This is a genomic window from Bradyrhizobium arachidis, assembly GCF_024758505.1.
In the GTDB taxonomy this organism is placed as follows: domain Bacteria; phylum Pseudomonadota; class Alphaproteobacteria; order Rhizobiales; family Xanthobacteraceae; genus Bradyrhizobium; species Bradyrhizobium manausense_C.
On sequence record NZ_CP077970.1, the window covers coordinates 1,481,371 to 1,596,713 of the forward strand.

A 115,343-nucleotide genomic window follows, 5' to 3' on the forward strand; every position below is an offset into this window, starting at 1 on the left:
CTGATCGGCTCGATGATCCTGCTCGGGCTGCATTGGCCTGCGCTTGGCGGCGTGATCGCGATTGGTACGGCATTTTATGCCGCGATTACGCTGATATTCGCGATCCGCTATATCGCGCCTGCCGCACGGGTCTCCAACGCCTGCGACACAAAGGTTGGCGGCACGCTGGCCGATGCGATTACTTGCAATGCGGTGGTAAAATCTTTCGGCGCTGAAGCGCGTGAGGAAGCTCGGCTCGCCCGCACCATCAACCGCTGGCGAATGCGGTCGCTGCGAACCTGGTTGCGCTACAACTATGCCGCGATGTCTCAGATCTCGCTGCTCTTGTGCCTGCGAGCCTCGGTGATCGGCGGCTCGGTGCTGCTGTGGATGGCTGGGCTCGCCTCACCAGGCGATGTCACTTATGTGCTGACCAGCTACTACGTTATCCACGCATATCTGCGTGAGGTTGGCATATACATCAACAACCTCCAGCGTTCGGTCAACGATATGGAGGAGCTCGTCGCGATCCACGACGAGCCGATCGGGGTCGTGGACGCGCCGGATGCAAGTCCTATCGCCATTGAGGACGGTGAGATCGTATTCGACGACGTCACCTTCCAGTATGGCGGCGGCGAAGCACCGCTCTACGACAGGCTATCGGTTGACATAAAGGCCGGCGAGAGGGTTGGTCTGGTCGGCCGCTCCGGATCAGGTAAGACGACCTTCGTTAAGCTGGTGCAGCGGCTCTATGATATCTCGGGCGGGCGCATTCTGATCGACGGCCAGGACATCGCTCTGGCCACGCAGCAATCGCTCCGCAGCCAGATGGCTGTCGTGCAGCAGGAACCGATCCTGTTCCACCGTTCGCTCGCCGAGAACATCGCATATGGCCGGCCGGGAGCCAGTATGGCGGCGATCGAGCGCGCGGCGCGGCTTGCCAATGCGCACGAGTTCATCCTGCGCCTGCGTAGGGGCTACGGCACGCTGGTTGGTGAGCGTGGCGTCAAGCTCTCAGGTGGCGAGCGGCAGCGCATCGCGCTGGCGCGCGCCTTTCTCGCCGATGCGCCGGTTCTGATCCTGGACGAGGCAACCTCAAGCCTCGACTCGGAATCGGAAGCCCTCATCCAAGAAGCAATGGAACGGCTGATGAAGGGCCGTACCTCGATTGTGATCGCACATCGGCTATCGACGGTGCGCAGCCTCGACCGCATTCTGGTGTTTGATGGCGGCGTTATCGCCGAGCAGGGCACGCATGCTGCTCTGACGAGGCGGCCCGGCGGGATCTATCGGCGGCTGTTGGAGCGCCAGGCCACGGAGTTCGGCCGGATCTCTGCAGCAGGCTAGTGAATAGGGACGGCGCTGTGACGTCTATTGTTGAGCTGGGACGCGAATTGAGGGGGCAGCCAAAGGATAGAGGCACAGCCAGAAGAGGCTCAACATGGCTGGCTTAAACAGAATTCGGCTGGCGAACAGCAGCTCGCAACCTCAGCAATCCGTCGCCGAAACTAGAGACGCGTGCTGAAGGGTCCTTATGCAGAGATCGACGCCTTGGTCTTAGGAGAGCGGTATTGCAACAAAGTCCAACTTCACCAGATGATTTCACGTGTGAGCCGATGACCGTTGGCGACACGAGGCAGTGGCCGAACATTGGAGGAGATGGCAACATGCTGGCGGGGTTGGCTGTAAGTGAGTGGCTTCGGGCGACTGTCATATACGCGCCGCCCGTCCGGCGGCTTCGGCGAGTTGCCGCTTGCGTCCCTGAAATCCGATAGAAGTAACCCCCGCTCGCTCCGGGTGGAAATCCTTCAAAATACGCAATTTGCGCCGAATTTCAGCGTTAATGGACGAACCAATGCATCAAACAACATCGACAAGTGGCTATTGTGCAGCGGCAAGGGCACGGTTGATTTCGAGGTGCGCACGTCTAGGCAACAGAAGGCGATGAGCCGCTCTGCGTTCGGATCCCAGAAAGCCTCAGCTGCAATCGGCCTGGGGTGGATTGGGTAAGACGCTGACGCGTTTGTGCTGAATTCGTTCGTCGTAATTTTCCTCCCGCGACGAACACACACTGGCCGCCCCGTTGGGGCGGCTTTTTTTTGCGCCAGGCGTGACACGGACAGCGCCGTGACTGGCGCGAGTTTCCCGCAGTGGTATCCAGAGGAGATGTAATCGATGCGAGGATCTTACGGTTCACGACCAGGATCGGTACCAAGCGGCGTGCAGATCACATATTGGGGCACCGCAAACCCGGAGGTATGTCCGCGGAGATTTTCGATGATATGAATCCCTTCGGCGATCGATGTTCTGAAGTGCTCAGCTCCCCGCACCAAGTCAGCATGATACAAATAATATGGCCGCACGCGCGCCATAACGAGTGCGTGGACCAGCCGTTGGGACGCGGCGCCGCGATGTAGATCATGGCCAATGGCCGAAAGGAACAGATGTTTGGAGGGGCTGCCCACAGGACCCCCACCCGGGCAGCAGTGCCATTGATGCACGTCTCGTCGTTAAAAACCAACCGCGCGACGTCGATCCTGCTTTCCAGCGGGTCCGCTTACGGGCGACGGTGGAGCGATCCTGCTCGGCTGGTACAAGCGCTTTTTCGGGCTGAGCTGCCTTGGTCCCGCGTGCAGCCAGCTGCGTTCACGAAAGTAAAACGTAAGCTGTCGACGAGGTTCGCGTCTTCGTGGGAATAGATCGGCAAAAAGTAATTAACCTAACCCGATGGCCGACCAAACGAATCGCTCTTGTGGAGACTTGAGTTGAGTCTTTTCTTGCCAGAACATGGTTATGCTTGCGTCCATCTCAACTCACCTCTCCTGCATTACTGGCGTAGACGAAGGATCAGCGCTTGCGCGCGCGAAAAAGCTGCGCAGTCGGCCAATTAAGCGCATAAATTCAAACTCTAGTCGGGTCTAGTCGAAGAAATTTTGCTTTCAGAGTACGGTACGTTCAGCGCGTATGGACCTGTTCGACGGTGAGTTCGATGAAGACATCGAGTGGAAACCGAGAAATCTGTACGCAACGCGACGAGAATTCGAAGATGTCATTGTCGGGTCGGTCCGGACCGGATGCTCTTTCGAGCAATAGAGCTATGGACTTCGCGCCCTCGGAAGTAGTGGGAGAGGGTATTGATTGAGCAAATTAAATGTGAGGCTATATGACTGAGAAATCAAAGGTTGTGCTTTCGCTTGGCGCTGCGCTCGCATCGCTCACCGGAATTTCGGTTCAGGGCGCCGAGGCCAAGACAGTTTCTGCCAACAATACAACCGCGGTAGCGGCCGCAAGCACCCTCCCCAACCTTCAGCCAAATGCCCACTATCAGGTTGGTCAAGACCTTCTTGGGTTCGTCATGACGAAGCAGGCCGACGGGACCATCGTCGCCCAGCATGCCTCCCACGCGTCGCATGCTTCACACGCCTCTCATGCGTCCCATGCCTCCAGCCGCTAAGCTTCCTGCGGCGTCCCCGATCGTAGTAGCTGTCGATTTTGATTCAAGCATCCAAAGCCTGAGTGCTTTGGATGCGGCAGCCTATCGTCTGATCGGAACGGCGACCTGCCGGGTTGACCGGGCGCGCGACCGCTATGTCTGCCGCCTGGCTTCTTCTAATCCGCAAAAGGGAGCCGTGCTCAGTTCGGACGAACTGAAGGAGCGGTTTCTGAATCTGGTCGCCGACGAAAACTTGCGGGCTCGCGTCGCCGAAAAAACGGAGGGCGTTCGGAACGTCATCCTTGCACTTGCCTTCGGGGCCCTGGCCGCTAACCAAAATGATGCCGGATAAAGTCCTGCCGGAGAACCATGGCACGGTTTTTACCTCCTGAGATCTTCAGCGCGGCGACCGAAGATCTCTCTTTGTTGCCGTTCAATTTTGAGCGCACTGGTGCAAACCAGTACCTCGTCGCCAACCTGGTCGGCGATTTCATACGCCTGGCCGAAGATGAACTGCACAGGCTGATCGACCTTCAGGTTCGACCCGGCGACGGCCTCTACGAAAAGGCCTATGCGGCTCATCTAGTCACCGGAACAAGCCAGAAGGCGCAACGGCAGCTCTTGGCGGCTCGGCTGAGAAGCCGGATGTCATTCCTGCAGCAGGTGACCCCGCTTCATATTTTCGTCGTAACGCTGCGGTGCGAACACTCTTGCCCCTACTGCCAGGTTTCGCGCCAAAGCACCGATCGCTCTCGCTTCGATATGAGCGCAGAAACGGCGATGCGCGCTCTGGACATTGCCTTCGCCAGCCCATCGGCTCGGATTAAGATTGAGTTTCAGGGAGGGGAGCCGCTTCTCAATTTCCCGCTGATCAGGACGATTGTTGCCGCTGCGAAGGCTCGGTCCGGCAAGAAGCTCGACTTCGTCATCGCTCAAACTTGGCTTTGTTGGACGATGCTGTTCTTAGCTTTTGCAAGGCGAACAACGTGCAGCTGTCGACGTCCCTCGACGGTCCCGCTGACCTGCACAACAGGAACCGTCCGCGACCCGGCGCAAACAGTCATGAACTAGCTGTAGCTGGAATCCGGCGTGCCAGGGAGATGCTAGGTCCCGACAGAGTCGGGGCTTTGATGACTACCACGGAGGCGAGCCTCGACCGCGTCGACGAGATCATCGACGAATATCTCCAATTGGGGCTGGATGGCATCTTCCTGCGCCCACTTTCACCGTTCGGATTTGCGATCAAAACGAAGCAGTTCGCCAAGTACGACGCGCAGAAGTGGCTTGCGTTCTACGAGCGAGGATTGCGCCGGGTTCTGGAGATCAACCGACAGGGCCCCCCCTTCCGGGAGTTCTACGCGGCGCTGCTTCTCACTCGGATGCTCTCGGACCGACCCATCGGGTACGTTGATTTGCGCAGCCCCGCCGGCGCCGGCCTCGGCGCGCTGGTCTACAACTATGACGGCAGTGTTTTCGCGTCGGATGAAGGTAGGATGTTGGCCGAGATTGGCGACGACGCTTTCCGGCTCGGTCACGTCGAACACAACAGCTACAATTCGCTCATCCTGTCGGACAAGCTGATCGGCGCGATTTCGTCGTCGCTGACGCAGTGCGCACCCGAATGCTCGACCTGTGTGTATGAGAGCCACTGCGGCGCGGACCCCGTCTATCATCACGCGACGCAGGGGGACGCCTTGGGAATCAAGCCTCTGTCGGCATTTTGCGCTCGCCAAAAAGGCATCATGGGCCTGCTGCTGGACATTCTGAAGAACTCTCCGGAAGATGCTGCCGTCTTGCGACGATGGGCCGCCGCATGACCCTTCCTCTCTATGGCACGGCCTCGCAGAGCGCTGGATTTTCGTCGGACAACGCCCGATCGGTCCTCAGGCTCCGGTCGGTCGACAGTGCCGCCGAACGTCATGTGGCTGATTTCGCGCTCGCCAAAACGCCAGACGACATCCGGCGCGCGATACAAGCCGATTGGCCGTCCATCCTTGTCGTCTCCGAGGGCTCAATCGATCTACCCGGTACGTTCACAGGACGGCTCGTCACCGTTCCCCCGAAGTATGACTATCTCGCGGACGGCGATGTCATCGGCTTCGATCATGCATCGAGGAAATTCCGCACGCTGTATCGCCAGAATTCAGCGCACAACTCGTTTCTGGTCACGGAACGGTGCAACAATTACTGCCTGATGTGCTCGCAACCACCGAAAGATGTCGATGACCGGTGGATACTCAGCGAAATCAAGAAAAGCCTGCCTCTCATTGATCGGGCGACCCGTGCGCTGACGTTTACTGGCGGGGAGACCTTGTCGGATTGGGAAGATTTCACCGGCGTCCTCAAGGAGTGCTGCGAACAGCTGCCGGCGACGGCCATCCAGGTGCTCACCAACGGCCGCGCATTCTCCGACTCGCGGATTGTCGACGCTTGGAAGGATATCGGCCACCCGAACCTGATGGCTGCCATTCCGGTCTATGCCTCGGTCGATCATGTCCATGATCACGTGGTGCAGGCCAAGGGTGCGTTCGACGAGACGATCCTGGGTATTCTGAAGCTCAAGGACCGGGGACAACGGGTCGAAATCCGCGTCGTCCTGCATGCATTGACCGCGCCGATCATCGAGGACACGGGTCGGTGGATTGCCCGCAATCTGCCGTTCGTCGACCACGTCGCGTTGATGGGGCTAGAGAACACGGGGTTTGCCATTGCAAACGACGCCATGCTTTGGATGGATCCAGTGGACTACGTCGACGGACTCGCCAGGGCCGTCGATCACTTGAGTGCCGCCGGCGTCAACGTGTCGGTCTACAACCTTCCGAAATGTGTTCTCCCGAAGTCTGTTTGGCCGCATGCGCTCCAGTCTATCTCGGACTGGAAGAACGGCTTCGTGGAAGAATGCGATCGGTGTGACGCAAAGAACACTTGCAGCGGGTTTTTTACGACCGGACGTCCGCGGTTCAGTCGCGGCGTACGCGCGATCACTGCCCAACGAGACGAATTGACCGCCTTGGCGAATTAGTGGGCCACGGAGGCAGGAAAACGAACATGAAGATCGGTAATCGTCTCATCGCAGCTGTGGTTGTATGTAGCATCTCGGCAGCTGCGGCCTTCGCAAAAACTGCGAAGGAATGTACGGCGGAGTGGCGCGCCGACAAGGCCGGAATGCAAGCCCGGGGGGTGACCGAAAAAGCGTACGTTGAACAGTGCAGGGCAGGTGCGGCCCCAGCGGCTTCTGCCCGGGCGCCGAAGCCGATCGCCGCAACGCCCGCTGCGGCGCCGTCACCGTCAACCAGCGCCCCGTCTTCCCAGAAGACCGCCAAGGAGTGATGGCCGAGTGGCGAGCCGATAAGGCGGGCTTTCAAGCCCGTGGCCTCACCGAAAAGGCCTACGTCGAGCAGTGCAGGGCCAGCAGCACCATGCCGAGTGCGACCGCTCCCGAACCCAAGCCAACTTCCACGGCGCCCCCGCCAAGCCGGCCGGCACCAACCGCCACGCAAGCTGCGCCAGCTCCTGCGCAGCAAAGGCCGGCTCCCACTACGACTGCGGCACCTGCGCCGGTCCCACAAACCTCCGCGCCGAAAGACAACGCAACGCTGGAGGCTGGGCAGTTTGCAGATGAAGCTTCCGCAAAAGCCCGCTGCCCGACTGACACTGTCGTGTGGGTCAACCTGCCGTCGAAGGTCTATCACTTCGCGGGAACGAAGAGCTACGGCACCACGAAGCGCGGCGCCTACATGTGCGAGAAAGAAGCAGTCGCGGCCGAAGATCGCGCGTCAAAAACTGAAAAACATCCCTAACGTAAACCCCAGCGGGTCTTGCATGAGGAGGCGTCCAGCATGTTCCGATTCGCCATCCTGATCACGGCTTCTCTCGCTGGCGCCACCTGCGCGACGGCGGAGATCATCGACGTAAAATATTTCGGTAAGCTAGATCTTACGCCGTTCGCCTGCACCGATATCTCACGGAGCAGTTTCATCAACCGAGCATGCTATGACAAATCCCAGCACTTCATGATCGTACAACTGAGATCGGTCTACTATCCCTATTGCGAGATGCCTGCGGCGACATTCGAGGCCTTTTTGGCTGCACCCTCGATGGGACAATACTACAACGCCAACATCAAGGGCTCTGGCTCGGACGGTCCTTTTGACTGTCGTACCCATCGCGCTCCCAATTATTAAGTCCGCGGCCAGCCTCAGGATTCAAGTTAACCCATCAATACCCAATACACTAGACGCCGCGACCAAGTACGGAAACGCAATGCCGAAATGCATATTTTGCCAGAATGAACTTACACAGGACACAACGCCCGAGCACGTCCTCCTGAACGCTCTGGGCGGTCGCATGACGACCAAGAGGGCTATCTGTTCAGACCACAACAACCATTTGGTGGCACAATCGATAAGGCGCTCGCAGCGCAAGTCGAAGTCATTCGCAACCACCTCCAGCTTCAATCCGGCACCAAGAAGCCGCCGGCGCCGCTCAAAAACCTCGTCTCCGGTTCGGAAAAAGTCAGCATCGGCAGCGATGGTACTCCTCGGCTGGAGGTTCCTCCGTTTGAAACGGTCGAACTACCGGACGGGCGCTTCGACGTGAAAATTATGGTGCGCTCGGAGGAAGAACTTCATCGCATCCTGCCTCATATAGCCGCAAAGCTGAGCATTCCACTTGATCAACTTAAACAACAGGTACTGGGCGGTTCGGCCGCGATCATTGAACGCCGCCCGGAAACCGTAGGACACCAACTAGCGTTTGGCGGCGAAGACGCACTTCGCTCGATCACCAAGTCATGCCTTGTGTTGCTTGCGACCGAAGTCGGCTCCGATGCGCTAAAGGGGGGTGCCTTCGAAGACGCGCGGAACTTCGTGCTGAAAGGCTCCAGCGACTTCAACCGAATTCGCATTCACATGGATGCGCGCGATGTGCCTTGCGCGAGTAAACTGATGGTCGAGTACGGCGATCTCTTCAATCTTATCTACGTGAAGAGCGATGGCGCGGGCCGGGTGATCGGGCATTTTACGCTCTACAATCTCGTGAGCTGGCGAATTGTTCTCGCCGAAACAGGCGAGGTGACCGATACCGCAATAGCGCTCGCTTCCAATCCGGTTACAAGCAAGTGGGACTGCAACATAGCCGGCCGGCACAATGTTGACTTCGGTTGGCTGGGCACTGTCGATGATGCCGATGTGCTGATAAGCGCTCGAGCTCGCCTGGAAAAGATCGCGCAACAATACATCTGCAATGCCCGCGAGCGGGAGTTTGGACGAATTGTGCAGGGTGTTTGTGAAAGGCGCGGCATCAAGGATGAAAACGAACCGATTCCCGCCGACAAACTCGACGAGATAAATATCGAGCTGAGCGCAAGGGTCGCTGCGCATACGCTCGGATTGCCATATGAAGACAAGCTGACTGCGGAGCGGATGCGCCAGTTGCTGCGTCTCTCTGATGCTGTTCTGTCTAGCGAAACGCTCTGAGTTGCCAAAGATGCGTGTTGGTGCACGACATTGCCGAATGTGTTCGGGTCCAGTCGCTAAACCTGGAAACGCGCGAAGGTTGCAGCCTTGGCGATCTAGGAGTGGATTCTGCAAACATAGAAATGAGGGGCGGGCCAAAAGGAGGTGAGCCGCGGCCACGTAGTGGGGGATGTAGAAAATGGGGTTGTTTGAGGACTGGCGTGGCACCATCATGTTGCCACCTCTGCCAGAGTTGCGCCAAAAAGCCGGGCGCTTCACGGTCCGCCAAGTGGTCTTCCGAGGGGCAACCACGCGCGCCCGAATCTATCCGTCGCAAGTCACAATGCATGACGTCATTCGCACTGAGCTCAATCCGCCCTACGACGAGTTGCTCCTCCGGCACAAAGGCGCGAAGCGGCGGTCGAGTAGCTTGCCGGTTGTCACATCCCTCGAAAAATTCGATCGAGTCAATCCGCCAGCGTCCCTAACGTTGCATTGGGACCAGGCGGATATCCTCTTCGACCGCGTCAATACACCAGGAAAGCTGCTTGACACCTGGGCTCATCAGTTCAGCTTCCGGCTGGAGGGAGACAACGACGAGCCGGGGCTCCGCCTCCCTCAGATCGGCGCGCTTCATGCCATCGCCGCGCACTTTGCCGTGGGAGAGAAATTCGAGCCCGCGACGGTCGTTCTCCCAACGGGAACTGGAAAGACAGAGACCATGTTGGCGGCCCAGGTCTACCTTCGTCCTGAGCGTACACTGGTCCTGGTCTCTGGAGTCCCGCTCCGGGACCAAATCGAGGACAAGTTTCTGTCGCTCGGCTATCTGCCAAGGACGCTGGCGATTCCCCCCGAACTGGCCGGCCCACGCGTTGTTGTCATTTCCGGTGGCATTCGCAGCGCGGCCGAAGCTGGGGCGCTCCTCGAGCAAGCGAACGTGTTCATCGCGCTTCCGAACTCGCTCGATGCTTCTCATCCCGAAGCCATCGCCGCTCTCGCGCTAGGTTGCTCGCACCTTTTCGTTGATGAGGCCCACCACATCACGGCGAATACCTGGCGGTCCGTGCGCGATCGCTTCGACACCAAACGAGTTATCCAATTTACGGCAACGCCGTTTCGGCGGGACGAGAAGCGCGTCGATGGCAAGATCATTTTCAATTATAAGCTCGGCGACGCGCAGCGCGCGGGTTACTACAAGAAGATCCGGCTACGAACCGTCGAAGAGTACGGCGCCCAGGGTGCCCGCGACCTAGCCGTTGCCAGCTCCGCTGTTGCGGCTCTACGCAGTGATCTGGAATCAAACCGCGACCACATTTTGCTCGCCCGCACTGAAATTCAAGCACGAGCTGACGCTCTCGCCTCGGTGTACGAGCACATCGCGTCAGACCTTTATCCGGTGAAGGTCTACTCCGATCGCCCCGACAGTCAAAACCGCGTGGCACTGGAGGCGCTCAGGAACCGACGCGCTACGGGTTCGCGGATTGTCATCTGCGTGAACATGCTCGGCGAAGGTTTTGACTTCCCGCAGCTGAAAGTCGCCGCGCTGCACGACACCCACAAATCACTGGCAATCACTCTGCAATTTGTTGGGCGCTTTACACGCAAGGGTCCGACGGACGTCGGGGACGCGACGGTCATCACAAATATTGCCGACCCCCAAGCCGAGCGGAAACTCGCCGGCCTGTATGCTGAGGGCGCTGATTGGGACCAACTCATTCGCCGCCTCAGCGAAGAACGCATCGCCGACGAGCTACAGCTTCAGGAGGTTATCGAGCGGTTGAAACGGAGCGGCAATCTCGCCGCGCAGCTCTCGCTATGGAATCTTCGGCCTGCTATCTCCGCTCAGTTCTACAAGACCCAATGCCAAGACTGGGCGCCACTTGAGTATGCAAAGGTGCTCCCCCGCGACGCCGAGACTTGGTATGCGCTCGACGAACAAGACAAGCTTCTCGTCGCTGTCGTCGCTCATGCCGAAGAGGTCAAATGGGGCGACTACCAGAATATCACAAACAACCTCTACGACCTCGTCATTGCCCGATGGGACACGGACCGGAGGGTTCTTTCGCTCTACGCGAGCGACTACACGCGGATGCGTACGGAGCAAATTGCAAAAGCGATTGCCGGAGAAGAAGCGGAGCTCTTCGGCGGTGATGCCATATTCAATATCCTCAATGGCGTCGAGCTTCCATTGGTCAAAAACCTCGGCTCCCGCCGTGTCGGCGCTATTAGTTTCACAACCTACTTCGGCGCGAACGTTACCGAGGGACTGAGCCACATCGATAAGTCAGAGGCCGAACTAAACAACATCGCCTGTGTAGGCTACGAAGATGGTGAGCGTGTGTTGTGGGGTGGTGCTAAACGCAAAGGCAAGATCTGGCAACAGCGCAAATCGGGCTCCATTGCCGATTGGGCCGAGTGGACGAGATCCACGTGGGACAAGGTCACCTCGGACGACGACGACGTCACCAACATCATAAAAGGGTTCCTTCGCCCGCAAAAGCTGGTCGCGCCGCACCCGGCTCACGCTATCTCTGCCGAATGGAGTGAGCAAGCGCAGCTCAGCCTGGCCGAGCGTCAACTTGTACTTTTTGATACGGTTGAAAAACAGCTCTTCGAGGTCGATGTCGGCATCGAATCGGTCGATGACGACGGCACGGTGTGCGTCGGCTTTGAGGCCGATGGCTTCAAGTCCGTCTATGGTCTTGCAATCTCGCCAGCGTTCACGGGTGGCTACGCCTACCAGCACAAGTCCGGACCAAGGGTCTCGTTCCAGAGGGTTGCTAAGGTTGCGGAGCCGCTAGATCAATATCTCCAGCGAGATCCCGTCATCATCCGCTACGCGGATGGGACTCATTCCTACAACTGCTATCACATTCCCACCAAGCTGCAGGCAGGTCTCTATCCCAGAGATCAGCTAGAGGTGTGGGATTTCTCTGGCATTCCCCTCAATAGCGAGTCGATGGGAAAGACCGGCGACACTCGAACCATACAGTACCGAGCCTTCGAGCGCGTTCATGACGAATACAGTCTAATCCTAAACGACGATGGCCCCGGTGAGGCGGGCGACCTCGTGTGTTTCAAGGACGTCGACGAAAATACGATCAAGCTAACACTTGTCCACTGCAAAGGCGCGATTGGCGCTCGGGTGTCTGGCCTTATAGAAAATTTTTACGTCGTTTGTGGCCAGGCGCAGAAGTGCATCTCGACGAAGCACAAAGGTATCGCAAAGCTGATTGGCGTCCTCCAGCGGCGCGAGCGGCTTTGGGCCGTAAACGGTAGCACGAGGTTCTTAAAGGGGGGCAATCGCGAAATGGCGTATTTCCGTGAGAAGGCTCGCAAGTCGAAGGTCGAATTCGAGGTCATTCTCGTGCAACCCGGCGCAAACGCGGAGATAGTAAGCGACGACATCTTGCGTCTCATCGCGACCACCGAATTGTTCCTCAAGAAGACCACGGAAGCGACGTTCCGCGTGATCGTGAACGCCGCGCAGCCTTAGAGGACGTTGCGGCTCCATCCGTACTCGATCGTCTGGCGGGCCTAACAAGCGCGCTCGCCGGGCGCCTCGACTGCATCAAGGAAGGCGGACATTCGGGCGGTTGGCAAGAATGCAACAACCTGTTGCACAAATCCGCCATTCGGCCACCCCTCCACGAAGGTGCGCTTATATTCTAGGTTTCGGGCGGACAGCCTGGTCATTTGGGGGAAGGCTTGGCCAAGGTCTTGCCGCACGATACAGCTCGACATCGTGCGCCGTCCCGTTCTGCGAGTCAGCTTAGCATGTTTCTCGACGCCCCCTTGCCTCGAGGCGTCCAACCATTCCATGACGTAACAGTGGTCCAACCAGTGGTGGTCACGAATGAGCACCCGCGACCGGATTCTAAGTGGCGTCCGTACGTCGGTGCTAACGATGGAGGCTCCAATGGTGCTTGGGCAGCTCCGATTTGAATCGATCGATCCAACGTGGGAGGCCACAAGGCCGATTAAAGTGTGGTGGGGGAAGGGGGCTGGTTCTTATGGGGCACAGGTTCTCCACCGGCGCAGCGACAGCCTGCTGCGCGTCGTCGTGCATCATCTGCGCGCCTCCGGCACCGAGCGACATCTTGGTGCTGTCTACCATCTGTTGGCAGCAGGGCAGGCGATTCTCGTCCTCCTACAGAGGGCCACGATGACGAGGCGCGCAGCGCGATCAAGGAAATTGCGCAGGCCAGGGAAAGTTTACCGGGAGGCCAGCTCCCAGCTGCTGAATTTGGATGGAGCGCATCTTCGCGACGAAGTCATCCGGTGCTAGCCTCTGTGATAGTAAGGCAACGCCGTGAACTGATCGCCGGCCAAGTCGCACGAGCGCTCGGTGCGATCTCTGGCGGGGTGGTTTCATATTGGATGCTGATAGAACGTGGTCTGGCGCGGAAGGCGCCGCCAATCGATTGTGGTATTATATTGTGGTAGTCGTAAGACTGTTTGCCGCCGTTTGCAGGTCATGCGAAGGTCAATCCGGGAGCTGGACGGGCGTTGAAGCGCCTGGTTGATGGTTGGCATGGGTTGGCGGCGGGGAAAATCTACACAAGGCGGCGAAGCCCTGATGCTCGTTCTGGGGGCGGTGATCGCTGCTGTGGTCGCCATCTACCATTTCGTCGTTGAGAACGCGCTCGTCCTCGGAACGATCGCAATCGTCTGCGGCGGCATCTATCTCATTATTCGCGCGATCTTCAGAGTAGGACCGCGAAGAGGGCCAGCCGAGGTGCCCGCACGCGGGCCTGAATTCGAGATCAATATCTCCCCATTGTCGGCCAAAACAAATCCTTCTCGCCAGAACAGTGCATTGGCCCGATGGATCCGCGCAGACGAGCGGGTGAAGCTCGGAAACGTCGAGATTGGGGGAGGCCTTTTCTACCTTGGAGATGGCGTCGCTGTGCCCGGCGGTGTGACCGCGTAATACGCGATCAATCCCAATTTATCTGCTCAAGCTCTACGTGCGGATATCGACGGGAACTCGATGCCATATTGGCCTTCCTATGCGGATATGTCTCCCGCGGCCCGTCGGGCGTTCCTCGATTGGATGCTCGGAGGCAGGTGCGACCCGGCTTATGGAATTGGCCTCGTTTTCATCTTTTTCTATGGCCTTGAGCATCGCATGTTCGTTGAGCAGGGTGATGACGCTGCATCGTTGGTCGACGAGGTAAAAAGGCTATTGGCAATCTACGGCGCGAATGGGTCGTTCCACCACTACGCCAATAATTTCCTCGAACTCGCCAATGCTCAACTTTCTGCCCGTATTGATTTGCCGCCTCCTTCACCAGAGCGCGCCGTTGGCTCCGAAATGGACCTTCCGACGCGGCTCTATCTAGGCGCTAAACTGGCTCGTTCGCCGATATTGTCGTCGGCAGATGACGCTCTGCGCTGGGTCTTGGCCATGCCGGATACTCATCTGAGAACACCGGCCGTGCGCTGCTTCGACGAATTCGTTGCGCTGTGGACCAAGCGCTTCGCTGAGCGATATCCGAACGGCCTCCCAGTAAAGACGCAGCAAAGGATATCCCTCCAATATCGCGCTGCCAGCGGTGCATTCAACGTCGCAATTCACGGGCGGCACGAACAATATCCTGACGTATTAGGTCTGACCAAACAGCTCGATACCTTGCGAAACCTTGTTGAGGATTGCACGACCGAACTGGATCCCTTCAGCCGCTTCGTGGGCCGTAAGCCAAATCTGCGCAACTCCATCGTGGCAAAGGGACTATTGCCCGCCGATATCTGGCAGCAATCAGGTTCGCAGGCGATCGCGGACTTCCGCCGACAGGTCGGGACCGTATTGGGAACCCAGGGTCGTGGGAGCGCCACTGCTCAGCACATTTTCGAAATGGCAGGCTTTGAGGTTCAGGCCAATGGAAAGATCCCCGCCGCTTCTGCCGAAGGGCTGGGACGTGCGCTCGATGCGATCGACGTGGCAATCGAGCCGGACCTGAGATATGGCAGCAGCATTCCTCGTGCTGACGAGCAGGTGTTTGTTTTCAGGGCTGCGAATGGTGGACCCGTCGATCCTGCTCGGGCAACCTTTCGAGCCGCCAGAACCCAGGTCGAAGTGGCGGTTCTTGCAGCTGGCTCCGATGGAGACGCTTGCTATGAAGAGCTCCAGCGGACCATCAACAGAATCCGTGCCACGCCTGACCTGTCCGGTGTCGAGCAAGCTCGCCTGATTGCCTTCGCCGTCATAACCTTTAACAGTCCACCCAAACAGGCTCGCGTATTCCGTAAGCTCGCGGAAGTAGGGGAGGCAGAACGGCAGGCCATCGCGGACGCAGCTGTTGCCGTAGTAGGGGGCGACGGGAGTATCGACGTCGGTGAGGTTAAATTCCTGGAACGGCTGCACAGAACTCTCGGCCTTCCACGTGAGGCTGTCTATCAGAACCTTCATCAGGCAGCTGCAGAAAGGACAGATGAGCCAGTATCTATCAGCGAAGAAGCGCGGAGTGCAGGAATCCGCATCCCGAAGGAGCCGGCCAACTCGCCGTTTGAGCTTGGATCTGGCGAGGGCATAAATATTGACGCCGCCAAGCTTGCTCGGACACTCCGGGAGACCGAGGCTGTATCTGCACTGTTGTCAGATATTTTCAGCGAAGAAACGGCGCCGACGCCCGAGCGCGAAGATAAGATCGCGCTGCAGGGATTGGACGGACCGCACAGTGAGCTTATACACCTGCTCGAACAATGTGGGTCAATGACCCGATCTGAGTTCGACCGCCACGCAAGGGACATGCGATTGCTCCCTGACGGAGCTATCGAGCGTATCAACGATTGGTCCTTTGAGTGTTTTGATGACGCATTGATTGAAGACGGCGAAGAGGTGGTGCTAGCCCCCATCTGCGCGGGCGCATCTCGGAAATGAAAGATAAGGCTGCATGACCAAGAAGTCGATTAAGCCCCGAGAACGGGACACGATAATTCAAGCTCTATCCGCAGGCGTCGTCCCTCGTCTTGGCTTGCCACATATCCAGGTCGGTCGCGTAGGAGAAATCGGTGCGCTAGTGCGCGATATCGACAGGATCGCAGATGGCGGGGCCGCCGTGAGATTCGTAATCGGTGACTATGGTGCCGGAAAAACGTTCTTCGCGGGGGTTGTGCGTCTGATAGCCCTCGAGAAGCGTTGCGTGACAATGCATGCCGATCTGTCTCCCAATCGGCGTATTCATGCCAGTAGTGGTCAGGCACGCGCGCTCTATGCGGAGGCCGTCAACAACCTGGCGACCCGCAACAAGCCGGAAGGAGGTGCGCTCCAAAGCATAACCGAACGTCTCGTCATGGATGCGGTGAAGGAGGCTGAGGAAAAGGGGGCGGCCGTCGAAAATGTCATCGATCGGAAGTTGGAGGCCGTCACTCAATTCGCGGGAGGTTACGACTTCGCCACAGTGCTGAAAGCCTATTGGGGAGTCCAATAATGCTGTAAAGGAAGCTGCCATCCGTTGGCTCCGCGCCGAGTATTCGACCAAGTCAGATGCAAGACGGGACCTTGGCGTCAGAAGCATCATCGACGACGAGAACGTCTATGAATCTCTCAAGTGTCTAGGCTGCCTCGTGCGACTTGCAGGCTATGCTGGCTTGTTGGTCATGTTTGATGAAATGGCCCATATCTACAAGCTCCAGAACGCTCAATCCCGAAAGCAGAACTATGAGCAGCTTCTTGACATCGTGAACGATTCACTTCAGGGCACGACTTCAGGAATTGGTTTCGTCATGTGCGGTACGCCGGACTTCCTGCTGGACACACGCCGAGGCGTATTCAGCTACGAGGCGTTGCAATCCAGGCTGGCCGAAAACAGTTTTGCGAGTGGTGGACTTGTTGATTTCTCGGGGCCGGTAATCCGTCTGCAAAGGCTGACTCCGGAAGACCTTCTGATCTTGCTCAGCAACATCCGGATGGTCTTCGCAAGCGGAGATCCCTCGAAGTTCCTGGTGCCCGACGACGCGTTGACTGCGTTCATGGAGTATTGCAACCGCAAGATCGGAGAGTCGTACTTCCAAACCCCGCGCTCGACTGTGAAAGCATTCGTGCAAATGCTCGCCGTCCTCGAACAGAACCCTGGTGCCAGGTGGCAAGAGCTTCTCGACCGCATCCCAATTGTTCCGGACGCCCCGGACGATGTGGAGGCAGCCGAAGAGAGTGGAGACGGCGATGAACTCACCAGCCTCCGACTCAACCCTTGAAGGTGCTTATCACCGGCTTCATCCGACTATCCGTCGATGGATCCACGAACAGGGATGGGATGAGCTTCGCGAAATTCAGGCGCGCACGATTCTCGCTGTTCTAGATAGCGATCGCGATGTTCTGATTGCTGCCGCGACCGCCGCCGGAAAGACAGAGGCTGCATTTCTACCGATCCTAACCCAGGTCGCTGATAGAAGGGCGCTGGGATTTTCTGTCCTGTATATTAGTCCGCTGAAGGCCTTGATCAACGATCAGTTCAAGCGTCTCGACGAACTCTGCGCGAGTATGGAGATCCCCGTCGTTAAGTGGCACGGTGACGCTCCGCAAGGAGACAAGAAGAGGGCGCTATCGAAGCCACAGGGAATTGCGCTCATCACTCCGGAATCGATCGAGGCGATGCTCACCAGGCGCCCGGGTGATGCGAAATGTCTGCTCTCGTCGGCTGATTTCATGGTCATCGATGAGGTTCACTCGTTTCTTCAGGGGCCCAGAGGGCTTCATCTAGCAAGTCTGCTGCGGCGTATCGATGCGGTGTCAGCCCAGCCTGCGCGACGCGTCGGGTTGTCCGCGACCATTGGTGATCTTTTGCAGGCGGCGACATGGCTCCGTCCGACTGCGCCCGAGACGGTCCAGATATTGGAAGCAAAGACCGAATCCCCGGAGCTCAAGCTTCAAATACGTGGCTATGTGGAGCCGCCAGAGCTTGATGATCCCGATCATGCCGAGGGTGGGGCCGACGCCGAGCAGGTGTCATCCAGGATTGCGCTGGACGATATCGCTGACCATCTGTTCAAGACTCTGCGCGGTGCCAACAACCTCGTTTTCGGTGGCTCACGTCGCGCAGTCGAGTCGGCCGCTGACCGGCTCAGGCGGCGGTCTGACAAGGCAGATGTGCCAAACGAGTTCTTCCCGCATCACGGCAGCCTTTCCAAGACGCTGCGGGAAGAGCTGGAGGACCGCCTCAAGGATGGAAAGCTGCCGACGACAGCGATTTGTACCTCAACTCTGGAGCTGGGCGTTGACATCGGGTCGGTAAAGTCCGTGGCCCAGATCGGTGCCCCTCGCTCGTTGTCTTCTCTGAAGCAGCGGCTCGGCAGAACCGGACGAAGGAGGGGCGTGCCATCCGTTCTTCGCATCTACGTGCGCGAGCCGAACATCGACCAAAAATCCGGTCTGATCGACCGGTTAAGACCGAACACGATCCGATCGGTGGCGGTCATCCAGTTGTTGTTGGACAGGTTTGTCGAGCCGGCCGGCCAGATTCCAGAGGTGGCCTCGACCCTGATTCACCAGCTCCTGTCTGTGATAGCCGAACGGGGCGGGATAAGAGCACGGCCGTTATATGACTTGCTGTGCGGCCCTGGCCCTTTCGCCGCGATATCCGTGAACGAATTCGCTGACCTCCTTCGCCATCTGGCGTCGGACGCGATCCGCTTTATTGAGCAGTCGAACGATGGGCTCATCATGCTTGCCGAGAAGGGAGAGCACACGGTTCAATCGCGAAGCTTCTTCGCCGTCTTCGAGTCCGCGGAAGAGTGGCGGTTGACAATTGAGGGCAAGACACTCGGGACTTTGCCGATATCGTTCCCGGTCCATAAGGATGGTCTCGTCGTATTTGCAGGCCGCAGGTGGATCGTTAACGACATAGACGAAAGGACGAATACGCTCTTCGTGGCCCCCCATCCGGGTGGGGTCGTGCCCCGATTCGAACGCGCCGACGGCGAGCGTCTGCATGACCGTCTGGCCGCCGAGATGCGGAACGTCTATCTGTCCACCGATGAGCCGCCGTATCTTGACGACAAGGCGAAAGAGCTTTTGGCCGAAGGGCGGGAAACGTTCCGCGAGTTCGAGCTCGACAAGCGAAGGGTTATCGAAGAAGAGCGGGATCTACATCTTTTTCTCTGGCGGGGTTCGCAGGCGACGGCGGTGTTTGGGGCTGCCGCAGCCATGGCTGGGCTTCCAGGTCAAGTCCATGATCTTGGGCTGACCCTTGCCAAGACGACGGAGGCCGAGGCTTTGCCGAACTTGAGGGGGCTCAGTTCAGTTGATCGCTCCAGGGCGATCCAGGTTTCCGACTTCGTCGAAAACATTGCAGCCGGCAAATTTCGGGACCAGGTGCCGCTTGCCTTGGCTCGGACCCTATGGGCTAGACAAAACGTTGCGGAGCTGGGCAATATATCCGAGATTGCAAGAGAGCTATGATGCAGCTTTCAAGATGGTCATGAGGGATAATGCAGAAGATTGGAGTCAAGCCCAGCCTTAGCGCGGGCGATCTCCTCGGCCACTTGAACTGCCGCTACCTGACAAACCTCGATCTTAAGGTCGCCAACGGTGAATTGGCCAAGCCGAAGATCTGGGATCCTGTCCTTGAGACGCTAGCCGCGCGGGGATCTGAGCATGAGCAGGGCTTTATAGAGCATCTGAAATCAGGCGGTCTGCCAATCACGCTGATCGACGGAATCGGCGTCGACAATGCGGCGCTGACTGCCACGCTTCAGGCCATGGAAAGGCGACGCTGTCATCGCTCAGGGCGCTCTGCAGGTTGGCAACTGGAACGGTCGAGCCGACATCTTGCGCCGCGTGGAGACCCCAAGCCAATTCGGTGCTTGGTCCTACGAAGTTACGGATACGAAGCTCGCCAGGGAAACCAAAGGCAATACGATCCTTCAGATCAGCCTTTATTCCGATCTGCTAGCGAACATGCAGGGAGCAGCTGTCGTTTCCGCTTGTGTCGTGACGCCGGGCACAAACTTTGAGCCGGAAATATATCGAGTGGCCGACTACGCGGCCTATTATCGACACGTTAGAGGTAGCTTGGAGCGTGCGGTGGCTACGCCGGCAGCTACAAGCGCCTACCCCGAACCCATCGAGCACTGCGACGCCTGCAGATGGCGCCGGCACTGTGACGAAAAGAGGCGCGCGGACGATCATATGTCGCTCGTCGCTGGTATCAGCAAGTCTCAGATCGGAGAATTTGAGAAGCGCGGCGTCGGTACGATGGCCGCGCTAGCTGCGTTGCCAATGCCTCTGCCGTGGAGGCCAGATCGCGGTGCCGCTGGTAGTTACGAGAAGGTTCGTGAACAGGCGCGAATTCAGGTCGAGGGGCGGATCGCAGATGCAATGTTGCACGAAGTCTTGCCGCTTGAGCCGAACTTTGGGCTCTATCGTCTCCCGGTGCCGTCAGCAGGCGACATCTTTTTCGACTTCGAGGGGGATCCGTTTGTCGGTGATGGCGGGCTCGAGTTCCTGTTTGGATATCTCTACGCAGATGAGAGCGGGAGCTGGCAGTATACCGGTGATTGGGCGTCTACTCGCCACGAAGAGAGGATAGCTTTCGAGCGTTTCATCGATTTTGTTACCGAACGGCAGAAGGTCCACCCCAATCTTCATATTTATCATTTCGCTCCGTACGAGCCGGCTGCGCTCAAGCGGCTAATGGGGCGATATGCGACGCGCGAGAATGAGGTGGACAACCTTCTGCGCGGGGAAGTGTTCGTTGATCTCTATTCGGTCGTACGCCACGCAATTCGCGCCAGCGTCGAAAGCTATTCCATCAAGAAACTGTAGCCACTTTACGGATTCAGTCGATGCGTCCCTCTGGAGCTGGTCGGGGCCGTCCTAGCCAGGACCCAGGCGCGGCTGGAGATGGCCGATCCGGAAGGGGTTCCAGAAGAAGATAAGGTCGCTGTCAAAGGCTATAATCGTGACGACTGCGCGTCCACGGAAGCGTTGCGACGCTGGCTTGAGGACCTTCGCACCGAGCAAATTGCAAAGGGGGCGACAATTGATCGTCCAGGCGCGGTGACGGTTGAAGTCAGTCCCGAGCTGGACGCATGGCAACAGAAAGTGGCTGCGCTCGCGGCTCAGCTTCTCGAAGGCGTCCCGGATGACGCAAATGAGCGGACAGAGGCAGAAGGCGCGATGGCTGCTTGCGTCCATGCTGGATTGGCACGGTCGCGAGAAGAAAGCCGTATGGTGGGAGTATTTCAGGCTGAGGGATCTTTCTGCCGAGGATCTGCTGCACGAGCGCAGCGGCCTTGCGGACTTGGCATTTGTTGGGGAGCCAGGTGGAACGGCCAAGGCACCCATCCATCGTTACCGGTTTGCCCCACGATTGATATCAAGAAGCGTAAGGATACCGCGGACCTCCATCCTCCGGCAATCTTCACCCACAGCTTTGTCGACACCCAGGTGCTTGCCGAGGCCGTGGTGCGGCTCGGCGAATATGTGGCAAGTCACGGCATCGAGGGGAACGGCGACTACCGTGCAGGCCGAGATCTGATCCAGGCTATGGCGCCACGCCTGCGGGGACTGCCGCTGCAACAAGATGGTGAATCCACGCTCGCCACCGCAATACGGGCGGGGCTTACTCTCGATCAGAGCATTTTCCCTCTGCAAGGGGCTCCAGGAGCAGGAGAAACCTTTACGGGCGCCCGTATGATCTGCGCCCTGGCAAAGGACGGAAAGCGGATTGGTATCACGGCAAACAGCCACAAGGTCATCCGCAACCTGCTTGACGAGGTGATCAAGGCGGCCGGGGCAGAGAAGCAGGTCATCCAGTGCGCTCAAAAGGTATCCGACGATGAGGATGACTTACCCATCCTCAAAGACAATGACGAATTCCTCGATGCGCTCGGTGGCGCCGGTCGGGTCGGCGGCGCGACCGCCTGGTTCTGGGCCAGGCCAGACGCTTCACTGTGCATTGACGTCCTCTTCATCGATGAAGCTGCCCAAATGTCTCTGGCAAACGTCCTTGCAGTATCTCAATCAGCGAAGAGCATCGTGCTGCTCGGTGATCCGCGACAGCTCGAGCAACCAATTCAAGGAAGCCATCCGGACGGGGCTGAGGCGTCAGCGCTGGATCACATCCTTGGCTCGCATGCCACTATTCCAGCCGATCGGGGTTTGTTCCTGCCGGAGACCTGGCGGCTACATCCCGAAATTTGCGCATTCAATTCGGAGCTCTTTTACGAGGGCAGGTTGTTTTCTCGACCGGGTCTTGAGAGGCAACAGATTAAGTCACCAGGGCGCCTGGCAGGGCGGGGCTTCGCTATCTTCCGATCGAGCATTGCGGCAACCAGAACTCGTCGCGAGAGGAAGCCGACGCTGTGCGTGAACTCGTGACCGATATACTGGATAGTGGCACGACTTGGGTCGATCGTGACGGAGTCGAAGCTCCCATCAAGCTGGACAATATCCTGATCATCGCGCCTTACAATGCCCAGGTATTTGAGCTGCAGGAGCAAAATCGAGCCACCTCGATGCTCCGCGCGGTATGGAACTCCTTTACAGTGCCAATCGCCTGAACGTCGCTGTCTCACGTGCGAAGTGCATTTGCGTCGTTATTGCTTCGCCGCGCGTCTTTGAAGCTGAGTGCCGAACGCCAAGGCAATGCAGCTTGCCAATGCTTTCTGCAGATATCTTGAGATGGCGACTCCGTTGTGATGTGACTTTCATTCCAGTAGGACACACAAACACGAAATCGCCGGCAAGTCTTGAGGTCGACGCGTCGACCGAAGCAATTAGAGCTGTCCAGCACCCGTGAGGTCCAATGGGCACGTATGGATATCGTGATCGCGCGCCCCTGACGTGAAGCCGCACGAGCTTGATTGAACGTAATCCTGACATTGAACGTCGGTTTCCGCCCCGCTTTCTTAACCGATCCGCAGGGTTCATTCCTCGAAGTTGCTTCGGCGGTAGGCGGAGATGGCCGGCTCTGTCCTTCACCAGATAACCCCGCGCAGTGGAGCGACACGTGCGATGATTGCCGAAGCGCGCAGCCAGTTCACCACCATGTGCTCATGATTCTGGGGCGGCATGCCGTGTGCGCCAGGTTGCACGATGATGAAGGTCGCTGACAATCACGCGCCCTGGCTTCGGCGATGCCTAGGATATGATGACCGCCGGTGCGGCTATCGCTCTTGCTACCCTCAGCAGTCTGGCCGCCGAAGTTGAGTTCGGCGAATTCGCTGCCGTGTTCGTTGCATTGATAGACAATCGGCTTGGCCCAGTCGTGCTGTAGCGGCGCAGCGACCTGCCTGTGTCGTTAAAGCTAGGCGACCACTCTTATAAGGCCCTGACGTGCTCAGGACGACCACGGAGCCGATGATGACTTCCGAGCTAGGGCAGCTATCCTCAAGGCTCATGGAGTGGAAGAAGCCACCCCGGACGAAGCGCGGGCCGTCTCGCTGAGTATCCAGCACAGTCTTGCCAACCCTCACGGTAGAGGCGCGGAGCCGGTCGGCGAGAAGGCCCATCTCGCTGGAAATTAGCCAATCAACCTCTAAATGAGCCACATTTGGCCGCTGAAAGTCATCGGATGGGCGCTTGCCAATGGTTAATTCTTTGTTACATCGATTGAAAATCGGCCAATTTACGCCACTTTAGGATGAACCCAGTAGGCTCCACACGGAACAAACTGATGCCTTCGCTGTTCAATTGAGCGAGGATGTTGCCATTGCAACTTCCAGTGCGGCTAATTTCAGGTCGGAGAGTGCCAATGACCGCATGGCTGTATGAACGAACCCATTGGATTGTCGATAAGGATCACCCCGTCTAAGACGGTGGCGCGTATCGCGGCTATTGTATTGTCGTTGCTGCCCTTGGTGATGGCCTTTGTGATCTTGAAGTAGAACGCTTTTCACAAAGAATTGCCGTCCCCAGTCCAACTAAAATCCCAAAGAACGCATACCCAAGCAGCACCTGAATTGCGGCAATCAACCGCAATTCAGGTGGTGGCGTGAAGTCGCCATATCCCAGTGTCGTCCAAGTAATGATCGTGAAATAAAGCGCGCTCTGCCAGTCATCGACGAGAGGCGTGGGATTGCCTGCGTAAAGCAATCCGAACCCTCGGTAGATTCCTGCAAAAACAAAGATCAGGGTGACGCTCTGGATGAGCAGAGCAAGCACTGTTCGCTTGGGGCCGAGATCGTGAATCCTGAAGCCGATAAATGACACCGCTGCTGCCATCAGCACGGCAGCAATCGTCAGATAGCAGGTTTCTAGGTGATCGCGAAAGTCAGCAGGATTGAACACAAAGGCTGCGACTGCGAGAACGATGTTGCCAATCAAAGGAAAGATCACAAAAATGAGTGTGCTTTGGAACCGGAGCATAGTAATTTACTAACTACCTGAAATTGTGCAGTCATATTGCCAGTTCGCCCGATCCTTGAAAAGAGGTTTCTACGAAATGTGCCGCTGCCGATAGCTGGTGAAGTCCACGGACTAACCGCGCTTCAAGACCAGCCCAGCAATCCGGTTCACCGGATCGCCAATCGAGACACGGCGATTGTTTTCGCGCCATGAGCTTTCAGAGTAACGGAGCAGGTACGCGCCAGCGATATGTGCTGGATGCCGATTTCAGCGCGGCGAAGGCGGGAGAAGTATTTTTCGGCCTGATTGGTGCATGCGCCATCGAAGCTGTAGGCCATCATGATCGTTGATGCGCTTCACCTCGAAGCGGTCATGGAGATGGTCCAAAGCAGAAGCTTCATCGGCATGAACCTTCGTACCTTTCACGATGCGGGCGCGGATGAAAGAGGCGGCTTGGCTTTCCGAGTTGAAGACGGCCGGAACGGAATTGCCGCCGCGCTCGCGGACCACACCTTGCGCTTACCGTTCTTATTCTGAGCGAAACGGCGGTCCTTACGGGGCTGCTTCGTATTGGCGGGCTTCACGACCCTGCGGCCCTTCATTTCCTCAGCCATGGCTTCACGGAGCTTGTGCAGGAGGACGAAGGCGCACTTGTAGGACAGTCTGTCCAAAGCCCAAAGATTTTGACGTCGGTTTTGGCTTGCTGTTTCGCCTGCCAGCCGAGCCCACTCACCTGTACCTCTAACGATTCCGCCGGCAATCGAGTTGGTGGCGCCAGCGATTCCAAAAAATCTTTGATTTGAACGTGCACAGACGATGCATTTTTTGTGGGCTACCCTGAAGTCCTCGGTAGCGTCTAATTATCGCAAGTCACAATGGTGCCGGCACGGCAGGCACGCGCAATGTTTGCGTCCATTTTAGGAGGGAGGCTGGCGCCTTGGGGCTTTGGTCGCAATTTCCTGACCCGTTGAGAGACCGCGTGTTCGCTTCTCTCGAGCAAGATAGAAATTCGCTTCGGTATTTCGTTCTTGAAACGAATTCGAGAAGGCGTTCGTCGTCTTCTTTGGTCCATCGTCGAGACCAATTCCTGAGCATGCTTGTCACTCGTCGGGTCATCCATCTCAGGTAGCTTAAGCCGATCCTGACCAAGTCGTTCCATTCGATCTCCGATCCGCGCGCCGGGCTTTGCCTTCCGATGCCTCGCGAAGATGGCGCCACATTCCTTCGGTGATGATTTTCTGGATGATTGGGGGCGAAGTTCAGGAAATGCGCACGTAGCAGCCATAGACGCCCATTATCGTGCTAAGGGCCTTCGCCAGATTGCTCAATGTACGAAGCGTACCTGACCGCCTTCGGCGGCATCGTCGCGCGCGGATTTGTTTCGATGATCCTGCGCCCGGCGATCGTTCACGCTTCAGACGATGTCGGATGTGGTGCGCGAGGCGTTCATGCGCGTCCAGCGGTTCTCAACCGATTGGCACGTCATCTTTCGCCGGTTCGAGTGTGCGAAAGATCACGCGCGGGAGTGGGCACTCGACCTGCTCAATACTACCATCCTGATGTCCCTGTTGCCGTCCCTGACGGTACTGGTCGGTTCGATGATCCTGCTCGGGCTGCATTGGTCTTCGCTTGGTGGCGTGATCGCGGTTGGTGCAGCAATCTATGTCGGGGTGACGATGGCATTCTCGGTCCGCTGTATCGCGATGACGCGAGTCTCCAACGCCTGGGATACCAAGGTCGGCGGCTCGCTTGCCGATGCGCTGACTTGAAATGCTGTGGTAAAATCGTTTGGCGCGAAAGGCGCGATGATGCGCGGCTCGCCGGCACTGTCAACCGCTGGCCAGTGTGGCTGCGGCGAACCTAGCTGCGCTACAGCTTCACCGCTATGTCTCAGCACTCGCCAATGTTGCGCCCGCGGGCGTCGGTGATCGGCGGCTCGCTGTTGCTGTGGTGGCGGGCCTTGCCTCGCCAGGCGACGTGACCTATGTGCTGACCACTTGCTACGCTATCCGCGCATCTGCGCGACATTGGCTAGAATCAACAACCTTTAGCGCCTTTGATTGCGTCGGAGCGTTGGTCATCTATTTGTCTATAGCCCAGTGCCCCTACTGCTTTTTCAAAGGCAGCTTCGCTTGACCTCCTCCTCCTCGTCTACTTGTTCGAGTCCTATTGCTCTCGTCAATTGTCGCACCTCCCGAAAGTTTGTCCTCTAGATAGGGCCAAAGACCTTCCGCCAATAGCGCCCAGGGGTTCCCAGCTGGCGAAACGGCTGCTACTGGTTTCGAAGGCATGTCGTCACGACGGCTCTCTTTCGCATCTAATGCGGCCTGATCGTTCATGGGAACTGAAAGGTTTACTCCGGGGTATAGCGCGACCGTCGCAATTCTGGATTGTTTGATGCGCAAGTGCACCAAAGGGTCCGGCAATCGAGGATCCGCAAGAAAGAGAGCTTCGTCCAATGCGAAATCGGCAGTGGGCGGCTCATCAAAGCGGAGAGGACGAAGAAGCTCCCTAGCTACTAGTCGTCCGAGCCCATCGAAACTGGAGGTCCACACGACTGGCTCGCCCACTCCCCCCAAAACATAAGCCCACGCGGTAATTTCCGGAAAACGTTGAGCACTCGCTGTAAGTAACCCAAGACTGGGCGCTCCTCCAGCAGCTATTGTAGCCAAATATCCGGTCAATGCAGCCAAGATCTGGCGTTCTTTCTGGTCTTGCGATTTTTCGACATAGGAGAGAGATTTATCAAATGCTCGGACCCGTTCTTCCGGAGCTAGACTCGATAAGCGCTCAAAGTCGTTCACCAGATCTGTCGGCAGGACATTGCGCAAAGACCTGAGGAAGGAAGCCGTCTCGTGCGGATCCTTTTGAGTTCGCGCCACATGGAGCAGGTGAATGCCTTCGATTAGCGGAAGTAGGCGTTCATCGCGCGGGGGTAAACGAGCTCCGGACAACGCCGCCAAGGCGCCCCAAATCGGTTCTAGGGCGGACCGAATTCTCGAGGATCTTCTGTGCTCCGCGCGGAATAGGTTCTGAGACTGATCATACTTCTGAGTTACTTCTGAAATGGACGGTGACCAAAGTGCTACGGCGCGCGCGATAGCGAATGTTTGGGTCGCCGTGCAAGCCGGTATCCGAATTCGCGCCAGAGGCCGTTCGGCTAGCAGCAATGTTTCAGCCACAACCAGCCCCGTCCACGCGGCAGTGTAGTCACCTAAATTACCATGTTTAGTCAGATCATCGACCACATCCATCCGGTTCGGCGTCGTGATATGGCACCAAGAGGAGAAAGGCGATAAATCACTTCTCACTTGGGCAAAGCGACCGAATAGGCGTTGCTGGTCCTCTTTGCGCACGATCAGTACAAGTGGTTGGGCCACGGATACATCAGACCTAGTGGAGGCCCACAAGACGCCGAATTCGTTGGGGCCGATTCGCATCGGCGACTCGCGCATCGACCACGGAACCAAATATTGCGGGTGAACTCCCTCGACCAGGGAGTTTAACTCGCTATCTGTTACCCTACTGAAGTTCACATCTTGCTGCATCGCTTCACCACAGCTTCTGAACGGGAGGCGCATAAGCGAGCGCCAGCTTCTGCGGCAGTTGGTTGACGTAGTACAAATCTAGAGATGTCTTCGCCCTCGTTACCACAGTGTAGTAGTGTTCAGAATCATAATGATAGTGGAGTTCTTCGCAGAATGGCCAGTGAACGGCTCGGAATTCTAATCCTTTGCAGCCCTGGACCGTCAGAATGCAAATGGGAGTGTCTTTGCCAAGCGCGGGGTCGTGATCATCATCGCTTGCTTCCCGAGCTCTTACAATCTGCGATTTGCCCGCTAGCTCGGAATCATTCTCGAGCTGCGAGAAGACAAATTCCCGGTCCTCCTTGCGGGCTACAATTACCCCCAACAGATCCCCTTGTGCGATCAAGTCTGCATAGGCGCGCATCTGATCTCGTAGGCTGTGCACTATAGCGGCGATGGTGTCGCCCTTCGAAAGTGGACCATGGATGCCAATTCTTCCAGGCCTTGGTCCGTTATATTGGCAGGTCGATTCCAGGGACTGGCCGCCTTGAGGTACGAGAATGCGATCGGCCATTCGGCAGACCTCAGGTGCCAATCGGTAGTGAAACGACAGTGATAAAATGTTAGGTGGACGAACCAGGGCGCCGATGGCGTCTATCCCGCTGGATTTATTATAGATTTTTTGCCTTATGTCCCCAACCAAAAAAAGCGTGTTACCCCATCGGGATAAAAGCTCGACCTCCTCGGATAACAAATCTTGAGCTTCGTCAATGAAAAGCGCGTCATATCTCGGAAGTTTCGCTTTGGGAGCGAAACCCAGCGCCTCAGTTGCAAGCGACCGTTTCCATTCGCTAAGCGTTGCCTTCGCTGCAGGAAGAGATTCCCCGTGCTGAGTATAGAGCCCTCGTATCCAGGACTCCAGGGTGCTGACACAGCTTTGAGGGAAGATTTCTCTGCCTTGCGAGTCAAAGCATCCGGTCTTTATGAATTCTGTGAGCGACCGCGTAAAGCTCAAAACCAACACATTGGGTAAGCCCTGGCTTCGAACATATTGTGCTCGACGCAGCAACACGTTCGTTTTTCCGGAGCCTGGTGGCCCCAACACTACGTGATGCTCGCCAAGAGGCAAATCCTCAATTAATGCGACTTGATCTTTATCGAGATTTTCTCGTCGGGCCCACCACAATGACATTTCTGATATCCATCTCTTAGCTAACTTGCAGGAGCGATGCGGCAAGGGAGCCCAGGGAGGCTTCAATTTGCTCGCCTATTTGATCACTTGAACCGGCCTCGTCCGCTACATCTGGAAGCTCGATGTGGCTCGATCTGTCGACCCCAATTATCGTGCTTTGAAGTGAAGCCTTGCAGTCGAATGACTGGCCGGCTGGTACCGTTTTCAGAAGCAGATCAATCGTAAACTCGATTCTGCCCGACAGAAGTGTGTCCTCTTCGGCATCCCAAACGAAACGCAATCGCTTCGAGCAGTCGTTTTGCCCGGCTTCGTTATAATGAGCCGCAGTAATGCCGTTCCGTCTGAGGTGTTCCTGAATTCGAGACTCGAGCGCATCTGCCACCTCTCTGATGCGTCGCCGCAATTCTTCAAGACTAGGGGTCTTCGGGGCAATGAGATGGGTGCGGGCCAGCCCAAGAACATTGAGGGCAAGCGCTTGCTGCTTTTCATTATCAGCCAAAAAGTCTTCCAATTTGAGGAGCGATCGCGTCGCCCAATCTTTATCCAATGCTCGACGTGCGAGAAATATAAGATCGCGATCAACATCTATCGCATTCACAGAGGGAGAAGCGGTCGCGACAATCCAGGCGAATCTATACCGATTTTCACGCGACTTCAGAAACTCGGCTTCGAAGAGCAGTTCCCGCATAATGAGGTCGTGCAAGAGGCCGCCCATTTGATAGACGTCCAGCGCGTGCCAGGCTTCGGGCGTAGGATCAAGAAGCCGGAACAGGTACTCCGGCGGGGAATATCTTGCGGTCGCAACTACCGGCAACTGGTTGTCTTGGTCGGTCCCGAGACCCATACGATCATTGACGCCCCGCGTTACGGAAAGGTCTAGCAACGTCGCATGATTGAAATCGTTCGAGACAAATACATTTGCTGATTTAACATCGCGGTGGCAAAGTCCATGCGACCTTAGAAAAATGAGAGCTCGAGCGATTTGGTCAACAATAGACCTGATCTTGCTTCGCGGTATCTCACTGAGACATTTTGCAAGTTCTCTGCCCGGAGCATGGTTCATGAGCAGAAAGAGATGGTTTTCGAACTCTCCGCCCTCGAACACATCAACCAGATATGGGCAATCGTTCACGCCGAGCTCTACTTGGCGTTCAATTCTTATTCTTTCGATCTTTCCCAAACCACCGGACGAAAATTTTCGATTGTAGAGCTTGAGCGCTCGAATGCCATCAGGCGATTGAACGGAGAATACCTGCGAGGTTCCCCCGTCCCCAGCCTCGCTGATCACCTCCCACAATCCCCCTTTGGCGTGGCACCATCGCCTCGCCGTTCCAAGCAAATTGTCATCTAACACTAGGAAATCCCGCCATGCCGATCGCGTGAGGGGCGATATACCCTCTAGTGAAGAAGAAAACCTGCCAATTTGGCGTTCCGCGCGCATACATCACGCGAACTTCCGAGCTTTGGCGCTCCGTTTCGCCGCGGAATTAGTTTGTGCCGGCGTGAAAGCCTTGATCATTGGTCCGAGTGTTCCCACCCTCATGGTGATACGGCGGTGTCCTGTCGGTACACAATTCGAAGCTGGCTTGAGCAGCCATATCGTCCAAGCGCGCTCAATTTGAAACAGCGTTAGTGCCCCGTTAGAATGTGACGGGGCTCTCCAGCCGCCACTGTGACGCATTTCTGCTCGATGCCGCACAACTGATAACTAGAGCGTTCGCCGATCATGTTGCAGCGTATTCTGCGACAATGAAGACGCAGCGCTGGGGATCGAGCGCGGGCTGGCCATCGAGCCAATCCTGGCGCCGCTTTATGACGTCCGGCCGGTCCTGCTCGCTGGCGTGCGCCATCTCTTTGCGCGTGATGCCGTACCGGACCAGGAAGCGACGGAGTGTGCCTTCACCGAACACCAGCCCCTTTTTGGCCAGGCTTCGCGCTCCGCGATCGAGACATCCGGCGTCGCCTTCAGCATCGCAAGAATAGCAACGCCTTACGCGCACATCTTGCTGAACTGCGAATCGTCGCAGCAAAGGGTAGGCGAAGGCTAATGCGCTGGGCGCCATTGTCCTCGACGACACCGATGAACGGCTGCCGATGTCCGCACGGAAAGCGCTTTCCGTGCTCGTGGATCAGCTCCGGTCCTTGACCGACCGGATCCAGCAGCTCGATCGCGACATCGTTGCGGAGGTTCGCGCGCCAGCCAGACAGGGCGTCGGCTGACGACAATCGCGGGCGTCGGGCCGATTACCGCGGCCACGCTCCAGGCGCTTGCGCCCGATCCAGCAGCTTTCGCCTCGGGAAGGCATTTCGCCGCAAGGATCGGCCTGGCGCCTCGCGGCAACTCGAGCGGCGGCAAGGAGCGGATCGGCAGAATGTCCAACATGGGCAACCCCGCGTTGCCATGGCAGGCAGGCCGCGATTGTAGACGCCGGCTCGCTCCTGATCGCTGGCGCGACCGCGATGCACCTTGCCCATGACCAACCGCCGAAACCGGCTGGCCAATTCGTCAGGTGGGTCGTGAGCTCATGCCGTGACCGGCATGTCCATATGTCCGGCCTCTAACTGTGCGGACAAAAGCCGCCGGCCTTGATGACGTTCGCGATAGTACGGGCCATTCAAATCAACGCGCTTGATGCGCTTGGGACCCAACGGTCGTTCAGGCGACGGCGCCCCTTGACTGCGGGGTCGTTCCACATAAGGGAATCCCTTCCGATTCATTCAGCTTGGCCGATGCTCTGGTCGAGGGACGCGAGCGCGCCTCAAACTCGCCTTTCCTTTCTTTCGCTACGCCAGACTACGCTCCCGATTCTTCGCGATTGAAAGCAGCAGCCCTCCTGCCCTTTGTATCATCTCATCGTCGACGGGGCATTCACTGTCATTTCTAACCGATTTCATGCCGCGCTCAGTCATGGGCGCGATGGACCTTATCTGAGGAGAGCCGAGTAGTGGCCTTTGACACAGCGAGCGACGAGGCGAACGAGCCAAAGCGCGATCGAGACGATCCAGGACAGCACTTCCAGCGTGGAGTGCCGGCCGGGGCCGAGCAGTCCCTCGAGCCAGACCTCGCCATAGGTGGCAAACCAGCTGAGCAGCCGCTGCAAGCTGATCGCCAGCACGGTGATCAGAACGAGCGAGCAAAAACGGATGCTGCCGATCGAACAGGGCAGCAAAACACTGCAGCAACGAGAAAGATCACGGTCCAGCTTTCCGAAAAGATCGTCCGCCGTCTCGACGTTGCAACTGACCGTCCCGGCCTCGGCAAGAGCATGGTCGTGGAGGCCGCTCTTGAACGCTTCCTAGACCCAGCGCCGCCGATCGAAGGTCTCATTCATGAGGCGCTCGATCGGATAAATATGCAACTTGAACGTCTTGACAGCGACGTCCGCACGATCGCCGAGACGGTTGCGCTGCACGCCCGCTATCATCTCACCGTCACACCTCAGATGCCGCAATCGCAGCAGCCTGAAGCGTGTGCGCTCGGACAAGAGCGATTCAAGGCCTTGGCCGAACAGGTTGACCGGCGCGTGCGCTCGAACCGATCCTTGCTGAGGGAGACGATCGACCAAATAAATGCCTCGCGGGATTCTGGTCATGCGGTCGACGACGATTCGCAAGTTTCTGCTGAATCTGCCCAGGGAGGTCCTGCGGCCATCATTCTAGACGCAACTGCCGACATGAGCGCTGCCGCCGAGGAGGGCGGCAGCAACCGCAACTTTCAAATTCTGCCAAACGCGTTCTGCTAAACCGGCTGTTGACGGCCGGATCCGCGCGCAAGAAGTAAAAAGACGCCCATCCAATCTCAATCCTTGCGCATCGTCAGAGGGGCGCGCGCTTCCGACTTGGCGCTTGATCGGCTGTGTTTTCCTCCCTTTCGTCGTCGGCTACTACCTTTCGTATCTGTTCCGAACCATCAACACGCTGATCTCGGGACAGCTGTCAGCTGACCTAGGTCTCGATGCTGCCAACCTTGGCCTGTTGACGTCGGTTTATTTCCTGGTGTTCGCCGGGGCCCAGATTCCGATCGGGACCCTGCTAGATCGATTTGGCCCACGGCGGGTCCAGAGCGCGCTCCTGCTCGTTGCCGGCGGCGGAGCGGCTCTATTTGGAGCGGCTAGCGACTTCAAGGCGCTTCTTGTTGCGCGCGCAATGATCGGCATCGGTGTCTCGGCTGCGGCAATGGCAGGACTGAAAGCCATCGTCACCTGGTTCCCGAGGGAACGCGTCGCCTTGGCAAACGGCTACATGATTATGCTCGGCGCACTAGGTGCGGTGACCGCAACAACACCAACTCAGTGGCTTTTGGCATACACAGGGTGGCGTGGGCTATTTGAACTCTTGGCCCTTGCAACTTTCGCTGCGGCCCTCCTGATCTTCTGGGCGGTTCCCGAGGCCGCGAGACCACAGGCGACGCAGCCTACCGGCGTAAAACTGAGTGCGATCTACAGAGATCGGGGCTTCTGGCGGATAGCACCGCTGTCGGCAAGCTGTATTGGGTCAGCCTGGTCTTTGCAGGCCTTGTGGGCAGCATCTTGGTTGACGAACGTCGAAGGATTCGACCGCGAATCCTCGATCACACAGCTCTTCATCATGGCACTTGGAATTAGCGCCGGGGCGTTGCTACTTGGCACGTTGGCTGATCGGCTACGCCGACGCGGGATAGGGTCAGAAGTTCTGTTCGCGGCGGTGACTATGTTGTTTGTCGCGGCTGAAGTTGCATTGATCTTGCGCCTGCCGTTGCCATCGTTATTGCCATGGCTCGTCATCTCGATTGTCGGTGCAGCGACGGTCCTCAGCTATGCGATCTTAGCGGAGAATTTCCCAAGAGAGCTCACCGGCAGAGCAAATGCCGGCTTGAACGTTCTTCACTTCGGTTGGTGTTTCATCGTCCAATACGGGACTGGACTCATCCTTGACCAATGGTCCGTTCAGGATGGCCACTATCCGATTATTGCCTACCAGGTTGCATTCGCATCCGCTGTTGGGGCGCAGATTCTGGCGCTGGGCTGGTTCGCGATCCCATGGCTTGGCCGTTTGGGCAGGCGAGTTGCCAAGTTCTTCCTCCGCGATCACGCAACAAATACAGACCCGGCTGAGGTATCCGTGACGTCAGCAGAAACTGGCGTACTCGAGCCTGAAGACGAGGAATGGTAATGCGAGCGTATTGGCTAACTCCACTTCGGCGCCTAATCCGTGAGAGCATCTACAACTCGCGCGCGCCTTTCTGGTTCGATCTTTCTTTTCCTACGCCAACCTACGATCGCCGGACGCCACGCGTTGCGCCAACGAAGGACCTGCTTTTCTAGTCATACCCATCTGAGGCCGCTTGGGGTGCCTCAGCTCTTGGGGCCTCAATGACAATCCAACCCTTTCAGCCGGAGGTGATCTCGCGCGGAGCACGCATGCTGCGCACTGCCCTTGGGCCCGCGATTACGTGCTTTCTGGAAGATCCCGAGATTGTCGAGGTGATGCTCAACCCAGACGGTCGGCTATGGATCGATCGGCTGTCGAGTGGCCTGACCGAGACCAGCAAAAGCCTGTCCGCTCCTGACGGAGAACGAATCATCCGCCTAGTCGCTCATCACGTCGGCGCCGAGGTTCATGCGGGTGCGCCACGTGTCTCGGCCGAGCTACCGGAGACCGGGGAGCGATTTGAAGGTCTGCTGCCCCCCGTCGTCGCCGCGCCCGCATTCGCGATCCGCAAGCCGGCCGTGGCCGTATTCTCTCTCGAGGACTATGTCGCGGCCGGGACCATGACCTTGGAGCAGGCCCGCGCTCTTCGAACAGCTGTCGCTGCTCGCCATAATATTTTGGTCGCGGGCGGTACCTCCACCGGCAAAACCACCCTGACAAATGCGCTTCTTGCGGAGGTCGCCAAGACGACAGACCGGGTAGTCCTCATTGAAGATACAAGAGAGCTTCAATGCAAAGCACCGAATCTCGTTGCGCTGCGCACCCGGGACGGCGTGATCTCTCTATCAGATCTTGTTCGCGCCTCGCTGCGCCTTCGGCCGGATCGTATTCCGATTGGTGAGGTACGCGGAGCCGAAGCTCTCGACCTCCTTAAAGCCTGGGGGACAGGCCATCCCGGCGGGATCGGAACCATACATGCCGGGACTGCGCTTGGGGCACTACGCCGGCTCGAGCAGCTCATCCAGGAGGCTGTGGTCACTGTCCCGCGCGCGCTTATTGCCGAAACGATCAACGTGATTGCCGTTCTTGTTGGCCGCGGCGCCGATCGCCGCCTCGTCGAGCTTGCTCGCGTATCAACGCTCGGACCGTCCGGTGACTACAGCCTTCTACCAATGGGAGATCAACCATGAGCTTGAGATCGCTTCGCAACAAGGCTCTCATCGCGATCGCGGCACTGGCCCTGCCGTTCACCGGCGCGCTTCCAGCATGGGCCGCTGGCTCGAACATGCCGTGGGAGCAGCCGCTCAACCAGATCCTGCAATCGGTTGAGGGGCCCGTCGCCAAGATCCTTGCGGTCATCATCATCATCGTGACCGGGCTATCGCTGGCATTTGGAGATACCTCGGGCGGATTTCGACGGCTGGTGCAGATCGTATTCGGTCTGTCCATCGCCTTTGCGGCCTCGAGCTTCTTTCTCTCGTTCTTCTCCTTCGGCGGCGGAGTGGTGATCTGATGGATGAGGTTCCCGGTTTTGTGGCACCGGTCCATCGCGCCTTGACGGAACCGATTCTGATGGGCGGTGCGCCGCGTTCAGTTGCGATCCTCAACGGCACGTTGGCGGCAGCACTTGGATTGGGTTTGCGGCTGTGGATCGCAGGCCTCCTGCTCTGGTTCATCGGCCATATGGCCGCTGTCTGGGCCGCCAAGCGCGATCCGGATTTCGTCGAAGTCGTGCGCCGCCACGTCCGCATTCCCGGTCACCTCAACATGTGAATTGTCCCATGATGAATCTTGCTGAATACCAGCGCTCAAACACGCGCCTTGCCGACTTTCTGCCCTGGGCGGCGCTCGTCGATGAGGGGGTGGTCCTCAATAAGGATGGCTCGTTTCAGCGGACGGCGAGATTCCGGGGACCAGATCTCGAAAGTGCCGTGCCGGCCGAACTTGTCGCGGTTGCCGGCAGGTTGAACAATGCGCTGCGCCGTCTCGGATCCGGCTGGGCGGTGTTTGTGGAGGCGCAGCGTCATGCTGCAGGCGCCTACCCTCCGAACACCTTTCCAGACGTGGCTTCGGCCCTGGTCGACGCCGAGCGAAAGGCCCAATTCGAAGAGGAGGGCGCTCACTACGAGTCGAACTACTATCTGACTTTCCTCTACCTGCCGCCAGCTGAGAGTGCCGCGATCGCAGAACGGCTGCTGTATGAGGGCGGCCAGCGGATGGTTGGCGAAGATTCGCGGGAAATACTGAGCGGATTTCTTGATCGCACCAATCGCGTTCTCCAGCTCATGGAAGGATTCATGCCGGAATGCGGCTGGCTCGATGACGAGGCCACCCTAACTTACCTGCATTCCACCGTCTCGACGAAGCGGCATCGGGTCCGGGTGCCCGAGATTCCCATGTATCTCGACGCTTTGCTCGCCGATCAACCGCTAACCGGCGGGCTTGGGCCGATGCTGGGGCAAGCCCACATCCGCGTTCTGACGGTGGTCGGATTTCCAAGCGCTACGACCCCTGGGATTCTGGACGATTTGAACCGTTTGGCATTTCCATATCGCTGGTCGACCCGGGCCATCATGCTCGACAAGGGCGACGCGACAAGGCTCCTCACAAAAATCCGCCGTCAGTGGTTTGCCAAGCGCAAGTCGATCGCAGCGATTCTGAAAGAGGTGATGACCAACGAAGCATCGGCTCTTCTTGATACCGATGCGAACAATAAGGCCATCGATGCCGATGCGGCCCTGCAGGAACTAGGCTCGGATCAGATCGGCGAGGCCTTTGTCACCGCGATCGTCGCCATCTGGGATACCAATCCGCGCGTCGCCGACGAAAAGCTGCGTCTGGTCGAAAAGGTGATCCAGGGCCGCGATTTCACCTGCATGATCGAAACCGTCAATGCAGTCGAGGCTTGGCTTGGCAGCCTGCCCGGACACGTCTACGCCAATGTCCGCCAGCCGCCGATTTCGACCCTTAATCTGGCTCATATGGTCCCGCTATCGGCCGTATGGGCAGGGGAGGTGAGGGACCATCACTTCAAGGCGCCACCTCTATTCTTTGGCAAGACCGAGGGATCGACGCCGTTTCGGTTTTCCCTGCATGTCGGCGACGTCGGGCACACTCTTATTATAGGGCCAACCGGCGCCGGCAAGTCCGTCCTCCTGGCGATGATGGCTCTGCAGTTCCGCCGCTACGGCGAGGCACAGATCTTTGCCTTCGACTTTGGCGCCTCGATCCGGGCCGCGGCCATCGCAATGGGCGGCGACTGGCATGACCTTGGTGGTGCGGTCGCCGGAGAATCGACCGAATTTGTTGCGCTGCAACCGCTCGCAAAGATCGACGAAGTCTCCGAACGCGGTTGGGCAGCCGACTGGATTGCCTCGATTCTGTCCCGCGAGCGGGTCGACGTTACGCCTGAGGTCAGAGAGCACATTTGGTCTGCGCTCACGTCACTGGCTTCGGCGCCTGCCCTTGAGCGCACCCTGACGGGGCTATCGGTGCTTCTTCAGTCCAATATGGTGAAACGGGCGCTGCAGCCTTATTGTTTGGGCGGTCCATATGATCGCTTGCTCGATGCGGAAGGCGAGCACCTCGGCGGCTCCTCCGTCCAGGTGTTCGAGACTGATGGGCTGATCGGGACCGCGGTCGCTCCCGCCGTCCTTTCCTATCTGTTTCATCGGATCGAGGACCGTTTTGACGGCCGTCCGACCCTTCTCCTTATTGATGAGGGTTGGCTCGCCCTCGATGACGCCCATTTTGCCGGACAACTCCGCGAATGGCTGAAGACGCTTCGCAAGAAGAACGCCTCGGTTGTCTTTGCGACCCAGTCGCTTGCGGACATTGACGGCTCGCCCATTGCGCCCGCGATCATCGAAAGCTGTCCGACCCGAATCCTGTTGCCAAACGACCGCGCCATCGAACCGCAGATCACGGCGATTTATCGCCGCTTTGGCCTCAATGACCGGCAGATCGAGATCCTGGCACGCGCAACACCGAAGCGCGACTACTACTGCCAGTCCCGCCGCGGCAATCGCTTGTTCGAGCTCGGCCTCGGCGAGGTCGCGCTCGCTTTCACAGCCAGCTCCTCGAAGGCAGACCAGGCCCTGATCGACCGTGTCCTAGCCGAGCACGGCCGGGAGAATTTCGTGGTGGGCTGGCTCAAGGCGCGCGAGCTCGCCTGGGCCTGCGACCTCATTCCGCAACTTGCAAAAACAGGAGTCTCTAATGCGACATTTAACTAAGCTCCTAGCAGCGGGTTTGATTGCCGCTGCCATTATCCAGGTGCCACGAGAGGCCTTGGCACAATGGATCGTGTTCGATCCCAACAACTACGCGCAAAATGTGCTGACGGCAGCCCGCGAATTGCAGCAGATCAACAACCAGATCACATCGCTGCAAAACCAGGCGCAAATGCTGGTCAACCAGGCCAAAAATCTGGCGAGCCTGCCATATTCTTCATTGCAGCAGCTTGAGCAGTCGATCCAGCGTACCCAGCAGTTGCTCAGTCAGGCGCAACGCATCGCCTATGATGTCCAACAGATCGATCGCGCATTCTCATCGACCTACGCACCGGCTTCTTCGAGCCAGCCCGCCCAGGCGCTGATCGCGAATGCGCAAACACGCTGGCAGAACGCTGTTGCCGGCTTGCAGGATGCCATGCGCGTGCAGGCGACCGTGGTCGGCAATCTCGACACCAACCGAACCCAGATGTCGGCCCTCGTAAGTATGAGCCAGGGCGCCAGTGGTGCGCTGCAGGCGAGCCAAGCCGGCAATCAGCTGCTTGCGCTTCAAAACCAGCAGCTCGCGGATCTCACTGCGGCGATTGCCGCGCAGGGGCGTGCTCAGACTTTGGAGCAGGCAGAACGAGCGGCCGCCCAGGATCAGGGCAGGGAGCAGCTCAGGCGTTTCCTCAACCCGGGACAAGGCTACCAATCCACAACAGTGCAGATGTTCCACTAATGTCGACAAACAGACTTGAACGAATTCCGATACTATTGGCGGCGACGCTTGCCATCCTGGTTGTTTTGGCTTGCGCGATCCGGCTGTGCGGCGATCAAGATCAGGGCCTGCCCGAAGCGTCGATCGCGCAAGGACCGTCTGAGGCGACCGCCTCAAAGCTCGAGCAATGCCGCACTGTCGAATACGAGCAGACAGATGCTCTGCTCGCGTGCCGAAAGCTCTGGGACGAGAAGCGCCGTGAGTTCTTCGGTGCTGGCCGCGGATCCTTAGGGGGTCGTATTAGCGAAACTAATCCAGACGCATCATCGCCTCTGCGCGGCAAGGATGAGAGCCGTCTGCCCTCCGGCTATCCCTCCCTTCCCAACAATGACGAGTGAACGATGGGCGGTACTGGCGTCATCGACCAATTCCTGGAGACCTTTACCCGTTATATCGACTCCGGATTCGGGCTGGTTGGAGGCGAAGTCGGATATGTCGCAACCACATTAGCGGCGATCGACATCACGCTCGCCGGCCTGTTCTGGTCCTGGGGCGCTGACGAGGAGATCATCGCTCGACTTGTCAAAAAAACGATGTTTGTCGGTGTCTTCGCGTACCTCATCGGCAATTGGAATAGCTTGGCTCGGATCGTGTTCGAGAGCTTCGCTGGCCTTGGACTGAAAGCGTCCGGAACCGGCCTTTCGTCGGCGGACTTTTTCAGGCCAGGAAAGATCGCTCAGGTTGGTCTCGATGCCGGGCGGCCGATCCTTGAATCGATCTCGGGCCTGATGGGTTATGTCAGCTTCTTCGAAAACTTCGTTCAGATCACGGTTCTGCTGTTCGCCTGGATCGTGGTGCTGCTCGCCTTCTTCATCCTGGCAGTCCAGCTGTTCGTCACCTTGATCGAGTTCAAGCTGACGACGCTTGCCGGCTTTGTGCTGATCCCGTTTGGGCTGTTTGGAAAGACGGCCTTTGCCGCTGAGCGGGTCCTCGGCAACGTCATCTCTTCCGGAGTCAAGGTCCTGGTGCTTGCGGTCATCGTCGGCATCGGATCGACCCTGTTTGCACAGTTCACGGCCGGCTTTGGAGGCAACCAGCCAACGGTGGAGGACGCCATGGCCCTGGTCCTTGCCGCATTGTCGCTGCTGGGCCTCGGGATCTTCGGACCCGGCATCGCCAACGGCATCGTTTCCGGCGGACCGCAGCTTGGTGCTGGAGCTGCCGCGGGCACGGGTCTTGCGGCGGGAGGATTGGTTGCCGCTGGCGCCGGACTTGCTGCAGGCGGAGTTGGACTTGCCAGCGGCGCAATCGGAACTGCGGCAAGGGCGACCTCGGCAATCGCGAGCGGAACCTCTAACGCATTCCGAGCAGGCGGCCTCTCCGGTGTCAGTGATGCGGGCGCCTCAGCCGCGGCGAGTCCTTTGCGCTCGCTCGCGGCTCGGCTCGGCGGGAGCGCCGCGGCTCGTGGTGTGAGTACGCCAGAGGATTCAGGGGCGACATCTCAGGAGGCGCCTAGCTGGGCGCGCCGTGCAAAGCGCGCACAAGCGATCCACCAGGGCGCGACAGCCGCGACAAATGCGGTTCGTGCCGGCGATCACGCAAGCGGTGGCGCATCGGTCGATCTCAAAGAGCAAGAATAACGATGCCAGTTGAAGGCGTCCTTCATTCTTTCCGCGCCCGGCGGCACTCAGGGCGGCACGTGTAGTTTCAAGGAGATCACTGCATGTTCAAACGATCGGCTGTCCACTATGGCCGCACGCCCGAACCGGTCACCCCCTATCAAAGGGCAGCCCAGGTGTGGGACGACCGGATCGGCTCGGCGCGTGTGCAGGCCAAAAATTGGCGCTTAATGGCCTTTGGCTGTCTGTTCTTGTGCGCGGGATTTGCGGGGGCCCTCGTTTGGCAGTCGGCGCAGGGAACGATTACGCCCTGGATCGTCGAAGTTGATCATCTGGGCGAGGCAAAAACGATCGCACCGGCAAATGCTGCCTACGAGGCGAGGGATCCGCAGATCGCCTTCCATCTCGCGCGCTTTATCGAGCATGTGCGCGGCCTTCCGCTGGACGCCATCGTGCTGCGCCAGGATTGGCTGCGTGCGTATGACTTCACCACCGACCGTGGCGCTGGCGCGCTGAATGACTATGCCCGCAACAACGATCCCTTCGCCAAAGTCGGGAAAACACAAGTTGCCGTGGAGGTCTCAAGCGTCATTCGGGCCTCCGTGGACAGCTTCCGCTTAACCTGGACCGAGCGGCATTACCAGAACGGGCAGTTAGCGGCCACCGAGCGGTGGAGCGCGATCCTCACGATCATCGTTGAACCACCCCGCGACATCGAGCGGCTTCGTAAGAACCCGCTCGGCATTTACGTCAACGCGATCAACTGGTCGAAGGAGTTCGGATCGTGATGCCTCAAATTCTCGTGCCGAACCTCCAGAGATTCCGGCAAAGCGCCGTGTCCGCGCTCCTGATCAGTCTATGTATGCTTGGTGGCTGCACCACCTTCAAGCCGCCGCAGATCAGCTATGACGAGGAGATTCCGCCCTCTCCCGATCTGCCGGCATTGGCCGATGACCGACCAAAACCGCTCCACGTTCCACCCGCCTGGACGCCGGGGCGCGGCGGTAAGAAGCTTGAGGCCAAGGAGCCCGTCGAGCGGATCGAGAGCGCCAATGACGCTGCGCGCGTTGAGCCTCGTAAGGCGGGTTATTTTAATGCGGTGCAGGTGTTTCCCTATAGCCCCGGCGCGCTTTACCAGATCTACGCGGCGCCGGGACAGATCACCGATATCGCCCTTGAGCCGGGGGAGCAGCTGATCGGTTCAGGTCCCGTCGCCGCCGGCGACACCGTACGCTGGGTGGTGGGTGATACCGAGAGCGGCAGCAGTGATGCGCGCCGCGTCCACATCATGGTCAAGCCAACGCGTCCTGCGATTACGACCAACCTCGTCGTTAACACCGACCGCCGGACCTATCTGATTGAGCTCCGCTCTCGAGAAAAGCCCTACATGCCTTCGGTTGCCTGGTTTTATCCCAAACCTCGAACCGCTCCTGGTCAAACGGTGCCTGCCACGCCGTACATTCCGGATCCGGCCGAGCGCCGCTATCGTTATTCGATTGGGGGAGACAGCCCGCCCTGGCGCCCGATTGGCGCCTATGACGACGGGCGCAAGGTCTACATCGAATTCTCGCCAGGGATCACGCAGGGCGAGATGCCGCCGTTGTTTGTCATTGGACCTGACGGCAAGACCGAGATCGTCAACTACCGCGTCTACGGTAATGTCCTCATCGTTGATCGGCTGTTTGCGGCCGCCGAATTGCGGCTCGGCGGTGAAGGGCAGCAGAAAGTGCGCATCGCAAGAGTCGACGGGAGGTCGCTGTGAGCAATATGAGCGGAGATCCCGCGGGGCGCCAGGCGGGCCGAGCAGATGCACCCGTGGACATCACCCAGTCCTTGCGGCTGCGCCCCGAACGGCCGCGTGTGATTCGCCTTTCCCGAAAGGCGCTACTTGCTGGCACTGGTCTAGTTCTGGCCGTTGTCTCCGTTGCAGTCTTGTGGGCGCTGCAGAGACCTGAAAAGCGTAACCCGACGTCTGAAGAACTCTATTCGACTGACCACCACACCATTGCGGATCAACTTTCGACCCTGCCCAAGGATTATGCCGGAATACCCCACGACGTGCCACGGCTCGGACCACCTTTGCCCGGCGATCTGGGGCGACCAATCCTCGCAGCCCAAGCCCAAACGCAATCCGGCTCGCTCGCAGCCGACGCTGAACAGCAGCGCGTCAATCAGGAAACTGAGGCGGCGCGCACCAGCAAAGTGTTCGCCACGACTAACGTCCGCGCATTGGCAGCTACAACACCATCCAGTGAGACGCCTGCGAAGCCGACGACGTCTTCCGATAAAGGATTTGCGCAGAATGGGCAGGATCGCAAGCTTGCGTTCGTCAATGCGGCTGTAGATCGGCGCACCACAAGCCCCGATCGTCTGGTCAAACCAGCATCGCCTTTCGTGGTCCAGGCAGGATCAGTCATTCCGGCTGCTCTCATTACCGGAATCCGCTCTGATCTGCCCGGCCAGATCACGGCGCAAGTGACCGAAAGCGTCTACGATACTCCGACCGGGAGGGCTCAGCTAATCCCCCAAGGCGCGCGACTGATCGGGATCTACGATAGCCAGGTCGCATTCGGACAGTCACGCGTGCTCCTCGTCTGGACGCGTCTGATCATGCCCAATGGTCGTTCCATCGTGCTCGAACGTCAGCCTGGCGCAGATGTGGCTGGTTACGCCGGCCTTGAGGATGAGGTCGACAACCATTGGAAGGAGCTATTGGGAGCCGCGGTGCTATCGACTTTGCTCGCAGTTGGGACTGAGGTCAACTCCGGGGCAGACGCCAATAGCTCCAACAGTGACATCATTGCGGCGCTGCGACGCGGAGCCGGGGACTCCCTTAATCAGGCCGGACAACAGGTGGTTCGGCGCAACCTCAACATTCAGCCAACATTGACCATCCGGCCGGGGTTTCCGGTGCGGGTCATTGTCAACCGCGATCTCGTGCTCGAACCATATAGAGGATGAAATGACCAAACTGAAGATTGGTGCGATTGCAGATGACAAGCCTGTTCGGATCGCCATCGACTTGCCTGCTGCTGTGCATCGCGATCTGATTTCGTACGCTGAAATCCTCTCCCGTGAAACTGGCCAGAAGATCAGCGATCCGAACAAACTGATCGCGCCGATGGTGGCGCGCTTCATGGCAACGGACCGGGCCTTTGCCAAAGCGCGAAAGCGGCGTCACGCCAAAGATGACGAAGGGTAGCGCTCGGCCAACACCTTGAGGAAATTGGTCAGAGCCGGATTTTTGTCATCGCGCCACACCGCAGAAAAGCCGACGCGGCTTGGTCCCATGCCGTCCCGCAATTCCCGGTAGGCCAGGCAAGAAGAATTAGCGCCCACGTCGGATTCCAGCACGAGGGTGATGCCGAGGCCCATACTGACGAGATTCTGGATTTCTGCGCGACTGACGTCGCGATGCTCGATCCGCGGGCCCTCCGTCGAGATGATGAGTTTTGCATTTAGCAACGCTTCGACATCGCGACCCCAATCGTATTGGCTCATCAAAACGATTTGGCTACGCAAATCGGTCCATGAGATAGCATCCTGCCGAGCCAGGGGATGATCGTGAGGAAGAGCAGCAAAGACCCGCTCGCTCCAGAGGGGAGTGCTTGCGCTGCTGATATCGAATGAATCTCCTGCTGCAACATAGAGGTCAACCATGCCATTGCGGAGCGCGGTTGCTAATCGGGACCGAGATCGTTCGACGATTCCAAGTTTAACTTGCGGAAATCGAGCACTGTATTCGAGCAGCGTCGCACGGAGATGACCAGCGGTAAGCGACGTGGAGAAGCCGATGACAAAGCGGCCGCATTCGCCACGGTCGGTAGGCTTTGTCCTCGCGACGAGCGTATCCATCTGCTCGAGAATTGAGCGCGCTATTCGAAGAAAATCAAGTCCAGCTGGTGTGGCTGTAACCCCGGCATGCGATCGCTCGAAAATGTTTATTCCGAGTGAATGTTCCAGGAGCTGAATGGAACGACTGAGCGTTGATTGCGTAATGGAAAACCTCTCGGCAGCTCGGCGAAAGCTCCCATATTCGGCTGCCGCAAGTGCTAGCTGAAGTTGACCGAGGTCCAAATTGAGGCGCCGAATTCCGGCCCTTAGATCGGCGAAGCTTGTGTGTCGCACCATTGCAGCACCGTGGAAATCAAAAATCGAACAAATGAGATTGCTCTAAAAATGAAAGCGTCACCGGCCGGCTAGCCGTGGCCAGGAGGACGAATGGCTTTCCTTGCGCCTTCGTTTCTTGGTATTTGTTGGTGCGCGTGGGCGCTAGATTGGGTAAACATCGTCGTGTTTCTGCTTGCGATTGTGGCTTGCTGCCGATCATGCGGACCTGTGCGCTTCTCCGTCTTCCCGGGATGCCCATGCGCGGTGTACGATTTCTTGAAACGCAGATCTGCGCGCGCGAGTCGCGAGGACTCCGCTCGTTCAAGCTCGGCGTGGGAAATACGACTCGGCGAGTTCAGTCGGGCGGCGGAAGTGGGGTATTCAGGCAGTCTCCAACAAGACTGGTGTCCAGAGAACCAGCCCATCGAGACCGCCAGCAGCGCGTACCCTTTGAAGAGCTCCCACGGAGATTTCCAGGTGTCCTGCCACAGCGAGGGTGTCTCCGATATTGCAGGGAGCGGCGATACGGCAGAGCGGCCAGCCTGCGCGTTTCAATATTCTCTCCATCCGAACGTCGGTAACCGTGACGATGTTCTTAAGGCGTCTCGACAACCCGAATTCGATCATCCCCGCGAAAAGCTCATAAGTCGACTTGGCCAGCCCGTGTTCGCCCTTCGGAGCATGGGGAGAAGCATCAACTGCGAACCGGCTACTCTCCCAGACCAACGGGTCCGCCGGAGCAGGAAGCCCCCCAAGAACCATTGGAAACGTATCGCGCACCATTGTCGGTCCCATGGTCGGCAAAAGACGAACCGAACCTTCCACATGACCCTCAAGAGAGGCTTGGATGAGATAGGCCGGATGCAGCGCATCGAAATCGTCCATTTCCATGTCGCCGCAGGTCTGAACGCTCCACTCCAATCGTTGCTTAAAAACGCGGTAGCGTAACTTATACATGGATGCTAACGTGCAGGAAAACGCGCTGTACGATGACTCCGTAATAAGCTGAATCATGGTCCCCTCCCAAAGGAGAGGAGATTCTGGAGGAGCTGCGCGTCAACATCATCCCCTATAACTATGCGGGATCAGAGTCTTAATCTTGCCCATCTCGTTTGGCAGCGGCCAATCGGGCGACGGCCTGAACGACTTTACGAACTCCCAGCTTGTCTCTCGCACTCCTTAAGTAATGAGCCACGGTGTTGTGGGATATGCCGAGGATCAGTCCAATTTCCCAAACGCTTTTGCCCTTTGCGGCCCAATCCAAACATTCGACTTCGCGGGGAGACAGTACGATTCCGTCGATCGTCAGTTGACGCAAGAGCTTGCGGCGCACTTGCGAATGGAAGCATCTCGCTATCAGCTGAAGAACAGAGGCATTCAGATCGATGCACTTCTCGAATTGTGGTCGCCTTTGGTCAGTTGCAAAGGTCAGAGCAGCAACCGAGCCGTCTTCATCATGAATTGGGAGGGTAAAACCTAGCCGAATTCCAAATTCGCTGGCTTCAGCAAGAAACTGTCGTTGCTCTGGGGAGATCGACGTGGCAGACAAATCCAAGCCCCATCGGAACGGTTCGGTGTTCTCCAACGCGCGCGTGATAATCGGATCCAGACGTTCGTAGTGGCTGCCCACATAATGCGCGACCCATTTGTACGGATACGTTGATATGACCAATGGCTTTTTGCCAGCCCGCCGCGGCATGGCTAGATATGCAAAGCAAGGCAGATCAAGCTCGCTCGCGGTGATCGTCATCGCCTCTGCAAAGCCATCCGCATATTCAGCGCTCGAGAGGAGATCAATGTATCTTTGAAATATGCGATGCATGCTCATGCGCGACGATAACCGCTTTGCGGGACCAAGAAAGTGCGGAATAGTCCTGAATAGATGCGTGCTCGAAGGGGCCATCCCGGTGAGCAGGAGCTCATTCGTGTGAAAGTCAAGCGGGCGGGGTCAACTATCGTCTTACAATCTCTTCGTTCTTATTCCAGCGCAGTATCGGCGCATAATTGCCGTTCTGCCGGAGACAACGATGGTGGGTTATAGTTTCGCGCGTCGTTTCAGGTTCTAGTATTATAGTTGTTTTGCCGTTATTCCAATGGCGGTGGTTTGCAATCCTGCGTTGTTGCGCAGAATTAGTTGAATTTCGGCGTTGAGCTTCATTGTTACGTATCAGTGGCAGCTCCCTTGCCAACCGTCCATCGCATACCCAGAAGAAGTGCTCCCTAGAGGCGTTCGGCGGCCGTCCCCGTTTGAGCGAACTAGCGCGTGCGAATGCTCCGCTCGCTCTCGGTCCTCATCGCTGGTGGTTAATGGTCTCATTTTGTTATTTTAATCGAGTTCGCCTCAGTCTCGCTGATGAGAGTGGTTGCTCCAGCAGAGGCCGCGAACGGCGATGCTCGTAGAAGGTGCTAGGGTGCGCGAGAGAGCCGGTTGCCTGCATACTGTCGACGGAATGCTTCTACTAATCTCGCTATTTCATCTCCGCTATCACGTGAAGCTGCGGGACAGGATGGACCCAATCGTGAAGGAGAGTGAATATGGCGAGCCCGATCAGACACATCATGATGTAGTGGCAGCGCGCGGAGACACCTCGACAGGTTCGTCCCTGGCCTCTACGAAGATCATAGCCGACCTGCCGGGGGTTTGGGGCTTGGCATGCGGCTCCACAAGGCTGACCACAGAGTGTCGTTGAAAGCTCCATATACGATATCGGTTATCGTCTCAACTTTGCGAGGTGTTCATGGCGACGATCTTGCACGTGCGTTACCCACGCACGCTTGTTGGCACTTATCAATACGGCGCTCTCTTAGCGAGGCCGTTAGATGGTCGCCAGAGAGCTTGAATCCGGCAGATTCACACCGAGCATAGGGCCGCTTTGAGACTCGCGGTTGCATTTACGAAGACCAACGTGCATTCGATGCGCGTCGTTGATATGGAGATGTCAACACCGAATAAGACCTTTCGCAAGCACTGAGAGTTCGTTACGGCTATCATTATGGTACGAAGTTCAGATCCCTCTCTGCTGTTTTTGCCCATCGGTTTCAAGTTGGCTCCGATCGGCGTCTAATTCTTGGATATCCCTCTCCGACTCGGGGGCGTTGCAGGCCGAATACGCTGTTGCTATACACGCGAGCGGGAGCGAGGCGCCGCCGCCCAAGAAAGTTCTACCGCTCGCCTATTCCAGCTTCGAAACCTCTTGAAAACAGAGCCGATTGCCAGTGCTTTCGTTGGGCTAGGATAGCTGTTTTCTGCCTCATTTCTTTTGCGAAGCCTAGGACCGATCGACATTCATTGCATCCAGATCATGGCAGCTGCGAGATGGATGAAGCCGGTAAAGTTCGCGGTTCGCCTGTCACAGCGGGTAGCGAAGCGCCGGAAGTGTTTAAGCCGGTAGAAGCAACGCTCGATGCGGTTGCGCTGCTTGTAGGCGTCGGCGTCGTGCGGAATGATGATCCTGCGGGTGCGGTTTGACGGGATCACCGCCGTCGCGCCGATCCCGGCGATGATCGCGCGCAGGGCGTTGCTGTCATAGGCTTTGTCGGCGAGCACCGCATCGCCGCATTGCCCGTCGAGCAGCGCGGGGGCCTGGGTGATGTCGCCAACCTGTCCGGCCGTGACGATGAAGCGGAGCGGACGGCCAAGTGCATCGGCCAGCATGTGGATCTTGGTGGTCAGTCCGCCTCGGGAGCGCCCCAGCGCCTGATCTTTGGCCCCCCTTTTCCGCTTGTGGCCTGCTGGTGGGCGCGAACAATGGTGCTATCGATCATCAGATACTGGTTCTTGCGATCGGCGGTCAGAGCGGCGAACACCCGCTCCCAGACGCCGGCATGGCACCAGCGGCTGAAGCGCTGGTGCACGGTCTTCCACTTGCCGTACCGCTCCGGCAGGTCGCACCAGTGCGCGCCCGACCGTAACACCCACAAACATCCGTTCACGAACAGACGGTTATCCGCAGCTGACCGTCCCGGATCGCCAGCTTTGCCCCGCAGCAATGGCGAAATCTTCACCCATTGCGTCTCGTTCAACTCGTATCGCTTCGCCGCCATCATCCGCTCCATGTCGAATCACGGAGCTCTATGAATCAGCGATCAAACCGATTGGGAATCCTGAATGTCGATCGGCCCTAGCCGTTGGTTTTCATTCGTGTTGCTCCTCCGGACCCGCTGTTGGCCACGAGCAGCCAGGGCGCGAGAGAGGTACTCCGCCGCGGGACTCGGCCGTCCCCGGCCAGCTTCGATCGCAACCGCAACCGACTGCACGATTGCTGCAAAGCGCACCGCTGTCTGGATCGCGGGTGAGCCAATGTCGGCTTCCTGCAGCGGCCTTCCTCGCGGGCGTCCATCCAGGCGCCGCAGCTGTTGATGGCGGAGGCCGCCAGCGACCAAAGCTCCAAATCGACCCTGTCTGCGCCGAATCAGCCAGTCACATTCATGATTTGCCGCGGAGGACCGGTGTATTCGGACTTGAGGCGAGACGAACGAACAAGTAGCAGACGTTGTTCACCGCCATCACGCAAGCAGCGGATTTGCCACCGGTGCCGCCGTCGCTGCCATCACGATAGCCGCGGCGAATTCCCATTGGGGCGATTACCACGGGCTTGCCGGTCGCGCTTGCGGAGCCAACAACTGCCCGTATTTGCCGGGTGATAACAGCAGCTCATCAGATACTACGATGCCAGGCTCAGTCTGACGTCCTTGGCGAAATCTGGAACCTTGCTTTTGGATTGTCCGATCGATCTGGTGCCTCAGCCGATCTTCAGCGTTTCGCCCCCCACCTGGCGATTACAGGGGCAGAGCTCGTGGGTCTGCAACGCATCTAGCACGCGCAGGGTGTCCTTCGGGTTACGACCGACATTGAGATTGGTCGCATAGACGTGCTGGATGCTGTTGTCGGGGCGACGACGAAGGTGTAGCGATAGATGAAGCCCTCGGGCGCGCGCACGCCGAGTCCATCGACCAGTGTCCCCTTGGGGTCGGCGAACTGCCAGATAGGCAGATTATGTAGATCCTTGTGCACGCGTCGCCAGGCGAGCTTGCAGAACTCGTTGTCGTCGAACCACCCAGCACGACCGCATCACGATCAGCGAAATCCTGGTACAGCCGGGCAAACTCGGCGATCTCGGTCGGGCAAACGAAGGTGAAATCTTTGGGATAAAAGAAGAAGATTTTCCATTTCCCAGGGAAGCTCTTTTCGGTCAGCATCTCGAACGCGCTCTGCCCTTTTTCCCCCTGAATATGAAAGCCGAGCTTCACGCCGGTGATTCGAACGCCGGCAACTTACTTCCAATTCCGATCATACTGTCCTCGCAGCTTTGCTTCCCGTGAACATCAGCGAAGCAAGCCATATGCCATTCATTCTCAATATTGAATGTCGTAAGTGCAACAAAATTAGATGCTCGCCGGGCAGGCATCTAAACGCCATCGTTCCGGTTGAACAGTCCATATCGCGCGCGGGCATGGATAGCCTCAGAGCCCGCTATTCACTTGGTCTCGAAAGGCGCCCAAGGTTGCCTGGGCGGCGAGGCCGTACCGGCTCTGGTTCCTGTCGATCACTTCGGCACTAGTGTCTCGCGGCGCAGCCGCCGTCGTCCTCCTGGGCAGCGCGCGCAGGAGTCGAAATGATCGAGATCGAACTTTGCGGCCGTTGCGGCTGGGTTGACCGTGACGTGGGCAGCGAGTCGCTGCAGCGGGCCCTTGACGTTTTGTGATTGTCGGACCGGAAATGACGTGATGCGTACGATCGGCAGGGGTGAGAAGCCGAGTGTTCTCGACGGTCGCTCAGACTGCGACGCATGGACCTCGGCTGTAGCGATCTTGGCCCCTTAGACAGGACTCGATCGTGCGCTTGAAGAGCTTACGGAATCGCTCTTCCCCAGGCCACAGCTGGCGGATCCGTGTCAGCTCGAATGTGCGGAAGTTCTCACACGCCCCACAATCAGCAAGCCAGCGATGTCGACCTGAGTGCTCGCACGTCGGTTTGCGATTGTGCACGGTGCTCGTGATCCGTACCGCCACTTCGCGATCGATGCCGGGCTGACCGTTCTTCGCGCAATAGCACGGGCCACGGGCGCTCGTGGCACGGGCATCCAAGCATCGACCGACCTGTGTCGCGCTCGAAGGCCAGTCTTCGCTCGCAATGCCCTCGCTCGTGATCGCAGAGACAGCGTGCGCCGATTTGCGAAGTCGATCGGGCGTGCCGCCGCCATCACCTATAGCCCGTCCCTTAGCGCAATGGTGGCGCCCGCAGCCCGCGGGCGCGCCACTATGACAATGATCCACTCATTCTGATCAGCGCGAGGGGCTGTCACAGGATGGGCATCTATTACGAGGTATATTGACGCCTCACACTTCCGCGGAACCCATCCGTCTCTGCCATTTCCGGATTAGGTCCACCAAAGAACCAGATCCGGCCGAGCAAACCCGAAGAAGCAGTTCAGCAGAAGACGCCTTCCGTTCCCGGATTCTCGAGTGACCCCGTGAATGAAGCCGCCATCAATCAAAGCAATATCCCCGGCCTTCAGCACCAAGTCGCGATAAGGAATGCCCTTGAGATAAGCTGCCGAATAAGGATACCCGGTGGTCTCCACATCTTGCGACTTCCGGTCGGTGACTGTCGGCTTGTGACTCCAGATACGCAGTTCACCACCTTTCTCGGGCATGCTGAGATAAAGATTGAGTGCTACGACCGTGTTATTTGCCACCGCCGCGATTTCGTAATTGTCCTCGGCACATAGGACTTGAGCGACGTCGTCGTGAGGCTCCAAAGCGTACATGCCCGCGCCCGACCAACAGAAAGCGCGGCAAATATTGGCCTGACCGTGCTCTGACCGGGCTAGCCGCAATTCAATTCCCTGGTTTTGCAGCTCACCTTTCAACGCATCAAATAATCCGCGGACCGGATCAACCAAATCGGCAAAAAGTGCGCGGACGAACGGCCGCGCTTTTTCCGAGTCGCCGAAATACGTAGCAGCATCCTTTCTGTAGTGAGATGCGCCGATATATTGTCCAGGAACGCCATCTTTGCGTTCCTTGAGACCGGGATTATGACTAAAGTTCGCGGCGATCTCCTCAGCTAGCGCGATACCGAACGCTTGCTTAATATGCAGGCCGGTAATCTCACCTCTTAAGACTGATAAGATCTCCGCAGTGCTGATTGAACCGCCTCGTTCTCTGATGGCAATGGGCGAGATAGCCGGCGTTTGAGGTAACTGGGCTGTCACCATTAGCTTACTCCTGTAGTGCTTGGTCGAGGATGGCGAACCCGCGATCCAGTTCGTCATCCGTGATTGCTATCGGCGGGAGAACTTTGATTACGTCGCGATTTGGCCCTGAAGATTCGATCAGCAGGCCGTTTTCGAATGCGACATCGTGTACGTGGCCGACGATAGCCTGTGAACGGCACTTGAGGCCAGCCATCAGACCGCGGCCGCGCTTTTCTTCGATGGACCTGGGAAACTTCGCGACGAGATCGTCAAGTCGCCTTTGCAGTTTGACAGCTGTCCGCTCGACGCCAGCAGTAAAGTTCTTGTCGGACCACATTTTGCACATGGCGCCTGCAGTCACGAAAGCAAGATTGTTGCCTCTGAAAGTCCCGCTATGTTCTCCGGGATTCCATACGTCTATTTCGGGGCGAATCAAAACAATGGAGAGCGGATTGCCTAAACCGCTTAGGGACTTGGAAAGACAGACGATGTCCGGGTCGATCTTCGCGAACTCGAACGAGAAAAAATCGCCCGTTCGTCCCGCGCCTGCTTGAATGTCGTCGATGATGAAAACAACGCCGTGGTCGCGGCAGATGCGCTGAACTTCTGTCAGCCAAAGTGCGGATGCAGTGTTCATGCCGCCTTCTGCCTGGACGGTCTCCAGAATGATTGCTGCGGGCTTTTCTATGCCGCTCCCCGGGTCGCCTAGGACGTAGTCGATGTAACTCGCCGAGTCGAAGGAACCGTTGGCATAGCCGTCGTATGGAATACGGATCACATCGTGCCGAGATACGCCACCGAGCTCTCTGGTTGAGGCTGAACCCGATACGGCCAAGGAGCCGAGCGACATGCCGTGGAACGAATTTGTAAAAGCCATAACGCTCGAACGGCCGGTGTATTTTCGAGCTAACGCAAGCGCCGCTTCATTAGCGTTTGTGCCGGTCGGCCCAGGAAACTGTATTTTGTACGAAAGTCTCCTGGGTTTTAAGATTGCATCGACAAACACTTCAATAAATTCACGTTTCGCCGCCGTATACATATCGAGCGACAAAAGAATGTTCCCGCCGTTGAGATAATCAATTGCCGGTGCAAGAATCTTCGGGTTGTTGTGCCCATAGTTAAGTGCGCCCGAGCCCACAAGGAAATCAATATAGGATTTACCAGCCTCATCCCAGATCGTCGCCCCACGGGCCCTCGCAAAGACTGTGGGAAACGATCGCCCATAGCGACGAACGTTAGACTCATGAAGCGAGAAAGCGTCGATATTCATTCTCTAATCCATATGCACGCATCACATCCAGCGAGATGCCGTCTGAGCACGTGCGGTTCCTGGGGAAAGGTGTGGCGGCAGCCTCATCACGATGCTTTCCAAGCCGTTGATCGTTGGTTCAGGGTTGGCGAGTCCTTACGCGAGAAACGTGACCAACGAACCTACTAAGGCTGGTAGCCTTGCGCGATACAGAGCGATCTCTGCATCCTACCACATAGGCGCGTCGGCGATTTCGGCAAGCTGAATGCCCCCCTCGATTAGATGGAGATGTGACGCTCTGGACCGAGAACGCCGCTAAAGTCAGGAGGCCTAGATGAGTGGGTGCAGCTCTCTCCCCTAGGCTCAGGCGCCTGCCGCCTTTGCTTGCGGAAAGCGGCCGCAGCTGATTGCCGCAGCGCCGCTGATTGAGGAGCTTCTCCGTCCTCACCGCTGGTGTCCAGATCGGCGAACGGCCGTCAGCTGCAATTGTTGGACAAGCGATCCACCCTAGGTGCTTAGTCCCGGCATTTGCTGGAGGGAGGGCAAGCTTGAATTGTTCTGGCCGGGAAGTCCAGCATTTGCAGATCTATTCGTAAGGTGTGAGCCCGCCAGGGCTTTCAGCCGCCGAGCGTAGTCGTAGGCGGTGATGAAGTCGGGAAGGTGTGCCTCGAGTTGATCCGTGTCGGTCGCAATGGTAGCGCGGGATAGTCGTACTGAGTCAGACGGTCGCGGCCGTTGAGGCTAAGAATCAAGTAATTGTAGAGATTCAAGATTTGGCACGCGGAGGGCCAGATGAATCTCGATCAGGGCGGAGCTAGCGAAGCACGGTTTGCGGAGTATGTAGCGGGGCTTGGAAGCGTAATCGGTCACGCGGAGCGGACGAGGCCGCTACGCGACTATTGCACGGGCCTGATGTTGCCGGGCGAGCGCAAGAGCGTTGAGCCGATGGCGGCGCGGACGGCTCCGGCGCGAACGGCGGCGCAGCACCAATCGTTGCTGCATTTTGTCGCCAACGCCGCCTGGTCGGACGAGGACGTGCTGGCCCAGTGCGCGAGACGGTGTTGCCGGCGATCGAGAAGAGCGGGCCGATCGAGGCATGGATCATCGACGACACGTCATTCCCCAAGCATGGCAAGCATTCGGTCGGCGTGCACCACCAATATTGCGGTCAGCTCGGCAAGCAGGCCAATTGCCAGGTCGCGGTGTCGCTGTCGATCGCCAATCACGCGGCCAGCCTGCCGGTCGCCTATCGGCTGTACCTGCCGCAGGACTGGACCAAGGATCGTAAGCGCCGGAGCAAGGCCGGCGTGCCGAAGGACATCAAGTTCAAGACCAAGCCGCAGATCGCGCGGGAGCAGATCCGCTGGGCCTGCGAGAGCGGCCTGCCGCGCGGCGTCGCGTTGATGGATGCGGCCTACGGCAGGGACGCGCGGCTGCGTGCAGGCATGACGGAATTGGGCGTGCCTTACGTGGTCGGCATCGTGCCGACCATCTTGATGTGGGCCCCAGGCCACAGCCCACGGCGGATGGACAAACCGATGAACAACACCGGCCGCCGCGACGAGCCCGACCTGGTCTCGGCCAAAAAAGTGGCGCTCGGTCTACCGAAGCAGGCTTGGCGCACGGTGACATGGCGCGAAGGCTCGGCCGAAAAGCTGTCCTCGCGCTTCGCGCGTGTGCGTGTCCGCGTCGGGTACAACAAACTGATCCCCGAGAAGCTGTCACCTGAGTGGCTATTGATCGAATGGCCGGAGGGCGAAGCAGAGCCGACCAAATACTGGCTCTCCACGCTGCCGGAGACCATTAGCTTCGAGCGGCTCGTCGATCTGGCCAAGCTGCGCTGGCGCATCGAGCGTGACTATCAGGAGCTCAAGCAGGAGGTCGGGCTTGGTCACTACGAGGGGCGCGGATGGCGCGGCTTCCATCACCACGCAACTCTGTGCATCGCAGCCTACGGCTTCCTGATCGCCGAGCAGGCGACGATTCCCCCCTCAGGACCTCGTTCCTCCGCGCCGCTCCAGGTACCTCCCTTACCCGACAATTATCGACCCAGAGGCTCCGCCCACGCGGCCTGAACGCCATGTCCCGAACTCGATCGCAACCGTGCACATGCGGCTGATCCACGATCTCATCAAAATCTTGCCGCGATGTCCTTGCTGCGGGGCCATTGCCGCTTCACGCACGCGAAGAAACCCATGACGCAGTACAAATAGTCCCTTCCTTTGATCGTTCGGTTCATGCGCTCGATCTGGCCGTCGGTCCAGGGTGGTCCTGGTCAGCCGATGTTCGATCCCGTTCTCTTGGCAGCGCATATCGAACATATGCGTCGCGTAGCTTGCCGTCGGGCCGTCCGCGTAGCGGCGGGAAAGTAGACTGGATCCCATTGTCGGTGAGAAGCGTGAGGACTTTGTAAGATCGCGACTAGAGGTAGTGAAATGGACCCGATTTTGGGACCACGTGCTTAGTTGGAAGGGGCCGCTCCGTTTGATAGACACAGCGCATGATGACGACGAAGACGAGACGCAAGATCGACGCGGCACTGAAGGCAAAGATCGCGCTGGAAGCGGTGCGGGAGCGGGCGACGGTGGCCGATCTGGCCCAGCGCTATGAGATTCACCCGAACCAGATCTATGCCTGGAACAAGCAACTGCTGGAACAGGCGGCGCGGGCCTTTGACGCGGGTGTCGGGCGGGAGAGTGAGGAGGCTCGCGAACGCGAGATCGAGAAGCTGCACGCCAAGATTGGACAACTGACAGTCGATCGCGATTTTTTAGCGCGGAGGTCCGGAAGATGAGCGTGCCGGACTGTCGAGGAATGCCCGATCGCGCCGACATGGCGCTGTCGATCCGCCGGCAATGCATGTTGCTTGGCATCGCGCGCTCTGGGGTCTACCGGCCGCCACGGCCGGCCAACGACAACGACCTTGCCCTGATGCGGCGGATCGACGAGCTGTTCACCGCCTGGCCGTTCCTGGGCTCGCGGCGAATGACCGCGATGCTGAAGGCTGAGGGGCTTCAGGTCAATCGCAAGCGCGTGCAGCGGTTGATGCGCAAGATGGGCATCGCGGCGCTGGGACCAAGGCCGAACACGACGAGGCCAGCGCCGGCCACAAGATCTATCCCTATCTGTTGCGCAACTTGACGATCGACCGGCCAAACCAGGTATGGGCGGCCGACATCACGTATCTGCCCATCGGCCGCGGCTTTCTTTATCTCGTCGCCATCATCGACTGGGCGAGCCGTGCGGTTCTGGCGTGGCGGTTGTCGAACACGATGGACGTCTCGTTCTGCGTGGCGGCTCTGGAAGAGGCGCTGGCGAAGTACGGCACGCCGGAGATTTCAGCGCGATGCGAAGCATCGTCGCGACAACACCGACCAAGCAGCCAGTTCACCAGTGCGGCCTTCACCGGCGCGTTGGCGGGCGCAGGGATCAAGATCTCCATGGATGGCCGCGGTCGTTGGATGGATAACGTCTTCATCGAGCGGTTGTGGCGGTCGCTCAAGCATGAGGACATCTATCTCAAGGGCTATGCCGACGGCCGCGAGGTCAAGGCAGGGGTCGCGAGCTGGATCGCCTTCTACAACGATCGTCGCCTTCATCAGGCGCATGACTATCGCACGCCGATGGCGGTCTGGCGCGAACGGATGCAGGCGGCGAAGGCTGTGGACATGGTGGACAACGCTGACGCGTTGACCACATGCCCACAGCAACTGCAGCAGACAGAGTCTCTGGCAGCGTGATAGAAAGGGATCAGGAGCGGTCAGTTTCCAACTAACAAACCGGTTCAAGCGGTCCCGCTCCGCGGGTCCATTTCAGTTGAGCTTGCCTTCAGCGGCCTGGAGCTCGGCGACGTCGATAAGGAAATAGTCGCCCGTTAAGAAATCGGATTGAGTTGGGGTGGACAGGCGAGGGTTCGCCGTAGCAGCCCCAGGAGCAGGGCCAAGAGTTCTCCGAGCCAGGAGAGGACGCGGCGGAAGATACTATGGGGTGACCGGCAAAGCCGTGAGAGTATTGAGGCTGGTCATGAGCAATGGAGCACCCCCATGCAAAATGCGAACGATCTCGGCAGGTCTTCCACGGTCCTGGAACAGAACAGTACGCTGATCGCGGTCATTGAGATGAGCCTCTCAAGCTGGCTCGTCGCTGGAATCGTCCCCGGATTGGATCGTCATCCGTTGAAGAAGCTTGGCGCCGACGAAGACGCGCTGCTCCGGTTGCTACATCACTGGCGCGAGGAGGCCGCAAACGTTGGGCACGCGATCACACGTATAGCAGTCGGCTTTGAGGCCGGTCGCGATGGTTTTTGGCTGGCGCGGTGGCTGCGGGCTCGTGGCGTCGAGGCCTTCGTTATCCACTCAACAAGCGTCGCCGTCCCCCGCGAGCACCGGCGGGCTAAAACCGATCGTCTCGACACCGAGCATTTGAAGCGCGCTCTTCTCGGTTAGCTACGCGGAGAGCCGGACCATTGCCAAATGGCGGCAATCCCAAGTCTCGATGAAGAGGACGCCCGACATCCGAACCGCGAGCGTGAGAACCTTGTCAGCCATCAGACCAGCATTATCAATCGAATGAAGGCATGTCTCGTTCGCCTGGGTATTCGCAATTTCAAGCCGACGCTGCGTCATGCGTCAAAGCAGCTCGAGACGCTGCGCACGCCGGCAGGAGTGCTTCTCCCACCCAACACTATCGCCGAGATGCGCCGGGACGGCCCGCCTTCGCCTCGTCAGAGAGCAGATCAGGGAGATCGAGGCGGCTCGATTACATCGTTTGCAGGTTTCCGAGAGCGGAGCGCACGCGATGGTCAAATTGCTGGCGCGGATCATTGGCGTTGGAATCGAAACAGCGGACATGCTCGTGCATGATCCTCTCCCGGCAATTGAGAGATCGCAGAGCGGTCGCGCGTTACGCGGGCCTCACGGGCGCTCCCGATGAGAGCGACAGGCGAAGACGGGAGAAGGGCCTTGCACGCGCTGGCAATGGTTCCATACTCGCGTGGCCGACGCGCGCGGCGGTACGCGCAAGACCATGATCGTGGCGCTCGCGCGTAAATTGCTCATTGCGTTCTGGCGCTTGACGACGACAGGCGAAATACCTTTAGGGATCAAGTTACGCCCGCCCGGTAGCATGAACGCGCGACGCGACACCTCAATTGGGGCTTGGCGAAGCAACCGCCGAGCCCTGATACTCCGAGGTGGCGGTGACCCGCGCCACAACTTGGTCCATATGACCTCGCGGAAGAATGGGCCCGCTGCCCGAGCTTCGCTTGAGATGCGCATTGCTGCATCATGGTCGAACACTGCGTTCGACCGCATACAAGTACGCGGCGCGATGCCCGCTGGATATTGCAAGCTCCCTCGGAATGTCTCTCTGTTGCCATGCCATCCTGCTCGAAGCCTATCGCTATCTGAACATGGACCTGCTGAAAGAGCGCAAGATGGGGACGTTACGCCCTGCCGCCGGACCATGCTTAGGCCCACCAAGGGGATGGGCCACCCCTCTCCGCCGCGTCGCTCGCCAGTGCTGCGCCTGGAGCAAGCGAGCGACGGCGGCTCCGAGGGGATGGCTTCGCCGGACCCCACGATCAATTTACCGAACTTGACGCACACAACTGCACCCTCGGTACAAGGAGAAGAATCGCTAAAACTCTTGACAAGAGACACCCCATACAAGTTGTGGCCGGCGGCCGAGAGGACGACGTTAGCGGCGTCCCCGGCGCGGCCTTTGAGGTAGCACCGGCCGAGGTGTCCTTCGTTTTGAGGTGTCCGATGATGGGCTCAATGGCGGAGCGGCGGCGCAGCTCGCGCTTGATGGCGCCGAAGACGCCACGCTTCTGGCCGGAGATGAAGACGCGGCGGGGATTTTGCGCGTCGTGGCCGCGGTAGCCCTTGTCGACATAAGCCCGTTCGACCGCACAGCCGGTGAGTGTCTCGGTGCGGTCAAGGACGTCCCGCAAGGTGTGACCGTCGTATGGATTGTCGGGCAACGACCTGGCGTGCAGCACGAACAGGCCACCAGGAGCCCGGCGATTGTTGGTGACGATGGAGGCCTTCACCCCGAATTCGTAAGGCGCGCTGGCCTTGCCCTTGCCAATGCACTCCACCTCCGGAGCATGGAAGGAATAAAGCTTGAAGCCGCGCTGGCGCTGCCGCTGCGAGCGGATCTGCGTGGCCCGGCCGAGTGGGAGAGCGAATGCCTCCTCCAGTGCGGGCAGGCCCTCGGTCTTGCGGCGGATGTCGCGGATGATCCGGCCCAGCCGGCTGCGCAGGATACGCAGCTGTCGCTGATGCCGGTTGAACTTGTGTGGATGCCAGCCGTTTTGCAAGGGAAACTTCGAACTTCTTGGCGTGTGATCGAGGCGGACTTGTGTCAGGCCTTTAGGGTGCGGCCATTCACATGCCGCGGGCCGGTATGGTGATGCGCGGATCAGGCCCTAATCTGTTTGACGAGCTCGTGAGGCTCCCGTTCAAGCCCTGGTTTTCCTGACCCCGATCTGATCGATCATTTGCCCATGCGGTTCTTGCCTTCCTCACATCTCCGACGTACCGGCTTTAGGTGTATTGATAAATGATCATACCTACACCATCGCCGGATTCCGGTAGTCCTCCTGTTTCGTCAGCATGGCCCAGACAGCACGTGCCATTTTGTTGGCCAACGCAACTGCTACCAGCATACGCGGCTTCCTCGATATCATGCGAGCAAGCCAGGAGCCTTCGCGCGGGCCCTTTCGGGAGGCCCATTGCACGACAGCCATGGCACCGAGGATGAATAATCGTCGAATGTCGCGTTGGCCCATCTTCGAGGTCTTCCCTAACCGTTGGTTGCCTCCTGTCGACTTCTGCATTGGGACCAGCCCGAGCCAGGCGGCGAAATCTCGACCGCACTTGAAGCTCTCCATCGGTGGCGCAAAGGTCTCGACGGCAAGGGCGGCGATAGGACCGACACCGGGCATAGTCTGCAAGCGCCGCGATGTTTCCCCCTCCCTGGATAGCGCGTCGATCGTCTTCTTCAGTGCCTCGAGGCGGCCTGTCATCTGAGCAATTTGGTCCAGCAAACCACGGCAGATCTCGCGAACCAGATCCGGCAGCTCCGTGTTCTCGTTCTCGATGACCTCGATCAGACTGCGCAGGTGGCCAATGCCTTGCGGAGCAATATAGCCGAATTCATACAAGTATGCGCGCAATACGTTGACCACTTCGGTGCGCTGATTGACCAACTGTTCCCGGTGCGAAAGACGATGGCGCGGGACTGCTGTCCCTCGGTCTTCGGCGCGACAAAGCGCATGGTCGGACGTAGCGCCGCTTCGACGATCGCCTCTGCATCCGCGGCGTCATTCTTCTGCCGCTTGATGAAGGCTTTGACATAGCCAGGCGCAATCAATTTCGGCTGGTGACCGAGCCGAATCATCTCGCGAGCCCAGTAATGGGAGCTGCCGCAAGCCTCCATCGCCACGACACAGGTGGGGTGACCCGCCATGAACTTTACGAAACTGCAGACGCGTCAGCTTTCTCCGAAACACGACAGATCCATCGGCCGCCGCCCCATGCAGTTGAAAAACGTTCTTTGCCAGATCGACTCCGACGATGGTAACTTCTTTCATGGATTCTGCCTTTCCTTACCGGGCTGTCTCACCACAAACTTGGCACATTGCGATGCCGTCGGAGAAGGCTGGCATCCACCCCATCTGTTTGGCATGGCGTAACGGCCCGCCATCCTCGCCGCGCTTTTGGCCACGCGAGCATAGGACTGGCGCAAAGCCACCCCATGGCGCTGCGCCAGCCGCACCAGCTTCTCGCGCGCCCGGTTCAGAAGCTTCGCATCGGTGGGGAACGTCACGTTTTTGGGCTGAACCGTGGTATCGACGATCACTCGCGACAGCTCGGACGGCTTGATCGCCTTGGTCCTGGTAACAACCGACAGGCTCTCTTGGATCAGCGCCGCCAGCCGTTCCTCGCCCATCCGGTTGCGCCAGCGCGTCAGCGACGAGCGATCGAACACCAGCCGGGGCTGGAAGAACTCCTCGCCGCAGAAGTATTGGTAATAGGGGTTCTCGACCCACCGCTCGCAGAGCACCTCGTCGGACAGGTCGTAAGTGTGCTTGAGGATCGCCAGCCCTGCCATCAAGCGCGTCGGCAGCGGCGGCCGGCCGGGATCATCGTCGTAAACCTCGCCGAACCGCCCTTCCAGAAAGCCCCAATCCACCGTGCGGCCCAGCGTCACCAGCGGATGCTTCATGTCGATGATCTGATCGAGCCGCGAGCGGAAAAGATCCTGTTCTCCCGTCTCGCTCCGTTCCCGTGGCCGCATCGAATCCCCTCGCCAACGCCGTTCAAGGCGAGTGAATCACAAAGCAAGTTTGCAAGGAATCCCGCTCCAAAGGCCCACTTTCCGGCAAATCCAGTTACGCCAAAATGCCGTTTCCCGATTCCAAATCAATGGCTTGGGAATTCTTCACGGACGACGAAATAGCCGATCGGAAAGCCTTGAAGCTCCTTCTTCGAAGGCTCGCTACCTTCGACCTTCGCAACCGGCTGATTCCATGGCGCTGGAGGCACCGATGACCGCGTCAGATGCAGGAGGCACGGCTGCAGTGCATAGAGGCAATCGTCGAGAGCAGCAGCGTATATCGTTGGAAAGCGACGATGATTGCCTCCTTCTCTATAGAAAGGACAGTAGGCTTGCCGTCCTTGGAGCCTGTAGAGCGATCGGCGACCTCTCGCGCTGCATCCAATTCGCGACAGTCTTCTGGTTGATCCCGTAGCGCTTGGCGAGGGCCCTCAGGCTCTCTTGACTATTTTGTATTGCTCGACGGGCTGCCTCCGTCGCGATGGCGCAGCCGTGTAAAACTTGTGCCATATCGCATCATTCGAATCGTGCGACAAGAATGCACCATCAAAGCTTGGGACTAAACACTTTAGCGCGCCCACCTCGACGGCGAACTGAAATACTTGTTGGACCGCTTCCTGCATGCGCGGTGCGGTCTCGATGTGCCGGCGATTTGCGGTCCCGTGCAGCTAGCCGAGTCCATTGAACGTTCTTCGTACCAACCCACGAACGAAGAACTCGACCATCGAGGTGAAGTCAAACACCGGAATGCCCGTTGCGCGCTGAACCGCCGCGGCGTAAGGTGGGAATTCCGAGCACTCGAGGAGCAATATTCCAATCTCCTGCCGCTCATTGAGTAAATCCTGTGCCGCATTGACAATCTCGGTCTCAACCGCGCTGACGTCTAGATTGCCGGTTGCGGTAAGAAAAGCGGCGGCGAATGAGGGAGCGCCCTCGAGCCCGCGGATGACCACACGCTCGGAATTCGTTTGCAGCCCGGCTGTTTTCAATAAATTCGGGGTCATCAAAGACGAACTGGCTGTAATGATGCCGAGCGCCTTATCTCGCGGCAGCGCTCGTTCAAGAAACGGTCCGAGCGATAGGCTGGATAGGAGCACGGGTATGTCGGTGGCATCGCGAACCACGTCTTGGTAGCGAATCATGAATCCGCAGTTGGAGGTGATTAGTTGGGCGCCCTCGGCAGCGAGTTCTAAGGCTGCCTGTACCACGGCAGGCGCAAAATCCCCGGCAAGGACTCGTTCGAAACTGAGGCCAGACACCGTCTTGTACCTGACAGGAACACTCCATGTGCTAGCATTACCGACGCTGCCCGGGATGAATGGACGATTGAATGGGTCCTTAGGACGCTCGAGCTGCAAGATGCCAACCGGCGCGCCGTAGAACAACGGTTTCGGCTTCACTTTCGACGCGTTATGGGGCATGAAAGCTCCCTTAGATGTTCGAAATAGCTTCCGGACTTCCTCCGCTAGCGCCGGCCTGACCAGTCGCCAGGCTAGAACGCGTGGCGGCACCATCGCGCACCCGTTGCAGCACCCGCCAGGAGGTCTGGTTTACGCAAACAGAACCTCGCTGGATCTGTTTTCTGGTGAGTTCGGCGAACCAGCGACCTGTTTGATTTATCACGCCGAAGTCGGCGAAAGTGTACGTGATAGTGACGCGGGCGGGCGAGCCAGGGTTTGTGGGTGGCTTAGTTATTCATGACAATATAAACATCGAGCTCTTCCAACAACCCCTCCAACTTGATAGCGGACGGCGGTCAGCTGCAGGCGGATCAGTATATCGCTCAAGTGGGTCGGGAATAGCGGCCCGCATCAGAAGCCTCGTTCGACGAGTGCCTCGTACTCGCGAGCGCCCGCAGCTGCGCCGGCGACTGCGCCGCAACAGAGATAACGCGAGCTCGCCAGCACGATCGATCTTAAGTCAGTCAAGCCCGCAAAATGCTCAGGGACGACGACGCGACGGTTCGTTGCGAAAAGCTCAGCGCGATGCTTGCGCGAGTACCCCAGCGTAGCGGCGATCAGGTAGACGGAAAACTTATCGCCGCCGATCTCAAGCAGTCTTTCGCCAAAATCGATTTGCAGTCGCTCGTCAGGTGCTGTCTCGAACCGCACAGTGCGCGCGTTTCCGTCGCAAGCTCCTGCCGGTAGCCTGCACCGCGCTGCTAAACTGTGCGGCGGCTGACAATGATGCTCTCAGGTGCCACCGCCTGGCGGATCACGTCGGCGGCCGGACCAGACTTCGGAAATACTCAGGCTCAAAAAGGTCGGGTGTGGTAGCAAACGGATTGCCCGGGAGCTCGGGATCAGCCGCAACACGGTGAAGGACTACGTCGCGGCCGGCGGCTGCAGGCTCGAGCCGCGGGTTCCGAGTTATCTATAGCGGGACGAAACAATTTGCGCCCTGTCAACTACCAACGCTAGTAATTGATCGACATAAGAGAAGCATGTCTCCTTTCGAGAAATGAGCGTCGGGTATACCGCGGGCCAGCAGCAGGCGCGGGCCACCTGCAAAGAGGACGGCATGCAATGACATCAACAACAATTTTGGCGGCAATGGCCTTGATCGACGCTCTGGCGCGCCGCGTACAGAGATCCTACGCCAGAAATCCTACGCGCTTGGGTCTGCGTTAAACGTGGCCGCTGCTTTCTCGTGAAAGCACCTAATGAGCTCCCTGTGCTTTCTCGCCGACCGCGATACAAGCAAAACTTCAGGGAGCCAACTCGTCGACAAGGTCGAGTGCCTACTAGGCTTAACCTACTTCTCGTTGATAACGATGAACCATAGGTAGTTGGCCGCATTGGCGCCCTTCACAGAGAGTTGGCTTAAAAGAGCAGGCGAACAGAGGATTTCGCAAGATTAATGCCGTTCTACGGTTCTTGGTACGAGATACCTGCCTTCGACAGTGTTTCGCAGGGATATTCGCCAGAAGGCGAGATGCATGATTTGCGCGCTTCTCTCGGAGCCCCTCCTCAGCACGAATCTCAAAGGAGGGTGAAACGACTTTGTAGGAAGCCTCGTCTAGATTTCGCGTGGCTGCGAAAACTGACCCGCTGTTCTCTGGTGCCCGCGAACACGATCTACCAGCTGGACGCAGTTGTGAGGATGGCCCAGTTAGAATGGAGATGCAATATGCGGCGCAATGATGAGATGAAGCTCGGTCTGTTCCTAAGTCGCGCGGGATATCACGAAGGTGCATGGCGCGACCCGAGCGTTCCAACGAATGGCGCAGTTGATATCGACCACTATGCTCACCTAGCAGCACTTGCCGAAGGTGCTGCGTTTCACTTCGTATTTCTCGCAGATCACCAAAGCGTAACAGATGATCACGCAGCCATAGCTCGTGTAAGCCGAAACGATGGGTTCGAACCAATTACGCTGTTGTCGGCGCTTTCATCAAGAACACAGGACATCGGCCTTGTCGCGACAGCAACGACGACGTACTATCACCCGTATCATCTTGCTCGCATGTTCGCATCGCTCGACCACCTATCGCGGGGACGTGCCGCTTGGAACATTGTCACCTCGGCATTTAATCTCGAAGCACAAAATTTCGGCGAAAAGGAGCATCTTGATCATGACACGCGCTACGCTCGTGCGAGAGAATTCGTAGAAGTCGTCAAGGGTTTGTGGGACACGTGGAAGGATGACGCGTTCATTCGCGACAAACAAAGTGGTATTTACGCTGATATCACGAAGCTGCATATACTTAACCACGAAGGGATCTACTTTTCGGTCAGAGGCCCACTGAACGTCGCGAGGCCGCTGCAAGGCTATCCCGTTTTGGTTCAGGCTGGCTCATCCGATGCCGGTGTAGCGTTCGCTGCAGAAGTTGGCGAGGTCGTGTTCACCGCTGAACCTTTTTTAGAGAACGGTAAACGATATTACGCAACACTCAAAGAGAAAGCGCGCGCACTTGGACGGCAGGACGATCAGGTGCTAGTCATGCCGGGCATTGTCCCGATCGTCGGGAGGACAAAGCAAGAAGCGTCTGAGAAACTTCAAAAGCTACAATCGTATACGCATATCGACGTTTTAATTGGGGCGGCTGATCTTTGGCTGGGGGCTGTCACCGACCTGCGTTCAATCAATCTCGACTCATTGGTCCCCGAGACTTTGCCTCAGACGAATTCGATCCAGAGCCGTCAGAAGCTGCTCGTCGGCTTGGCCGTACGCCAGAAACTCACCTGGAGACAACTGATCCGATTGATATCGGACAGCAAAGGCCATCTGATGGTTGTTGGAACACCGGAGGAGATCGCAAACGCTATGGTGGATTCATTTGATCAACATGCGGCTGACGGATTCAATGTGCTGCCGGCAACGTTTCCTGGCGGATTTAAGGATTTTGTTGAGCTTGTTGTTCCCGAACTACGCCGACGAGGAAAATTCAGATTCAGATACTCCGGACCAACTCTAAGAGATAACCTCGGTCTTAACCGGCCGCTCAATCGGTTCACGCAGGCGGGTGTAAGCGGTGAACGAGTGTCCAAGGAGTAAGCCGCATCCGGTTTTTGGCGTGGCGGTATGTCCTGACATTGCCGCTTCCGGATCTCGGTCCTGGACCAGAAATTCGCGACATTTGGGGGGGCTGGGCTTGAGCATGTATCGGCAGAAGTGTTCAATGAAAGGGAGGATATCGTCGGCGGATTTGGTCCATTGAAATGGCTTGGATCTGCATTGTGATGACTGATGAAGTCCATAACATGTCTGCGCGCAAGCCTGGACGCTACGATAAATACCGCGGCGGATCTTCTTGTCGGTGATGCGCGAAGAAGCGCTCGACCTGATTGAGCCAGGACGAGCTGGTCGGCGTGAGATGGACATGCTAGCGCCGCCGTTCGGCGAGCAAGTTGCGGATTAGTGAGGCCTTGTGGGTAGCGCAGTTGTCCATAACGAGATGGACATCTAGATCGCGCGGCGCGGCGGCCTCGGTCTCCTCGAGAAAGCCACATTTCCTCCTTCGACATAGGCCCGGGTTGCGCTTAAAGCTCTTCGGGCTTTCTCGATCCCCAACTCCGCCAAGGTTTCCAGTCATTTGCCCTTACACAATAAGATGGGTAGGAGACGCGGCGGCTCAGGCCGCGAGCTTAGGCCGATAGAATTCTCCAGTCGTCATCATTGCCCAGATGATCCGAGCCAACTTGTTGACAACGGCGATAGCGACGACCCTGGGGCGACGCCGTTCAAGCAGAGCTTCGATCCAGCCGCCTCCGATCCGCGAGCGTGCCTTTGGGTACCGAACGACGCTACATGCTTCGATGATAAGCAAGTGTTTGAGATAGGAATCGCCCTGTTTTGTTATCCGGCCGAGCCGATCCTTCCCTTCTGGTGGAATTCTGCTTAGGCGCAAGCGAGGCCGGGAACTCTCGCCCAGAGCGGAACATGGACGGGTCCGGCACAGTCGCGGCGAGCGCTGTGGCCGTGATCGGGCCAATGCCGCGGATGAAGGAGCAACTTCGTCATCGGATGCGCCCTCTCGAGCTCGGCGAGCTCCTGCTCGACTGCTTCGATCTGCGACAAGCGCAGTCAGCGCCATGCGGGCATTGGCTGGTAGCGTCAGCCCGTCGCCATCCAGCATCGCCACCAAGCTGTCCACCCGTTGGCGTCCTTGATTGCTGAACGCGGCGCTGTTTACCTCGTTGACCCAGGCCCGGGCCATGATTGAGCGTGGCGGGCCGACTACAAGGATGCGTGACCTCACTCCCAGCTCGGATGGAAGACACCATCGGAGTCCGCGTTCACCTGCAACCCGCGACGATCTGGCGCTGCGCTATGCCGATGGCTCCGCACCAGCTCCCGTCGCTATCGCCGTCGAATTGGGCAAATCCACCAACGAACTCAAGACTGGACAACACTTGCGGGCAAGATCAAACCTCAAGAGTCTCGCCGCGATAATCCGCTTACCCGGCTAAAGCATGATGAAATTAGCTTCGATAACCTGAGTTTTTGAGATAGTTCGCGCATTCTTCGGGTGTGAAGGCGTCAAGGAGCTTGCCGATAGCGGCGCAGACCGCATCGACGGTTCGTGCGGCAGCCTTTCGGAGCAGATGTTTGAGCTTGGCACAGACCTGTTCGATCGGGTTCAGGTCGGGTGAGTATTTTGGGAGGAAGAACAGCTTGGCTCCGGCGGAGCGAATGAGCTGGCGCACGGCTTTGCTTCTGTGGCTGCCGAGATTGATGGGGTGGACGCCCCCTCACGGCATCGCTGTGCCAAAGTGGTGTCGACCATCACTTGAACGGAGGCGTCCATGTCGGAAGATGGCATAATCGGGTTGGATATCGCGAAGAATGTGTTCCAGATGCACGGCGCGGATGGATCAGGAACCGTGCTTTTCCGCAAGAAGCTGCGCCGGGATCAGGTCCTTAAATGTCTTGCCGCGCAGCCGACTTGCACGGTCGCCATGGAGGCCTGCGCCAGCAGCCACTACTGGGGGCGCGAAATCGGGAGACTGGGGCATGCGGTGCGACTCATTGCGCCAGACTATGTAAAGCCTTTCGGTGCGCCCCGACGTGGAGGAAGGATCCACCCAGAGAGTTGTTGATTGATCTGGTAGCTGACGGGTCTGGACGAGCAATCGGACGGATCGAAGCCTCGTGACAAAGGTCGCTTTGGGCGGCCGAGCAATCCAGCGGGGCGTAACGTGAGTGAAGCCTGAGCACGCCTCGAAAGTTACGATGTGGACGCCGACCCGATCGTATGGCGGGGAAGGCCGCGCCGACAGGGAAGCAATCGACACATGCACCTGTCTGGTCCACCGGGGTAATGGGCATGGCACGTTGGAAAGGTAATACGGGTAATCGGGGGAGACCCGCCTCGGTCGGAGGTCGCACCTTCGACATCGAGTAAGTCGATGGACCGGGCGGGAGTCGGACAGGGACGTAAGACCGTTGATGCCGGATGCCGGCGGAGGAAAGGACCCTGACTTGTGGTGTGCTTTTGAAGATGGTCAGGACAGGGTGATTGGCGATGAGCCTCACCAACACCTGAAAAGATCAGGAACCTTCAGAGAAAGCTCTATTGCAAGGCGAAGGCGGAGCCTGACTTCCGCTTCTATTTGCTTTACGACAAGATCTGCCGAGAGGACATGCTGCGCCACGCCTACGAGCTGTCTCGCGCGAACGCGGGAGCTCCGGGCGTGGACGGGGTGACTTTCGAGCAGATTGAAGCGTCAGGTATGGAAGCATGGTTGGCGGGACTGCGCGAAGATCTCGTTTCGAGGACGTACCGACCCGATCCGGTGCGGCGGGCGATGATCGCAAAGCCGGGGGGAGGCGAGCGTGCGCTCGGCATACCCACCGTTCGGTGTCGCGTGATTCAGGCTGCCGCCAAGCTCGTGTTGGAACCAATCTTCGAAGCGGACTTTATCGGCCGCGACGCAGCGCGGTCGATGCCGTCAGGGAAGTGCACCGGCTTTTATGCCGGGGCTACACGGACGTTGTTGATGCTGACCTGTCGAAGTACTTCGACACGATTCCGCATTCGGACCTCCTCAAATCGGTGACCCGACGCATCGTCGACCGGACTGTGTTATGGCTGATCAAGCTGTGGCTGAAGACACCGGTTGAAGAGCGGGATAGCAAAGGAGGCCGGCGCATGAGTGGCGGCAAGAGCAGCACGAGTGGCACCCCTCAGGGCGGTGTTCTCAGTCCGTTGCTCTCCGTGATCTACATGAACCGGTTCCTGAAGCACTGGCGTCTCAGCGGACGGTGCGAGGCATACCGCGCACACGTCATCTCATATGCCGATGACTTTGTCATCCTCAGCCGCGGGCATGCGGAAGAGGCTTTGGCATGGACAGAGGTGGTGATGACGAAACTCGGGTTGACACTCAACGAGGAGAAAACGTCGGTGAAAGACGCCCGGCGCGAGAGCTTCGACTTCCTGGGCTACAGCCTCGGACCTCGTCGATTCCCGAACGGGGGGCGGTGGTATTTAGGAGCCGCGCCGTCCAAGAAAAGCGTGCAGCGGATCAAGAGGAAAATCAGCGACCTGCTGGTGCCGGGCAACATGGGCGCATGGCCGCAAGTTCGAGCAAGCCTCAATCGCCTCCTAGGTGGTTGGGCGGCTTACTTCAGCTATGGTTCACTTGCCTCGGCTCACCAAGCCGTTGACCGACACGTCTATGACCGCGTGCTCGCGTTTCTACGCAGACGACACAAAGCGCCAGGACGAGGCGTCAGACAATTCTCTCACGAGTTCTGTGGGGACACTGGCGTGCTTGTACTGAACCGCGTGCGTAGGAGGTCGCCGACGTGTGCCTTGTGAGGAAACCAGTCGGGAAGCCGGATGCGGGAAAACTGCCTGTCCGGTTTGATGAGCGGGGAGAGGAAAGGTAACTGTGCCGCCGCGCCTCTCCTCGACTCCACTAAAGCGGCAGAAGAATGATGCCGCCGATGCGGAAGCAATCTGCGAAGCCGCCCAGCGGCCGACGATGCGTTTCGTGGCGGTGAAGAACGAGGAGCAACGGGCCGCGGCCATTGTGTTTCGCGCCCGCGACCTCCTGGTGCGTCAGCGCACCCAAACCATCAATGCGCTCCGCGGCCATCTGACCGAATTTGGGGTGGTGGCGGCGCAAGGTCCCTCCCATGTTACCAAACTCGTTTCCGCGATCATCGGCCATGACACAGACATTCCTGAGTTGGCCCTAGGTGTTTAGTCCCGGCATTTGCTGGAGCGGATTAAGTTTGAATCGTTCCGGCTGGGAAGTCCAGCATTTGCAGATGTATTCGTAAGGCGTGAGGCCCTTCCGGGTCTTCAGCCGTCGAGCGTAATTGTAGGCGTTGATGAAGTCGGCGAGGTGAGCTTCGAGCTGATCGTGTCGATCGTAATGGTAGCGTGGGACGGTGGCTTCCTTGATCGTGCGGTTCATGCGCTCGACCTGGCCATTGGTCCAGGGATGCTTGATCTTGGTCAGCCGATGTTCGATGCCATTCTCTTGGCAGTGCAAATCGAACATATGTGTCACGTATCGTGCCGTCGGGCCGTCCGCGTAGCGCGGCGGGAAGGTGAACTGGATCCCATTGTCGGTGAGAATCGTGTGGATCTTGTAGGGGACAGCCGCGATCAGAGCTTCGAGGAAGGCCGAGGCAGAGGTCCTTCCCGTCTTCCTGACTAGTTGCACGAAGGCGAACTTGCTCGTGCGATCGATGGCGACGTAGAGGTAGAGCTTGCCTTCAGCGGTCTGAAGCTCAGCAATGTCGATGTGGAAGTAGCCGATCGGGTAAGCCTTGAACTTTTTCTTCGGAGGCTTGCTGCCTTCGACCTCCGGCAATCGGCTGATGCCGTGGCGCTGGAGACAGCGATGCAGGGATGATCGCGTCAGATGCGGGATGGTCGGTTGGAGCGCATAGAGGCAATCGTCGAGCGGCAATAGCGTATGCCGCCGGAAAGCGACGATGATCGCCTCCTCCTCGATGGAAAGCACAGTCGACTTAGCGTCCCTGGGGCCTGTCGGGATATCGGCGACAGTCTCGCGCTCCTTCCACTTCGCGACAGTCTTCTGGTTGATCCCGTAGCGCTTGGCGAGCGCCCTCAGGCTCTCTTGACTATTTTGTATTGCTCGACGGACTGCCTCCGTCGTGGTGGCGCAGCCGTGTAAAACTTGTCCCATAGCGCATCCTTCGAATCGTGCGATAAGAATGCACCATCAAAGCCTGGGACTAAACACCTAGACCGGTCCTACGGCTGCTCGTCGAGCAGTTGCGATCGCTGAACGAGAAGGTGGCGCTGCTCGACCGAGAGCTCGCCCGGCGCGCCAAGGAGGATGCCGAAGCGAAGCGGCTAATGACGATCCCAGGAATTGGGCCGATCACGGCTACGGCGCTCGTTGCCCTGGCGCCGACACCCCTGGCCTTCAAGAGGGGACGCGACTTTGCGGCATGGCTGGGGCTTACCCGCTGCAGCGCTCAACCGGAGGCAAGCAGAAGCTCGGCGAGACGTCACGTATGGGCGAACGAACCCTGCGACGACTGCTGATCATCGGCGCGAGCGCGGCCGTGCGCTGGGCAATGCGCAAAGGCTCGACAGCGGATCCTTGGCTTGCGCGCATGCTTACCCGCAAGCCGCCTTGCTGGTGATCGTCGCCCATTGATGGCGAGAGGCGGAACCTATCGGGCTCCGGCTGCGGCGAAGTAGTTCCGCGGCAGGGACCGTGAGAGTGTGAGAAGGTCAACCGGAGAGTATGGCGCAACGGTTACGAGACAGGAATCGGGAAAACCAGATCATGGATACGCGCCTCGAGCACGCAAAGTTGAATTGGACCCGTTCCGCGAACTCCCATACGGGCCTGCGGCATGTGACAGCCGCAGCAAAAGGCCGGACACATGTCAGCACCCGACCACGCTCCGCGTTCTTCGAAAGATTCTTCTTGCACCGTCGCCGGGACGAAGTGTTGGCAGGAAGGACCTTCGCCACATAGGTCCGAAAGCTCTCGCCGTCGATCGGTCCCTCGATGAACCACGGCGCATCGATCCGATCACGGCGCAATGCGGCCAGGAAGGTCATGGTCTTCCAGCGGCCGTGGGGAACCTTGGTGGGGAGTCTGGGCCAGCGCGGAGCCCATCCCCACAAAGGGGCCATGTCGGTCGGGTTCGATGAAGACCAGCCGCTCAGCTTCAACGCGACCTTAATACTTTGCCCACTGGACTCGCCGCCGCGCCACGTCGGGCCGATCGCGTTCGCCAGCCACCATGCTTTCCTAAGAAACGGCGATGCTGGGGGGTGGGTCTATGGGCTGGAGTACAAAGCCGAAGGCCTTGGCTCGCCGATGCAGATTGGCAATCACCCGCGCACGGTATCGGGTCTCGTAGGAGGACGCGCCCGGATCTACATAGTGCATCCCGTGTTGCACCGCGTTGTAGAACAGCACTGCGATCTTGCGCGCCGTGGCGGTCACTGCCTTGGCCTTGCCGATGCGCGCTGAGAGCCGTCTGTAGAAGGCGCCTAGCGCTGTATCGATTCGTCCCACGGTTGCCGCAGCAAGCCGCAGAAGCGCCGCGGCTCGATTCCCCGAGCGGCGTGTGCGCGCCGAGAGAACTTTGCCACCGGAGATCTTGTTGCTCGGGGCCAAGCAGAGCCAAGACGTAAAGTGTTTTGCGCTCGGCCAAGCGGAGAGGTCGTCGCCGCACTCAGCGATAAGCTTAAGCGCGAGGTAGGGGCCGAGACCGTCGATCTGGGTAACGTCCTTGCCGAGTAGCGCTAAGAGCGCTGCGCGGACATCAAAGAGCATCGCATTTTGTTGATGGGATCTATTCTGACGTGCTGCTGGCAATTGACCTCCTTCGCGACCATGAGGGACGCTGAGCTCTTTCAACAAGACCTCGATCCGAGCGTCGCAGGCAAATGCCTTCTGCTGGTACGTGTCGTAGAGGGCGAGTGCCTGTTCGAGGGCAAACAGGTGCTCAACGCGGTAGTTACCGGCGAGCGCTTTCTCGATCGTCTCGACACTGGCGTGGCAACGCCGATCCCGCATGCGCGCCAGCACTGCCGGATTGCGCTCGCCGGCAAGGATCGCGCGGATGATCCGCAGCCCGGTCACACCAGTAATATCGGTGACGACGTGATGGAGCTGCACGTTCATTTCAGTCAACGCCTTCTGCTCGATGCCTGCTTTCGGTCAATCGCTCAGCGAACTTTTGAAAAACCCGATCCATCGTTGATGCCCCCGTGGGCCTCCCTCGTAAGCGCCACCAGCATTATCGGATCGAGCATCGCTGCGAATGGGGCCAAACAACGAAGAAGTCGATCTATTCCGGCGTAGATCAATCTTGATGGCGAGTCTGGATCAGTAGTGTTCGGGCCGTATCGGGTCGGTCGAGTTTCCCGCCGTCCCTCTGTGGTATCATCGTTTGCCAACTCGGCTATGTCTGGTCGTCTGTTCGAAATCCTGCGAGCGAGCGCAGAAGTTCGCCGGATTACTGCGCTCATTGGCCTTCCGAGTTGCAGGTTTATACCGTTCTTCCAATTACAAAGAGCCGCTCACCACGGAGATTGCAAATGAAGGTCGGTGTTCCCAAGGAAATCAAGACGCACGAATACCGCGTGGGCCTGACGCCCGGTGCCGTCCGCGAATACGTGGCCGCTGGCCATAGCGTTTTGGTCGAGAACAACGCCGGTGTTGGGATTGGCGCGACAGATGACAATTACCGCAAAGCCGGTGCGACGATCGCGGCCTCTGCTCGCGAGGTGTTCGCGTCGAGCGAAATGATTGTGAAGGTCAAGGAACCACAGCCATCTGAATGGACTCAACTGCGAGAGAACCAGATTCTCTTCACCTATCTGCATCTGGCTCCGGATCCCGAGCAGGCTAAGGGCCTCATCAAATCGAGTTGCACCGCAATCGCCTATGAAACCGTGACCGACGCGCACGGTGGACTTCCGCTGCTTGCCCCGATGAGCGAGGTTGCGGGAAGACTTGCGATCGAAGCAGCAGGTGCGGCGCTGAAGCGGTACGCTGGTGGACGGGGACTACTGATTGGTGGCGTGCCAGGCGTGCCACCCGCTCGCATCGTGGTGATCGGAGGAGGCGTTGTCGGCACTCACGCTGCCCGGATGGCCGCAGGCTTGGGCGCTGAGGTCACGATCCTCGACCGTTCGATTCCCAAGCTTCGCGAGTTGGATGAGCTGTTCGAAGGGCGAATTCGTACCAGATTCTCGACGATAGACTCCGTTGAAGAAGAGGTATTTGCGGCGGACGTTGTAATTGGCGCCGTTCTCGTTCCCGGCGCGAGCGCGCCGAAACTTGTCAGCCGCGGCATGTTGAGCTCGATGCGCAAAGGCTCCGTGATCGTGGACGTAGCCATCGATCAGGGCGGCTGTTTCGAGACATCGCGGGCGACGACGCACGCTGATCCAACCTACGAAGTGGATGGCGTTATCCACTATTGCGTCGCAAACATGCCGGGAGCTGTCCCGCTCACCTCAAGCCAAGCACTAAACAACGCCACGCTGCCTTTTGGTTTGGCTCTCGCCAATAAAGGATTTGCAGCCGTGCTCGAAAATCCCCATCTGCGCGCAGGCCTGAATGTCTATCGGGGCCGGCTAACCTATAAGGCTGTCGCCGAGAGTCTTGGCCTTCCCTTCTCACCGATCGAACAGGCTGCGGCCTGATCCCAGAGGTCCCCTACGGGACGTTTTCTCCCTGACTTGGCGGGCCACTCTTCGGAGTGGCCCCTTTTTTGGAGGAGTCTACGCGTTTGCGCAATCTGAAGAACTTGTACCCAAATCCCGCAGCTGAGCGAATCTTCTCGAAACTTGCTCCTGCGAGCGCGATCTTCAATTCTGAGGCGAGCCGGATGCGCGTTTAATTCCAATTGAGAACGCAAGGTTTCTTCGTTCCTAAAGAGTGGTTAGTGGCTGCCGCCGTGCTTAGAGTTGCAGGGCAGAACTTCCCTTGCCGCTTGATCGGGTACATCTTCCTTCCAGCGTACCGATCCGAAAGGGCGCTCTAGCATGCGGCGCACGCGCACGCGCTCAGGGCCGAGGTGAAAAGCAATGGCCTGCTGTTCCGTCGCGCGCTCGGCTCGCGTTGAGCGGTTGCGCTGACGCAAATAATCGAGCCACGTAGGACAGTGATAGCGCTCGGTCTAGAATTCCGGATCGGCGATGTTGCGCGCGATCGACCAGCCGTAGGCGCCGTTGCGCTGGCGAAACAGCTGTACGTCCTGCATCACATTGTGAAAGGCCCGCGCATTTTCCTGCGCAACCCGATACTCAATTTCGACGATCAATGGCCCGCTGCGTTTGGTCAGCGGCAGCCGAACCTCGGGATCTGCCAACACCTCCGCCTCGTCGCCCCCCGAACGGATGCGCGGAACAGGCAGCCAGAGACCTAAAAGGGGCGAGACCAGCATCAGAGCGGCTGAAACCAGGAGTGCGGTTTCAACTCCGGCGGCATCGGTCATGTGGCCCCAGGCCCAACTGCCGATGGCAATCCCGCCCGAGCTCGCCGCTTGATAGGCTGCCAGCGAGCGCCCCGCGACCCACCGGGGCGCCGATAGCTGCACGCCGATGTTAAACAGCGCCCATGTCATCATCCATACGGCCCCCGCGAGAACAAGCGCGGCCGCGGTCAACACGAGCTCACCGCTGAGTGCCACTGCGGCAATGGCCCCCGCCATGGAAAGCGCGCAGGCGCGGATCGCCGCCTCACCACTCATGCGGTTGCGGACTTCTCCGACATACAATGCACCAATGACCGCACCGACTCCAAATGCGCTGAGCAGGATACCATAGGTCTGGGCATCGCCATGCAGGACATCACGCGCAACTAGAGGCATTAGGGCAATGATCGCGCCACCGATCACGCCGGTTACCATCGAGCGAGTTAGAACGATCTTAATCGAGGGTGAATTGGCAATGTAGCGTACGCCAGAAACGATGGCGCGGTTCAGCTTTTCGGGGGGCAGACGCGGAGGCTCGGAAACGCGCTTCCACAGAAACAGAGCAAGCATTAGAGGCATATAGAGCAACGCGTTGAGCGCGAACGCAGCCACTGCGCCCGCGGTCGCGACGACAAGGCCGCCGACCGCCGGGCCCACGCTACGTGCGATATTGTAGCTGATGCTGTTCAGTGCCACAGCCGCGGGAAGTGTTTCCGAGGATACCTGCTCGCCGACCGAGGATTGCCAGGCCGGATCCATCATCGCCGCGCCCAAGCCGACTACGAAGCACAGGGCCAATAACGAGTCCGGCGTGACTAGACCCAGCCAGGCGAGCATGGCCAGCGCAGTCGCGCCCGCGAGCGCGATACCGAGGGAGATCAGCGTTACGATTCGTCGATCGTACATGTCGGCGACGGCACCCGCAGGAATGGAGACCAGCATGACCGGCAACATCAGCGCGGTCTGAACCAATGCGACCTTGTCAGCCGACGATGTCATCTGCATCATAGCCCAGGCCGCGCCAACGCTCCGTATTAAGGCGCCAAGATTGGAGAGCAGGCTCGCTAACTAGATGCGTCGGAAGGTAGTGTGGCGCAGTGGGACGGTAATCCCGCCGGTGATGACTAACCGAGGTTTGACTAAATCGATCATTTACAATCCAACATCGGGATTTTGGACCAGATCGACGAGGAAACCGTGATCATCAGCGCCGGGCTAAGGGTTTCTTCACTGTCGCGCAACTTGCGCAGTTTGCATTCAGGATTTCCATAGAGCCGGCCAACTGCCTCACGCATCCAAGTTGATCCGCAATCGGCTCTTGGCGTGCGCGACGCCGACTCATGCGCTTTGCGAGGTAAGCTTGGGCGCGGCTTGCGTCGGCTTATCCTGGTCCGCATGGCAGCGCAGCTGCCCAGATATGATACCTCATTTTTGCCGGGAGCTTTCCGCGACCAGGCACGGCAACTCAAGTTCGACTGCAGTCTTGACCTTGAAATTGATGCCGCTGCTGTAGCGAGTGAAAAAAACATTGACGTCCGGGTCGCCTTGCGACGCTGTTCCCTTGTGATCAGCCGAACCTGGACGAAGCTCGCTGAGGTCCTGTGCTTTGACTGGAACCATCGGTGAGCCGGTGACATAACCAAGTGAGCCGCGATCTAGGCGGGATTGCCCTCTCTTCTGGCCCCCCGAGCCGCACAGACTAGAAAAATAACGGTGCGGATTCCTTCTTTCTTGGGATGCGTCAGCGAGGAAAAAAAGCGTAGACGCATACTGCGGAGTGAGCGAAGCCAGACCTAGTTTTCGGAGGGGGGCTCGATCGGAATGGCAAAGCTGACCTTTACCCGATCTACTATGACCATTGTCTTGAAACCCTTAATATTCGGATTTTCATAAAAGAACCGTCTCGTGAACTGCTCATAATCTTCCATGCTGCGCGCGGTAATGTACAGTACGAAATCTGCGTCGCCGGTGACGTAAAATCCATTAACGACTTCAGCCGACGATTTGATGGCCTTCTTGAACTTGTCAATGATGTCTGCCCGCTCCCGCTCTAGACTGACCAGCACAAGCATCTGAATAGATCTTCCCACCGCCTTGGGAGAAACGATCGAGACATCGCCCTCGATGATGCCCTCCGAGCGGAGCCTTTTTAGTCGTCGTTGACACGCGGTAGCGGAAAGCCCCGCCATTTCGCCGATCACTTCGGACGTTAGGCGATTGTTCTTTTGCACAATCTCGAGGATGCGGGCGTCCGTTCGATCATACTGCATGGTTGCTCCCAACCTTTAGGTGAATTGCGGCGACAATTGCCTCAGCGGTGCAGGAAATAATCCGAAGTTCGGCACATGCGACGCAAATATGTATGCAACACCAGTATCCTGAATGCATGTGCATTTCAACAAAAGGCCGCTTGGGCACCCAAGCCAACTGGCGGCCGCTGCAAGCATCGTGGCGAATGGCCAGCGCCCTAGGGCGGGCCTTCATGAAAGCTGCTTTGCTTGGCGATGATGGCGACGCTGTGCTGATCTCAAAGAAGGGCGCCTTCGGCGGGATGGCGGAAGTCTCGCCTTTCAATGACGAGAAACAAGTCTTGACGCGCTTGCGCGATTTGAGGCGGAGCTTGGGTGTCGCTCCTATGCGCATGAGTTGGCCGCAGGGCGCGGCCGGCGGCCTGCCTCGAATGGCTGCATGTTGGAGGTGGGCTCGTGTTTTGCTGGCGCCGGCCTCTTTCGGCGGATGAAAACTATCGAGCGTGGTTGTGTAAGGCGATCAGCGTGCTGCCTTGGCGAGAGTCTAGAGTCCCAAGTACGTTCACTTCGCAATTGAGAGGAAGTACAGATGACCATTGATATCAAAAAGATCAGCGAGATGGACAAGCGGTCGGTCCTGCATCCTTTCACGCATCTCAAGGACTTTGCGACGGGCAAGCTCGGCGAGCCGACAATTGTTGAAACCGGTAAGGGCGTGCGAATCCAGGATGCTCAGGGCAATCAGCTGATTGACGGTTTCGCTGGCATGTACTGCGTCAATGTTGGCTACGGTCGTACCGAAGTGGCTGAGGCGATCTCGCGGCAGGCCTATCGTCTTGCGTATTATCATTGCTATGCGGCGCACACGACAGATGAGCTTGCGATCCTGTCTGATCGTCTCGTCCGAATGGCGCCGGGAAAGATGAGTAAGGTCTTCTATGGCATGTCCGGCTCCGACGCTAATGAGACGCAGGCAAAGCTGGTGTGGTACTATAATAATCTGCGAGGTAAGCCGAACAAGAAGAAGATCATCGCGCGCGAACGCGGCTATCACGGCTGCAGCGTCGTTTCGGGTTCGATGACTGGTATGAGCTTCTATCACGATCATATGGATCTTCCGCTGCCGCAGATTGTGCGGACCGGTGTTCCGCATCACTATTGGGGAGCGAACCCTCAGGAGACCGAGGTCGAGTTTTCCGCCCGCCGCGCGGTTGAGCTTGATCAGCTCATTGAGCGCATTGGCCCGGATAATGTGGGAGCTTTCATTGCGGAGCCGGTGCTCGGCACCGGCGGCATTACGCCGCCGCCGGAAGGTTACTGGAAGGCGACTCAGGCTGTGCTTAAAAAACACGACGTTCTGCTGATCGCGGATGAAGTAATCACGGGCTTTGGCCGCACCGGGTCAATGTTCGGTTCTCAGCACTACGGTATAGAGCCTGACCTTATCACCGTCGCAAAGGGTTTGACCTCAGGTTATTTTCCCCTTTCCGCCGCGATTGTCGGCGAAAACGTCTACAACGTCTTCGAAGACGGTGCTGATAAGGTTGGGGCGTTTTCGCATGGCTATACTTATTCAGGTCATCCGATCGGCGCCGCTACGGCGAACGCGGTTCTCGACATCGTCGAGAAGGAGAGCCTTCCCAGTAATGCTCGCGAGGTGGGGGCCTATTTCCAAGCTCAGCTCAAGAAGAAGTTCGCGCAACTCCCGATCGTTGGTGAGGTGCGCGGGGTTGGGCTCATGGGTGCCATTGAGTTTGTCAGCGACCGCGATAGTAAGAAACGGTTCGATCCATCCCTCAAAGTTGGTGCTCGTGTTTCGAAGGCGGCCCGCGACCGTGGCCTAATCGCTCGTCCCATGCCCCACGGAGACATCTTAGGTTTCGCTCCGCCACTCGTGACCACCAAAGCTGAAATAGATGAGATCGTCTCGATCACCGAAAGGGCAATTCGCTCCGTCATGGACGAGCTCGTTCGGAGCGGAGAAAAAATCTAGCGATTAGCAGTCGTAGCCTTTCGGCCACCATCTGCCAGGACCCATCGCAACGATCTGAGCTCGTTGCGATGGCGGTGTGTTTTTTTGCCCCGGCAATCCGCGATGAGATCGAAGACGCGGGCCCTCGCGATCTCGCCAACTCGGGCTCATGGCTGAGCCGGGACAACGGCTCTTAACTTGCGACAGTTTGATCGCGGGCCTTGCAATCGGATGTGACGATCAACAAAGGGGCGGGGACGAAGTATGTCCAGTGTGAATTACAAGTTGTTTATCAATGGCGCGTGGCGCTCGGGCCATAAGGGCTCCGATTTGGCGCTCATCAATCCCGCCACTACAGAGGAATTCGGTCGTGTCGCCGCCGCTTCTGCCTCTGATCTCGAAGACGCTTTGAAATCTGCAGACGACAGTCTGCTGCGCTGGTCCAATACACCGGCCCATGAGCGGGGGGCGCTTCTCGTTCGCGCAGCGCAAATACTGAAGGCGAAAATCGAACCTGCCGCATCGGCCCTTTCCAGAGAGCAAGGGAAAACCGTGGCAGAAGCGAAAGGGGAATACGCCCGAGCGGTTGAGACCCTGGAGTGGAACGGTCTTCGAGCGGAGCAATTGTCAGCTTCATTTCCGGTCGATCAGAAGCGGATGATCGTACCGGAAGCAATTGGTGTTGTTGCTGCATTTACACCGTGGAACTACCCGGCTGTGCTCAACGCCCGGAAACTTGCCGCTCCCATCGCCGCCGGTTGCCCCGTAATCCTGAAAGCGGCAGAAGAGACTCCAAGCGCCGGCGTATTTTTAATAGAAGCCTTGGTGGAGGCAGGGATCCCTGCCGGCGTAGTGAGCTTGCTTTTCGGTGATCCGCCGATGATCTCCGAACACTTGCTCGGTTCACCTGCTGTTCGAGTTCTGTCCTTCACCGGCTCAACGCCTGTTGGCAAGCAGCTGGCGAAGATTGCAGCCACCAATCTGCAGCGATGTGTTCTAGAGCTCGGCGGCCACTCCCCTGTGGTGGTCTTTGAGGATACAGATGCTTCGAAGGCCGTTTCCGCAATAGCTGAATACAAGTTTGAATGCGCGGGTCAGAGCTGCAACGCGCCAAGCCGGATTCTGGTCGCGCGATCGATCTATAGGGAGTTCTTGGGACGACTTGTTCAGGCGGCAGAGCGCATCCGGGTGGGTCTTCCCGAAGACCTAGGCACGGATATGGGGCCCATGGCGAACGCGAGACGAATCGAAGCGATGGAACGCCTGACGAAGGATGCCCTCAGTCGCGGAGCACAACTTGAAACAGGTGGAAAACGCATCGACCGACCGGGATTTTATTGGGCGCCCACTATTTTAAGCAATGTTCATCCGGACTCACAGGTGCTTCGCGAAGAACCCTTCGGGCCTATCCTCACCGTCGCGCCCTTTGATACGATTGAAGAAGCAATCAGGGAAGCCAATGCGTCGGAATTTGGATTGGCTTCCTATGTCTTCAGCGACTCCGCAGATATCCAGCAAAGAATGATTCGGAGCCTTTTGGCAGGAACTGTCAGTGTGAACTATCTAAAGGGTGTGTCCGCGGACGCCCCGCTTGGTGGTATCAAGCAGAGTGGATATGGCTACGAAGGCGGCGTGGAGGGACTAAGGATCTTCCAAAACTTAAAGCTCGTCAATTTCGCCAATGCTTCGGCCATCGGCTAGGCCGATGCACAGCGTGGATCGCGACAAACTGAGATTGAGTGCACAATGAGAAACTCTGGGATGATAAAAGATGTAATCCTGGCTCCTGGGAATGGCAGTTTCTTCTACGACGATCAAGCAGCGATACGCGCCGGCCAGGCTCAGGACGGTTTCCTCTATGTGGGCACCCCACTGACTGCCGGATTCACGAGTATCCGTATGCCGGCGCATTCGCTCAGCATTGGTCTTGTGTTGTCGGACAATATGGTCGTCTGGGGCGACATGATGAGCGTGCAGTACTCGGGCGCAGGCGGCCGCGATCCCGTGTTTCAGGTTGAGGTAATCGAAGCCCTTACTAGATTTATCGTCATGCCGCGCCTTCTCGTCGCTGACGCATCCAATTTCCTCAATGCTTCTAGAGATGTCCTCGCCTACCATGAGAATAGGCGCCTACCCTTGGCAATCGAATATGGCGTGAGCCAAGCGTTGCTTCGTGCTGCTGCTCACTATGCCCGAACTACGCTCGCCGAGGTAATCTGCTCTGAATTTTCTCTGCCATTGCCGGAGCGGCCCATTCCAATCTATGCTCAAAGTGGCGATTCAAGAGAACTCAACGTCGACAAGATGATTCTCAAGTCGGTGGATATTCTTCCGCATGGACTGATCAACTCTCGCGAAAAGTTCGGGCCTTCGGGCGAGACGTTTCGAAAGTTCGTCAGGTGGGTCGCAAAGCGCACGAGAGAGATCGGCAAGCCTGGATATCATCCTGTCTTGCATTTCGACGTTTACGGTTGGATTGGTCTTGAGATCGGCATGCAAGCAGAAGAAATTGCCGATTTCATTGCGCGGCTTGCGGATGACGTCCCGGGTTATCGACTTCATATTGAATGCCCGGCGGACTTTGGATCGACTGAGATGCAGCTGGAGGAGTACGCCAAGATCGTGGCACTTCTTGACGCGCGTGGCACAGAAGCCCGAATTGTAGTCGACGAGCAATGCAATACACTGGAGGATATAGAACTTTTCGCCAAAGCAAGGGCGGCTCATCTGATCCAGATAAAAATGCCTGATGTTGGTTCAATCGCTGACAGTGCCAAGGCTGTATTAGTCTGCAAAGAAAATGGAGTCGGTGCCTATATTGGTGGAAGCTGCACTGAAACGGACTTGTCGGCAAGGGCTGCTGTTAACATTGCTGTAGCGACACAGGCCGACATGATACTCGCCAAGCCTGGAATGGGAGTCGATGAGGGCATTTCCATCGTCGGAAATGAGCAGAGCAGATTGCTAGCCACTCTTCGCTATCGACGAAACCGAGATTCCGGACGGAATGTTAAAGCCGTATCCGCATGAAAAACGCGCTTGAAGGTATTACGGTCGTTGCCGTGGAGCAGGCGGTGGCAGCGCCTTACGCATCCTCCCGGCTCGCGGACGCGGGGGCGCGCGTCATCAAGGTCGAACGTCCAGAGGGCGATTTCGCGCGGAATTACGACAACCTCGTCCAAGGTGAGAGCGCGTATTTCGTTTGGTTAAATCGCGGGAAAGAATCTATCTGCCTCGACCTGACGACTGAAGCGGACCGCACAGTGCTGGACGCGATGATCGCCAAGGCGGATGTATTCATTCAAAATCTAAGGCCGGGAGGTATGAGAAAGCTTGGTTTCGGTTCCGCGGATCTTCGCCAACGCTTTCCCCGTCTTATAACCTGTGACATTTCGGGGTTTGGCGATGGCGGTGCACTGTCGCATCTGAAAGCCTATGATCTGATCGTCCAAGCCGAGACCGGCCTTTGCGCCATCACCGGGACAGTGCATGGGCCGGCGCGGGTCGGGGTATCTGTGTGCGATATCTCGGCAGGCATGACGGCCCTCAACGCGATATTGCTGGCGCTGCTCCACCGTGCGCGCACCGGCCAGGGAACGAATATTCAAGTATCGCTTTTTGATGCCGTTGCGGATTGGATGAATGTTCCAATTCTTCAATTCGAGTATAGCGGTTACCACACCGTGCGAGCGGGTGTGAACCATCCATCATTGGCGCCATACGGAGCATATCGCTGCGCGGACGGCAACGACGTTATCTTCTCTGTTCAGAACGACCGCGAATGGGTCAATTTCTGCGCTAAGTTTCTCAAGCGGCCGGAACTCATCCGCGCTCCCGGCTTCGGCGATAACATGGAGCGCATTCGCAACCGGGCTAGATTAGATGAGATCGTCGCCACAAGCTTTGGGCAGATGTCGAGCACCGAAGCGATGAGGGAGCTGGAAGCTGCGGGACTGGCGTATGGACGACTCAACCAAATAGAAGACGTATCCCGGCATCCACACCTGCGACGGGTGCCGGTGTCTACGCCAGGCGGCAATATTGATGTGATCGCGCCGGCTGCGATTTTTGATCAAGAGGAGACCCCGGCGTTGCGATCAGTTCCCGCTCGAGGAGCCGATTCTGAGACGCTGCGGAAAGAATATGGGAATTTCTAGCGCTTTAAACCGCACTGACGCGGCGTATCGCGGTGAACTTAAATTGATGAGATCTGCATCGTGGGGGCGGTATCATCGGGCTGTCCATGACACTACTCCTATTAGGCCGCTAGCGCATTGTCGTGGCGGTCGTCGTCGCTAGCCTGCGGCGCGGATGGTCATGGGGTGGATGCCGAGATTACAATTTTCGAACGCTTCATCCTGGGACATCGCGAGCTGCATGAACTCTTGGCGGAGCGCGTTTGTACCAGGAGTTCGACGATAAATGCCATCGAGGAGGAGGTAGTTGCGGCGGATGCTTTATTGGCGCGGTGCTTGTTCTCGGTTCGGGCGCGCCAAACTAACAGGACATCTTGATCTTGATGTGCAAAAGCTCCGTGATCCTAACTTAACTGTCGATCAGGGCGGGTGGGTTCCATACAATCGCGTCCGACGACGCAGACCAATCCGACTTTGGCGTATTTTCAAGGCGGTGACCGAGAGAGTCGGCTCGCCATTCTCACTGATCAAGTAAGCGGCGGCCTGATCTAAGAAGTCCTCTGTGGGAACGTTCCTCCTAACTTTGTAGCTATCCGTTGAGTGGCCCCTTCTTACTCGCGATATCCAGGGCCGCTGACGCTTGCCCGTAGCTCGCCAACGGCACAAGCGCGCCTCACCAATTCGCCGTAAGCGGAGCCGACTCGACCTCGTTTCATTCAGGCGGCCGCGCGCCAGACGTCAGTGTCGGCACGCGTGATAAGAAGTTGGCGAGAACGGCCGGCATGCGGTTGGTGTGATCTTCGAGAACTGCCGCGCATTGGCCTCATAGGTCATGCGCGCCATCGGCGGCAAGCAAGGCGAGGGCGATGCTTGAGAGAGGAACATGCAGCTTGCCGCAGTAAGAGCCTGCGCGGCGCGACCTGCCTTGTGCGTCGATACGCCGATCGTACCGAGGGCAGGGGAGATTCCGAAGTTTACCAACCCTCGACGTCTAGAGTGTTTTCCAATCAGTTGTTCATAGCCTGCATTCGTTTTGGGTGAAGAGATCGATCGCATTCCGATAGCGCTCCAAAGGCCGTCGGCGGTGCGCGAGGCGACATTGCGCAGGAACGCCTTGAGTTTGGCGAAGGCGTTTTCGATGAGCTTAAGATCTGCACTGTAGGGCGGCGGGTAGAGCAGCGTTGCGCCCATCGTCTCGATTGCCTCGCGAACCTTCGCACCCTTATGGCTCAACAGGTTGTCCATGATGACGATATCCCTGGGTTTGAGTTCGGGCACCAGAACTTGAACAATATACGCTTGGAAAGCATCGCGGTTGATCGGGCCATCGAGAATTACAGGCGCCACTACGTTGGAGAGGCGCAAGCCTGCGGCGAAGGTGGTGGTCTTCCAGTGGCCGGGGATTGCGGCGAGCAGCCCCTCGCACTTCGGAGCGCGCTCCCCTGGGGCGCCATGTTGGTCGAAGCCTGGTCTCATAGATAGCGGTACGCGCTCCGGACGAGATCAGGCTGACCATCCAACCAATTCTGCCGCTGCGTCATGACATCCGGGCGCTGCGTCCCCTCGCGTCTGCGACAGGATGACGTAGGCGAAGGTATCATCGGGATAGTCGACGAGATCGTATGGACGTCCCCCCGCACGACCTCAAGCCCCTTGGCGACGCAGCGGTTGACGCCCCCCGCGCCGGCCCGACGCCGCGCCCATCGATGCCGCGGGTTTCCAGAAGCTGCAGCAGATCGCCGTCGGATGCCGGCGAACGCCTTGGCCCGTACGCCACCATGATCGCCGGCAATGTCAAAGTAGTCCATCGCGCGCGTCAGATAGAGATAGGAGTTGGCATCGAACCGTTCGACAAAGGACGAGCCCTGGTGGCGCAGATAGCTCTCGATCTGGAAGTCCGCGTCGAACGAAAACGTCGGCAGCTCGCGGTCCTGCATGCGCCGGCCGAACTTGCGATGCAGCGCGGCGTCCGAGAGATAGGTGATGTGCGCCGCCATCCGCGCCACCGCGAGGCCGCGATGAGGATGGATGCCGTGTTCAGCATAGCCGCCATTGTGCCAGTCGGGATCGGCCATCACGGCCTGGCGGCCGAGCTCGTGGAAGGCGATATTCTGGGCCGAGTGCCGTGTCGAGCAGGCGATTGCGAGCGCGGAGAACACGCGCTGCGGAAAGGCCACGGTCCATTGCAGCGCCTGCATGCCGCCCATGGAGCCGCCGACGACGGCAAACAGCGTCTCGATGCCGAGACGATCGAGCAGCATCGCCTGCGCGCGCACCATGTCGGGAATGGTGATGACCGGGAAATCGAGGCCCCACACCTTGCCCGTCGCGGGATTGATGGATGCGGGGCCGGTCGAGCCCATGCAGCCGCCGATCACGTTGGAGCAGATGATGAAATATTGGCTGGGATCGAGCGGACGGCCGGGGCCGACCAGCGTCTCGCACCAGCCGGGCTTGCCGGTGACGGGGTGGACGTTGGCGACATGCTGGTCGCCGGTCAGCGCATGGCAGACCAGAATGGCGTTCGAGCGCTCGGCATCCAGCTCGCCGTAGGTCTGATAGGCGATCTGGAACGGTGCGAGATCGACGCCGCAGTCGAGCGGCAGCGGCTGATCCGCACCGAAGCGCGCGATCTCTGAACTCGGATGATCCGCTTCATGCAACCGCTCATCGATGCTGATCGCAGGGCTCGGTATCGACGTGACGCCAACCATCTCTGACCACCGACCTCGTTTGCGAGCAGCCCTCGCCGCCGCCGAAATCAGGCCATAAAAAACCGACCTGAACAAAGGTTCGGCCGGGATCGGAATACGTCCCCGGCCTGTTTAGCGAGTTGTTTAACGTGGCTGCAAGCCGGCCGGCTCAAATGACCACGGGACAACCAAAGCTAGTGGCTTGAGCGGATTTCGTCAAGCTAAAGCCCTTCTCGAGCACCGGTTGACCAAGTGAAGCCCTGTGAAGGCAGACGACTTCGCTATTGTTTCTGTTTGCTTTTGGGCGCCTATCCTGCCTAATCAATGCCACTCGCCGGCCCGGCCGAACCGCCTTCAGCCCCTTACCCGCCACGACACATATGCCCCGCCCGCGCGGCCGTCGCTGCAGGAATTGCGCAACGAGATCGATGCGATCGACGAGCAGATCCATGGCCTTTCGGTACAGCGCGGCAACATCCGCGTTGAGCAGACACAGGAGCTGGGCTCCGCCTTCCGGCGGGTACGCGAGGCCGACATGATGCGGCGGCTGGTCGAGCGCCGTCGCGGCGTAATGCCGCTCGACACCGTCGAGAGCATCTGGCGCGTGATCATTTCACTTCGGCTTATGTGCAGCCGCCGTTCGCGGGGCGCATCGGCCCCCTCGCACACGTTACCAGTGCTCGACGCCGCCTATTCCGACTGCGTTTCTCGTGGCGACTATGAATGGGCATCGAGCTGGTCGCCACCACCGAGAACAGAGTGTAACGCACACCTTGCATCCGCAGTCCCTTCAACGCCTCGACGTTGACGATGTATGCCGCGGTCACCGCGATCGAGGACACCGCGCATTGGCAGATGTCGAAGCAGTTCACCGAGACTGGCGCAATTAGCTGACCGAGGAGATCGGCAAGCTCGGGCTGAAGGTGACGCCCGGCGTCGCCGATTTCGTGCTGATCCATTTCCCGACCGAGAAGGGCGACACCTCGATAGCGACGACGCCGTCCTGACCAAGCGCTAACTGGTGCTGTGCGCGCTGAAGAATTGCGGCTTCCCGCATGCGCTGCGCATGACCATCGGTACCAGGAGGTCTACCGACTCATCAACCCTGGTGCATCGTACCCGCCAGAAGGCGTGGACGCGGCTGCCGCCGAACGACTGCGTACGTTCTAGACCACGCTCGGCGCCAAGGGGCGAGGTCATGACGCGGATCACCATGATGTCGTGCTCGCGATCACCAGCCACCTGCCGCACCTGATCGCCACACCACCATCGGCACTTCCGACGAGCTGGCGCAAGTCACCGAGTCCGAAGTGATCAAGTTCTCCGCGGGCGGCTTCCGCGACTTCACGCAAACCCTTAAGTCCAGCGCGATGGAAGGGGCGTCAGATGAAATCCAGCGCGAAGTATATATTTTTGCCGGATTTCCGCACGTCGAGCAGGAACTCGATTTATTTCTGCTCGCCCGAGGAGCGACAATTGGCCTTAGCGTATCGTCATGGCATGGTCCAAAGGACAAGCCGAATAACCTGAAGCAGAAACCCGAATTTCGAGAATGTACTATAGTCCTGCGCGAATGGGCCGCATACTTCCTCTGACGATCCAATGCTGCGACTGGCGCTACAGCGCCTGTCTCGCTCGCTTCGAGGATGAGGACGGGGATGGGCTAGTTGCTGGGCATGGGCTAGTTGCTGGGCATGGGCTAGTTGCTGACAGGCAACCCAAGCCGACCTGAAAAAAACAACCGAGCGAAAAGTGCTCGATCAGTGAAGCCGTTAACATGGGGCGCGTATATGAAAAGCGTTGAAACTTTCCGGGGGCTGCACGCCGAGGCAACCGAGTGGCGCCGCTACCTGCATCAGCATCCCGAGCTCGATTACCGCTTGCACAACACCGCGAGGTTTGTGACCGAGAAGCTGGCCTCGTTTGGTATCAATCACATCGAGACAGGCATAGCGGAGACCGGTATTGTGGCCGTGATCCAGGGCGAGGGTGGCGAAGGCCCTACGATTGGGTTAAGGGCTGACATGGACGCTTTGCCAATTCTTGAAGCGTCGAATAAGCCTTGGTCGTCGACGGCGCCGGGCCAGATGCATGCATGCGGCCACGATGGTCACACGGCCATGTTGCTGGGCGCCGCCAAATATCTTGCGAGCACGCGCAAATTCAAAGGTTCTGTTGCTTTGATCTTTCAGCCTGCGGAGGAAGACGGTGGAGGCGACAGGCTGGGTGGCCAGAAGATGGTCGAAGCAGGAATCATGGACCGTTACGGCATCTCACGAGTTTTTGGCATGCATAACGCGCCGGGTATGGAGGTAGGCAAGTTCGGGATTTGCCATGGGCCGGTCATGGCTGCGCAGGACGATTTTGATATTGTCGTAAAGGGGCGGGGCGGCCATGCGGCGGCGCCGCATCGGACTATCGATCCGGTTGTCATCGCGGCGCAGATCATCATCGGCCTGCAAACCTTAGTCTCGCGCAGCACGGACCCGATCGATTCGCTCGTGATCTCCGTGACCAAGTTGAATGGCGCTCAGGCCAATAACATCATACCTGACCGCGTTGAGATGAGCGGCACCGTGAGGACGCTGGTGCCCAGCCTTCGCGATTTCGCCGAACGACAGATGCAAGCAACCGCGCAGGGCATTGCGAGGGCATTTGGCGCGGAAATCGAATTCAAGTACCAGCGGTACGTCCCCGTCACAGTTAACCATGCGGAGGAGACGAATCTGGCGACCAAGGCGGCACGCAACCTTGTCGGGCCTGACGCCGTGGACGACAAGCTAAGAGTGCGAATGGGCGCCGAGGATTTTGCCTACATGCTTGAGGCGCGGCCCGGCGCTTTCATTTTCGTTGGTAATGGGCCTACCACTGGGGTGCACCATCCGGCATACGACTTCAATGACGAAGCCATCCCCTACGGCATCGGGTATTGGGTGAATCTTGTCGAGACTGTACTGGCTGCCTGAATTTTCGAGGCGGCAAGATACGTCACGCATATATTCGATATGCGATGCCAGCAAAACGGGATCGAAGATCGACTGACCAAGATCAAGGATCCTTGGACCGATGGCTAGGTAGAGCGCATGAACCGCACGATCAAGGAAGCGACCGTCCAACGCTACCATTACCATCGACACGATCAGCTCGAAGCTCACCTCGCCGACTTCATCAACGCCTACAATTACGCTCGACGGCTGAAGACCCTGAAGGGCGTCACACCCTACGAATACATCTGCAAATGCTGGACTTCCCAGCCAGAAAGATTCAAACTCAACCCGCTCCAGCAAATGCCGGGACTAAACACCTAGCTGAACATCCGTTAGGTGCCCTCAAATGCCGAGCCGCCTACGATTCCGTTCTCGGCCTCAGCCGCCTCACCGCCTACTTTGCTGAGTTGGTCGACCAGACGTCGGTCCTGCGCATTCTCCACGCCCTTGCAGCTGTGCGCGGCTAGGTTAAGCTTACGGAACACGCGCAAGATCCGCTAGAAACCCACCTCACACTCGGGTTCGCCGCCTAAAGCGTCCGTCGTGAAGAACGCGGACGATCGCTGATTTAAGCGCTCTTTTGTGCCAGGACGGTTTGAGCCAACGCCCGGATGATGACGCGCAAAAGCTCTGCGATCCATCGCAGGAGCAGGCCGAAGTTGTAGCCGGCAGCGGCGAGGACGGCGTTGATGCGGTCGCCGAGGCGGCCCTTGAGATAGTTGCGATCCATGCGGTGCTCGGCCTTGACATGGCCGATGACGGGCTCGACAGCCGCGCGACGCTTCATCTCGCGCCGGATGGAAGCGGTGACGCGGCGAACCTGACCAGAGATCCAGACCCTGAACCGATGCGGGTGGTTGTGACCGCGATACCCTTTGTCGACGTGGATGCGGCGAGCCTCCACGCCGGTGAGCTTCTCCATGTCGGCGATCACGGGGCCAAGCGTGTGGCCGTCGAAGGGATTGCCGTGCAGGGCCGTGGTATGGAGCACGAACTGTCCGCCCTGCGGAGACGTTACGGGGGTGGCGATACTGACCTTGCAGCCGAACTCGTAAGGCGCGCGGGCTTTCCCCTTGCCGATGCACTCGACCTCCGGCGCATGTAATGCATAGACCTTGGGGCCGCGCTGATGCTGATCCTGGCTGCGCACCTGCTGCGCTAAACCGAGCAGCGGGCCGAAGCGAGCTTCCAGCACCGCATCGCCATCAATCTTGCGGCGAATGTCGCGGATGATCCGGCCAAGCCGTGTCCGTAGGAACTTGAGCTGGCGCCGGGCGCGTTTGAACTGGTGGGCGTGGGTATAGCGGCCGACCATGATGGCGGCGCGCTTGGCCAGGCGCAGATAGCTCTGGCGCAGCGGCACACGGTTGCGCTTGGCGAGCCCGACGAGCTTGATGATGGCCCGATGCATCAGCCGCGCGTCGGTCGGATGCGCAACGGCCTTGGGCTGGACCGTGGTATCGACCGCCACCCGCTCCAGGTCGTTTGGACCAATGGCGCCAGTCTTGTGCGCCACCGACAGACTTTCCTGGATCAGCGCGACGAGCTGCTCCTCGCCCAGCCGCTGGCGCCAACGCGTCATCGACGATCGATCGAACGGCAAACGGTGGCAGAAGCTCAACTCGCCACAGAAGTATTGGTAGTAGGGATTCTCGATCCAGCGGGCGCACAGCACCTCATCTGACAGATTGTGCGTGTGCTTCAGGATCAACAGGCCGGCGACAAGCCGCGTCGGCAGGCCAGGCTGCCCCGGACCGATCTGGCACACCGAACCAAAACGGTCATCCAGAAACTTCCAGTCGATCAGCGCCGCCAACTGCACCAGCGGGTGGCCCATGTCGATGATTTGATCAAGCGCCGGAAGCAACAGGTCCTTCTGGCGATCGTCCCGCGGTTTGCTCATCGCCGTTCCCAATGCCGATGACCCGCCGCAAGGGAATCACGAATCGCTCGAAAGCAAAATCCCAAAACGCAAGAAAGCGCGGCCCAACACCCAGCTTTCCTGCAAAATCGAATACTTTATCGAGACAACTTCTGTCTATCTCTCAGGCCGATCGGAATTCTTCACGGGCGACTAAAGCAATATTTCTTGCTCAGTCTCGACGCCCCGGATCATTGTCCGACATGCAAGAAGCGGTCGAGGAGAATATCACGCGAACGATGCTGCCGCGGGGACACTTTATAGTGGAACACAGGTTTCCCGCGAAGACACGACTCCTCTCGCAGGAATTCATTCTATTTGCGCCGTAACGCGCCGCAATAGTCACTCAACAACGCCTAGAGTGAAGCCAATGAGGGACGACTGAATCGGCTCACTCCTTTCAAAGCCTTCAGACACTTAGGAAACCTTGTTCGGGAGAAATGGCGCAATGAAGGTGCTCTGCCTGTGGTATGCGACAGAAGATGAGATCAATTACATCAAAGGGGCGCTGCCGCCGGGTACAGAGGTTGTAGCACCGCGCGGCGAGTATCTTTCCCGTTTTGATTGCGCCTATTCGGATGTAGAGCAGCTCGTGATCGATGCCGATGCGATCATCGCCTTGAGTGTTCCAGAAGGGGTGCTGGAAATTGCAGAAAAACTCAAGCTGTTTTGCTGGCTTCATTCCGGCGTGGACGACCTCCGGCAGATTGGTGCGATTTCGTTGTTCAAGCAGCGCGGCGTGAAGCTGGCTAATAATCGTGGCGCAAATGCCGTCGCGGTGGCGGAGCAGGCTATGATGTTCGTGCTGGCCCTTGCGAAAAAGACCTTGCTCAAGCATGAAGCAGCGCGCGAGCTCCACAAATTCTTTCCTTTATATGCAGATGAGTATCGATCAGCCATGCTGCACGGCCGCACGATCGGGGTGATCGGCGTTGGAAACATCGGCAGCCGCGTCGCAAAACACGCCAAGGGATTTGACATGCGCGTCCTTGGAGTACGCCGCGATAAAAGCAGGTCGGTGGAGTACGTAGACTCGATGCATGGCATGGACGAACTGCATTCGGTGCTTAGGAAATGTGACTACGTCGTTCTAGCTGCTCCTAATACACACGAGACCAACCAGGCCTTCGGCAAGGCTGAATTAGCAGCCATGAAGCCGTCTGCCTTTCTCGTGAACGTTTCGCGGGGGAATTTGATTCAAGAGAAGCCTCTCTATGAGGCCCTCACGACCGGTCGTCTACGAGGCTTCGCCGCAGATGTGTGGGGTCGTTATGAATATGGGAGAGCTTTCCCGATTGGCTATTCGCGTTTAGAAATCCAGAAGCTTCCGAATGTCATCGGCTCTTTCGACCAAGCTGCAAATGCCGATGACGTTCTGGAGCGATATATTGAGTGGGGCACACAGACCTTGGTGGAGTTCGCCAGCGGAAGGCCCCTCACGCGCGAAGTTAATCTGGATCTTGGGTACTAGGTCGAACATCAAGACCACCAATCGACTGCTGGGGAGCCGCATGCGCTCGTTGCATGGAAACAACGGACGTTTCCCCAGCAGCGTCAAATCAACGAATGAAGCGTCGCGAGGAAAGTCATGAGTGTATTCACAAAGGTAATTCTATTTACCGACACCGATGGCCGCTCGCGCTTTCGCGAAGAAGCCATAGATCTCGCCGAAGGAACGTCGGACCTGCAGCTATCGCCGCTTATGCCATGCAATGGTTATAAGCTGCGTCAAAGTCCTGTCGGCTTTAACTACGACTTTCATTGTTCACCTAACCCGATCTGGGTTGTTGTTCTCCAAGGGCAACTGGAAATCACCCTTCAGGATGGAAGTTCTCGTCTTTTCAAGACTGGCGACGCCCTTTATGCGATGAACGCGCTTCCTGATGGTGCGGTTTTCGACAAGTCGATACATGGGCACGCGTCGCGACAGGTGGGGCCCGATCCGTTGGTCACGCTATTCGTGCGCACGTGATTGATTACGGGGCTGTTTAGGCATAAAGTTGCGCGGTTTCCGCAGATTAGGTGTCGCTTCTACAAATTCTGAGGTTTCCGAATTTGACCGCGCAGATCCACACGTGACGTTGGCTGCAGCGATCTGGACGGCTAAATGGACGCGGATTACATCGCTGCCGGCCGTTGACCGCAAGACTCCCTAGACCGGCCAGGCGCAGTACGATTGGCATATTGCCGCGGCTCCCGACAATCCGGCGCAAATATGCCTCGGCGCTCTTGATCTCTACCGGGGAACGCTGCGCGGTTCGAGCTGGCGCTTTGCCGACTCAGCACGCAAGGCGCCATCAGCATCCATCCTGATCAGCACCGTCTCGCGTTTTCGCCGGACGATCCGAATGTCATCTACGCCGGGAGCGGCGGCGGTCTGTACCGGTCGCCTGACCGTGGCGCCGGTCAATAGCCGAGTACATCGCGGCAGATCCGAATACGTCGCAATGGCTCATGGCGGGGACCCAGGACAACGGGACGGTGCGTTTTACAGGATCACCTGTGTGGGACCAGATCGCCGAAGTGGATGGCGGCGAGTGCGGCGTGAACCTAGACGATCCTAATGAGGTATATCGCTCGTTCTACTGCGATCAGCAGACGGGCGTGCTGGGTTTTGAGTTCGACCGACAAGGGGGGGACCCGGTCGTACCAAGACCTCGCGTGCCAAAGCGCAATCTTACCGGTCGAAGTCTCTGGTTCGACCGTCGCGGTCGGTGCGATGGCGGCGTTCCTCTCGAGAGACAAAGCGGCACACTGGGAACAGGTGCTCCTCGGATTTCCGTCCGAGGACTAGGCGACTGCGATGCATCTCATAAATCCGGATACGCTGTTCGTCGGTACCTATTACGGCCGGTGCGCATCTCGACTGGATCGCTACGGGTTGGAAAGTGACTGTATTGAGCTCGCCGACGCCGTGCAACATCAGTAGCCTTAGGCTCGACCCGACGAATATCAAGGGAATTTGGGTGACGATCCAGCAAATGCAGGCGGACGCCGCGATGATCTATCGCTCTGACCATGGCGGCGGGTCATGGGCCGCGTGTCGCAACGGGCTGCCCGCCTCCCTATGAACGCAGTTGCGATCGATCCAGCCAATGCCAATCGAGCGTGGGTCCCGGCCGACCGCGGTGTTTACGAGACCCGCGATAGCGGCGCGAGCTGAACTAATGTTTCCGGCGGCCTGCCCAATGCGATGGCGGCTGACCTTCTCTATCACGCCAAGGACCGCAAGCTGACTTGCGGAACGCGCAATCGTGGTACATGGACCCTGAATGTGTAAGGAGCGAGAGTTTTAAGGAGGACATAATGGATTTCATTGAAAGGCTGTTCAGCGTTTCGCCTGATGGAGGACCGCCGAGCTTACGTATTTCGCCGCCATTTCCATCATCATTGCGGCGTTGGCTTACGCGGCACCGCGCGGCCAAGGTACGAAAGTATTGACATAGGAAGCTTCTGAGCTGCTGGCGCGAAAGCGGCCCTCTTCGGAGGACCGTTGTCAGTCTCGTTTGTGGATAATTGGTTATTTTGGGAGTGTCTTGGGCGGCGAATACATGAATGCGGTGTCGCTCACACTGGAAAATGCTCCCTCGACTCGGCGAGGGTTCGTTCTTCGTGTTATGAAATCAACGCGTCATTGCCGCCTCGGGACTGATCGCGCTTCTCGGCGGTCATCTACTCCCGCGATGAATTTGCGAACTGGGTTTGGCGGGTTTCATTCGTCTTGAGCTTGCTTCTCGTCCTGGTCGGTACCTATCTCTGCGCTCAGGTCGACGAATCCGGCCTGTTTCTCGCCGCCCGAGCCAAAGCGGAAGACCAACGAACCCCCTCTGACCGCTGCTCTCAGTTCGTGGAAGATTCCGGTCCTACAGGCCTGTCTGGTCAACATGTGCACAGCTCGTTCAACTACATGAGCACCGTTTCGTGCTTGGTTACGCCGTCAAGACGCTGGGTATGGCACAGTCGTCCATCGCATCCGGCACCACGGTCGCTAACATCATCGAAATGTGCGCCATTCCGCTGATCGCGGGATTCAGCGACAGGTTTGGGCGTTGGCCGTTCATCATTCTCGGCGTCGTGATGGCGGCGGTGTGGTATCCGATCTTTTTCCAGATCCTGCTGACATGGGACGCGTTGGCCATCATGGGCGGCTTTATCGTCTCCCTCGGCCTGATTCAACGCTCGGATGTTCGCTCCGGAGGCAGCGTTTATAGCAGAGTCTTCCGACCAGCGTCTGCGTGAGCGACAGTTCGTTGGGGAAGCAATTGGGCATTGTACTCGGAGGCGGATTGGCCCCGCTTATCGGGCTGGCACTGATGGGCTCGGGATCGGAGCTTCACTCGCCACTCAAGTAACCTGAGGTCAGGCCCAGCTGTATGGGCGACATTAGCACGTCAGGAAGAGTACCGTGGCACTGATGAACGAAGGCCAAAGAGTTTACGGTTCCCCTTCAAGGGCGCTTAGCATTTGGCCGGGATATCATGTAGGCTGCTCTTGGCAAAACTGGACGTTCGACCTTACCTACACGTCGCAGAAGCGCTGCAAGCGGACATCAAACGCGTACGCGTCCGAAACGCTCGCCCCAGACTTTCCTGCGAAATCATAGGCCTCCTAGTCAGCGGCGGAAGTCCGCATGCTGAGGTATCGCTCCCCGCCAACATGTGTAAGTTGGGGAAGACGGGCTTGCTCAAAGGTGCCCGGATCGTTTCAAGCGAAAGATTGGATAAGGTATCGTCGGTTCGGTCGGTGTGGGGAAAGGCCCACACTCCTTTGACTTGGTTTGGATAGGCCTTTTCCCCGAGCAGGGCGTTAAGCCGGCTTGCTATCTCAACGGCTACACCACCTGGGCGCCCCCGATCGCGGAACACAGTGACCGTCTCGACCAAGTCTCTGATGGCTTCTGCGGCCTCTCCGTCGCCCGCACTGGTCCTTTCGCGAACGCTTCTTCAAGCCGACCGAGTTGTTCCTCGTATCGTTTCAGGATGGCCGGATGCAGGGCGACTTCCTTTGAGGTGGGCGGCTCGCCCAGCAACTCCTCAGATATCCGCATTCGTTCGGCATCTAAAGCAGTCGATAGCGGTCCGAGAACGGATGGATCGCCATGTCCTTTGCAATCGCATCCACCAGTCGTTCGATTTCCCGGTTTAATTGACCAACCTGCTGCTCAAGACGTTGCGCGTTTCGCCTGCGATGTAGCTGCGAGGCGCTTTCGCTCCTCTAGAAACGTGCGTACGTACTCCGAAGTGACCTTCGGCGCGCGCAATTCGGCCTTTAGCCCGCTGACTGCACTTTCGACCGTATCTAAATAGAAAGTCTTCGCGTCAGGACATGTGCCGCTCTCCGTTGCAGCCGAGTAGCGAATACGAACGCGCCCTGATTTGTCTCGCCCATTGGTTGCCATGCCCGAGGCGCATGAGCCGCTACGGAGCAGACCAGACAGCATTCGAGGAGGCCGACGTTGATGGCTGGGGTGGGTGTGACTGCTCTCTTCTTTGCGTTGCTGAGCAGCTGTGAATAGCCTGGATTGACAATTGCAAGATGCGGTACCCCAGCAACCTGCCATTCACTGTTTGGATTTGGTCGTGACAGGCGCTTTCCCGAGTCGGGATCTTTCACCATCCCGACTTTGTTCCAGTCGAGGCGCCCTGCATAAAGCTCGTTCTGCAGAATGCCGGCACGCCTCTCGAGATTGCCATTAATTGTTGAAGCATTCCATGCCCGCCCTCGCGGAGGTGATACCGCTCTCGTTGTTGAGATCGTGCGCGATTTCGCGAGGCGTTCGACCGTCAACGTATTCCTGAAAGATGCGCCGGATCAGTTGCGCCTCGGCCTCGACGACGGCATCGTCGCAGTAATCCAGGGCGAAGGCGGCGAACGCCCAACAATTGGATTGAGGGCGGACATGGGTGCTTCGCCAATCCTTGAAACGTCAAACAAGCCTTGGTCGTCGACAACGCCTGGTCAAATGCATGCGTGCGGTCACGATGGGCACACAGCCATGTTGCTTGGCGCCGCCAAATATCTTGCCAACACGCGCAAATTCAAAGGTTCTGTTGCCTTGATCTTCCACGCCGCGGAGGAAGATGGTGGGGGTGACAGACTTGGCGGTCAAAAGATGGTCGAGGCAGGAATTATGGAACGTATGGCATCTCACGGGTTTTTTGGTATGCATAACGTGCCGGGCATGGAGGTGAGCAAGTTCGGCATTTGTCATGGTCCGGTCACGGCCGCGCAGGACGATTTCGACATCGTCGTGAAGGGCAGGGGCGGCCATGCCGCGGCGCCGCATCGGACCATCGATCCCGTCGTGATTGCAGCGCAGATCATCCGAGGTCTACAAACTTTGGTCACGCGCGGCACGGACCCAATCGATTCGTTGGTGATCTCCGTGACCAAGTTGACTAGAGCTCAGGCCAACAACATCATACCCGATCGCGTTGAAAGAGTGGTACCGTGAGGACCCTCGTACCTAGTCTTCGCGATTTCGCCGAACGGCAGATAATGGCGACCGCGCAAGGTATCGCTGGAGCGTTTGGTGCCGAGATCGAATCAACTACCAACGGTACGTGCCCGTCACCGTTAACCATGCGGCGGAGACGACTCTGGCGACCGAGGCTGCACATAAGCTCGTGGAACCTCACGCGGTTGACGACAAGCTGAGAGTTCGAATGGGGGCGGAGGATTTCGCCTACATGCTTGAGGCACGGCCGGGAGCCTTCATTTTTGTCGGTAATGGGCCGACTGCTGACGTGCACCATCCCGCATGTGACTTTAACGACGAAGCTCTCCCTTACGGCATCGGTTACTGGGTAAACGTCGTCCGTGAAGAGCGGCTATGCGATTGAGCTAGAATCGCATTTGCCGTTGTGGACTGTTTTCGATTGGAGGGTTTTGATGCTTCGAGCATCGGAACCCTGCAATTTCATTTTCAGGATTCCGTCGAATCGCCGGTCATGATTCCGTCGTCGCATCGGAGGTGGCGATGCGACCGAAGAAGCACAGGACGACGGGATCGGGCGATCTGTTCCGGGCCAGGCTGGACCCAGATCATCAATATGAAGCACGAGCTGGTTCAGCTCGCCGGCAAAGTCGATTGGGACTGGATCGACAGTGAGATCGCGCCGCTCTATAGCGAGAACGGTCGGCCGGGCATCGCGACCCGCTTCATGATCGGGCTGCTGTTGCTTAAGCACATTTACGGGCTGTCCGATGAGAAGGTGTGCGAGCGCTGGCTCCACGACCCGTATTTCCAGTTCCTCACCGGCGAAGAGTTCTTCCAGCACGCGTTTACGCACGAACGCTCGGACCTGAGCCACTGGCGCAAGCGGCTCGGCGACAAGCTGGAGCTCTTGCTGGCCGAGAGCCTGCGGGTGGCGCACGAAGCCGGCGCGTTACGCAGCCAGGACCTCAAGCGCGTCACGATCGACACCACAATGCAGCCGAAGGCCATCACCTTCCCGACCGATGCAAAGCTGCTGCATGCGGCCATCAAGGGGCTCAACCGCCTGACGAGGAGGCACGGCGTCAGGCTGCGGCAATCCTATTCTCGTGTGGCCAAGGCCGCCGCGATGATGGCAGGCCGCTACGCCCCGCCAAACGGTTCAGGCGGCATCAGCGGCAGTTGCGTGTCCTGCGCAGCCGGCTGGGCTAAATCATTCGCGACATTCGCCGCAAGATCGAGGGCCAGCCCGCACTGGAGGAGGCGTTCGCCCTTCCGCTCGGCCGGGCCTCGCAGATCCGCTCTCAGCAGCAGCGCCAGCGTGGCGGGAAGCTCTATTCCTTTCATGCCCCGGAGGTGGAGTGCAACGGCAAGGGCAAGGCCAGCGCACCTTATGAGTTCGGCGTGAAGGCCTCCATCGTCACCAACAACCGCCGGGCTCCTGGGGGCCTGTTCGTGCTGCACGCCAGGGCGATGCCCGATAATCCGTACGACCGTCATACCTTGCGGGACGTCATTGACCGCACCGAGACACTCACCGGCTGTCCGATCGAGCGGGCCAATGTCGACAAGGGATACCGCGGCCACGACGCGCAAAATCGGCGTCGCGTCTTCATCTCCGGCCAGAAGCGCGGCGTCTTCTCAAAGGCCGCGCAGGAGACGCTGCCAACGCTCTCCTCTCAGCCGTCGGCCACAACTTGTATGGGGTGTCGCCTGTCAAGAGCTCTTAGCAAGTCTTCTCCTTCACCGAGGGGGGCAGTTGTGTGCATCAAGTTCGGCAAATTGATCATGGGGCCGGCGAAGCCATCCCCTCGGAGCCGCCGTCGCTCGCTTGCCCCACGCGCAGCGCTGGCGAGCGACAGCGGCGGAGAGGGGTGGCCCATCCTCTTGGTGGGCCTGAGCATGACAGGCGGGAGGGCACGGACCTCGACCTCGGCGATCGCCTTCTTCAAGCCCGGATGGTAATCAGATATTGCGAACTCCATGGCATGGCGCGACTGAGAGACATTCCGAGGGAGCCTGCAATATCCGGCGGCCATCGCGCCGCGTACTTGTATGCGGTCGAACGCAGTGTTCGACCATGATGCAGCAATGCGCATCTCAAGCGAAGCTCGGGCAGCGGGCCCATTCTTCCGCGAGGTCATATGGACCAAGTTGTGGCGCGGGTCACCGCCACCTCGGAGTATCAGGGCTCGGCGGTTGCTTCGCCAAGCCCCAATTGAGGTGTCGCGTCGCGCGTTCATGCTACCGGGCGGGCGTAACTTGATCCCTACAGGTATTTCGCCTGTCGTCGTCAAGCGCCAGAACGCAATGAGCAATTTACGCGCGAGCGCCACGATCATGGTCTTGCGCGTACCGCCGCGCGCGTCGGCCGCGCGAGTATGGAACCATTGCCAGCGCGTGCAAGGCCCTTCTCCCGTCTTCGCCTGTCGCTCTCATCGGGAGCGCCCGTGAGGCCCGCGTAACGCGCGACCGCTCTGCGATCTCTCAATTGCCGGGAGAGGATCATGCACGAGCATGTCCGCTGTTTCGATTCCAACGCCAATGATCCGCGCCAGCAATTTGACCATCGCGTGCGCTCCGCTCTCGGAAACCTGCAAACGATGTAATCGAGCCGCCTCGATCTCCCTGATCTGCTCTCTGACGAGGCGAAGGCGGGCCGTCCCGGCGCATCTCGGCGATAGTGTTGGGTGGGAGAAGCACTCCTGCCGGCGTGCGCAGCGTCTCGAGCTGCTTTGACGCATGACGCAGCGTCGGCTTGAAATTGCGAATACCCAGGCGAACGAGACATGCCTTCATTCGATTGATAATGCTGGTCTGATGGCTGACAAGGTTCTCACGCTCGCGGTTCGGATGTCGGGCGTCCTCTTCATCGAGACTTGGGATTGCCGCCATTTGGCAATGGTCCGGCTCTCCGCGTAGCTAACCGAGAAGAGCGCGCTTCAAATGCTCGGTGTCGAGACGATCGGTTTTAGCCCGCCGGTGCTCGCGGGGGACGGCGACGCTTGTTGAGTGGATAACGAAGGCCTCGACGCCACGAGCCCGCAGCCACCGCGCCAGCCAAAAACCATCGCGACCGGCCTCAAAGCCGACTGCTATACGTGTGATCGCGTGCCCAACGTTTGCGGCCTCCTCGCGCCAGTGATGTAGCAACCGGAGCAGCGCGTCTTCGTCGGCGATGCATGGGGGTGCTCCATTGCTCATGACCAGCCTCAATACTCTCACGGCTTTGCCGGTCACCCCATAGTACCTTCCGCCGCATCCTCGCCTGGCTCAGGAAGCTCTTGCGCTTCATCCTGATCGTCCTTTGGCGCGCCTTCGCAACCCCGGTCGCTCTCAACCCCGCTTGTTAACGGACGACTAAATCTTGTCGAGACGGTTCTGGCTGCTTGAAGATTAGGCAGGCAAAAACATCGTGATGTGTAGTCGAGCCTAGAGCTGAACCGCGTCCTTCAGCTCAGGGCATCGGGCCACGCCCAGCCCGTCGAGCCAAGAAGGTGATCCTGCCATCATGCAGCCCCGCATGACTTTCCAATTGACGCTCAAACTAAATACGTGAGGCGATTGCAGCAGCAATCGCCAGTGCTTGAAATCATTAGTCAGCAGCTAATTGACCGCGAAGGTTCGTCGCGTCGCACTTCCAGAAGTGGGGCTCAGATGGAGATTGTCGGGCAAGTGCGATCCGCGGCTCAAGGTAGTGCGCGCGTCTCTATCGCACGAGCGACGTCGCGTGATGATATCTGTGGTCCCACCGCTCGCCGAATCCGAAGCTGAGATAGACGAAATTATGATCGAGCTTATTGGGCGACGAAGCAAGTGATAGGCGAACTCCTCGACTGATATTGAACATGAATGCCTATGCACTAGGCCTAGCGCGCCGCCCTAAACCATTGCCAGCTCGCATATGCCAGACATTCAAGGGCGCAGGGCATTTCGGAGATCGGCCGATGTCGGATGACTGAACTACAAAAGGCGACCGTCTCGTCCGCATCGCGCTCGCGCGCAGAATTTCCTCGATACAGGCGGCCAAATGGACGAAAATGTGCTTGCGAGCGAAAGTAACATTTCGCACGCAACGGTTCGGGGGGCTGCAGATCCATTTTCACCCGCGACGCGTTTTGTTAGAACTCTAGAATCCCAACCCAAGATACCTTCAAGCCAAGGAGCTAGAAAATGACAATTGGTCGAGGACTGCAGGCATTCCCGCGCGCGGAATACTTGCGCAGGGTTGCGGCAGTGAAGGCAGAAATGGCTCGGCTCGACATTCACGCGCTCGTCGTAAACAACGCAGCGAACGTGGCCTATCTTTCAGGTTACACCGTATCCGGGTCGTGGGGAATTCTTCCACAAGCTCTGGTGGTCGCGATTGACAAGGAGGAGCCCACGTTGATCGTGCGCCAAAGCGACGCGCCGGCGGCCATCCATCAGACGTTCCTGGAGCGCGCCAACGTGATTGGCTTTCGAGAAGGCCTCGTTGGCAAGCAGGGCGTTGATGGCTTTGATGCCGTAATCGACTTTCTCCAAGAAGCTGGCATGGCGAATCGCGGCTTAGGCGTTGAAGTAAGCTACCTGCCGCCGCAGACGACGGAAAAGTTCAAGGCGAGACTGCCGAAAGCGAAGATCATCGATTGCACCAAGGCTGTAGCCTGGATTCGATTTATAAAATCCGATCTTGAAATATCCGTCATGCGGGAGGCTGCTGCCATCGCGGATGCTGGCATCCTGCGTGCCGCGGAAGTCATTCGCCCTGGTGTGCGGGAGGCTGACGCCGTAGCCGAGATCGTGGCGACCCTCGTGCGCGGGGCTAACGGTAAGTCCGGAACAAACATACCCCCGATCTACTTATGCTCCTCGCCCCGGACAGGTACATGCCACATTCGCTGGAGTGAAGATACCTTTCGGGATGGTTCCCAAGTGAATCTCGAATTGGGCGGCTCCCGTTATGGGTACTATGTAGGGCTCATGCGCACCTACTCCATTGGAGCGCCGTCCGATCGTCTGCGCAGTCTCCATGAGGCAGAGGTTGCTGGTCTTGAAGCCGCGCTCGAAACAGTCCGGCCGGGTGCCACGTGCAGCGACGTCGCCAATGCGTTCTATCGGACGAGCAAGAAGATGGGCTTTAACAAGGAGTCGCGCTGTGGTTACCCAATTGGCATTAATTGGACGGAGCCGACGGCGAGCCTGCAGGATGGCGATATGACGGAGCTGAAGCCGAACATGACCTTTCACCTGATGCTCGGCAACTGGATCGACGAAGACTTCGGCTATGTCATCAGCGAGACATTCCGAGTAACCGAGTCTGGTGCCGAGGTGTTGACTAGCGCGCCACGAAGGCTGTTCGAGGTTGGCTGAACTGGTGGGAAGTCGTCGGGGCGAAGTCGCAGTCTGCGTTGCGCCTAAGAAGGCCCTAGTGAATCGAGTGTGTCTCCACGACGTGTGCTGCGCACCCCAACGTCCGGCGGGTCGTGCGCACGTGAAATCCCTGACGCTTTCCAGGATTGCCGATGCGCCAAGCCGCGGCTACATTTGAGATTAAAAATGTCTCGCTCGCACGCAGCGGTTGTCACGATGCGCCGTGGTGCCGCGATGTATGACGGCCTGACGGCTCGCGGGCCGGCGCTTGAGGAAAAACTCCGGAGGTTTTGGAGCTTTAATGACTCGTATCGCATCGCAAGTGAAACCCAAATCATCATTCTACGGTGCGCCCGTTGGCATCTTGCAGCTGGAGCGTCCCCGGGACCCGTTTGTTCGTCCGTTCATCCCCGGCAGCGTCGGTAATGCCAGCACGTGGAGTGTTCCTGTCAGGTACAAGACAGTGTCTGGCCTCAGTTTCGAGCGGGTTATCGCCGGGGATTTGGCGCCTGCAGTGATTCAGGCCGCCCTAGAACTCGCCACCGAAGGCTCCCAACTGATCACCTCGAACTGTGGGTTCATGATACGCTACCAAGAGATGGTTCGCGACGCGACCGACATACCCGTGCTCCTATCCAGCCTATCGCTTGGACCGTTTCTCGAACGCACGCTCCCGCGCAACCAGGCGCTCGGCATCATTACAGCCAGTTCGTCCTTGATGACACCAAATCTACTGGAATCAGCTGGGTTGCCACCCAATTCCCGGCGTGTGGTCATCCGCGGGCTCGAGGACGCTGCCTCGTTCGCCGCTGCTTTTCTTACCGCCACCGGCGATCTCGAGGTCAGCGCGGTTGAGACTGAGATTGTCGATGCCGCAAAGGATTTGCTCAATGATCGCCAGGATATTGGAATACTGCTTCTCGAGTGCTCGGAGTTCCCGCCTTACGCTGCGGCGGTTCAGCGCGCGACGGGCATTCCGGTGTTCGACTTCACCTCGATGGTCGAGTTTTTCGTTCGTGGACTAGTACGTAGACCGTTTAATGGACTACTCTAACTGCACAGGGTCAAGAATTGCGCGCACATCGAGTCCGCGCGCCTTCGCCAAGAGTCCGACAGGTCTGTCAGTCGCCCTCGATGTGAGCGTGCTAAGGACTTCGTAAGACGCCGCATAGGCGCGGCTGCCGCGTCCCTGCGCATTGGCTGCGGCAGGCCATCGCACGCGTTTTTGGCCGAGCTTGGTATCAGGAAAGCATGGCTACGATAGAAGACATCGTCGTGATCGGTGCAGGCATCGTCGGTGCGGCTTGCGCGGCTCGTTTAGTAATGGCCGGAAAGAAGGTTGTCATTCTCGATCGGGTTCCGCCGGGGACGTCGTGTTCATTTGGTAACGCTGGAGGGTTAAGTCCAACTGTTTGCCTTCCTCTTGCAACCCCAAGTATGTACAGCCAAATCCCCGGCTGGCTCATGCGTCGGGATGGGCCGCTCGCAATTGACCCGAAGTACCTACTGACAGCCTTACCTTGGCTGCTGCGTTTTATGTGGGCGGGTCTGCCTAGCCGTTCGCGTATCGCGGCCAAGGGCATGTACAGTTTAATGCATCGCTTGTTCGATGACTACGAGCCTCTGTTGGAGTTTGCGGGCGCGCAGTCCTTGATTCATCGCGTCGGGCAACTCTACGTGTTCAGCACCGAATCTGGATTTGCCAAGGAGCAGGCTGCGATCAAGGTCCGCGAAGCATTAGGCTTCGAACAAAAGCTTTTGCTCGGTATTTCCGACATCAGGGAATACGAGCCTGAGCTGGATGATCGATTCACGAACGGCGTATATCTTCCCGGGAACGGACATTGCTCGAACGCGCATCGGCTTGTCGAGTTGCTCGTGGAAGCGAGTGTACGGTCAGGCGCAAGATTCGTCGCGGGAAACGTCACTCGGCTAGAGCCTGCAGGGACCCTCGTGCGCGTGCACGGCCTTTCCGAAACGCTTCACGCTCGTCATGTGGTCCTCGCAGGAGGAATCTGGTCAAATGAGCTGCTGAAGTCGTTGAGCTATCGGGTTCCTCTCGAGAGCCATCGCGGTTATCACATCCATGCACCCTGTGAGTTTGTTCGTCCTCGCCGTAACGTTGTTTGGGCTGAGATGAAGGTGGTCGCTACGCCCATGGACAGCGGAGTTCGTATTGCCGGAACCGCCGAAATTGCCGGTCTGAAGGCCCCGCCGAGAGAAGCTCGTTACGCGTTGCTTGAGGATACCGCGCGGCGGATGTATCCCAGACTCGATGTCACTGGCGCGTCGAGGTGGATGGGTCATCGTCCGTGCACGCCGGATTCCTTGCCTGTCATTGGCCCCTTGCCACGTGAGCGCCGGATAATTTGCGCGCTGGGTCATGGCCACATTGGCCTATCGGCGGCCTCCTTCACAGGCCGTGTCGTGGCACAGATCGTCGCAGACAATGACGTAAGGAACGAATGGGCGCCTTTCTCCATCGAGCGTTTTCTCTGATCTTAGGAAGCTGTGGCAAAAAATGATCCCCACTTACCTTGACGAAAATGCTGTTCGCGAGTCTCTGACCGATGACGAAGTGTACGAAATCGTGCAGAGCACGTTGCGCGCCCTCCACGAAGGAACGGCAATCCCGGGTCCGAAGGCGGGCTTCGGTGTCCAAGTAGGAGGTGACAACCGCTATATAGGTACCGTGTCCGGGTGCATTCTCGCCTCCAACGCGGCGGGTGTGAAGTGGTTCATGACTTCCGATCGAAGCGCGAATCGCGGCTTGCCCCGTGTACCTGCGACGATTTTGATATGCGACGCAAGAACTGGCCAGCTCGCCGGTGTCTTGGATGCAACGCGGCTAACCTCTCTTCGGACTGCGGCCATGGCCGTAGCATGCAGCCTGCAAGTGAGCAAAACACAAGTGTTGCCGAAGGTTGCAATAATCGGTGCTGGAACGGTCGGCACCGAAGTCGCCCGGTACTTTGCGCAGTCCGGGCGCGTAGCGCGAATAGCCGTGGCCGCGAGATCTGCCGCAGCTGTGCATCGGGCCTCGACCGCGATCCAGGCGGTGGCCAATGAGCGCGTCCAGGTGCAGGGAACAATTGACGTGCGGGCCGCCGTCAGCGACGCTGAGATCGTGGTAACTGCCACGAGCGTCCCGAACGACATGACTCTGGTAGAGCACCAATGGCTTAGTCCTGATGCGATCATTTGCACCCTCGGTTCTCACCGAGAGATCGATCTCCAGATCATTCACGAAGCCGCGCATATCCTGGTTGATGACCCGGACGGCAGTCAGCGGCGTGGCAACCTGGCCGGAGAGCTCAAATCTGGTGTCATTGCAATCGATCGTCTGTCGAACGTCGGAGAGCTGATGGCGAATCGATGGAGGCCGACTCGGCCTGGGCGAGTCCTACTCGCCTTGGTAGGTATCGGAGTTTTAGATGTGGCCCTGGGCGCACAGGCGCTAGCCAATGCGCGCGGCAACGGACGGGGACTGCCGCTGCTCACGCGATTGGCCAGCCAAGGCCTCGTTCCAGCAAACAGAGATCGATGATCACCAAATGGCTGCGGCGCGAGGCGCGCCCCGGGGAACTTGCTTATTCGCCCTTCTGGACTCAATTTGAAGCTCTCTCGTTCGAACGACGGACTCTTCTCTAACAATGTTACTGCGAGAAAATATCAGGGCGTGAACCAGCGGTCACCAAGATATGCGTTGTCGGGGCGCGCGCTATTGGGAGGCGGACGCAGGGCCGGCTACGTCGGGCAAGACAGACGAGTGGCCGGTGTTGACGTATGTTGGTGGCGAGCCGTGAGCTTTAAAAGGATTGGGTCGAACTACGAATATCGCGCGTAAGCGGGCGCGCTGGAAGGTCCATCACGGCAGGATCGATCCTTCGCGCCTGATCGCTATCGATGCGATGTGAGTTAAAGCCAATGTGGCGCAAGCTAGGAGCTGAGCGGGCGACGCCCGAAAACACCTGCGTCTTCGGCCATTGGAAAGACCGCGACGTTCATGGCGGTGCAGCGTGACCACGGATTTGTACGCCTTGGACCATTGACGGACGAAGGGCGAATTGGTCATCTTCGATATCTCGGCAATCATGAGGGTAAGTCAGCCTGCAACACCATCCGGGCTTCTGTAACGGGCCTTGGTTAGTCAATCCCTTTTTGCGTCATCCTTTCGCCGGGTACTTGCTTCTGTACGGGATCGGCGCTGCGGCCGTCGCCTGACGGGGTTCTAGAGGAACAGGCCGGCCAATCTACGGAAACGTGATCGCATCGTTGGATGCGTCAACAACCCGGATGACGACCTGACCTGATCCATCGTCCCGGCGAAGGGACTTCGCTTCGGGAAGGCTGATGTCGAACCCGCCCGAGAACCTGTTCGCTCCTATTTTAGGTTGCCATGGCGGTCGCATTGAAGGGCGCGTTGTCCTTGAGCATGCGCAGCATGATCACGGCGAGCTTGCGCGCCAGCGCCACCTTGGCCTTGCTCATGCCGGCACGCTTGGCGATCCGCATCGCCCAGCTCTTGAGCTGGGCACAGCCCTTGATCGGCTTGGTCAGGATGATGTGGGCAGCCTCATAGAGCGCCTCGCGCACGGAAGCGTCGCCATTTTTGCTGATGCGGCCGGAGTAGTCGGTCTCACCTGACTGATGCTTCTTCGGCGTCAATCCGAAGAGCGGCCCCGCTCGCTTTGATGAGGTAAATCGGGAGGGGTCATCGATGGCACTGGCATAGGTCAGCGAGATGATCGGTCCCACGGCCGGCGTCGACATCAGCAGCCTGGCTTTGGCGTCCAGGAGAGACATTGCCCGCACCCGCTTCTCAAGGCCGTTGAACTCGCGCAGCAGCACCATGTGAACCGCAAGCGTCGCTGCAGCAATCGTCTCAAGGGCCGGATGGCCGGTCACCAGCTCTCTGATCCGTGTCGCGAAGCTGCGTTTGGCGGTCTTGCCGACCTTCAACCCGAAGCCACGCAGGATCCCGCGCAAGCTGTTCTCGATGTCCTGAAGCTTGGCCTGAATCAGCTTGCGTGCGGTCAGCATTGCGCGGATCTCCTGCGCACTCATCGACTTGCAATGCACTGGCCGGAACCAGCCGAGCTGCATCAATTGCGCGATGTTGCGGGCGTCGTTGCGGTCCGACTTCACCGGCATCGATTTGAAGGCCTCGCTCACGTGGCGCGTCTCCAGAAGCTCAACCGCGAGGCCCGCCTTCTTCATTGCCGCGTAAAGCCACTGTGACAGCGGGCCTGCCTCCAGCCCGATCCTGGCGAGGTCGAACCCGAGCGAACGGAACCAGGCGATCAGCGCCTCCGGCTCGCTGGCCACCTTGGCCTCCCGAACGATCTTGCCGTTCGCATCGACAACGCACACGCTGGCGCATTCCAATGACACGTCGATTCCGGCATAGTGGTCCATGGTCGTCTCTCCTCGATGCTTGGAGCGAGGCTTAGGCCTCGACTCCGCTACACCATCAATGTGAGGGACGACCGCTTGCCTTCCAGCCAAGGCGCGCGACGCGCGCATCAAACAGCGCCGTAGCTAGCGCGGCTTGGTCGGAAGGCCCCAAGGGGGCCCGTTACCCCATCTACGGAAGCCCATCTGATCTTTTGGCGCCCTACACCCAGATCCCAATCGATCGAGCGGTTTTTTCACCAAACTCAATCGGCGGTCAGCAGCAACGCGTCGCGCTCGCCCGCGCGCCGATCCACCGATCCACCGATCCTCCTGCTCGACGAGCCACTCGGCGCGCTTGAAGGTAACCTGCGCGCGAGCATGTTGGCTTGCGGCAGCAGATTTTCCGGCCAGGAGACAATGTGCGCGTGGATTGGCTGCGTTCGGACATTCGCTTCGTTGCGCCCTGAGGTGCTGGCAGAGCAAGCGGGATGAAAACATTTGAGAAACTTGGACGGTGCCCATCGACTCTCAATGTCGGCTTTTGCAATCCTGATTGGCATCTTCCGCGTGTCCGTCCTTCGGCTCTTTCTGACAAGAATCAATGCGCTAGCCATTTCTCTCGTCACTATGATGCGTTCCTAAGCCAGCAGGCAAACGTCCGCATTGTCCTGCAGGCCCTTCAAATACGCGCCGCCTCGAAGCGACTTCTTATATGCGCTGCTCGTTCTCGTCACGATTCGCTATTTGGACTAGCTCCCGGGTACGTGGCACGGGACCCGACGGATTCCTGCACCAAGCTACGAATTTATATGGATTTCAGCGCCCTTTAGATGAAATCGGCAGGGATGTGTTCGCATATCTGCGCATAAGCTTTCGAATATGAACGGTGCCCATTTAGACGCGGCAAGCGGAACTCGTGTTCGGCCAAGAAAAGCATCGTTCTTCCATCGAAGACGGAAGTAAGGGGGAAAGCAAAAAGATGAAAGTAGTCTGCTTGTGGTTTGCGACTGATAGTGAACGGAATTATATAAAAGAAGCGATGCCGCGTGGCACGGAGATCGTTGTCCCAAGGGGCGAATACTTCTCCCGCTTCGAGACCACCTATACTGATCTTGAGCCTCATGCCCGCGATGCGGATGCGTTTATCGGTTGGACGCTTCCGGAGGGGATTGTAGAAAAAGCAGAGAAGCTTAAGATTCTTTCGTGGCTGCACACCGGCGTTGACGACCTCAGGATCAACGGTGTTCTTTCGCTGGCGAGGCAACGCGGGTTCAAGGTGACGAACGCTCGTGGTGCCAATGCAATCGCCGTTGCGGAACACGCAATGATGCTCCTGCTTTCCCTCGCGAAGAAGACCATTCTGAAAAACCAGGCTTCGAGAGAGAACCACCGGCTTTTTCCCTTGTTTGCCGACGAATACAGAGGAACGATGCTGCATGGCAATACGCTGGGGGTAATCGGTGTCGGCGGCATCGGGAGTCACGTTGCCAAGTGTGCGAAAGCATTTGGCATGCAGGTTCTTGGGGTCCGTCGCAACAAGGAACGGAACGACCCCAATGTTGATTCCATGCATGGCATGGACGAGTTGCATGCCGTCCTTTCGAAATGCGACTACGTGGTTCTGGCGACTCCGAACACAGGCGAGACGTTCCAGTTCTTCGGCAAGGCGGAGCTAGCCGCCATGAAGCCGTCCGCCTTTTTAGTCAACATTGCGCGTGGAAAGCTTGTTCAGGAAAAACCGCTCCACGAGGCATTGACGTCGGGCCGTTTGCGCGGTTTCGCGGCAGATACCTGGCCAAGATATGACTTCGGCACAACCTTTCCAAGTGGTGCGGTACCCCGCTTGGAGATTCAGAAGCTCCCAAATGTGGTAGGCACCATCGACCAAGCGCACAATGTTGATGGCGTGCTAAATCGATATCTCCAGTGGGGCACCGAGAATCTGGTAGAGTTTGTGGCAGGGAAGCCGCTCACGCGCGAGGTGAACCTGGACCTCGGCTATTAGGCAGAAAGCGCGGCTCGTGAACCCGCACTTTTTCGGAACCAATGGTATGGCGACTCCCTGGATACTTAGTCATCGCGAGCCGGCACTTCCGTGAGGTATAGCAATGGCCCGCGAGCAGATTAGTGCTATACATCCCGCGACAGGGTTAAAGCCGCGGAAGTGCTGATCCGCAATGTACGTCACTAGGCAACTCTGAGTTCGGCAACTACGCAGGCTACGACATCGGGCCGATCTTCCACTTCGGTGTCACCAGGCGTACGCGGCTACGTCACCAGCTTGTCGAACACCGCGCCGTCAGGCGCCGCTCGTGCAAACGCAAGCTTGGCAATGGCGGTGTGTGATCAACGATGGTGATTTGCTTGCCTCTCAGGTATCCCTGCTCCGATCCAGCAATGGTCTCGCCAATTGATGGAAAGCTTGCCCCATCGGCCGCGAACAAGGCTCTAAGCGATTGAGCCGGGGTCTATTTTTCGGATTCGAGAGGGTTTGAGATTGCAGGGATTGGGAGGTTGCGGCCGCCAAACCCTGCAATTTCGTTTGTTTCACTTTCACCGCAGACCGTGATCCTGTAGTTCATCGGAGGGGCCGATGCGAGCGAAGAAGCACAAGAAGACGGGATCGAACGACCTGTTCCGGGCAAGGCTGGATCAGATCATCAACATGAAGCACGAGCTGGTTCTGCTTGCCGGCAGGATCGATGGGACCTGATCGACGGCGAGATCGCTCCGCTCCGCAGCGAGAAGGGCCGGCCCGGGATCGAGACCCGTTTCATGATCGGACTTGCTGCTCAAGCACATTTACGGGCTCTCCGATGAGGGGGTATGCGAGCGCTGGGGCCATGACCCGTATTTCCAGTTCTTCACCGGCGAAGAGTTCTTCCAACACGCCTTCCCGCACGAGCGCTCGGACCTCAGCCACTGGCGCAAGCGGCTCGGCGACAAGCTGGAGCTCTTGCTGGCCGAGAGCCTGCGGGTGGCGCACGAAGCCGGCGCGTTACGCAGCCAGGACCTCAAGCGCGTCACGATCGACACCACAATGCGGCCGAAGGCCATCACCTTCCCGACCGATGCAAAGCTGCTGCATGCGGCCATCAAGGGGCTCAACCGCCTGACGAGGAGGCACGGCGTCAGGCTGCGGCAATCCTATTCTCGTGTGGCCAAGGCCGCCGCGATGATGGCAGGCCGCTACGCCCCGCCAAACGGTTCAGGCGGCATCAGCGGCAGTTGCGTGTCCTGCGCAGCCGGCTGGGCTAAATCATTCGCGACATTCGCCGCAAGATCGAGGGCCAGCCCGCACTGGAGGAGGCGTTCGCCCTTCCGCTCGGCCGGGCCTCGCAGATCCGCTCTCAGCAGCAGCGCCAGCGTGGCGGGAAGCTCTATTCCTTTCATGCCCCGGAGGTGGAGTGCAACGGCAAGGGCAAGGCCAGCGCACCTTATGAGTTCGGCGTGAAGGCCTCCATCGTCACCAACAACCGCCGGGCTCCTGGGGGCCTGTTCGTGCTGCACGCCAGGGCGATGCCCGATAATCCGTACGACCGTCATACCTTGCGGGACGTCATTGACCGCACCGAGACACTCACCGGCTGTCCGATCGAGCGGGCCAATGTCGACAAGGGATACCGCGGCCACGACGCGCAAAATCGGCGTCGCGTCTTCATCTCCGGCCAGAAGCGCGGCGTCTTCTCAAAGGCCGCGCAGGAGACGCTGCCAACGCTCTCCTCTCAGCCGTCGGCCACAACTTGTATGGGGTGTCGCCTGTCAAGAGCTCTTAGCAAGTCTTCTCCTTCACCGAGGGGGGCAGTTGTGTGCATCAAGTTCGGCAAATTGATCATGGGGCCGGCGAAGCCATCCCCTCGGAGCCGCCGTCGCTCGCTTGCCCCACGCGCAGCGCTGGCGAGCGACAGCGGCGGAGAGGGGTGGCCCATCCTCTTGGTGGGCCTGAGCATGACAGGCGGGAGGGCACGGACCTCGACCTCGGCGATCGCCTTCTTCAAGCCCGGATGGTAATCAGATATTGCGAACTCCATGGCATGGCGCGACTGAGAGACATTCCGAGGGAGCCTGCAATATCCGGCGGCCATCGCGCCGCGTACTTGTATGCGGTCGAACGCAGTGTTCGACCATGATGCAGCAATGCGCATCTCAAGCGAAGCTCGGGCAGCGGGCCCATTCTTCCGCGAGGTCATATGGACCAAGTTGTGGCGCGGGTCACCGCCACCTCGGAGTATCAGGGCTCGGCGGTTGCTTCGCCAAGCCCCAATTGAGGTGTCGCGTCGCGCGTTCATGCTACCGGGCGGGCGTAACTTGATCCCTACAGGTATTTCGCCTGTCGTCGTCAAGCGCCAGAACGCAATGAGCAATTTACGCGCGAGCGCCACGATCATGGTCTTGCGCGTACCGCCGCGCGCGTCGGCCGCGCGAGTATGGAACCATTGCCAGCGCGTGCAAGGCCCTTCTCCCGTCTTCGCCTGTCGCTCTCATCGGGAGCGCCCGTGAGGCCCGCGTAACGCGCGACCGCTCTGCGATCTCTCAATTGCCGGGAGAGGATCATGCACGAGCATGTCCGCTGTTTCGATTCCAACGCCAATGATCCGCGCCAGCAATTTGACCATCGCGTGCGCTCCGCTCTCGGAAACCTGCAAACGATGTAATCGAGCCGCCTCGATCTCCCTGATCTGCTCTCTGACGAGGCGAAGGCGGGCCGTCCCGGCGCATCTCGGCGATAGTGTTGGGTGGGAGAAGCACTCCTGCCGGCGTGCGCAGCGTCTCGAGCTGCTTTGACGCATGACGCAGCGTCGGCTTGAAATTGCGAATACCCAGGCGAACGAGACATGCCTTCATTCGATTGATAATGCTGGTCTGATGGCTGACAAGGTTCTCACGCTCGCGGTTCGGATGTCGGGCGTCCTCTTCATCGAGACTTGGGATTGCCGCCATTTGGCAATGGTCCGGCTCTCCGCGTAGCTAACCGAGAAGAGCGCGCTTCAAATGCTCGGTGTCGAGACGATCGGTTTTAGCCCGCCGGTGCTCGCGGGGGACGGCGACGCTTGTTGAGTGGATAACGAAGGCCTCGACGCCACGAGCCCGCAGCCACCGCGCCAGCCAAAAACCATCGCGACCGGCCTCAAAGCCGACTGCTATACGTGTGATCGCGTGCCCAACGTTTGCGGCCTCTTCGCGCCAGTGATGTAGCAACCGGAGCAGCGCGTCTTCGTCGGCGCCAAGCTTCTTCAACGGATGACGATCCAATCCGGGGACGATTCCAGCGACGAGCCAGCTTGAGAGGCTCATCTCAATGACCGCGATCAGCGTACTGTTCTGTTCCAGGACCGTGGAAGACCTGCCGAGATCGTTCGCATTTTGCATGGGGGTGCTCCATTGCTCATGACCAGCCTCAATACTCTCACGGCTTTGCCGGTCACCCCATAGTATCTTCCGCCGCGTCCTCTCCTGGCTCGGAGAACTCTTGGCCCTGCTCCTGGGGCTGCTACGGCGAACCCTCGCCTGTCCACCCCAACTCAATCCGACTTCTTAACGGGCGACTAAGGGAAGCGAAAAATCCACTGAACACACCACCGCCCTCACTGACCCACCGGAGAAAATTAATGTATTCGTATCCAATGCAACAAACATTTCTACTCCACTCCTACCTTCAGCGGCTTGAATTTGCTGAAGAGCGGGCGCCTCGCCCGGCTGGCGGGTCCTTGCGGCCGAGCGACATCGTCATCCTCGACAATTTCGGCTCTCCGCACGAAACGCCGACACCGTCTGCGATGCCATCGGCCAAATCCAGGAAACCGTCACGCCCTAAGAATGCCGAAACCACTTCGCTCAAGCGATATGAGCGAAGCTAAAATCATCCCACTCTAGCCGGGGAGCGTCGCAGGGCAGGGCGTCACCATGCCGAACAGCGGGCATCGTGCGTCGCAGCATCCCGTCAGTCGTCCGAAGCGTCCAAGATGGAAAAACGAATCCAGTCATCGCCACCACGCTCGACCGAATAGAAGAACATCTCGGTCGCATAATAGTCCCGATCGAAAGTCAGAATGCGTGGCTTAATTTCGGTTATACGGTTCTCGTCGATATAGACAGAGTTGCAGATGGACGGGTCGTCGCGCTGGCACGTGCGCTCGGCTGCTCCGAATGCAGCGTCGGGTGCCCCTGTGCCAGATCGGTCACTCGCTCCTCCTTTCGAAATGACGGTTTCTGCCGGTCTATGCCTGCGGACTCGCCGGCAGGGGGCCGGTCGGCGGGTATGCACCGTCCGCGTCGTGGGTTTCATCACCGATGAGCGGTGGATTGAAGACGCTGACGATCAGCAGGTCCTGGAAGACGTGCACCTTGTGACGGTCATCCGGGCCGACGACGTAAACCGTTCGCGGTTCGAGCGGCCATCGCTGACTGGTCGAAAGATCCTCGAGTTCACCCCGTCCTGACGCGATGAAGTTCGCCTCCCAGTGATTTTTGTACCAAACTTGATGCGCCGCCTGGCCCGCGGCCTTGGAGGCGGTGGACAGCGAAAACCCTAGCCCATCGCTCTTCGTGAGATAGCGCGTCGCTGTCGTGATGCCGTGGGAGATCTGGCGCTCATGTCCCGCGGCACGAACATCGGCGACCGTCCGAACGAACATGCGGCGATCCTGCAAACCAGGCGGGAGGGGGCCGGCCGGCGGGTATGCACCGTCGGCGTCGTGCGTTTCACCACCGACGAGCGGTGGATTGAAGACGCTGACGATCAGCAGGTCCTCGAAGGCGTGCACCTTATGGCGATCGTTAGGCCCGACGACGTAAACGGTCCGCGGCTCGAGCGGCCATCGACGACCCGTCGAGAGTTCCTCGAGCTCACCTCGTCCT

Annotated in this window: 76 protein-coding genes, 33 pseudogenes and 1 riboswitch (2 of these 110 only partly in view); of the genes and pseudogenes, 69 read left to right on the forward strand and 40 right to left on the reverse strand. The window is 58.4% G+C overall.

What is annotated here, in order from left to right:
• Nucleotides 1-1,326, forward strand: the 3' portion of a protein-coding gene (locus KUF59_RS06645) for an ABC transporter ATP-binding protein (protein ID WP_258768932.1). 477 nt of this gene lie to the left of the window's left edge; the window shows 1,326 of its 1,803 coding nt (coding positions 478-1,803); its start codon lies off the left edge, out of view; the stop codon is at nt 1,324-1,326.
• A gap of 839 nt (nt 1,327-2,165) precedes the next feature.
• Here the strand turns inward: KUF59_RS06645 and KUF59_RS44255 are convergent.
• Nucleotides 2,166-2,351, reverse strand: coding sequence for a hypothetical protein (locus KUF59_RS44255; protein ID WP_408918109.1), 186 nt, complete (start codon nt 2,349-2,351; stop codon nt 2,166-2,168).
• Nucleotides 2,352-3,142: 791 nt separating this feature from the next.
• On the opposite strand from KUF59_RS44255, the gene hxsA2 reads away from it, so the two are divergent.
• The 18 genes and pseudogenes from hxsA2 (at nt 3,143) to KUF59_RS06730 (ending at nt 23,090) form a co-directional block, all read left to right on the forward strand.
• Nucleotides 3,143-3,433 (forward strand): His-Xaa-Ser repeat protein HxsA2, encoded by a 291-nt coding sequence (hxsA2, locus tag KUF59_RS06650; RefSeq protein ID WP_258768933.1) that lies wholly within the window; start codon nt 3,143-3,145, stop codon nt 3,431-3,433.
• Nucleotides 3,417-3,764, forward strand: coding sequence for a hypothetical protein (locus KUF59_RS06655; protein WP_258768934.1), 348 nt, complete (start codon nt 3,417-3,419; stop codon nt 3,762-3,764). The genes hxsA2 and KUF59_RS06655 overlap by 17 nt, the downstream gene beginning before the upstream one ends.
• A gap of 17 nt (nt 3,765-3,781) precedes the next feature.
• Nucleotides 3,782-4,483, forward strand: a complete 702-nt coding sequence (locus KUF59_RS06660; RefSeq protein WP_258768935.1) for a radical SAM protein — start codon at nt 3,782-3,784, stop codon at nt 4,481-4,483.
• Nucleotides 4,399-5,229, forward strand: a complete 831-nt coding sequence (hxsB, locus tag KUF59_RS06665) for a His-Xaa-Ser system radical SAM maturase HxsB (protein ID WP_258768936.1) — start codon at nt 4,399-4,401, stop codon at nt 5,227-5,229. The genes KUF59_RS06660 and hxsB overlap by 85 nt, the downstream gene beginning before the upstream one ends.
• A complete protein-coding gene (gene hxsC, locus KUF59_RS06670; protein ID WP_258768937.1) occupies nt 5,226-6,434 on the forward strand; it encodes a His-Xaa-Ser system radical SAM maturase HxsC in 1,209 nt (402 codons plus the stop codon). Before hxsB ends, hxsC begins: the two co-directional genes overlap by 4 nt.
• A gap of 637 nt (nt 6,435-7,071) precedes the next feature.
• Entirely contained in the window at nt 7,072-7,212 is a 141-nt protein-coding gene (locus tag KUF59_RS06675; RefSeq protein ID WP_258768939.1) for a hypothetical protein, read from the forward strand.
• Nucleotides 7,213-7,251: 39 nt separating this feature from the next.
• Nucleotides 7,252-7,596 carry a KTSC domain-containing protein gene (locus KUF59_RS06680; RefSeq protein ID WP_258768940.1) on the forward strand — a complete coding sequence of 115 codons (345 nt, stop codon included), beginning with the start codon at nt 7,252-7,254 and terminating at the stop codon, nt 7,594-7,596.
• A gap of 79 nt (nt 7,597-7,675) precedes the next feature.
• Nucleotides 7,676-8,011 (forward strand): HNH endonuclease, encoded by a 336-nt coding sequence (locus KUF59_RS44260; protein WP_408918074.1) that lies wholly within the window; start codon nt 7,676-7,678, stop codon nt 8,009-8,011.
• A complete protein-coding gene (locus tag KUF59_RS06685; RefSeq protein WP_258768941.1) occupies nt 8,008-8,889 on the forward strand; it encodes a hypothetical protein in 882 nt (293 codons plus the stop codon). Before KUF59_RS44260 ends, KUF59_RS06685 begins: the two co-directional genes overlap by 4 nt.
• A gap of 178 nt (nt 8,890-9,067) precedes the next feature.
• Complete coding sequence (locus tag KUF59_RS06690) at nt 9,068-12,364, forward strand: DEAD/DEAH box helicase (RefSeq protein WP_258768942.1); 3,297 nt, start codon at nt 9,068-9,070, stop codon at nt 12,362-12,364.
• 1,026 nt (nt 12,365-13,390) lie between these two features.
• On the forward strand, nt 13,391-13,801 hold the full coding sequence (locus tag KUF59_RS06695) for a hypothetical protein (protein WP_258768943.1): 411 nt from the start codon (nt 13,391-13,393) through the stop codon (nt 13,799-13,801).
• A 60-nt stretch (nt 13,802-13,861) separates the two neighbouring features.
• Nucleotides 13,862-15,751: a tellurite resistance TerB family protein gene (locus tag KUF59_RS06700; protein ID WP_258768944.1), complete on the forward strand. Its 1,890-nt coding sequence runs from the start codon at nt 13,862-13,864 to the stop codon at nt 15,749-15,751.
• 13 nt (nt 15,752-15,764) lie between these two features.
• Nucleotides 15,765-17,067, forward strand: a pseudogene (locus tag KUF59_RS06705) (ATP-binding protein).
• On the forward strand, nt 17,036-19,270 hold the full coding sequence (locus KUF59_RS06710) for a DEAD/DEAH box helicase (RefSeq protein ID WP_258768949.1): 2,235 nt from the start codon (nt 17,036-17,038) through the stop codon (nt 19,268-19,270). The pseudogene KUF59_RS06705 and the gene KUF59_RS06710 overlap by 32 nt, the downstream one beginning before the upstream one ends.
• Nucleotides 19,271-19,639: 369 nt before the next feature.
• Complete coding sequence (locus KUF59_RS06715) at nt 19,640-20,635, forward strand: TM0106 family RecB-like putative nuclease (RefSeq protein WP_258768950.1); 996 nt, start codon at nt 19,640-19,642, stop codon at nt 20,633-20,635.
• 78 nt (nt 20,636-20,713) lie between these two features.
• Entirely contained in the window at nt 20,714-22,192 is a 1,479-nt protein-coding gene (locus KUF59_RS06720; protein ID WP_258768951.1) for an AAA family ATPase, read from the forward strand.
• Nucleotides 22,177-22,374: a hypothetical protein gene (locus KUF59_RS06725; protein WP_258768952.1), complete on the forward strand. Its 198-nt coding sequence runs from the start codon at nt 22,177-22,179 to the stop codon at nt 22,372-22,374. The genes KUF59_RS06720 and KUF59_RS06725 overlap by 16 nt, the downstream gene beginning before the upstream one ends.
• 587 nt (nt 22,375-22,961) lie before the next feature.
• A complete protein-coding gene (locus KUF59_RS06730) occupies nt 22,962-23,090 on the forward strand; it encodes a hypothetical protein (protein ID WP_258768954.1) in 129 nt (42 codons plus the stop codon).
• Between the two features lie 557 nt (nt 23,091-23,647).
• Here the strand turns inward: KUF59_RS06730 and KUF59_RS06735 are convergent.
• Both KUF59_RS06735 and KUF59_RS06740 read right to left on the reverse strand, forming a co-directional pair.
• A complete protein-coding gene (locus tag KUF59_RS06735; protein WP_258768955.1) occupies nt 23,648-24,181 on the reverse strand; it encodes a potassium channel family protein in 534 nt (177 codons plus the stop codon).
• A 146-nt stretch (nt 24,182-24,327) separates the two neighbouring features.
• Nucleotides 24,328-24,501: a transposase gene (locus KUF59_RS06740; RefSeq protein ID WP_258768956.1), complete on the reverse strand. Its 174-nt coding sequence runs from the start codon at nt 24,499-24,501 to the stop codon at nt 24,328-24,330.
• Here KUF59_RS06740 and KUF59_RS06745 point away from each other — a divergent pair.
• Nucleotides 24,500-24,697, forward strand: a complete 198-nt coding sequence (locus KUF59_RS06745; RefSeq protein WP_258768957.1) for a hypothetical protein — start codon at nt 24,500-24,502, stop codon at nt 24,695-24,697. The two genes, KUF59_RS06740 and KUF59_RS06745, sit on opposite strands and share 2 nt — an antisense overlap.
• 769 nt (nt 24,698-25,466) lie before the next feature.
• Nucleotides 25,467-26,192, forward strand: a pseudogene (locus KUF59_RS44265) (ABC transporter ATP-binding protein); the annotation flags it as partial.
• 73 nt (nt 26,193-26,265) lie between these two features.
• On the opposite strand, the gene KUF59_RS06755 reads toward KUF59_RS44265, so the two are convergent.
• The 4 genes and pseudogenes from KUF59_RS06755 to KUF59_RS06770 form a co-directional block, all read right to left on the reverse strand.
• Nucleotides 26,266-27,708 carry a hypothetical protein gene (locus tag KUF59_RS06755; RefSeq protein WP_258768959.1) on the reverse strand — a complete coding sequence of 481 codons (1,443 nt, stop codon included), beginning with the start codon at nt 27,706-27,708 and terminating at the stop codon, nt 26,266-26,268.
• 4 nt (nt 27,709-27,712) lie between these two features.
• Complete coding sequence (locus KUF59_RS06760; RefSeq protein WP_258768960.1) at nt 27,713-28,879, reverse strand: AAA family ATPase; 1,167 nt, start codon at nt 28,877-28,879, stop codon at nt 27,713-27,715.
• Between the two features lie 16 nt (nt 28,880-28,895).
• Nucleotides 28,896-30,233, reverse strand: coding sequence for a protein kinase domain-containing protein (locus tag KUF59_RS06765; protein ID WP_258768962.1), 1,338 nt, complete (start codon nt 30,231-30,233; stop codon nt 28,896-28,898).
• A 373-nt stretch (nt 30,234-30,606) separates the two neighbouring features.
• A pseudogene (locus tag KUF59_RS06770) lies at nt 30,607-30,828 on the reverse strand (IS630 family transposase); the annotation flags it as partial.
• 294 nt (nt 30,829-31,122) lie between these two features.
• On the opposite strand from KUF59_RS06770, the gene KUF59_RS44270 reads away from it, so the two are divergent.
• Nucleotides 31,123-31,356 carry a transposase gene (locus tag KUF59_RS44270; RefSeq protein ID WP_408918110.1) on the forward strand — a complete coding sequence of 78 codons (234 nt, stop codon included), beginning with the start codon at nt 31,123-31,125 and terminating at the stop codon, nt 31,354-31,356.
• Nucleotides 31,357-31,857: 501 nt separating this feature from the next.
• On the opposite strand, the pseudogene KUF59_RS06775 reads toward KUF59_RS44270, so the two are convergent.
• Nucleotides 31,858-32,013, reverse strand: a pseudogene (locus KUF59_RS06775) (sulfate transporter family protein); the annotation flags it as partial.
• Between KUF59_RS06775 and KUF59_RS06780 the strand changes: the two are divergent.
• From KUF59_RS06780 to KUF59_RS06840, 13 genes are all read left to right on the forward strand, one after another.
• A complete protein-coding gene (locus KUF59_RS06780) occupies nt 31,975-32,622 on the forward strand; it encodes a hypothetical protein (RefSeq protein WP_258769965.1) in 648 nt (215 codons plus the stop codon). The pseudogene KUF59_RS06775 and the gene KUF59_RS06780 sit on opposite strands and share 39 nt — an antisense overlap.
• Before the next feature lie 103 nt (nt 32,623-32,725).
• The gene (locus tag KUF59_RS06785; RefSeq protein ID WP_475647869.1) at nt 32,726-34,030 is read left to right on the forward strand and encodes an MFS transporter; all 1,305 of its coding nucleotides are present in this window, start codon (nt 32,726-32,728) and stop codon (nt 34,028-34,030) included.
• 248 nt (nt 34,031-34,278) lie between these two features.
• Complete coding sequence (gene trbB / locus KUF59_RS06790) at nt 34,279-35,199, forward strand: P-type conjugative transfer ATPase TrbB (protein WP_258768963.1); 921 nt, start codon at nt 34,279-34,281, stop codon at nt 35,197-35,199.
• A complete protein-coding gene (locus KUF59_RS06795) occupies nt 35,196-35,522 on the forward strand; it encodes a TrbC/VirB2 family type IV secretion system protein (protein WP_258768964.1) in 327 nt (108 codons plus the stop codon). The genes trbB and KUF59_RS06795 overlap by 4 nt, the downstream gene beginning before the upstream one ends.
• On the forward strand, nt 35,522-35,782 hold the full coding sequence (locus KUF59_RS06800) for a VirB3 family type IV secretion system protein (RefSeq protein WP_258768966.1): 261 nt from the start codon (nt 35,522-35,524) through the stop codon (nt 35,780-35,782). The genes KUF59_RS06795 and KUF59_RS06800 overlap by 1 nt, the downstream gene beginning before the upstream one ends.
• 8 nt (nt 35,783-35,790) lie before the next feature.
• Entirely contained in the window at nt 35,791-38,244 is a 2,454-nt protein-coding gene (gene trbE / locus KUF59_RS06805; protein WP_258769967.1) for a conjugal transfer protein TrbE, read from the forward strand.
• A complete protein-coding gene (trbJ, locus tag KUF59_RS06810; protein WP_258768969.1) occupies nt 38,228-38,962 on the forward strand; it encodes a P-type conjugative transfer protein TrbJ in 735 nt (244 codons plus the stop codon). Before trbE ends, trbJ begins: the two co-directional genes overlap by 17 nt.
• Nucleotides 38,962-39,339: a putative entry exclusion protein TrbK-alt gene (gene trbK-alt, locus KUF59_RS06815; RefSeq protein ID WP_258768970.1), complete on the forward strand. Its 378-nt coding sequence runs from the start codon at nt 38,962-38,964 to the stop codon at nt 39,337-39,339. The genes trbJ and trbK-alt overlap by 1 nt, the downstream gene beginning before the upstream one ends.
• Nucleotides 39,340-39,342: 3 nt before the next feature.
• Nucleotides 39,343-40,581 carry a P-type conjugative transfer protein TrbL gene (trbL, locus tag KUF59_RS06820; RefSeq protein ID WP_258768971.1) on the forward strand — a complete coding sequence of 413 codons (1,239 nt, stop codon included), beginning with the start codon at nt 39,343-39,345 and terminating at the stop codon, nt 40,579-40,581.
• 83 nt (nt 40,582-40,664) lie between these two features.
• Nucleotides 40,665-41,348: a conjugal transfer protein TrbF gene (gene trbF, locus KUF59_RS06825; RefSeq protein WP_258768972.1), complete on the forward strand. Its 684-nt coding sequence runs from the start codon at nt 40,665-40,667 to the stop codon at nt 41,346-41,348.
• Nucleotides 41,348-42,322, forward strand: a complete 975-nt coding sequence (trbG, locus tag KUF59_RS06830; protein ID WP_258769968.1) for a P-type conjugative transfer protein TrbG — start codon at nt 41,348-41,350, stop codon at nt 42,320-42,322. The genes trbF and trbG overlap by 1 nt, the downstream gene beginning before the upstream one ends.
• 5 nt (nt 42,323-42,327) lie before the next feature.
• Nucleotides 42,328-43,521 (forward strand): TraB/TrbI/VirB10 family type IV secretion system protein, encoded by a 1,194-nt coding sequence (locus KUF59_RS06835; protein ID WP_258769969.1) that lies wholly within the window; start codon nt 42,328-42,330, stop codon nt 43,519-43,521.
• A 1-nt stretch (nt 43,522) separates the two neighbouring features.
• Nucleotides 43,523-43,762, forward strand: coding sequence for a DUF2274 domain-containing protein (locus tag KUF59_RS06840; protein ID WP_258768973.1), 240 nt, complete (start codon nt 43,523-43,525; stop codon nt 43,760-43,762).
• On the opposite strand, the gene KUF59_RS06845 is transcribed toward KUF59_RS06840, so the two are convergent.
• From KUF59_RS06845 to KUF59_RS06885, 9 genes and pseudogenes are all read right to left on the reverse strand, one after another.
• A complete protein-coding gene (locus tag KUF59_RS06845) occupies nt 43,738-44,691 on the reverse strand; it encodes a LysR family transcriptional regulator (protein WP_258768974.1) in 954 nt (317 codons plus the stop codon). The genes KUF59_RS06840 and KUF59_RS06845 overlap by 25 nt on opposite strands.
• Nucleotides 44,692-45,051: 360 nt before the next feature.
• Entirely contained in the window at nt 45,052-45,684 is a 633-nt protein-coding gene (locus tag KUF59_RS06850; RefSeq protein WP_258768975.1) for an acyl-homoserine-lactone synthase, read from the reverse strand.
• Between the two features lie 79 nt (nt 45,685-45,763).
• Entirely contained in the window at nt 45,764-46,498 is a 735-nt protein-coding gene (locus tag KUF59_RS06855; protein WP_258768976.1) for a LuxR family transcriptional regulator, read from the reverse strand.
• A gap of 1,458 nt (nt 46,499-47,956) precedes the next feature.
• A protein-coding gene (locus tag KUF59_RS06860; RefSeq protein WP_258769970.1) for an IS5 family transposase occupies nt 47,957-48,714 on the reverse strand; the annotation gives its coding sequence in 2 pieces (ribosomal slippage) (nt 47,957-48,372 and nt 48,372-48,714; 759 coding nt in all).
• 156 nt (nt 48,715-48,870) lie between these two features.
• A pseudogene (locus KUF59_RS06865) lies at nt 48,871-49,400 on the reverse strand (alkyl hydroperoxide reductase); the annotation flags it as partial.
• Between the two features lie 12 nt (nt 49,401-49,412).
• Nucleotides 49,413-49,964: pseudogene (locus KUF59_RS06870) on the reverse strand (peroxiredoxin).
• A gap of 1,086 nt (nt 49,965-51,050) precedes the next feature.
• Nucleotides 51,051-51,890, reverse strand: a complete 840-nt coding sequence (locus tag KUF59_RS06875; RefSeq protein WP_258768979.1) for a 2OG-Fe(II)-dependent halogenase WelO5 family protein — start codon at nt 51,888-51,890, stop codon at nt 51,051-51,053.
• 4 nt (nt 51,891-51,894) lie between these two features.
• On the reverse strand, nt 51,895-53,139 hold the full coding sequence (gene ectB / locus KUF59_RS06880; RefSeq protein WP_258768984.1) for a diaminobutyrate--2-oxoglutarate transaminase: 1,245 nt from the start codon (nt 53,137-53,139) through the stop codon (nt 51,895-51,897).
• Nucleotides 53,140-53,625: 486 nt separating this feature from the next.
• Nucleotides 53,626-53,827: pseudogene (locus KUF59_RS06885) on the reverse strand (IS481 family transposase); the annotation flags it as partial.
• An 83-nt stretch (nt 53,828-53,910) separates the two neighbouring features.
• On the opposite strand from KUF59_RS06885, the pseudogene KUF59_RS06890 reads away from it, so the two are divergent.
• A pseudogene (locus tag KUF59_RS06890) lies at nt 53,911-55,193 on the forward strand (IS701 family transposase).
• Nucleotides 55,194-55,339: 146 nt separating this feature from the next.
• Here the strand turns inward: KUF59_RS06890 and KUF59_RS06895 are convergent.
• Nucleotides 55,340-55,530: pseudogene (locus KUF59_RS06895) on the reverse strand (IS481 family transposase); the annotation flags it as partial.
• Nucleotides 55,531-55,621: 91 nt separating this feature from the next.
• Between KUF59_RS06895 and KUF59_RS06900 the strand changes: the two are divergent.
• A pseudogene (locus KUF59_RS06900) lies at nt 55,622-56,858 on the forward strand (IS3 family transposase).
• 303 nt (nt 56,859-57,161) lie between these two features.
• The gene (locus KUF59_RS06905; protein ID WP_258768985.1) at nt 57,162-57,563 is read left to right on the forward strand and encodes a hypothetical protein; all 402 of its coding nucleotides are present in this window, start codon (nt 57,162-57,164) and stop codon (nt 57,561-57,563) included.
• Nucleotides 57,564-58,787: 1,224 nt separating this feature from the next.
• Here KUF59_RS06905 and KUF59_RS06910 read toward each other — a convergent pair.
• From KUF59_RS06910 to KUF59_RS06935, 6 genes and pseudogenes are all read right to left on the reverse strand, one after another.
• A pseudogene (locus KUF59_RS06910) lies at nt 58,788-59,425 on the reverse strand (transposase family protein); the annotation flags it as partial.
• Between the two features lie 267 nt (nt 59,426-59,692).
• Nucleotides 59,693-60,715: pseudogene (locus tag KUF59_RS06915) on the reverse strand (IS110 family RNA-guided transposase).
• Nucleotides 60,716-60,810: 95 nt separating this feature from the next.
• Nucleotides 60,811-61,422 (reverse strand): annotated as a pseudogene (locus tag KUF59_RS06920) (transposase); the annotation flags it as partial.
• Between the two features lie 155 nt (nt 61,423-61,577).
• A pseudogene (locus tag KUF59_RS06925) lies at nt 61,578-61,971 on the reverse strand (transposase family protein); the annotation flags it as partial.
• A gap of 158 nt (nt 61,972-62,129) precedes the next feature.
• Nucleotides 62,130-62,882 (reverse strand): aspartate/glutamate racemase family protein, encoded by a 753-nt coding sequence (locus KUF59_RS06930; RefSeq protein ID WP_258768986.1) that lies wholly within the window; start codon nt 62,880-62,882, stop codon nt 62,130-62,132.
• A gap of 390 nt (nt 62,883-63,272) precedes the next feature.
• A complete protein-coding gene (locus tag KUF59_RS06935) occupies nt 63,273-63,572 on the reverse strand; it encodes a hypothetical protein (protein ID WP_258768987.1) in 300 nt (99 codons plus the stop codon).
• Nucleotides 63,573-63,657: 85 nt separating this feature from the next.
• Here KUF59_RS06935 and KUF59_RS06940 point away from each other — a divergent pair.
• Nucleotides 63,658-63,798: pseudogene (locus tag KUF59_RS06940) on the forward strand (LuxR C-terminal-related transcriptional regulator); the annotation flags it as partial.
• Between the two features lie 792 nt (nt 63,799-64,590).
• Nucleotides 64,591-65,958 carry an LLM class flavin-dependent oxidoreductase gene (locus KUF59_RS06945; protein WP_258768990.1) on the forward strand — a complete coding sequence of 456 codons (1,368 nt, stop codon included), beginning with the start codon at nt 64,591-64,593 and terminating at the stop codon, nt 65,956-65,958.
• A gap of 577 nt (nt 65,959-66,535) precedes the next feature.
• Here KUF59_RS06945 and KUF59_RS44510 read toward each other — a convergent pair.
• Nucleotides 66,536-67,072 (reverse strand): annotated as a pseudogene (locus KUF59_RS44510) (transposase); the annotation flags it as partial.
• A gap of 1 nt (nt 67,073) precedes the next feature.
• On the opposite strand from KUF59_RS44510, the pseudogene KUF59_RS06955 reads away from it, so the two are divergent.
• Nucleotides 67,074-67,310 (forward strand): annotated as a pseudogene (locus KUF59_RS06955) (integrase core domain-containing protein); the annotation flags it as partial.
• Between the two features lie 75 nt (nt 67,311-67,385).
• Here the strand turns inward: KUF59_RS06955 and KUF59_RS06960 are convergent.
• Nucleotides 67,386-67,637, reverse strand: a pseudogene (locus KUF59_RS06960) (transposase); the annotation flags it as partial.
• Between the two features lie 72 nt (nt 67,638-67,709).
• Here KUF59_RS06960 and KUF59_RS06965 point away from each other — a divergent pair.
• The 3 genes and pseudogenes from KUF59_RS06965 to KUF59_RS06975 form a co-directional block, all read left to right on the forward strand.
• Nucleotides 67,710-67,958, forward strand: a pseudogene (locus KUF59_RS06965) (IS110 family transposase); the annotation flags it as partial.
• Nucleotides 67,959-68,764: 806 nt separating this feature from the next.
• The gene (locus tag KUF59_RS06970) at nt 68,765-69,727 is read left to right on the forward strand and encodes a reverse transcriptase domain-containing protein (RefSeq protein WP_258768992.1); all 963 of its coding nucleotides are present in this window, start codon (nt 68,765-68,767) and stop codon (nt 69,725-69,727) included.
• A 73-nt stretch (nt 69,728-69,800) separates the two neighbouring features.
• A pseudogene (locus tag KUF59_RS06975) lies at nt 69,801-70,106 on the forward strand (IS110 family transposase); the annotation flags it as partial.
• On the opposite strand, the gene KUF59_RS06980 reads toward KUF59_RS06975, so the two are convergent.
• On the reverse strand, nt 70,107-71,072 hold the full coding sequence (locus KUF59_RS06980; RefSeq protein WP_258768993.1) for an IS481 family transposase: 966 nt from the start codon (nt 71,070-71,072) through the stop codon (nt 70,107-70,109). It lies immediately after the preceding pseudogene.
• A gap of 173 nt (nt 71,073-71,245) precedes the next feature.
• Between KUF59_RS06980 and KUF59_RS44275 the strand changes: the two are divergent.
• Nucleotides 71,246-71,538, forward strand: a pseudogene (locus KUF59_RS44275) (transposase).
• Nucleotides 71,539-71,835: 297 nt separating this feature from the next.
• On the opposite strand, the pseudogene KUF59_RS06990 reads toward KUF59_RS44275, so the two are convergent.
• Nucleotides 71,836-72,158: pseudogene (locus KUF59_RS06990) on the reverse strand (transposase); the annotation flags it as partial.
• Nucleotides 72,159-73,058, reverse strand: a pseudogene (locus tag KUF59_RS06995) (transposase); the annotation flags it as partial.
• A 398-nt stretch (nt 73,059-73,456) separates the two neighbouring features.
• On the opposite strand from KUF59_RS06995, the gene ald reads away from it, so the two are divergent.
• Complete coding sequence (gene ald / locus KUF59_RS07000; protein WP_258768994.1) at nt 73,457-74,569, forward strand: alanine dehydrogenase; 1,113 nt, start codon at nt 73,457-73,459, stop codon at nt 74,567-74,569.
• Between the two features lie 239 nt (nt 74,570-74,808).
• Here the strand turns inward: ald and KUF59_RS07005 are convergent.
• From KUF59_RS07005 to KUF59_RS07020, 4 genes and pseudogenes are all read right to left on the reverse strand, one after another.
• Nucleotides 74,809-76,494 (reverse strand): annotated as a pseudogene (locus KUF59_RS07005) (MFS transporter).
• The gene (locus tag KUF59_RS07010) at nt 76,491-76,637 is read right to left on the reverse strand and encodes a hypothetical protein (protein ID WP_258768996.1); all 147 of its coding nucleotides are present in this window, start codon (nt 76,635-76,637) and stop codon (nt 76,491-76,493) included. Before KUF59_RS07010 ends, KUF59_RS07005 begins: the two are co-directional and overlap by 4 nt.
• A 130-nt stretch (nt 76,638-76,767) precedes the next feature.
• Complete coding sequence (locus KUF59_RS07015) at nt 76,768-76,962, reverse strand: hypothetical protein (RefSeq protein WP_258768997.1); 195 nt, start codon at nt 76,960-76,962, stop codon at nt 76,768-76,770.
• 173 nt (nt 76,963-77,135) lie between these two features.
• Nucleotides 77,136-77,612 (reverse strand): Lrp/AsnC family transcriptional regulator, encoded by a 477-nt coding sequence (locus KUF59_RS07020; protein WP_258768998.1) that lies wholly within the window; start codon nt 77,610-77,612, stop codon nt 77,136-77,138.
• Nucleotides 77,613-78,180: 568 nt separating this feature from the next.
• Between KUF59_RS07020 and KUF59_RS07025 the strand changes: the two genes are divergently transcribed.
• The 4 genes from KUF59_RS07025 (at nt 78,181) to KUF59_RS07040 (ending at nt 83,720) form a co-directional block, all read left to right on the forward strand.
• Nucleotides 78,181-79,584, forward strand: a complete 1,404-nt coding sequence (locus KUF59_RS07025) for an aspartate aminotransferase family protein (protein WP_258769000.1) — start codon at nt 78,181-78,183, stop codon at nt 79,582-79,584.
• 243 nt (nt 79,585-79,827) lie between these two features.
• Nucleotides 79,828-81,264, forward strand: a complete 1,437-nt coding sequence (locus tag KUF59_RS07030) for an aldehyde dehydrogenase family protein (RefSeq protein ID WP_258769001.1) — start codon at nt 79,828-79,830, stop codon at nt 81,262-81,264.
• A 60-nt stretch (nt 81,265-81,324) separates the two neighbouring features.
• Nucleotides 81,325-82,593, forward strand: a complete 1,269-nt coding sequence (locus KUF59_RS07035; protein ID WP_258769004.1) for a methylaspartate ammonia-lyase — start codon at nt 81,325-81,327, stop codon at nt 82,591-82,593.
• Nucleotides 82,590-83,720: a CaiB/BaiF CoA transferase family protein gene (locus tag KUF59_RS07040; RefSeq protein ID WP_258769006.1), complete on the forward strand. Its 1,131-nt coding sequence runs from the start codon at nt 82,590-82,592 to the stop codon at nt 83,718-83,720. Before KUF59_RS07035 ends, KUF59_RS07040 begins: the two co-directional genes overlap by 4 nt.
• Before the next feature lie 994 nt (nt 83,721-84,714).
• Here the strand turns inward: KUF59_RS07040 and KUF59_RS07045 are convergent.
• Both KUF59_RS07045 and metX read right to left on the reverse strand, forming a co-directional pair.
• Nucleotides 84,715-85,100: pseudogene (locus tag KUF59_RS07045) on the reverse strand (transposase); the annotation flags it as partial.
• Nucleotides 85,101-85,171: 71 nt separating this feature from the next.
• A complete protein-coding gene (gene metX / locus KUF59_RS07050) occupies nt 85,172-86,413 on the reverse strand; it encodes a homoserine O-acetyltransferase MetX (RefSeq protein ID WP_258769010.1) in 1,242 nt (413 codons plus the stop codon).
• Between the two features lie 90 nt (nt 86,414-86,503).
• A riboswitch (SAM riboswitch) is annotated at nt 86,504-86,583 on the reverse strand.
• Between the two features lie 212 nt (nt 86,584-86,795).
• On the opposite strand from metX, the pseudogene KUF59_RS07055 reads away from it, so the two are divergent.
• The 6 genes and pseudogenes from KUF59_RS07055 to KUF59_RS07075 form a co-directional block, all read left to right on the forward strand.
• A pseudogene (locus KUF59_RS07055) lies at nt 86,796-87,037 on the forward strand (chorismate mutase); the annotation flags it as partial.
• 4 nt (nt 87,038-87,041) lie between these two features.
• Nucleotides 87,042-87,165: pseudogene (locus tag KUF59_RS44280) on the forward strand (histidinol-phosphate transaminase); the annotation flags it as partial.
• A gap of 4 nt (nt 87,166-87,169) precedes the next feature.
• Nucleotides 87,170-87,482 (forward strand): annotated as a pseudogene (locus tag KUF59_RS07060) (aminotransferase class I/II-fold pyridoxal phosphate-dependent enzyme); the annotation flags it as partial.
• A 16-nt stretch (nt 87,483-87,498) separates the two neighbouring features.
• Nucleotides 87,499-87,756, forward strand: a pseudogene (locus tag KUF59_RS07065) (prephenate dehydrogenase dimerization domain-containing protein); the annotation flags it as partial.
• Nucleotides 87,757-88,182: 426 nt separating this feature from the next.
• The gene (locus KUF59_RS07070) at nt 88,183-89,358 is read left to right on the forward strand and encodes a M20 aminoacylase family protein (protein WP_258769011.1); all 1,176 of its coding nucleotides are present in this window, start codon (nt 88,183-88,185) and stop codon (nt 89,356-89,358) included.
• A 27-nt stretch (nt 89,359-89,385) separates the two neighbouring features.
• Nucleotides 89,386-89,700 (forward strand): annotated as a pseudogene (locus KUF59_RS07075) (integrase core domain-containing protein); the annotation flags it as partial.
• A gap of 247 nt (nt 89,701-89,947) precedes the next feature.
• Here KUF59_RS07075 and KUF59_RS07080 read toward each other — a convergent pair.
• On the reverse strand, nt 89,948-91,282 hold the full coding sequence (locus KUF59_RS07080; protein WP_258769971.1) for an IS5 family transposase: 1,335 nt from the start codon (nt 91,280-91,282) through the stop codon (nt 89,948-89,950).
• Between the two features lie 466 nt (nt 91,283-91,748).
• On the opposite strand from KUF59_RS07080, the gene KUF59_RS07085 reads away from it, so the two are divergent.
• From KUF59_RS07085 to KUF59_RS07095, 3 genes are all read left to right on the forward strand, one after another.
• Nucleotides 91,749-92,771 carry an NAD(P)-dependent oxidoreductase gene (locus KUF59_RS07085; RefSeq protein ID WP_258769012.1) on the forward strand — a complete coding sequence of 341 codons (1,023 nt, stop codon included), beginning with the start codon at nt 91,749-91,751 and terminating at the stop codon, nt 92,769-92,771.
• A gap of 117 nt (nt 92,772-92,888) precedes the next feature.
• Complete coding sequence (locus KUF59_RS07090; RefSeq protein WP_258769013.1) at nt 92,889-93,272, forward strand: cupin domain-containing protein; 384 nt, start codon at nt 92,889-92,891, stop codon at nt 93,270-93,272.
• Nucleotides 93,273-95,221: 1,949 nt separating this feature from the next.
• Entirely contained in the window at nt 95,222-95,539 is a 318-nt protein-coding gene (locus KUF59_RS07095) for an MFS transporter (protein ID WP_258769014.1), read from the forward strand.
• Nucleotides 95,540-96,598: 1,059 nt separating this feature from the next.
• Here the strand turns inward: KUF59_RS07095 and KUF59_RS07100 are convergent.
• Nucleotides 96,599-97,054, reverse strand: a complete 456-nt coding sequence (locus KUF59_RS07100) for a recombinase family protein (protein WP_475647879.1) — start codon at nt 97,052-97,054, stop codon at nt 96,599-96,601.
• Between KUF59_RS07100 and KUF59_RS44000 the strand changes: the two genes are divergently transcribed.
• The 7 genes and pseudogenes from KUF59_RS44000 (at nt 96,966) to KUF59_RS07135 (ending at nt 106,635) form a co-directional block, all read left to right on the forward strand.
• The gene (locus KUF59_RS44000; RefSeq protein ID WP_475647870.1) at nt 96,966-97,754 is read left to right on the forward strand and encodes an amidohydrolase; all 789 of its coding nucleotides are present in this window, start codon (nt 96,966-96,968) and stop codon (nt 97,752-97,754) included. The genes KUF59_RS07100 and KUF59_RS44000 overlap by 89 nt on opposite strands.
• Nucleotides 97,755-97,863: 109 nt before the next feature.
• Complete coding sequence (locus tag KUF59_RS44005; RefSeq protein WP_309500941.1) at nt 97,864-98,142, forward strand: M20/M25/M40 family metallo-hydrolase; 279 nt, start codon at nt 97,864-97,866, stop codon at nt 98,140-98,142.
• A gap of 137 nt (nt 98,143-98,279) precedes the next feature.
• Nucleotides 98,280-99,433 (forward strand): annotated as a pseudogene (locus KUF59_RS07115) (IS5 family transposase); the annotation flags it as partial.
• A gap of 2,476 nt (nt 99,434-101,909) precedes the next feature.
• Nucleotides 101,910-103,088: a M24 family metallopeptidase gene (locus tag KUF59_RS07120; protein ID WP_258769016.1), complete on the forward strand. Its 1,179-nt coding sequence runs from the start codon at nt 101,910-101,912 to the stop codon at nt 103,086-103,088.
• Nucleotides 103,089-103,389: 301 nt separating this feature from the next.
• On the forward strand, nt 103,390-104,142 hold the full coding sequence (locus KUF59_RS07125) for an aspartate/glutamate racemase family protein (protein ID WP_258769017.1): 753 nt from the start codon (nt 103,390-103,392) through the stop codon (nt 104,140-104,142).
• A gap of 197 nt (nt 104,143-104,339) precedes the next feature.
• Complete coding sequence (locus KUF59_RS07130) at nt 104,340-105,587, forward strand: NAD(P)/FAD-dependent oxidoreductase (protein WP_258769019.1); 1,248 nt, start codon at nt 104,340-104,342, stop codon at nt 105,585-105,587.
• A gap of 22 nt (nt 105,588-105,609) precedes the next feature.
• Entirely contained in the window at nt 105,610-106,635 is a 1,026-nt protein-coding gene (locus KUF59_RS07135) for a saccharopine dehydrogenase NADP-binding domain-containing protein (protein WP_258769020.1), read from the forward strand.
• A gap of 842 nt (nt 106,636-107,477) precedes the next feature.
• On the opposite strand, the gene KUF59_RS07140 is transcribed toward KUF59_RS07135, so the two are convergent.
• Entirely contained in the window at nt 107,478-108,506 is a 1,029-nt protein-coding gene (locus KUF59_RS07140) for an IS110 family RNA-guided transposase (protein WP_258769022.1), read from the reverse strand.
• Between the two features lie 248 nt (nt 108,507-108,754).
• On the opposite strand from KUF59_RS07140, the pseudogene KUF59_RS44285 reads away from it, so the two are divergent.
• The 3 genes and pseudogenes from KUF59_RS44285 to KUF59_RS07155 all read left to right on the forward strand — a co-directional run.
• Nucleotides 108,755-108,866: pseudogene (locus KUF59_RS44285) on the forward strand (ATP-binding cassette domain-containing protein); the annotation flags it as partial.
• A 535-nt stretch (nt 108,867-109,401) separates the two neighbouring features.
• Nucleotides 109,402-110,490 carry an NAD(P)-dependent oxidoreductase gene (locus tag KUF59_RS07150; RefSeq protein ID WP_258769024.1) on the forward strand — a complete coding sequence of 363 codons (1,089 nt, stop codon included), beginning with the start codon at nt 109,402-109,404 and terminating at the stop codon, nt 110,488-110,490.
• Between the two features lie 588 nt (nt 110,491-111,078).
• Nucleotides 111,079-112,228, forward strand: a pseudogene (locus KUF59_RS07155) (IS5 family transposase); the annotation flags it as partial.
• Between the two features lie 1,225 nt (nt 112,229-113,453).
• Here KUF59_RS07155 and KUF59_RS07160 read toward each other — a convergent pair.
• A complete protein-coding gene (locus KUF59_RS07160) occupies nt 113,454-113,855 on the reverse strand; it encodes a hypothetical protein (protein WP_258768985.1) in 402 nt (133 codons plus the stop codon).
• An 848-nt stretch (nt 113,856-114,703) separates the two neighbouring features.
• A protein-coding gene (locus KUF59_RS07165) for an ectoine synthase (RefSeq protein ID WP_258769026.1) crosses the window boundary here: on the reverse strand, nt 114,704-115,343 show its 3' portion. 197 nt of this gene lie beyond the right edge of the window; 640 of the gene's 837 nt are visible here — the last part of the coding sequence; its start codon lies off the right edge, out of view; its stop codon occupies nt 114,704-114,706.

Coding starts and splice junctions, on each gene's coding strand:
- KUF59_RS06905 (WP_258768985.1), top strand. CDS start 57,162: ATGCAAAATGCGAACGATCTCGGCAGGTCTTCCACGGTCCTGGAACAG.
- trbF (WP_258768972.1), top strand. CDS start 40,665: ATGTTCAAACGATCGGCTGTCCACTATGGCCGCACGCCCGAACCGGTC.
- KUF59_RS07080 (WP_258769971.1), bottom strand. CDS start 91,282: ATGAGCAAACCGCGGGACGATCGCCAGAAGGACCTGTTGCTTCCGGCG.
- trbE (WP_258769967.1), top strand. CDS start 35,791: ATGATGAATCTTGCTGAATACCAGCGCTCAAACACGCGCCTTGCCGAC.
- KUF59_RS06680 (WP_258768940.1), top strand. CDS start 7,252: ATGTTCCGATTCGCCATCCTGATCACGGCTTCTCTCGCTGGCGCCACC.
- KUF59_RS07025 (WP_258769000.1), top strand. CDS start 78,181: ATGACCATTGATATCAAAAAGATCAGCGAGATGGACAAGCGGTCGGTC.
- KUF59_RS06720 (WP_258768951.1), top strand. CDS start 20,714: ATGGCCGATCCGGAAGGGGTTCCAGAAGAAGATAAGGTCGCTGTCAAA.
- KUF59_RS44000 (WP_475647870.1), top strand. CDS start 96,966: ATGCCGGCACGCCTCTCGAGATTGCCATTAATTGTTGAAGCATTCCAT.
- KUF59_RS07015 (WP_258768997.1), bottom strand. CDS start 76,962: ATGGTTCCAGTCAAAGCACAGGACCTCAGCGAGCTTCGTCCAGGTTCG.
- KUF59_RS07030 (WP_258769001.1), top strand. CDS start 79,828: ATGTCCAGTGTGAATTACAAGTTGTTTATCAATGGCGCGTGGCGCTCG.
- hxsA2 (WP_258768933.1), top strand. CDS start 3,143: ATGACTGAGAAATCAAAGGTTGTGCTTTCGCTTGGCGCTGCGCTCGCA.
- KUF59_RS06835 (WP_258769969.1), top strand. CDS start 42,328: ATGAGCGGAGATCCCGCGGGGCGCCAGGCGGGCCGAGCAGATGCACCC.
- KUF59_RS06730 (WP_258768954.1), top strand. CDS start 22,962: ATGATGACCGCCGGTGCGGCTATCGCTCTTGCTACCCTCAGCAGTCTG.
- metX (WP_258769010.1), bottom strand. CDS start 86,413: ATGGTTGGCGTCACGTCGATACCGAGCCCTGCGATCAGCATCGATGAG.
- KUF59_RS06735 (WP_258768955.1), bottom strand. CDS start 24,181: ATGCTCCGGTTCCAAAGCACACTCATTTTTGTGATCTTTCCTTTGATT.
- trbG (WP_258769968.1), top strand. CDS start 41,348: ATGCCTCAAATTCTCGTGCCGAACCTCCAGAGATTCCGGCAAAGCGCC.
- KUF59_RS06760 (WP_258768960.1), bottom strand. CDS start 28,879: ATGTCATTGTGGTGGGCCCGACGAGAAAATCTCGATAAAGATCAAGTC.
- KUF59_RS44255 (WP_408918109.1), bottom strand. CDS start 2,351: ATGGCGCGCGTGCGGCCATATTATTTGTATCATGCTGACTTGGTGCGG.
- hxsC (WP_258768937.1), top strand. CDS start 5,226: ATGACCCTTCCTCTCTATGGCACGGCCTCGCAGAGCGCTGGATTTTCG.
- KUF59_RS06980 (WP_258768993.1), bottom strand. CDS start 71,072: ATGGGACAAGTTTTACACGGCTGCGCCACCACGACGGAGGCAGTCCGT.
- trbL (WP_258768971.1), top strand. CDS start 39,343: ATGGGCGGTACTGGCGTCATCGACCAATTCCTGGAGACCTTTACCCGT.
- KUF59_RS07085 (WP_258769012.1), top strand. CDS start 91,749: ATGAAGGTGCTCTGCCTGTGGTATGCGACAGAAGATGAGATCAATTAC.
- ectB (WP_258768984.1), bottom strand. CDS start 53,139: ATGAATATCGACGCTTTCTCGCTTCATGAGTCTAACGTTCGTCGCTAT.
- KUF59_RS07130 (WP_258769019.1), top strand. CDS start 104,340: ATGGCTACGATAGAAGACATCGTCGTGATCGGTGCAGGCATCGTCGGT.
- KUF59_RS06795 (WP_258768964.1), top strand. CDS start 35,196: ATGAGCTTGAGATCGCTTCGCAACAAGGCTCTCATCGCGATCGCGGCA.
- KUF59_RS06800 (WP_258768966.1), top strand. CDS start 35,522: ATGGATGAGGTTCCCGGTTTTGTGGCACCGGTCCATCGCGCCTTGACG.
- KUF59_RS06660 (WP_258768935.1), top strand. CDS start 3,782: ATGGCACGGTTTTTACCTCCTGAGATCTTCAGCGCGGCGACCGAAGAT.
- KUF59_RS06930 (WP_258768986.1), bottom strand. CDS start 62,882: ATGCCCCATAACGCGTCGAAAGTGAAGCCGAAACCGTTGTTCTACGGC.
- ald (WP_258768994.1), top strand. CDS start 73,457: ATGAAGGTCGGTGTTCCCAAGGAAATCAAGACGCACGAATACCGCGTG.
- KUF59_RS07140 (WP_258769022.1), bottom strand. CDS start 108,506: ATGGACCACTATGCCGGAATCGACGTGTCATTGGAATGCGCCAGCGTG.
- KUF59_RS07135 (WP_258769020.1), top strand. CDS start 105,610: ATGATCCCCACTTACCTTGACGAAAATGCTGTTCGCGAGTCTCTGACC.
- KUF59_RS07160 (WP_258768985.1), bottom strand. CDS start 113,855: ATGCAAAATGCGAACGATCTCGGCAGGTCTTCCACGGTCCTGGAACAG.
- KUF59_RS07020 (WP_258768998.1), bottom strand. CDS start 77,612: ATGCAGTATGATCGAACGGACGCCCGCATCCTCGAGATTGTGCAAAAG.
- KUF59_RS06740 (WP_258768956.1), bottom strand. CDS start 24,501: ATGATGGCCTACAGCTTCGATGGCGCATGCACCAATCAGGCCGAAAAA.
- KUF59_RS06945 (WP_258768990.1), top strand. CDS start 64,591: ATGCGGCGCAATGATGAGATGAAGCTCGGTCTGTTCCTAAGTCGCGCG.
- KUF59_RS07035 (WP_258769004.1), top strand. CDS start 81,325: ATGATAAAAGATGTAATCCTGGCTCCTGGGAATGGCAGTTTCTTCTAC.
- KUF59_RS06840 (WP_258768973.1), top strand. CDS start 43,523: ATGACCAAACTGAAGATTGGTGCGATTGCAGATGACAAGCCTGTTCGG.
- trbK-alt (WP_258768970.1), top strand. CDS start 38,962: ATGTCGACAAACAGACTTGAACGAATTCCGATACTATTGGCGGCGACG.
- KUF59_RS07070 (WP_258769011.1), top strand. CDS start 88,183: ATGAAAAGCGTTGAAACTTTCCGGGGGCTGCACGCCGAGGCAACCGAG.
- KUF59_RS06710 (WP_258768949.1), top strand. CDS start 17,036: ATGAACTCACCAGCCTCCGACTCAACCCTTGAAGGTGCTTATCACCGG.
- KUF59_RS06655 (WP_258768934.1), top strand. CDS start 3,417: ATGCCTCCAGCCGCTAAGCTTCCTGCGGCGTCCCCGATCGTAGTAGCT.
- trbB (WP_258768963.1), top strand. CDS start 34,279: ATGCTGCGCACTGCCCTTGGGCCCGCGATTACGTGCTTTCTGGAAGAT.
- KUF59_RS06855 (WP_258768976.1), bottom strand. CDS start 46,498: ATGAGCATGCATCGCATATTTCAAAGATACATTGATCTCCTCTCGAGC.
- trbJ (WP_258768969.1), top strand. CDS start 38,228: ATGCGACATTTAACTAAGCTCCTAGCAGCGGGTTTGATTGCCGCTGCC.
- KUF59_RS06745 (WP_258768957.1), top strand. CDS start 24,500: ATGATCGTTGATGCGCTTCACCTCGAAGCGGTCATGGAGATGGTCCAA.
- KUF59_RS07120 (WP_258769016.1), top strand. CDS start 101,910: ATGACAATTGGTCGAGGACTGCAGGCATTCCCGCGCGCGGAATACTTG.
- KUF59_RS06690 (WP_258768942.1), top strand. CDS start 9,068: ATGGGGTTGTTTGAGGACTGGCGTGGCACCATCATGTTGCCACCTCTG.
- KUF59_RS07040 (WP_258769006.1), top strand. CDS start 82,590: ATGAAAAACGCGCTTGAAGGTATTACGGTCGTTGCCGTGGAGCAGGCG.
- KUF59_RS07090 (WP_258769013.1), top strand. CDS start 92,889: ATGAGTGTATTCACAAAGGTAATTCTATTTACCGACACCGATGGCCGC.
- KUF59_RS06700 (WP_258768944.1), top strand. CDS start 13,862: ATGCCATATTGGCCTTCCTATGCGGATATGTCTCCCGCGGCCCGTCGG.
- KUF59_RS06755 (WP_258768959.1), bottom strand. CDS start 27,708: ATGCAGCAAGATGTGAACTTCAGTAGGGTAACAGATAGCGAGTTAAAC.
- KUF59_RS06850 (WP_258768975.1), bottom strand. CDS start 45,684: ATGATTCAGCTTATTACGGAGTCATCGTACAGCGCGTTTTCCTGCACG.
- KUF59_RS07125 (WP_258769017.1), top strand. CDS start 103,390: ATGACTCGTATCGCATCGCAAGTGAAACCCAAATCATCATTCTACGGT.
- KUF59_RS06875 (WP_258768979.1), bottom strand. CDS start 51,890: ATGGTGACAGCCCAGTTACCTCAAACGCCGGCTATCTCGCCCATTGCC.
- KUF59_RS07010 (WP_258768996.1), bottom strand. CDS start 76,637: ATGCGTGAGGCAGTTGGCCGGCTCTATGGAAATCCTGAATGCAAACTG.
- KUF59_RS06845 (WP_258768974.1), bottom strand. CDS start 44,691: ATGGTGCGACACACAAGCTTCGCCGATCTAAGGGCCGGAATTCGGCGC.
- KUF59_RS44260 (WP_408918074.1), top strand. CDS start 7,676: ATGCCGAAATGCATATTTTGCCAGAATGAACTTACACAGGACACAACG.